The sequence below is a fragment of the Pseudoalteromonas sp. SR41-1 genome (assembly GCF_014164015.1).
Classification (GTDB): Bacteria; Pseudomonadota; Gammaproteobacteria; order Enterobacterales; family Alteromonadaceae; genus Pseudoalteromonas; species Pseudoalteromonas distincta.
In genome coordinates this window covers 57,672-161,324 of sequence record NZ_JACJEK010000012.1, presented here as the reverse complement: position 1 = coordinate 161,324, position 103,653 = coordinate 57,672, and the positions used below count along the sequence as shown (strand labels likewise).

The window sequence follows — 103,653 nt, the reverse complement described above, 5'->3', positions numbered from 1 at the left end:
GAAAAAACACCGCTTTGGGAAGACGTTCACGCTAACTACGAAACTGAAAATGAACGCATTCAGTTATCGAATTATCAGCGTGATCTTCAACTACGAAAAGTGAAATGATGTCTATGAATCACACACTCTATGTGCCATATCTTGTCCGAGCTAATACATATAAAACACAAAGCTGGCTTGCTTAACCTTGCTGATAATAGATACTCTGGCCTTCTCCTGTTTCGTTTATGTGTAATAATTTAGTTATGACACATAAACACTATATTTGAAGTTGGCCACTACATGAACTCGTTATTTCTATAAAACACTCGCTCTATCTAAGCAAGAAAGTGTTGTTTGGCCTTGCTGGTTATAGAGTTCAGCTATCTCCTCTCGGCCTTGTGCTTTTTTATCTAAACAATACAACAACTCGTTTGGGCGCATTAATTTTGCATTGATAGGTAGAAAATCAAGCTTATTATCATTCATATGCGTATTATCTAAACCAATAAACATACCAATATTACCATCAGGGTGATCAACAGACCATTCTTCAGGTGCACCATCCATGTCTAATTGTAGTGTAAGAAAACGGTGTTCTATGAGGCGCTCTTTAAAGTTATCGATATTAGGTATTATGCGGCCAATTGTTTGAATTAGGTTCATTTGCCAAGAGCTGCTAAATCTTTGAATGGATTCATTGGTTTCTATATATACCTCAAATGGTGTTTCAGGGCTTGATAAGCCACTTGTAGCAACGATCTGATTTTCCCATTCTGGTGGTGTAACCAAAACAATATTTCGCGTGCTGCCATGCCAATGAGGGTAATCTGCTAAATAAGGATTTAAAAAGCTCAGCTCTAATGTTTCGTTTATTTCACCGGCTTGTTGCCAATAAGATGATAATATTGCTTGCTCTGATTCAGTTTGTTGTTGAACATCTAAATTACTTTGCAAAAATTTACTCTTATCATAACTGCCTTTTTTCCATGGGCGTGTCATATCATTTGGTAGGCTTTCCCACGACTCTATGGCTAAATGAAAGTCGCTACTTAATGAGTCAAACTCTGCACCCTCGGCATCTAATCCAGTGTAGATTATATAATCTTCATCGAACTTAGTTTTAATGTCGTAACTACCATCACTTTCCAATTCAAAACGAGCTTTATTCCAAGGAATATCCGCTTCGTCTTTTTTCATCATTTTATAAAGTGCATAAAATGCTTCATCACCCTGAGAATTTTTCAGTACACCATCGACTATATCTATATCATAAATTTTTTCTTCGCCGCCGATATAGTAAGTTCCAGTCATAAAACCACAGGTGTTTTCTCGACTCAGACCGATATCACAATAAGCTTTATCCCACTGTTCGGGTAATGCGTTGAACATTGATTGGCCAATATGCTGGTGAATTTCTTCTGCTGAATTAAACATTGCTACTCCTAGAGATTAAAATTAAACATCCTGTTCAGTTAATTGGATATGATGTGCTTTAAAGCTGTTAATTAATTTTTTTGATGGATTACTGTGCTCTAAACCAATGACTTGTTTTAAGTTAGGTAGCAGTGGTAAGTCTTTTGATGCTTTGTTGCTTACTTTTAATACCTCATCTCCACAGCCTGGATCCCAAAAAGGCCATATCTGAGAATAAACTTCTGAGCCGCCATCGACACCGCAATCTTGTGTCAGAGAAGTGACTTTTGCTAACAGTTCCTCTGGGATATCAAGTCCTTTAAAGTAAGCGAGTACCTCGGGTATAACTTCATATCCTTCTTGCTCTTTATCAATTTCTCGCTGGTGGTATTCAGCTATAAACTCGGTAAGGTCAAACTTAGGGGTTAATAAATTTTTGTTATACATCAGCTCTTCAATAACAAGTAACTTAAAATGCAGATCGTTAAATTTGATTTTAGGTTTTTTATTAATCGGAAATGCTTTGGGTGTGTTTTTAAGAGCTAAAATTCTTTCGATAAGTTGTTCAAGCTGTACTTTTGTTTTACTGTTTGGGGTAAGTTTTGAAAGGTTCTCTAAAAATGTAATGGTATTATTTTTTACCATTAATTTTTTAGCAGCCTTGTTATAGCTCGTATTTATAAAGGCGTTTGGGTCATTTTTAATGTTTACTATTTCTTGGTTATATTCTTTAACTCGTTTTTTAACAATCTTAGCATTACCGTCACCCTTATTTAACTGGGTTATATAACTCTTTATTTTATCAATCTTCGTTTGTGGGTTTGGATAAATGCCATAGCCATTAAATACGCCTTGAGTTATAAAGTAATCAAGCTGCTCGTCATTCCAATGTGTAATATGAGTTGAAAGTAACGTTAAGATCTCTTTTGATTTTTTATATAAAAAGTCGCTTTTTTTGGTATAAAAACCAATTATTTCGCTTATTAAAATATAAAGTAGTAAATCACGATTTTCATCGTTTTGTTTGCTACATACAATGTCATTAATTAATTGTGTATATTTTTCTAAGGGGTCTGAGGCTGATGGTAATAAACTGATTAGAAGATTACTGGTATTTTGGTAAGGATAAGTATGTAAAAACTTAAATGCTAAATTGCCACCAATATGTTTTAGGCCTTCATACCCCTCACTGTGATAAGAAGGATGATAAAAATATAAAGAAATTAAATCACTCACCATCTCCCTTAAATCAGCGTCCTTTGCAGGTGTTGGGTTTTGGAACAGTTGCGTGTTTTTCTCAAGTAATAGCTGTTCTATTTCACTTTCTAATAACTCTGTGTGCATAAGCAAAGCATGATGATAATTTTTGTCAAAAATAACTTTATAATCTGATGAACTAAATAGCTGTAAAAAATAATATAATTTCGTAGGTTGGCTTTGACCTTCACGAAATAATCTTAACTCTTTAATTAGTGATGAATAAAGTAGCATAAGAGTTGCTTGATCAAAGACATCTTTCCAATGACGGTTTAAAAAATGACATAAGGTATCCATTAATAACTTCTTAACTTTACAAAAACACCAGTTAAGATTTAAATAATCATAACTTATTTAGGTAGTTAAAGTAATTATCAGTTATTTGGGTTAAAAGTGACAATACATAGATTAAATTATGTATTATTGTGTATTGATATTAAACGTTTATTCCGATTATTTCCCAGTTCTAAGTAAAGTATCAATATATGCTAGCTCTTCGCGAAAAAGACCGCTAAAGAATGTGGATTGTTCAACTTTTACGGCGTCATCGGGTTGGGCTTTGCTGATATCTGATAAGTTTTATTGTTAACCACCAGCATTCGTTGCTCGAAGTGTTTATCGCTGTTGTTAGAAATGATGACCATTTTATCTTTTGTAAATTAAAGCGATAGAGCGTTACGGGATATGGTCATAGGCTTGTTGCAGTGCGACTTGCTGTGATTGACTTAAAAATTTTGTCGTCATAATGCGTGGTCAGCCTCAGTTAAAATTAAAGGTGACATTTAATATTGAAGGTTAAGCAGGGCTATATGTGAGTCATGCAGCAGCAAAAAATGAAGCAGTAGTCATAACAAAATTGGGCTGACTCTTTACTGAATTATCAAAATACGATTGTAATTAGTTAGATAGTTTTGAGATATATTAGCATCAATATTTTAATATCAAGGTAGCCCATTGTTCTGGTCTTTTCTTTTTTACAATATTACCAATTTTATTAGCTATAAAGGGTAAAAACACACGTTTGCTAGATGATGGTAATCGTTTTTACTCATTAAGTATCATAACTGCTGGTAGCGGCGCATTGCACTATATTTCTATTCGACTGGTATGCAAGATGGCATAAAGTAATAGGTAAAAGAAAAAAGTCCCCAAAATTTTTCAGGTGTTGTTTAAGCTTTATTATATTGTATTTATAACATTTAGCTCTATGTTTTTTATTAGCATGCCTTATGGCATATTTTTATTTAAAAGGGAAAAAGATCAGAATGGTTAAAGAAATTTAGAGTCAGGAAATCGCGACTATTCATTAAGTTTTGTATGGCATTTCATGGTTTACTTCATTATAGCAGTGTATTTTGTAACTTTTATGCTTTGCGTATTTTTAATGTTTTACCTACATTATTTTTTGAATAATGAATCTAGATGATGGTGAGTGAAATGACTGTGGCCAGCTTACAGAGAAATTCAATACCAAAACTAAAATACAGTTTAGTTTGTGCTTTAGCTATATGATACTGTAAATGCACTCAGATCTAGGGTTATCGGGTTTTTATTGGCATATATATGTATATTGTTCTTGGTGCTCATATTAGCAGCTCAAACTGGGTGATTAATATGTATAATTTAGTTGCCGGGTGCGCTATAGCTTTTTCCCTGATTTATATTTTAGGATTAATATTTGCGTATAAATGTGAGTGATAATTTAATGATTTAGATATTTAATTTTTATTTTTAATGTCTAACTTAGTATTACTGCTATTTTCTAACAGTAAATATTTAATGTGAGTGTTAATGTTATTAAAAGATTAAAAAGACGAAATAAAAAACAATTTAAATACTAAAGAAGTCAGCTCTAAATTTTAGTCTGCAACAGACTCAGCAAGTATTAAATTATTAGCCGCAGTGAATTTTTTATAATATATAACTTACCTAATACATGGAGAAATATAAGGTGCAACTGCTTAAGCCTCTTTTTTTACTGAGCATTATACTGTTTAGTCAGTTTACGATGGGGGAAAGTTTATATTTTTATGTGGGAAAAGCGACTCCTTATCTTAGTGTATGCTCACTAAAAAATGATTTATCTGAAAGTAACTCAGTTGTTGATTTTACCAATGATTTACTAGGTAAAATCTATCACTCATCCGCAGAGACAGAGAAGGCTGTTATTGCTTTAGGTGCTAATGAATACCTTGATCAGTTGAGTTATCAATCTGCGCTTGGTGTTACTGAGGAATATGAGTTGTATACTTTGCGAAGGTGCGAGCGTTATGCCGTGAGCCTTTTAAAGAAACTATGCCCAGATAACGCGAGTAAATTTTTATTTTCTAAACTTACATGTACAAAGGCAGAACGCTATTTTAAATAAGAATAAAGCCCATTAATATCTTGCGTTCAAACTTGTAGTAGCATAGTTAATTTGGCTACCCATTAAAAAGAAATATTATGCTAGTAAGCATACAAATTTTGGTAAAAAATGACGAAATTAAGACGCGCAGCGTATTCTGCGGCAATCAAATTAGAAACAGCTAAGCTTGTCGTTGACCAAGGCGATAAACAATAAGAAGCAGCCAAAGCAATGGGTGGTTGTTAAAACAACCGTAAGTAAGTGGGTTACTCAATTAAAGCCAGAACGTAATGGTCAGTCACCAACTGCTTCACCAATGACACCCGAACAAATAGAAATATGGGAACTTAAAAAGCAAATCCAACGCATCGAATTAGAAAAGGATATATCAAAAAAGCTACCGCTCTCTTTATGTCCGACTCCCTGAACAATTCTCCTTAATTGAGAAGTTAAATCAACGGGAGCGTTATCCAATTAGCGTGTTGTGTAGCGTATTCAATGCGCATCGTAGCGGCTATAAATATTGGGCTATACGGGATACAACGCCGACACCTGAGCAATTAAGGCTGAATTAAAAGCAATACATGCGATGAGTGATGGTTTAGCAGGGGCAAGGACAATCGCTATAATAGCAACGAGTAATAAGTTTGAATTAAGCCGTTATCGTGCCGCTAAGCTGATGGTTAAACTAAAATTAAAGAGCTGCTAAGTCCCACAGCATCAATATAAACATGATGATAATGAACACCTTGAAATCCCAAATTTGCTAGATAGGCAGTTTGATGTTGTTGATCCAGATACCGTGTGGTGCCGTGATGTTACATATATTTACACAGGTAATTGCTGGGCTTATTTAGCCGTTATTGATTTATTTGCGCGTAAAGTTGTTGGCTGGGCAATGTCGTTGTCGCCAAAGACTAACTTAACGCTAAAAGCGCTTGAACTTGCGTATGAAAGTAGAGGAAAACCGGCTGAACTGATGTTTGATTCAGATCAAGGTAGCCATTATACAAGCTTACAATATCGCCAACGTTTATGGCGCTATGAAATCACAAAAGCATGAGTCGACGCGGAAACCGTTGGGATAATGCGCCAATGGAGCGATTTTTAGAAGCTTTAAAACGGAGTGGATGGCGAAGGTAGGATACTTTAGTACTTTATCGGTTGTATTTATACTTTATGAAGCGCATAACCCAGTAGTTCAAAATAGTGGTTAAGTGCTTCATTTGCTTTATTGATATGCTCACTATTTGGGTATATTAAATTACTACTTTTTAAGCCTCCCACCAAAAAGCTATTTTTTATATATGTGTGGCCTTCAATACAGGCTTCAAAACACCGTGCTGCAAGCTCTTCTGGCATGCTCATATAATTCATATTGTGGGCTTTATCGTGTTCTATACACGTTTGTACAAAGTTATTTGCATCAATACCATCTTCATCTAGAAATACATGTTTATAAAAACTGTTCAAAGCATTATTAAGTGGATGCGATAAATTAGGCGTGTTTGAAAGCCACAATTTTGAGGCAAAACCAAAGCGGGGTTTTGCTGCAAATAAGTGCTCGCTTATATGATGGTCAAACGCATGGAACCATTCATGAGCAAGTGCACCACCGCCTGCATTTTTTGCAAGAGCAAGTGTTTGAGAGGCTGCATTATAATGCGCTTGCACACCTTTTTGACCACCATGACCAAATGCAAAGTTAAGCTTGCCGCGCAGGCCAATAGCTTTGGGCGGTAAATGCAGTATTTGCGCAAGGTCGGCCAGTGCATCGTAAATTAAATTGGCGCTAATATAGCGCTCTTCTTTAGTTACCCATTTACCAACAACCATTGACCTAAAGCCGAAGGTATCTCTTATATCGCTAAAGTCGACTTGGTCGTCAAAGCGATAGTCGGGTCCTTGGCGAGTAAAGCCACGTTTTAGTCTGTTAGGGTAGTTACGCATTGCAAGTTTCATATAGTAACGAATTTAATCTAAGTAACGTGCTTTTACGTGCTCAGGCATGTGTTGGGTTTGTTTTTGTATTAATTCATTAAGCGCATTATAAAGTGGTGCGGGATTTAGCTGCTCTATTAAAAACAAACTATGCGCTACAGCTTCAAGTGTGGATAGGCTGTCGGCCCGAGGGGCTTTACGAATAGCATAACGATTTTTAGGTAGCTGTTTAAAACTGACCGTTTTAAATTGATTTAGTAATGTGGTGAGCTGCAAAATTTTGTAGACTTTTTTCCATGTGCCATCAACCACGATTAAATGGGTGATGTTTTTTACATTTGGCTGCTCAGTGTTATCGTCTAAATTTACAGCGTGTTCGTTAGGGTAGAGTAAAACAGTTGAGCTTACTGGCAGTGTTTTTAGTATGGAAAAGTCATCATTATTTTCGCCTTTGATTATTTGGCAATCAGTTAGGCATAAATTGAGTAGTTTAGCGGTATTTTTTGCTATTTTTTCCTCACTCGGGTGCTGTAGAATAATAACCGTAACTTTGTTGTTTATATTTGTAATTGCGTTGCAAATACAGGTGTTTATTGAAAAGTTACAATGATTACAAAGTGTGCGTGCCATTTAATAAACTTTTTGTTGCCAGTATGATCCTCGCAATTATACATTTATAAGGTAATTAAGTTGGTTTTTTTTACGCATCAATATAAAGTAGTACTATTAAACTGTAACTTACATGGATTGTTTTAAGGGCTTAAAATATGACAGAAATAAATATTGATACATCAGCATTAGAGAGTATGGAATCGTTATTGGGTGAGCAGTTTGCTGATACACTTGATTTTTGCTGCTCAGAGTTTGAACGTTTGGGCTCAGAAGTGTTAGCAACCATTGGTAAAGATAAAGAAGCAGCTATTCGCCACTCCCATAGCTTAAAATCGAATGCGGCGCAGTTTGGTGCTTCAAGCCTTGCTGAAGTATCGCGTGTTATTGAACAAAATTTAAACCTAGATAACTTAGCTGAAGCTATCGACGCATCTAATAGCTTAATGGCTCAAGTAACAGGCTCTCAAGCTAAGCTAAATGAATGGTTAGCATCTCGTTAATTATTGAAGCTGAAACGTGAATTTATTTCAGTATTAAGCACCTAAATTGACTGGCATTTTACGCCCTTACTAGGTTAGTCTAAAGACTCACTAGGGCGTGTTGATCTTTCGGGATTGAATTTGCAACGAGTGTCTGGTTTTTAGGTTAGGCAGAGCCTATGCAGTGTGGTTTTTCCACATAAATAGGCGATAACAACACATAAAATCCAAACACGCATTGCCCAGAGGGTTCTTCCTAGGGGCTATTTTCTCTTTGTTACTCAATTTTTACTTAGCCCACTAGGTTACAAATCTCGCGCCGCGATTAAATCGCCCCTAGGTTGAACAAATTTAATCCATAAAGTCAATACGCCCTAAAGAGGTAAAAATGTCTGATATTAAAAAGAGTCACAAATTAGAAGGTGTATGTTATGACATTCGTGGGCCGGTTTTAGCACAAGCTAAAAAAATGGAAGACGAAGGTCAAAAAGTATTAAAATTGAATATAGGTAATCCAGCTGCTTTTGGTTTTGATATGCCAGAAGATATGCACCGCGATATTATCCGCAACTTATATTCAGCCCAAGGTTACTGTGACTCTAAAGGCCTCTATTCAGCCCGCGTGGCTATTTATCAGCACTACCAACAACGTGGATTACATAATTTAGATGTAGATAGTATCTATATTGGTAATGGCGTAAGCGAACTTATTCAGATGATCACCCAAGCGCTATTAAATAATGGCGATGAAGTGCTTATTCCAGCTCCTGATTATCCACTTTGGACTGCTTCTGTCACATTATCGGGTGGTAATCCGGTGCATTATTTATGTGATGAAGAGCAAGATTGGTTTCCGGATATTGCAGATATAAAAAGCAAAATAACGTCTAAAACTAAAGCTTTGGTATTAATTAATCCTAATAATCCGACAGGTGCGGTTTACAGTGATGATTTGTTAATGCAATTAATTGATATAGCGCGTGAACATAAACTGCTGTTATTGAGCGATGAGATTTACGAAAAGATTTTATACGATGGTATAACGCATACTTCAATCGGCTCACTGTGTGATGATGTACCAATCATTACTTTCAATGGTTTAGCAAAAACCTACCGTGCAGCGGGGCTAAGAATGGGGTGGATGGTTCTAAGCGGTCGTACCTCGGTAATGGATGATTTACGCAAAGGCCTTGAAATACTTTCATCTATGCGTTTGTGCGCCAATGTACCTGCGCAATATGCAATTCAACAAGCGTTGGGCGGCGTGCAATCAATTGATAATTTAATTAACCCAGGTGGGCGCTTATACGAGCAGCGCGATATTGCATGGCGCGGGTTAAACGCTATTGAAGGTATTAGTTGTAAAAAACCAAAAGGCGCGCTCTATGCGTTTGCCAAAGTAGATACAGCACTTTTTAACGTTAAAGATGATGAAAAGATGATGTACGATTTGCTAAAAGCCGAAAAAATATTACTTGTACATGGCAGGGCGTTTAATTGGCCCGAGCCGGATCATTTTAGATTGGTATTTTTACCAAGCAAAGATGATTTATCGGATGCGATGTTAAAAATGAAGCGTTTTTTTAAAGACTATCGTCAAGTATAGTTATTTAAAAAATAAAAAAACGAGCCAAATTTGGCTCGTTTTTTACTTTAGTCATGAATATATTGGCTAATACGCTTTATCTACACGCACCGTGTTGTCGTTCAAGTACACTAATCTTACATTATCGCCTTTGCTAAAGCGCATTGATTGGTCTTGATCTTGAACAACCATAAACTGGTCGCCGTTTTCAACTTGTATTAATAACTCTACAAAATGATTTTGCTGATAATGACTTTGCTGCTGCCTATTGTGTGCAACACTGCCGCCAATTACCGAGCCTAATATTGTTGCTACTGTGCGGCCGCTACCGCCACCAAACTGGTTGCCTACAACACCACCGAGTAATGCACCGCCGAAGGTTTTCCAGCCGTTGTTTTTGTCTTGAATGATTTCTTGTTCGGTAATATTGCGTACCGATTTTACGTCACCAAATAAAACTTGCTGCACAGGGACTGCTTTATTGCGCTCGTATTGAGCAAAAGTTGGCGCGCTCACACTAAGTAGGGCACACATTATTAATATTATAGCTTTCATAATAATCTCCTATTGGTAGCCTTTATGGGCTTATTAGCCCGTAAAGGCTTAGTAACTACCAACCAAATGTCGATTTTTCTTTAGTTTTACGAATTTCAGTTTCGTCAGCCCATTCAACTAGGCCGCTTTCCATATCCATTAAACGCATCGTAAATTTATAGTATACGTCTGATTTATCGGCATTTGATTTAACTATGCTCGATAAATTTCCGTATAACATATATTGCGCGCCAATTTGTTTACCAAATGCAACGGCTGTTGCAGGGTTAACCAGGGCATCTTCGTTTTGAAACGTTAATTGCTCACGTACTGACTCAACACGCGTCATATCTACAAAACGGAACTTACCACTGCGTAGCATTTGCGTTGAGATTGAATCGGTGATTGATTCAGTATCAATGTGCTCACTAGTTTTATTTTTAATACGCTCAACAAATACTACGGGGCGTTTATTAGCGGTCATTGTGCCAACAACGGGTGAGCTGAGTAATGAATCGGTCATTTGGCTCGCTACTTTTTGTAAGTCGGTAGAGCCAAAATTAATATCGGTTGTTTCTACTGCTTGTGCGTCGCCATAACTTACTACGGCTTTATTAGCACAGCCACTTAATACTAAAGCGCTCAGGCCAACTAAAGCGTAAGTTGATGCTGTTTTAAATTTGTTACTGATGATCATGGTTGTTTCCTTTAATCTTTAAATTCTTGTGATTCGGTAGACACTTCTCTTACTGCTAAAGAAAAGGTAACCGCATCAGAGCTCGGTGCTAAGCCCGGTAATTGTGTTTTTGCAAAACCAAATAAGGTGAGTGCTTGCCAAGGTGAGTGGTTGCCTTTAATAACAAAGCCGTCTTTATCAAACCAATTAAATTGATACTGTAAATACTGTGATTTTTTATACTGGCTCGAAAGTGTCACTACCACATCGGTTAACTGGTTGGTTTGACGTGTTTTCACATCAGTAATGGCCAGCTTTTTACCAAGCTCTGGGTTATCTACACGTAATTGCTCATTAAACTGGTTTTTATTTTGTTCAACAGAAATACCCGATGTAACCGGTTGGCTGGAACATGCACTGAGCATTAAGGCTGCTAATAATGGCGCTATGTATTTCATGATGGCTCCTAAAGTTGAACTACGTGGTAATTAAAGTAGTTATTAATAGAGGTTAAGTAAATTAACGTTAACCCTTGCTTACTAATGGTAAAATTTATGGGTGCTTGTGTGCCTATATGCACAGAATGCTCACCTGTATTTAGGCTTTGCCTTGCGACACTTATTTGATTTGGAAGTGTAAGCCAGCTGCGTGTATCAGCTTGCTCAGACGCCAAATTATAAATATTAGCAAGTATGTTACCTACATCACCGGCACTGCGAGCAAGTTCTGCCCGTACTTTCTCTTTGGCTACTAATCTGAGTACTTGGCGAGCGACTTTTGCAGGTATTTGATCTTCTAGAGTTTTAGCTGCAAGTGCCTCAATGTGTACCAGCGGGCTAAGCGCCAAGCTTTGTGCATCTATATTTATATTGTTAAGGCGGCGCACATAGGCATTATCTTTATATACCGGCATCGCCAAGCTGTAAAAGCGTGCATCGCCACGTGATGAATAAATTGGCAAGCGCAGTTTAAATTCATCTTGTTTTGGTACTAATCCTTGTTCAAATAAAACAATTACTTCGCCTTGTGATGAAGAAATAGTGGGCGTATCGCCAAAGCGTTTTTTAAATTCATTTAGATCTTGGTCAAACCCTTGTTTTTTAGCAAGGCGCATCACATCTTGCTGTAAATAAATATTGTTAGGTTGTATAGCCAATGCTTTTTTATAATCGATATAGGCGTCGTCGTATTGTTTAGCACTTTGGTAAAGCAAAGCAGATAAGTAAAATGTGTAGGCATTTTGAAAGCCATTTTTTATGTTTCTGGTTACATTGCTCATGCTTGGGTAGTGTTGCTGAGCTTCTTTAACGGTTGAGTCTACTTCTGCTTCATTCTCGCTAAGCGCATCAACTTGTACTTTATTAGCTCGGCGAATTTCGACCAATGCGCCTTCAACATCATTTTTATACACGTAGTTAAGTGCTTTATAACTATGAAGCATGCTCATTTCGTAAGCGGGTGGCACATAAGTTATTGCTGAGTCGTTGGTAAATAAAGCGTTACTTTGTTCAAGGCCCGCACTAACTTGTATTTTGGCGGCTTCACGCTTTTTTTGCATTTGCGTATACACGTTCTCAAATTTACTTTGTGCATCATCTGGCGTATTTGCTAAGTCGTTTAAACGAGCTTGCTCAAGTTGGTTGAGTAAGTAGCTGCTGTGCAGGGTGCTATTATTAGCAATAAGGGATTGCGCTTCTTCGATGTTGTTTTTCTCGATCGCATTTCTTATTGGTGTCATTTGCGTGGCATAGTCATTAAATAGGTCATTAAAACCCATTGTGCTACACCCACTTAAAATAAAACAAAAGCTTAAAATTATACTGCGGCGCACTGAGCACTCCTCTTAATTTACCTGTATACATTAACATACTATTTTTAGCTAAATGTGTGAAATATTGTAAAAAATCGTAGAGTAAAACTGCCTGCTAATAAAGAAATATAAAGTGACGTTAGTGAACAAAGTGTGAATTTTTTTGGTTTATTATCAACTCCACTGAAATAGTATTTTCGCTTTAGCGGTCTTGCTAAGAGTTATATCACTTAGAGGAATTAAAAAATGAAAAAGTTTACAGGTGCAGCAATGGCTGTAATGGTAGCAGGTTTAGTTGGTTGTAATGCAACAGAGGCAGAAACGGCAACATCAAGTGCAGTTGCTAGTAATGGCGCAACAACTGATTTAGTTTATTGTTATGATGCGAATGTATGTGGTGGCCATAACGATTGTAAAACAGCTGAGAATGCATGTGCAGGTCAAGCGTCATGTAAAGGGACTGGTTTTGTAGCAATGCCTGCAAAATCATGTGCTGACGTTGGCGGTACAGTAAAAGATAAATGGGTTGGCAGTGTAGCTAAAGCAGATTTAGTACATTGTAACGATGTAAATGTGTGTGGCGGTCATAACGATTGTAAGACTGCTAATAATGCTTGTGCTGGACATGCATCATGTAAAGGCACCGGTTTTGTATCAATGCCTGCAAAAGCATGTGGTGATATTGGTGGTTCTGTAGGTAGCTAATACCAATTTATCGAACGCATAAAATAAGCTTGAACGATGTGTTTATTATTCAGGCTTATTAAGGAAGTTTATGACAAATCGTTTTTTAGGTTTTGGTTTAGGACTAAGAGCCCCGCATTTTGAGCAAATTATTGCAGAGAAACCAGCTGTAGATTGGTTCGAAATTATTTCAGAAAACTATTTTGTAGCCGGTGGAAAACCTTGGCATTATTTAAATAAAATAAGAGCAGATTATCCGATTGTTATGCATGGGGTATCAATGTCGATTGGTAGTATTGACCCTATTAATAAGGACTACTTAAATCAGTTAAAAAACACAATTGCGAGGGTTGAGCCGCAGTGGGTGTCTGATCATTTATGTTTTACCCAAGTGGGCGGTATTAATAGCCACGATTTACTACCAATGCCTTACACCTCAGAGGCGCTTGATCATTTAGCAAATAAAATTTCGCAAGTTCAGGACTACCTAGGGCGCGAAATGATTTTTGAAAATGTATCGAGCTATTTAACCTATAACGATTCACAAATGAGTGAGTGGGAATTCTTAGCGCAATTACATAAGCAAACAGGCTGTAAGTTTTTAATGGATGTAAATAATGTTTATGTAAGTGCGCGTAATCACGACTTTAATGCAATGGATTATTTATCAGCTATTCCGAGTACAGCTATTGCACAAATTCACTTAGCAGGACATCAAGACTTTGGTACGCATATTATAGATACGCACGATGAAGATGTTCCCGATGCGGTATGGGACTTATATGCTCAGTATGCAAAAACATTAAATCCGGTAAGTACCATGATTGAACGCGATGATAATATTGGCTCCCTTGATGATTTAATTACTGAGCTTGAGCATGCCAAAGCGCTAGTGAAACCGTTTTGGGATATAAGGTCATGAGTGGTTTAGCAAAGCTGCAACAACAGTTTATGGATTTACTGCAAGGAGAAAGTTCGGATATTAGCGAGCAAATTGCGCAGCAAGGGCAGTTAAATACACAACAGCGACTCTCTATTTATCAAAGCGCTTATAAAATTCGCTTAAGAGCCGTGATTGAGCAAGATCACGAACAGTTGGGCATTTACTTAGGTGATGATTTATTTGAGATGATGGTTGATGGTTATTTAGCTTTATATCCTTCAACTCATACGTCACTACGAATTTTTGCAGAGAAGCTACCAGATTATTTAGCCGCTAATACTCCTTTTAGTGATTACCCCATACTTGCAGATATAGCAAAATTTGAACGACTATTACTAAGTACTTTTGATGCAAGCGATAAAACATTACTTAATGTATCAGAGCTTGAAAGTATTGAACCTCAGCAATGGCCAACTTTACTATTAAAATTACATCCAAGTGTTCAGTTAGTTGTGTTTAATACGTTGGCGGTTGAAAGTTGGCAGGCAATAAAACAAAAGCAAACACCGCCAGAGCCAAGAGTCTCAGAACCTCGCTTTTGGGTTGTAGCACGTGATGCTCAAAGGCGTACACAATATTTAAGCGTTGATGCACAAGAATACCGCTTACTGAGTTTATTAAAACAAAACACACCCTTTGCACAGTTATGTCAATCCTGTTTAAATGAACTCCCAGACGAGAAAATCGCTGGGTTTTTAATTACTAAAATTAATCAATGGCTTGAACGTGGTTGGTTAATTAGCGAGTGAGTTAAAACAATATAGTTATTTTTCGTTGCGAAGGAATTTTTTTGAAAGCCACCATATACACATTAATTGCTTTAATTGCGTTTGCCGCAAATTCTCTTTTTTGCAGAATGGCCTTAGCAGAAGGTTATATAGATGCTTGGAACTTTACTGTTATTCGCTTACTTAGCGGGGCTGCATGTTTGGGCATTATAATGGCTATTTATACCCATAATTTAAAACGTAAAGGCACATTCAATCCCGCTATTTTAAGTGACAGAGGAAGCTGGCGAAGCAGTATTAGCCTGCTTGTTTACGCGCTTTGTTTTTCGATTGCCTACGTAGAGCTAGATACCGGTACCGGTGCACTAATTTTATTTTCTGCTGTGCAACTTACTATGATTGGCTGGGGTATTTATCAAAAAGAGCAATTAAGCGTACTCCAGTGGTGTGCATTTATAGTGGCGTTATCTGGTTTTGTATATTTAATGCTGCCATCTGCAGCGGTGCCTTCATTATTAGGTGCATCACTTATGGCACTCAGTGGTGTGGCATGGGGTATTTACAGTATTCGCGGTAAAGTGTGCGTATCGCCACTGCGTACTACTGGGTTTAACTTTATAAGAAGCTTAGTTGCTATCCCTGTTTTATTACTTGTAGGTATGAGTTATTTAAAAAATATGAGTATTGAAGGGGTATTACTTGCGTGTGCCTCGGGGGCAATAGCGTCTGGAGTTGGTTATAGTGTTTGGTATGTAGCAATGCCACTACTTAAAAGTACCCAAGCTGCGGTTGTGCAACTTTGTGTGCCGGTACTTGCTGCCATTGCTGGTGTTATGTTTTTATCAGAGCAGGTAACAATTGAGTTTATAGTAGCAAGCTCGTTAATATTAGGGGCCGTGCTGGTGTTTATTTTAAATAAAAAGAAGGCTTAATATAACCTAACCTTCTTTTAGGTGTGGGCTTACGTTTGTTACAAAGCGTTTATAAATAGCAGGTAAGTTATCAAGTATTGCCTGCTTACCCTGTAGTTCACTGTTTTTTATGCATTCAAAAAGTACTTGCTCGCTAAGTTTATTCACTAATAATTGTGATTGCTTAATATGGCTTATATGCCAAAGCTCAGGTGCTACGCCACCTAAATCATGCTGGTAAGGGCGATAAAAACCAAATTTAACTAAGTTAGTATCAAGCCAATTACTTAAAGGTGCAAACGGCCCACCTTGCAGGTATTCATCAGGTGTTAGCTGTAGCTTATAATCATCACTGACCGCAGCTTTATCAAACACATCTAAGTCAGTCCCTAAATGGTGTCTGCTTGCGCCAGGTAGTGCAGAGTAGAGCATTATTGCTATGCATTTATCTACATCATTTAATTTAGTTAAATTTACAACCTTTTGCTGTTTATTATAAACAGGTCGAATACCTAAAAACTTATTATTCCAAATAATTGACTGGCGTTCAAAGTCGCGAAAACTTGAGGCAATAGTAAGATCAAATCCCGCTTTTTGAGCTGCACTTTGCAGCGCTAAAAAGTCGCTAATAATAGCGCTGTGCAAGCGATGATTTTGTATGTCAGTTAAATGTGTATCACTTTGCCCTGTGATACACATTATCGATGTTGGTTTAGTTACATCCATTATGCTAAAAGTTGCTCTAGTATTTGCTCGTAAATGTCGGTAAGGGCTATTAAATCATCGGTACTTACGCATTCATCTACTTTATGAATAGTTTCGTTACGTGGGCCAAGTTCAATTACTTTAGCACCTGTTTGTGCAATAAAGCGACCATCTGATGTACCGCCGGTAGTTTCTAGGTTTGTGGTTAAACCGGTTACTGATTTAATCGCTTTTACTGTGGCATCAACAAGTGGGCCGTGCTCGGTAATAAAAGGTAAGCCATTTACTATCCAGCTTAATTCATAATTTAAGTTATGCTTTTGTAGTATGTCATTTACACGTTGTTGTAATTGCTCATGTGTTACTTGCGTGCTAAATCTAAAGTTAAACTGTACTTCTAGCTCACCCGGGATCACGTTGCCTGCACCTGTGCCGCCATTAATATTTGAAATTTGAAAGCTGGTAGCAGGGAAGTATTCATTTCCGTTATCCCACACCGTTTGGCTAAGCTCAGTAAGGGCAGGGGTTGCTAGGTGAATTGGGTTTTGTGCTAAATGTGGATAGGCGACATGCCCTTGTACACCCTTAACGGTTAAAAAAGCGGTAAGTGAACCTCTGCGGCCATTTTTAACAACATCACCTAATACATCTCGTGATGAAGGCTCGCCTACTAGGCACATATCAATTTTTTCACCGCGCGCCTCTAGCGTATCAATTACACGGGTAGTCCCGTTTATAAACGGGCCTTCTTCGTCGGAGGTTATTAAAAAAGAAATTGAGCCTTTATGATCTGGATGTTTAGTAACAAAACGCTCGGTTGCAACAAGCATTGCAGCTAACGAGCCTTTCATATCGGCAGCGCCGCGCCCATGTAATAAACCGTCTTTTATTAATCCTGAAAACGGCGGGTGTTGCCAATTTTTCTCTGGGCCTGTTGGCACAACATCAGTGTGGCCTGCAAAACAAAAATGCGGTGATTGTGTGCCTTTTCGAGCCCATGTATTTAATGTGTCGGTAAAAAATAATGACTCAATATTAAAACCAACCGCAGCAAGGCGGTCGTTCATCATCTGTTGGCAGCCAGCATCCTCGGGCGTTACTGACTCACGTTGTATTAGTGCTTGGGCGAGTTTAATTACATCATCTTTCATGATTTAAATATCTCATCGTATTGAGCTGCTTTAAAACCTAAATGGTAACTGCCATTGTTAATAAGTACTGGGCGTTTGATCATTGCAGGTTGGTCAACTAACAATGGGATAGCACTTTCTTTCGTCAAACTCTGTTTTTGCTCATCAGTTAGTGCGCGATAAGTTGTGCCACGTTTATTAACAAGCTGTTCCCAATCGAGTTTATCTGCAAAATCACTTACCATTTGCTCATCTACGCCATCTTTGCGGTAATCATGAAACGTAAATTCGATGTTGTTGTCGGCTAAGTATTTTTTTGCTTTTTTTATCGTGTCGCAATTGCTAATACCGTATAGAGTGATCATAAATTTAGTTCTTCTTAATAATAGTTAATAAGGTATCTACATCCGCATTTACATGCGAATGTGAGTAATGAAATGTGCCGAGATTATGGCCGTTAAGTAAGATTAAACTGGCCAGCATAGGCGTTTCTAGTTCGCGTAAATCAAAATAAGCGAGGCGCTGGCCTTTACTTATTTCACTACCATTTAATTGTGCAATATGAGTATGTGTAATTGATTGCGAACCGGTAATAGTTAAGTTGATTAAAACTTTTAAACCATTTTTAGCCTGTAAAATAAACTCAGTACCTGCGTTTTTTACTTGTAATAACGTGCCATCAAACGGGGCTAAAATTTTGTGGCTACTGAGCTTTACAGTAATACCAGGACCGAGAATACCAAACCTAAAAATAGGTTCGGGGTGTTCTTGAAGCGGTATTACTTTACCTGTAAATGGGCTTGTAATAAGGATCGCACTGCGGGGAGTTTTATTGAGTGCTAGATATTCAATTGTTTGTGCTTTCATATGCTATTGGGCCACCACGTTGTAACCATCTTTTTTTAAGGCGTTAAGTGCTAGTGAGGCCGTTTGCTTTTTTACTAAAATATAATCGGTATCGTAGGTTGAGATTGAAAAAATAGAAATTTTAGCGTGTGCTAATACACCCGATATATTAGCCATTATTCCGGTCAGCGAAAAACCAAGTGGGCCAACCACCTCAAGTGCTTGCCAATCAGATTCGGTATCTAAACTCTCTATTTCAAAGCTACTAGGGCAAACAATAGATAGTTCATCCTGGGTTTTAGATATAAAAAATAAAGGAAGCTTGAGTAGCGCCGCAGGTATATCGGCGTCAACATCTAAACTGTGAATAGATAAAACCGTGCTGTGTAATTGTAATGTTTGTTTTGACATTAAACGCCTGCGATACAGCATTATTGATAGCTTTATAGTATAGATTATTGCCTTCAAGTTAAAGGTGTAAGCGTGACTAAAATGAGCATTTGGAAGTGGGTTTTAATAGAGATTAAAAACTTACCCACAATTTCTGTGGATAAGTATGGGGGTTGCAGGGTATAAATAGCCTAACTAGTTAATTATTAAATAAATAATAGCTAGGCTATAAAAAGCACACGTTGTGTTTAATGTGCTATTAGCGCTTCTGCTTGGGCTGCCTGAATTGCAGTTAAGGCGATTGTATACACAATATCATCGACTAATGCACCACGGCTCAAGTCGTTTACGGGTTTGCGCATACCTTGAAGCATAGGGCCGATACTTATTAAGTCGGCACTGCGTTGTACTGCTTTATATGTTGTATTACCTGTATTTAAATCTGGGAATATAAATACAGTCGCTTTACCAGCTACAGGGCTGTTAGGTGCTTTTTTAAGTGCTACATTTTCCATTATAGCGGCATCGTATTGTAGTGGGCCGTCGATAATTAAATCAGGACGTTTTTGTTTTGCTATTTTTGTGGCTTCACGTACCTTTTCAACATCGGCACCCGTACCTGACGTACCCGTGCTGTAGCTTATCATTGCTACACGTGGCTCTATGCCAAATGCAGCTGCAGAGTCGGCAGATTGAATCGCTATATCAGCAAGTTGTTCAGCATTAGGGTCGGGGTTTATAGCACAGTCACCGTAAACTAATACTTGGTCAGGTAGCAGCATAAAAAATACGGAAGATACCAGCGATGATCCTGGCGCTGTTTTAATTAACTGCAGGGGCGGGCGAATTGTATTGGCAGTGGTATTAACCGCGCCCGATACTAAACCATCTACTTTACCTTGCTCAAGCATCATTGTGCCAAGTACGACGTTATCTTGTAGTTGCTCTTGTGCTACAACGGCAGTTAGGCCTTTGCTTTTACGAATTTCGACCATAGGCGCAATATAATCATTTATAATACTTTTTGGCTCGATGATACTTACATGTTCGTTTAGCTCAATACCTTGCTGCTGTGCAATACGCATTATTTCTTCGCGATCGCCAAGCAATATAGTTTTAGCAATGCCACGTTGACCACAAATAGCAGCCGCTTTAATTGTACGAGGTTCATTCCCTTCTGGTAATACTACGGTTTTATCTGCTTTACGTGCTTTATCGGTTAATAAATAACGAAATGCAGGTGGTGATAACTTACGCGTTTTGCCTACACTTTGAGCTAGAGTATCGAGCCAGCTTGAATTGATATGTTCTGCGTTGTGATCTTTTACTTTTTCAATGCGTTGGTCATCATCATTTGGTACTTCCATATTAAAGTTATGCAGTAATAGTGATGTGCGCCATGTGTCGGCATCGGTTGCGAGTATTGGTAAACCGGTTTGCATAGCTTGTTCACACAAAGCCATAATACGTGGCTCTGGCTCAAAGCCACCGGTGAGTAATATAGCGCCAAGTTTAGTGCCGTTCATAGCAGATAAACACGCAGCAACAAGTATGTCTGAGCGATCGCCCGGTGTTACTAATAAAGCACCTGGCGTAAAATAATTTAAAATATTAGAAACCGTACGAGCGCAAAAAGTGATACGACGCAGGCGACGATGAAGCATATCGCCTTCGTTAATTATTGTTGCTTTTAAATACGCGCTTAAGTCTTTTACGCGTGGCGCTACTAAGTCAAAATCCCACGGGATTGCGCCAAGCAACATAAACGGATTTTTTTTAAAAATAGGTAAAGACGCTAAACGATTTAACTCGTTTTCAAGCTCTTCGGGTTTGTAAGCGTCGACTAAATCGGCGCGTGCACGGCCTTCTTCATCAAGTGGCGCATTTACTTTATTAAAAATACAGCCCAGTACACGAGGATGATCGATTCCACCGTAATTACCTGCTGCAATTTCTAGGCGGTCTTCTATTTGAGTAATGGTGTAATTACCAGGGGTAAGTACAAATACAATTTCAGCGCCGAGTGTTTGCGCAATTTCGCGGTTTACACGCCCAGCATAAGGTTGGCGACGAGTAGGCACCATACCTTCAATAATAGCTACTTCATCGTCGTTTATTTTACTTTCAAAGCGTTCAACAATTTCCTCTAGTAGATCATCACCTTTACCGTCGCCAATCATTTGCTCAGCATAATCAAGAGCAAAAGGGGTGGGTGGGTTAATAGGTGAACCTTGAGTGACTATTTGTGTTGATTTTTCAGGACCTGTTTCGCCTGAACGAGGCTGAGCGATGGGTTTAAAAAAGTTAACTTTAACTGTTTTTTGCTCAAGAGCGCGAACTAAACCAACTGAAACCGACGTTAAACCCACACCGGTAGACACAGGAATTAACATAATACGACGTGCCATATTAAAGCTCCTTTACGATGTTAGCGGCATCAAGTGCAATAACCCACTCTTCGTTGGTCGGCATTACTACCACTTTGGGTGAAGTATTGGCTGAACTAATAATACCTTGATTACCAAAACGTGCATCAAGATTGCTCTTCTGGTCACAACTGAACCCTAAAAAAGCTAATTGATTAATGACATTTTCACGTATGATATCGGAGTTTTCGCCAATGCCGCCAGTAAATATAAGTGCATCTAAACGTTGTAATGGTACCATGTAGGCTGCAATTTGTTTGGCTAGTCGGTAGCAAAAAATATCCAGCGCTAAACGTGCTTGTTTATGTCCGGCAACAGCGGCTTCTTCAATCGTTCGACAATCGTTAGAGAGTTCGCTAATACCTAGTAGGCCGCTTTCTTGGTTTAATAAATTATCTATTTGCTGAGCGTTGTAACTAAGCTGTGTAGTTAAAAAATTAAATAAACCGGGGTCAATATCTCCACTGCGAGTACCCATAACAATACCAGCCAATGGTGTTAAACCCATACTGGTATCAACACTTTTACCATTTTTTATTGCAGTAACAGAGCAGCCATTACCTAAATGAGCACTAATGAAATTACTCTTTTCTACAGGCTGATTTAATAATTTAGCAGTTTGTCCTGCTACATAGTAATGACTTGTGCCGTGCATACCATAGCGTCTTACACCGTAGCCTGTATAAAGCTTATAGGGTAGGGCGTAAAGGTAGGCAACTTCATCCATAGTTTGATGAAATGCTGTGTCAAATACTGCTACTTGGGGTAAACCTATAAATGAAGCTTGTGCAGATGAAATACCTAACAAGTTCGCATGACCATGTAGCGGCGCTAAAGAAGACGCTTTAGTAATACCGTTAATTACGTCTTCATCAATTAAGACTGACTTTGTGAAATGCTCTCCGCCATGAACAACACGGTGCCCAACAGCAATAAGGTGCTCATCAAGGTTATGATCCTTTATTAAGCTTACAAGCGTATTTATAGCCTCAGCATGCGCTTGATTAGCCGCTAAGTCGATAACCGTCTTAGTTCCATTAAATTTGTATTTAATGGAGGGGGCTTTGGCGCCCAAGCGTTCAGCAAGGCCTGATATAATTTCGTGACCGTCGTTTGCATCAATAATTGCAAACTTTAAACTAGAGCTACCACAGTTTAAAACTAAAACATGTTGGGATTCAGGTGAGGTTGTTGGCATAGATTCAATTTCCATAAACAAATTTAGTAAGTGAACGTTAATACGTGATAGTTACACTTACGGTATTAAATAAAGCTAAAACAATTAAATGTTCAACTGCAAAGTGGTTAACTCAATGTTAAATATTTTACCTTATTTATGATGTTTAAGTTAGGATTGTTCGCCATTAAAGGGGAAATTTAAGCTCTTTTACTGAGAAAGTGTAACTCCCTCATTTTGTGTTACACTTTGGTATAGCTCGTTTTCTATTGTATTTAAAAGCAGTATCTGTGAGGAGTCATGATGCAAAAAAGTGTGATGTCACAACTACAAACAGGCCGTTTGTATGGTAAAAAATGGCCAATGCGTAAAGAGCTTGCGCCTTTGTTTTTAGAGTTTAGAGTGATTAGAGCGACTGAGCTTGCTATTACAGTAATGCCAATCTTGGCTATGCTAACGTTGTTTTTTCAGCTTAATTACTTAGGTTCTGATTTTTTACCGCAAGCTATTGCGAGTGCATTATTTTTTATATCGTTACCTTTACAAGGTTTATTTTGGTTAGGTAAACGAGCGCAAACGCCTTTAGATCCTGCGATGCAAAAATGGTACAACGAGCTGTACACTAAAATGGCGGCTAATGGATATCAAACGCAGTTAAGTGAGAACAAGCCCCGTTATATGGAGCTTGCTAACTTACTTAAAGATATGTTTGAAAAAATGGATAGAGCATTTACTAAAGAGCAGTTTTAGCGGGTTATACCATCATCTATTTTGGTAAACTGAGTAATATAAAATGATAAGGTGACATTGTGTTCACCTTTTTGTTCGAGTGCTGTCCAGTGCTCGGGTCTAAATTTCCATGCAAATGGCGTCATCATTATTAAGTTTTTAATATCAGTAAAGCTAAGCGCTACATGCTCTGTTAAAAGAGTCTGTTCTGCTTTTTGAAACCCTTTTGGCGTGGCTATTTCAGTATGTTCGTTTACTTCTGAATATATATACGATTTTAGCTCTTTTAAATGATAAGGGCCTGGGCTTGCTACCACTAATGTTGCGTTTTTTTTAGCAAGACGTTCAAGTTCTTCCTCAAACAAAGGTGCAAATACGCTAATAAGTACATCAGCAAATTGACTTTTAAAAGGCGCTTGGCTAATTGATGCAACACTAAAATAGCAATTAGGGTAGCGCTTTGCCGCATATTTCACGGCAGATTTTGAAATATCGACGCCGTACACTATAGCGTCTGTTTTACTTGCTATTGCTTGGGTATAAAACCCTTCACCGCATCCTAAATCTATAACCGTATTCGCACTTATTCGACCGACTAAATCGCTAAGATTTTGTTGTAAAAAGCGGTAGTATCCACGCTCTAAAAATGCGCGTCTAGCTTGTACCATTTCAAGGGAGTCGCCTGGTTGTTTTGAATTTTTTTGTTGCACAGGCAGTAAATTAACATACCCTTCTTTGGCAAAATCAAAGCTGTGGTTATTAGCACAACGAAGTGTTGAATCAGCTTTCAAAAGTGCGAGGTTACATAGCGGGCATTGATATTGTAGACTCATGAGTCTAGGTAGTCCTTATCGTAAAAAGTTTTTACCCAATGCGGGCGATAGGTGATCATAATTGTTATAGCCATGCCGTTGAGCATTGCTTCAGGAAACCAAATTATGGCACTTAAATAAACGTAGTTATCTGCAAGTTCTTGCCAATTGTATTGCCCTATAGCTAAGTAAAATAAAGCACCTAGGCCTATTTTTATACAGGCTATAAATCCTGCGGTTATAAACGCACAAACAAATATATAAACAAAAAAATGACGAGGTAAATATTGGTAACTAATTATAAAGCCAAGATAGCTCAATAAAATAGGAATAAACGCACCAATAAACAGTTGTACTGGTAACAGCTCAAGTTCAATTTGACCAAAGGCAGCGAGTAGCCCTGTGGCAAGTAAGCTACTTAAAATAGTCAATCGCCAGCCTAAAATTAATGTAGCAGCCGTAACACCTAGGATGTGTAAATCAAGGCCAGTTAAAATGCCAGCCTTTATTCGCCAAAGCACTGCAAACACTAACGCACATGCAAGAACTCCAGTTTGACGGGCTGGCGTATTAAGCAATGTTTTATATGTTTTTTTATCAAAGCTTAATAGGGCAATAATAATTACAAGGGCCCAAAGTAGCCCTTGTATTGTTATGCTGAGCATAGTAATTACTTAAATGTTGACCATATAGGGGCATGATCTGAGGGTTTTTCAATACCGCGCAGTTCGTAGTCAATACCAGTATCTATACAGCGTGCTGCAAGCTCATTAGTCGCAAGTACTACATCTATTCGAAGCCCTCGGTTATCTACAAACCCTTTAGAGCGATAGTCAAACCACGAATATTGATCGTCTGTTTCTGGGTTTTGTTCTCTAAAGGTGTCTTTAAAGCCCCAATTAAGTAATGTTGCAAGCCATTCACGCTCTACCGGTTGGAAAGAACACTTACCCGTTTTTAACCAACGCTTTGCATTAACTTCGCCAATACCAATATCTAAATCGGTGGGTGATATGTTGATATCGCCCATAACAATGACGTCTTGATCAGGGGTGTGGTTGGTTTCAAGGTGTGTCATCAAATCTTTATAAAATTGTCGTTTATAAGGGAATTTAGTTTCGTGATTAATATTATCACCTTGTGGGAAATAGCCATTCATGACTGTAACGTCGCGACCGTTATCTTGTTCAACAGTGACGCTTATCATGCGTTTTTGCGATTCCTCTGTATCGGTAGCAAAGCCTTTTAAGACCGATTTAGGCTCTTTTTTGCATAACATAGCTACGCCATAATGGGCTTTTTGGCCATGAAAGTAGACGTGATATCCCATTTTTTGTACATCTTCTAGTGGGAATGCTTCGTCATGAACTTTAATCTCTTGCAAACCAATAACGTCTGGTTGATGTTTGTCGATAATTGCTTGTAATTGGTGAAGACGAGCACGCAGACCATTGATATTGAAAGAAATCACTTTCATAAAATTTACCTTAAAATTGGATCTATTTAATGAATTAAATTGTATCAGTAAATACGCGTACATAACATGACTGAAATGAGAAAATAGCTGCACAAATGTTGATCAATTGATGAGTAAAGTTTAAACATTGTAAATGCAGTATTAATTTTTTAACTAAATAAAAAATTCAATTGAACTTAACTTTATTGAATATATAATGCGCGAAATTCACTTGTTTAGCTCGTTCAAATAGGATCTCTCATGAAAACACAACTACTTTTAGCTACTGCTTTATTAGCATCTGCAACTGCTTCAGCACAAAGCAATACTTACTTCAGTCAAGATAATAAAATTGAGTCTAAGTTATGTGTACTAAGCGCAAACGAAGGCTTTAGTGTTGCTCGTAAAGAAGCTGCTCAGCACGGTGTTTACTTATCTCGTTTTTCTAAAAGCATTTTATGTAATGGTGAAGATATTCGCGATATTGCTAAAAAAACGACATTAAGCAACGCATCAGTTGAGAAAGTAGAAGTATTTGCAAAAGACGCTCAACAAGAAACTCAATTATGTATGACGGCTTTAAAACAAGGTTTAGCACCTGTTCGTCAAAAAATTGGTAACTTAAACTCATTAAAATGTAATGGTCAAAACGTTACTGAGTTTGTTAAACGCTACCAAAACGCAGCAATCTAATTATTAGCTGAACTATATAACTAAAATTGAGATACCTGGTTTTTTACCGGGTATTTTTTTGCAAAAATTACAAGGTTGTTTGCAAAGCTTGCAAGCTTAACTTATTGAAACTGTTCAACAAATGCACAAGTCAAGATTAAGTTGTTGATTCTTATAAGTTAACTATTATTGGCATTGGATTTGTATTAGTTAAAGTGACATTTAATTAATTACGAAGGATACGTCTTATGAAAAAGTTAACATTAGCAGCCACTATTTTAGCATCATTAAGCCTAGCGGCTTGTTCATCTAATCAAGGTCTTGAAAGAATAGACAGTGACTTTGCAAGTTTAGATAATGACAGCGATGGCTACATCTCAAAAGTTGAAGCTGATGACGATAGCATTTGGGGCCATTTTTCAAATATTGATACCAATATGGATAACGAAATTAGCCGCAAAGAATTCAACACTTACATGAAGTTAAACAATGGTAAAGTAGCCACTGATTCTGAAGTAAGTGAGTCGGCATTTAAAGCTGAAATCGCTAAATTCGATAAAATTGAAAGCAGCTTTTCAAGCTTAGATAACGACAGTAATGGCTATATTTCGGTAGTTGAAGGTAACGATGATGATATTTCAAATCACTTTGGTTACATGGATAAAAACCAAGATAAGCGCATCAGTAAAAGCGAGTTTATGGGTTACATTAAAAAATACGGTAACGCAGTAGCTGAAGATGATGCATTAGAAGCCATTAAACACAGCTAATATTTGTTGTTTTAAAGAGTAAATTAGAAGCCAGTGATAATCACTGGCTTTTTTGTATTTAAAATCTAGTTATTTAGTAGATATATTTTCCTAGTTTGGTGTTGTTCTGTCATAATAGATGGCTGTGTATTTTTATTTGTTAAGAGTGTGTATGGCGGGTCGGCGAATTAGTGATGAACAACTAGTTGAGATCATTGAAGCAGCTATTTTTGTTGCAGATAAGCCTGTGAGTAAACGCCACCTTAAAGATACTGTATTAATAGATTTAGCTATTTCTATGGCGCGAATAAACGACGCAATAGATACAATACAAGAACATTTTCAAACTCGTGGTATTCGCTTAGTTGAAGTTGGTAGTGGGTATCGTTTTCAGGCATGTAGTAGTTTAAGCCCTTGGTTAAATAACTTGTGGCAAGAACGCGCACCAAAATACTCACGTGCTTTACTGGAAACATTATCACTTATTGCATATAGGCAGCCCATTACGCGCGGTGAAATTGAGCAAGTAAGGGGTGTTACTACGGGTTCGAATATTATTAAAACCCTACTCGAAAGAGATTGGGTTAAAGTGGTAGGGCATAAAGAGGTTCCGGGTAAGCCGGCTTTATATGCAACTACTAAACAATTTTTAGATTATTTTTCGTTAACTGGACTTGAAAACTTACCTGCGCTGCCAACAGAGCAGCAAAGTTAAATTAACCAGTTATTGAGCGATCCTTCTGTGAGAGAACCATCCGAATGAGTATTATACAAGGTGAAAAGTTACAAAAAGTCTTAGCCCGTGCAGGCGTAGGCTCACGCCGTGAAATGGAAAAATACATTGATGCAAACCGCGTTAGTGTAAACGGTAAAGTGGCAAAGTTAGGAGACCGTGTTGAAGAAACCGATTTGATTCGTGTTGACGGGCACACTGTAAAGATTGAAGAAAAAGCAGATAGAATCTGTCGTGTGATTATGTATAACAAACCCGAAGGTGAGTTAAGCACACGTAAAGATCCAGAAGGGCGTCGTACAGTATTTGACAGACTTCCTCGTATTGATGGTGAGCGTTGGATTGCGGTTGGCCGATTAGACGTTAATACTTCGGGTTTGATGCTCTTTACTAATGATGGTGAATTAGCTAACCGCTTGATGCACCCAAGCTATGAAGTAGAGCGTGAATACTCTGCGCGTGTATTTGGTGAAGTAACCAATGAAACGGTTAAAAACTTACTACGTGGTGTTGAGCTTGAAGATGGTCCAGCCAAATTCACGACTGTAACCCCTATGGGTGGCGAAGGCGTTAACCGCTGGTTTAACGTAACGTTAAATGAAGGACGTAACCGTGAAGTACGTCGTTTATGGCAGTCTCAAGATGCGGAAGTATCTCGTCTTATTCGTATTCGTTACGGTAAACTAGAGCTTGATAAGCGCGTGCCACAAGGTGGTTGGATGGAGTATGATTTAGAAACAGTAAACTACTTACGCAAAACCGTTAAATTAGGGCGCGAGACACAAACTAAGCTTTCTGTTATGCCTGAAAAACGCAAAGATAAACGCGCTAAAATCAACCAGATCCGCAAAGCAGTTAAAAAACACAATCAACGTGTTAAGCCTACCAAACGTAAATAATAAATTAGTTATTTATTGCACACAAAAAAGCCGCTAATTGCGGCTTTTTTAATGTGTGTTGTATAAATTTTTTAAACTCTAAATTACTTTTTTACTTGAGCATCTAACGATTCGCCATTCACTTCACTAGAATCATCGCTCATCAAGTATAAGTAGGTTGGCATTAAATCTTCTGGTGTAGCAAGCGCGTCTCTATCTTCTCCTGGGTATGCAGCAGCACGCATAGAAGTGCGAGTAGCGCCTGGATTAATACAGTTTATACGAATATTCGTTTTGCCTACTTCACATGCCCATGTTTGCATCATGCCTTCAACTGCAAATTTTGAGATGGCATATGGCCCCCAAAACTCACGGCCTTTGCGGCCTACACCTGATGACGTAAATACCACAGATGCATTGTCAGATTTACGAAGAACAGGGAAAAGCGCTTTAGTGATCATCGCTTGCGCGGTCACGTTTACTTTCATTATGTTTTCGAACGTAGATGAGCAAAAATGTTCAAGTGGACCAAGTGACCCTAAAATACCTGCATTATTAAGCAAGCCATCAAGGCGGCCAAATTGATATTCAATTGTTGCAGCAAGGTCACGATAGTTTTGTTTAGTTGCGCCTTTTAAGTCCATGGGCACAATTGCAGGTTTAGGGTAACCCGCATTAACAATTTCATCGTAAACACATTCAAGTTTATTAGTTGTTTTTCCTAATAAGATAACTGTAGCGCCGTATTTTGCATACGTAATTGCTGCTACTCGGCCAATACCATCACCGGCGCCTGTTATTAAAATAATTTTATCTTTAAGTGCGTTTTCAGCCGCTTGATATGTGTGCATAAAAGTACCCATTCATCTATTTTTTTTGATTTTAACATAGCGAAACGTGAAGTAATCGAATTTATTGTAAAATTAGGTGGCGAAAATAGAAACTTTACGTTAAGTTTAACTGGTCTAATGTCTCATTAATAACCTGATTACATTGTTTTAACTTAATACACTGATTAAACACACTATAAAAATAAAATATGTGCGGAGCCAACAATATGAAAAAAATGCTACTTTCACTCTCTGTTACAGCTGCCTTGGCAGGTTGTGGCGGCGGAGAAACGTTAGAAGATGTTAAGAACGACACAGCAACCGTTATTCCAACAGCAACGGTTACATTTGACCCTGCTGCAGGTATCTTATCGGTACCTAATGATTTATTAATGAGTGGAACCCAAGACGGTACACTTAACATTCCTGGAGAATTAGATGACAACAATGTGTCTATTTCTCGAGCAGCTTATGCTGACCCTCAGCTTGCTCTAGGCGCACTTGACGGTTGGTCTTCTCAGGTTCCTTATAAAATCGATTTAACATTTCCGCCAAATGTGAGTTTAGATGAAACGTCTGCTGGGACACCAGGTACAGTCCGTATTTTTGAAGTAGTAATGGGTGCAAGTTTAACTGACGCAGAATGTTCAGTTGTAGCTGCAGGTACAGCTTGTAAATTGGTCGGTGAGCTTACTTTTGGTGTTGATTTTGTCACTCAAGCTTCTGGTGATGCCGTTGCAATTATTCCTTTAAAACCATTTACGGCAGGTAGCTCATACATCAATGTACTAACTACTGGTCTTAAAGATTCATTAGGACGCTCTATCGAGCCTTCTTCTACTTATGGTCTGGTTAAGCAAGAAGCGCCATTAATTACAGAAGCCCAACTTGGTTTGCAGGGCGCTGTTAACAGTTACGAAAATGTAGTTGTAAGTTCAGGAAATATAACAAAAGAAGATATTATTTTTTCTAGCGCAATGACTATTCAGTCTGCGGGGCCAGTACTTGGGACAATTAAAAAATTGCTAGCTGCTAGTTTGCAACAGCCTGCGATGCCAACGCCTGCGCTTCAAGTTCCTGAACAACCGATGGTAAATGTACAACAGGTATTTGCTTCTCAGGGTGTAGAAGTGTCTGCTGCTTTCTCTGGTGTGCAATATCAAAAAGGTAGCATTATGCTACCGATGTATTTAGGTACACCAACGGGGACCGATATTAGTGATTTAAGTGATACATATTGGCAAGGTATGTGTGATAACGCGGTGGCAATAATCGGTTACAAGGCCGTTGCTGGTGATGCATTTCCGACAGATCCTATTAGTGAAAATGATGGTTTATGTTCTGCATTAAGTGACGGGCAATTACGCGACTTAGGACTAGATAGCACACGTCATTTAACAAAATATAACTCCATTCCAAAAGTACAAAGCATGGCAAATGTGCCAGTGCAAGTTACTAAGCCTATTTTACCAATAATTAATGGTGTACGTGCACAGTTACAATTAGATCCTATCGCAATGCCTGATAGCGGATGGCCAGTTGTTATTATGCAACACGGTATTACAACACAAAAAGAAAGTATGCTTGCTTTAACGGCGCAGCTTTCTATTCAAGGCTTTGCAACAGTTGCTATTGACCATCCAAGACATGGTGAGCGTGGAATAGATGTTGATGGTGATGGAACAGACGACTTTAATGCAACAACAGGTTCTGTGCTTAGTTACATGAATTTAAGTTCATTACTTGTTGCGCGTGATAGCTTACGTCAATCAGCGGCTGATTTATTAGGTTTACGTTTAGGTCTAAACTTTATTAATGATGCAACGATTAATGCGCAAGATGTAACTTACATTGGTCATTCATTAGGCTCTATTGTAGCCCCTGCATTTATTGCACAAGCTAATAACCCATTAGCGCCAACCGTTGACCCATTATTTAATGTAAACACAGTAGCACTTGCAAGCGGCGGCGGCGGTATAGCTAGCTTCTTACTAGAATCAGCTGCATTTGGTCCATTTATCCAAGGTTCAGTACTTTCACAAGCAGGTACAACAGAAGCTGATGAGTTTAACGCGTATTTACAAGTTGATGCAGTGTCTAACTGTGGTGCAGTATTACCAGATATGGAAGCATATTTAACTTGTGGTTATAACGAGTATGTAGCTTCGTTAACTACAGCTGGTGAAACAAGTAAGCTTACTAATATTCAAGGAGTGTTTACTCAATTTGCATTTGCGGCGCAAACAGCGCTAGATAGCGGCGATCCAACTAATTACGCAGCCACTGTAAAAGCATTAGGTACTCCTGTTTATACTAATGTTGTTGTGGGCGATGGTGTTGATAACAAGCCTGACCAAGTGATACCACCAATGGCAGCAAATAATCCTATTTCAGGCACAATTCCATTAGCTAACTTGATGGGTCTTGAAACAGTAAGTACTTCGCAAGCATTGAGTGAAACACCAACAAGCTACTTAGTTAAATTTACTAAAGGGCATCATGGTTCTATATTAACGCCAGCTCAAGATGATGCACAAGCTGCAACTGTTGAAGGCAGTGCTGCCGCTAATACAGAAATGCAGTTGCAAGTAGCTACTTACTTAGCTGCTCGCGGTCGAATGTTATTAGTTTCCAACCCTGAGGTTGTGACTGATTAATAGCCAATAAAATAATTAACCTTTAAAAGCCACTGAAAAGTGGCTTTTTTTTGCTTTAAAGCATGCTAAATTAGCTGAAATTTATAAATGGAGAAACCAGTTGGAATTTTTATACGAATACGGTTTGTTTTTTGCTAAAACAATTACTTTTGTTATCGCTATAGCAGTTATTCTAATGCTAATAGTTGGCGCTGCAGTTAAGCCTAAAGCCAAAAAAGGTGAAATACAAATTGACGACATATCAGAGCAATTAGTTGATCTTAAAGAAAGCTTTCTACAAAATACGCTGGGTAAAAAAGAGCTTAAAGCACACCAAAAACAGCTTAAATCGCAAAGTAAAAAAGCAGATAAAGATGAGCCTAAACCTCGTTTATATGTAATTGACTTTGTAGGTAGTATGGACGCTCACGAAGTAGAAAGCTTACGAGAAGAAATAACAGCCATTATCTCTATTGCTAACCCAAGTAAAGACAAAGTACTTATTCGTTTAGAAAGTGGCGGCGGAGTAGTGCATGGCTATGGACTTGCTGCATCTCAGCTACAGCGTATTAAAAATGCCGGTATTCCTTTGAGTGTTGCAATTGATAAAGTAGCAGCGAGCGGTGGTTACATGATGGCGTGTGTAGCCGATGAGATACTGGCAGCCCCTTTTGCCATAGTTGGATCTATTGGTGTGATAGCTCAGATACCAAACTTTAATAAAATATTAAAGAAAAATGATGTGGAATTTGAGCAAATAACTGCAGGTGAGTTTAAACGTACGCTTACTTTATTTGGTGAAAACACAGATAAGGCCCGTGAAAAATTTCGTGAAGAAATTGAACAAACACATGATTTATTTAAAACGTTTGTAAGCACTCAACGCCCAAGCTTAGATATAAACTTAGTTGCGACAGGCGAGCATTGGTTTGCAACTCAAGCGATTGATAAAGGTTTGGTAGATGTTATAAAGACAAGTGATGATGCATTGCTGGAGCAGCAACATGAGCGCCAAATTTATAAGATTAAATACAAAATTAAAAAGGGATTAAGCGATAAGCTAGCTCTTGGCCTGAGTAGTGGTGTGAATAAAGTGGGAATAAACTTACTCTCTAAATTTAAATCCCTAAATCCTTAGATTAGAATTTTTTACGATTCAGTTTATTTCTTTCTACTCGAAAAAAAACCTTGATGTATTGCATCAAGGTTTTTTTATAGCTGTATAAATGTAGCTTATGAGTCAATAGACTTATGATAATCTTCTAAGTCTTTAGCTGCATTAAGGTCGTTAAAGATGCTCTCATCAAGTTCACCTTCAGATTTAGCCACAACACAGGTAACCATACAATCGCCAGTTACATTAACTGCTGTACGTGTCATATCTAGCAAGCGGTCTACACCGATAATAATTGCAATCCCTTCTACAGGTAAGCCAACTTGGTTAAGTACCATGGCCAGCATTATTAAACCAACACCAGGTACGCCTGCTGTACCTACAGAGGCAAGTGTTGCTGTTAGTATAACCATTAGATAATCAGAAATTGTTAAATCTACACTGAACACTTGTGCAATGAATACGGTAGCCACACCTTGCATGATGGCAGTGCCATCCATGTTAATGGTAGCACCCAGTGGGATAGTAAATGAGGCAACCGAGTTATTAGCACCTAGTTTTTTAGTAGCAGTTTCAAGTGTAATAGGCATAGTTGCGCTTGAGCTCGAGGTACTAAATGCAAATAAGCATGTGTGCTTCATTTTTGCTAAGAAAATAAGCGGGTTTAAGCCCGTTAATATTTTTAAAAGCAATGTGTAGTTTACGAAAGCATGTAATAACAGTGCAAGCACTACAACGCCAAAGTATTTGGCTAGGCTAACAATTAAGTTAAGCTCAATTGTTGTAAATAGTTTTGCCATTAAAAAGAACACGCCATAAGGTGCAATGTTCATTAACAGCGTAACTAGTTTTAAGATTACTGTGTTTAAATCTTCAAAAACACTTGCTACGCGTTTGCCTGTTTTACCACTTAATGCCATTGCTACACCAAATAATAGTGCAAACACTATAACTTGAAGCATATTACCCTTGGCCATGGCTTCAAATGGGTTAGTAGGAAACATATCTATAATTACACGTGCAAGAGTAGGCGCTTCTTTGGCATCATAAGTTGCATTAGATGGCAAGCTTATACCTTCACCAGGGCTAAATAATAAGGCAAGTGTAATAGCCACCGTTATAGCAATAGCCGTAGTTAATAAATATAAACCAATAGATTTACCACCTAGGCGGCCTAGTTTTTTAGGGTCACTTAAGCTACAGGTACCACAAACGAGCGATACAAAAACAAGAGGCACAACTAACATTTTTAAGCTGGCAATAAATATTTGGCCACCAACATGGAAAATACCATCAACAAAAAAGGCTTTAATTGGCAAAGAGAATAACCCAAGTGGTATTAGATAATCGTCTTCACCAGCTAATATAGCCTGAAATATAAAACCTACTGCAACCCCAAGCGCCATACCAATCATGATGCGAGTGGTTAAACTCATTGAACGGATTTTTGACATATTCCCTGATCTACATTTTATAAATTTGCCATAGACTACCAGCAAGGAAATATTTACTACAGAAAAAATTGGTATTTATTTAAAATTATTTTGCGCAAAAAAGTAATAAAAAACTGTGATTTTAGACTAAGTTATAGGTTAATATTAAGTGAAAATTAATTTTGATTATAATAACAACGCTAGGGAGAGGTTCATGCCTTTAATGCGACTGCTCGGCATTTCATTGCTAAGTTTTTTACTCACAGCCTGTGGTGGCGGTGGGTCACTTGAAAAAGACGGCTCTATTAGTGATGGTGATTCCACTACAGAGGCTGCTACATATTCGGTTTCATTAAAGGGATACTCTCAAACAGACGAAACGGAGTCAAATGCTGTAACGGCAGATTCTCCCTTAAACTTAAGAGCAATACTCACTGATAACGACGGTGATGTTGTTGCTAGTCAGCGAATTACGTTTACTTTAACCGATACCGTTGGGGCTTTAAGCCAAACATCTGCACTAACAAATACAGATGGGGAAGCCGAAGTTGAACTAATGGCTGGTACTGTCGAAGGTGCTGGAGAAGTAACTGCCACATATACAATTGATGGCACGACCTATACAGATAGTTTTTCGTTTAGCTCGTCTGGTGATGCAGCAAGTGATGTTGAAAACGCATACACAATTAGTGTGCAAGGCTATTCTCAAGTCGATGGGAGTGAGTCAAATGCTGTTTCAGCCGATTTCCCATTAAATATACGAGCGAGGCTTTCTGATGCAGATGAAAATGTTATTTCAGGAGGGCGTATAACATTCGCTCTAGCAGACAATATTGGCTCTCTTGCTCAATCTTCGGCATTAACTCAAGCTGATGGTCTAGCTACAATTGAGTTAACCGCAGGCACTACAGAAGGAGCAGGTGAAGTAATAGCTACTTATTCTATAAACGGAGAATCTTATTCGAGTACTTTTTCGTTCAGTTCTGCTGGTGATTCAGAACAAAATATTGAAAGCGACTTCACTATAGAGCTAAAAGGTTTATCTCAATCTGATGGTACAGAAGCAACAGCGGTAACGGCCGCTAACCCTCTAAATATTCAAGCAACACTGTTTGATGATGAAGGCTCAGTTGTTGTAGCAGAGCGTATCATGTTTGCACTTTCAGATAATATTGGTGTCTTAGATAAAACATCAGATTTAACAAACGAAATGGGTCAAGCATCAGTCATATTAACAGCTGGCACTATAGAAGGTGCTGGTATAATTACAGCCACTTATACTGTCAGTGGTGAGACTTATGCAGAAAGTTTTTCCTTTAGTTCAGCTGGTGATGCAGGTATAAATCCAAATAATGAATACGTGATCCAATTGCAAGGCTTTTCTCAAGAGGATGGATCTGAAACCAATTCAGTTTCAGGGGATACTCCAATCGATTTAATCGCCACTCTTACTAATAACGGTAGTCAAGTATCTGGTGAGGTAATAACATTTTCTCTATCGGGTAATGTAGGTTCTTTAAATGCAAGTTCGGCACTTACACAAACTAATGGACAAGCGAAAGTAGAATTAACATCAGGAACAATTGAAGGAGCTGGACAAGTTACAGCAAGTTTTACTCAAAATAGTATTACTTATAGTGCTACATTGTCGTTTCAATCAGATGGCAAAGAAGGGAGTCAACCAGCTTATTCTATAGCGATTCAAGGTTACAATAACGGTATAGTTTCATCGACTGTCGAAGGAGATATTCCTTTAGATATAATTGCAACTTTAACCCATGAAGGTGTTGTAGTTAGTGGGGAAGTTATAACATTTTCACTTTCTGGGAATGTTGGTTCTTTGACGTCTACATCAGCGCTAACGCAGGGTAATGGTAATGCTAAAGTTCAACTGACATCTGGAACAGTTGAAGGTGCTGGAGCAGTTACAGCTAGCTATACACTCGATGACGTTACATACAGAAAGACCTTTACATTCCAATCTGACGGTAAAGAAGGAAGCGAGCCAGAATATACATTAACTATACAAGGTTATGATAGTGAAACTGATCTTCAATCTAATAGAGTTACTTCATTAGTGCCACTTGAATTAAGAGCAACGTTACTTAATGACGGTACTCCAGTTAGCTCACAAAGCGTTAACTTTTCGTTAGCTAGTAATATAGGTGTTTTAAACCCTAGTTCTGGAAGTGTTTTAACCAATAGCAATGGTATAGCTACTATTGAGCTTTTAGCTGGAAATATTGAAGGTGCTTCAGAATTATCTGTAACTTACGTAAATAATGGAGTTACGTACTCATCGGAAGCCTTTGACTTTGAATCTATCATTGTTGAAAAGGCTGAAATTACGGTTAGCTTAATAGCAAATGATGGTTCGACCACTCGTAATGTAGATTTTTTAAACCCTGCTGTTGCCCAGGCGCAACTCTTATTAAACGGTGAACCAGGTGCCTTTAAGTTAGTAGCATTTAATTTATCAGGCTTAGGGACTATTAATCCTTCTAATGGTACTGCACTGACGAATGAGGAGGGGATTGCGAAGGTTGATTTATTAGCAGGAACAGAAGCCGGGGCAGGCTCAATAACGGCCGAATATATTGATAGCGATAACACGAGTTACACAGCTGAAGCTTTCACATATACAACTGCCGGGGATTCTCCTGCCCAAGGTGATGCAGATAATTTCACAATTGATCTGAGCCTAATATCGTCAACAACACTAATACAAACAAGTGAAATTAGTGCTAACGATAATGGCCTAGTGCAAGCTCTAGTCCTAGATTCAAATGGTGACCCAGTAGTCGGGGAAGTGGTTTCTTTTAGCTCTACCTTAGGTAGTCTTTTACCAAGCTCAGGTACTGCGCTAACAAATACTAACGGTATTGCTACTCTAAATTTAGCACCAGGTACAATTGAAGGGGCCGGTAATGTTACAGCCCAGTACGAAGCTATTACAGAAAAGGTTGGGTTTTATACTCGTGGTGATGCTATCGACCCTAATCAAAGCACCGCGGATATCAATTTTAAAATTTTGCAAAACTGTCCGGCTGATTTTAAAACAACTAGAGATGCAAGTTTCTGTGAAGAGGTAACAAGTATTTCAGGGGATTCTTCAGCTATTTTATTTATTGAAGTGACTAATGAAGACTCTACAACACCACTTACTCAAGCTTTAGTAACCGCTACTACTACTATTGGATCTATTACTCCTTCAACAGGCACTGCAATTACAGATGCAAATGGTATCGCACTACTCGATATTGTTCCTGGGCAGGATGTAGGGGCAGGTGAAATCACCGTGTCTGTACTTAATAGTAACTTGACTAAAGCGTTTCAGATTGCTGCGGTAGATATCGAAATTTCTATTTCGAGCTCTATTGCTGATGATGAGCTATTAGCTGCAGGGGCTACGGCTCTAATTTCTATTGAAATTTCTAAAGATGGTGAGTTATATACAACTCCATTAACGGTTGAATTCTCATCGGGCTGTGTAAGTTCGGGGCAGGCATCAATTGATGAAACAGTGACTAGTATTGGTGGATTTGCACGTTCAACATATCGCCCTTTAACTTGTGTGGGTGGTGATATTATTACAGCAACGGTTATTACTGGTGGAGATACGGTTTCTGCAAATACTACAATTAATGTATCACCTGCAAATATTGGTTTTTTACAGTTTATAGATGTTACAGAGTCTGTAATTGCATTAAAAGGTACAGGTGGTGCTGACCGTACTGAAATTTCAGAAGTGACTTTCAAACTTGTCGATTCGAACGGGAACGATTTAGCGTCAAGAACGGTTAACTTTGAACTTTCAACTGCTGTAGGTGGCATTACATTAGGCACAGCAAGCGCTATTACTAATGCCAGTGGCGAAGTGAAGACATCAGTACTATCGGGTTCGATTGCAACACCTGTACGTGTTATTGCATCAAGTGAAGAAGAGGTAGAAGGTAATACAGTTGTTGTAACAGCCCCTTCAGATATTCTTGTTGTTAGTACAGGTATAGCTGATCAAAATAGTTTTTCGCTATCGCGTTCTATTTTCAATCCCCACGCATTAAATGTTGATGGTAATACAGTAGCGGTTAACGCACGTTTAGCCGATCACTTTAATAATCCTGTTCCAGATGGTACGGCCGTTACTTTTATTACAGAAGGTGGAGTTATTGAGCCAAGTTGTACTACAACGAATGGAGCATGTAGCGTTACTTGGACAAGTAGCAACCCGCGTCCTTTTACTGATTCAATGTACGAAAATACAATTGCTCAAAAATGTGATGGTGGATTACCGTGCCCATTAGGTATTTTAAATAATGATCTTACAATAGATTTACCACTTGGTGGACGAGCAACCGTTCATGCATATGCTATTGGTGAAGAGACTTTTTCAGACTTAAATGGTAATGGTTACTTTGATAGCGAAGACTTCTTTGATGATTTATTTGATATCCCAGAAGCTTTTATTGATAACAATGAAGATGGTACTTTTGGCGGTAAAGATTGCAGTGATGGAACAGACCCATGTTCTCGTGACAATTCAACAGGTGATGAGTTTGAAGAGTTCGTAGATTTTGATGGTAATGGTTCTTGGACTACCCAAAACGGTTTATACAATGGTTTACTATGTCGTGAAGAAGACGAAACCGCAGGACTATGTAGCCGTCAATTGGTTAATGTATTTCAAAACCAAGAGATTGTTATGTCGGGTGATGCGGCATTCTTTAGATTAGTAACCTATGCTGATGATTGCTCGGCTATTGCAGGCGTAACAGCATCTGAGGTGCATATAAACAGTGATCCAGCGAGCCCATTAGTACGTCGCTCACAAGCTGATCCAACAAGCCAAAAGATGTGTCAAGTCAGTGAAATAGATTTAACCCAGAGTCCAACAGGGACTAGTAGTGTCAGTCTGATTATGTATATTGCAGATATGTATAATAATCCTATGCCTGCAGGTACTGAGGTATCTATTAGTACTGATAACGGTGAAATTACTGGCGAAACTAGTTATGTATTTCCTAATACTACGAGCTTTGTTCCAGTAGGTGTTTCTTTTGGTATTAAACGGGAACCTTTGACAGGTGGTAACGATAGTCCATCGGGTAGCTTAAACATTTCAGTTGAAGCTCCTTCAGGTTTAGTTTCGCCATTTTCAGTTTCAGTAATCGACGATTTATAATCGTTTAAAATAAAAAATGCCAACCATTAGGTTGGCATTTTTGTTTCTGTTCTATATATTCCACATCAATTAATCTAAAAACACCTGTTTGTTTAATTTAACGACAAAAATTGTTCGTTTATTCAGTAAATACTGAAAAGTTTGTATTAAAAGCTTGTAACAACTAGTGTTTGTAGATATACCTATAAATATTCGCGCCGCTTATGTCGGCAAAACACATTTTTAATATTTGGTTAGAAATAGGCAACTATGGGCAAATCGCTAGTAATTGTAGAGTCACCTGCTAAGGCTAAAACAATTAATAAATATTTAGGTAATGACTTCATCGTAAAGTCCAGTATTGGGCATGTACGTGATTTACCTACTTCAGGTTCGAGCAAAGCTAAAGTGCCGGCAACTAAAACGCCAGCAGAAGTTCGCAAAATGGAACCTGAAGAGAAAGCAGCGTATAAAAAGCAACGAGATTATACTAACCTGGTCGCGCGTATGGGTATTGATCCTGAGCAAGGTTGGGAGCCGCATTATGAAATCCTGCCAGGTAAAGAGAAGGTTGTTCAAGAATTACAAAAGCTGGCTGAAAATGCAGATCAAATATACCTCGCAACGGATTTGGATAGAGAAGGGGAAGCAATTGCTTGGCACCTTCAAGAAATCATTGGCGGCGAACCTGAAAAGTATAAGCGCGTAGTTTTTAACGAGATTACCAAAAACGCAATACAGCAAGCTTTCGAAACACCTGGCGAGCTTAATACTGACATGGTTTACGCTCAGCAAACACGACGCTTTTTAGACCGTGTTGTAGGCTTTATGGTTTCTCCTTTGTTGTGGGCAAAAGTTGCACGTGGTCTATCTGCAGGACGAGTTCAGTCTGTTGCGGTACGCTTATTAGTTGAGCGTGAACGTGAAATTAAGGCATTTATCCCTGAAGAGTTTTGGGATATTCACGCTGATGTTAAGAATACTGAGTCTGAGTTACGCTTAGAAGTAACCAAACAAGCAGGAAAGGCATTTAAGCCTGTAAATGAAGCTCAGGCTAGCGCAGCTGTTAAAAGCCTTGAGAATGCAGAATACAAAGTAATTAGCGTTGAAGAAAAACCAAGTAAAAGTCGCCCAAGTGCGCCATTAATTACTTCAACCATGCAACAAGCTGCAAGTACACGCCTAGGTTATGGCGTTAAAAAGACTATGATGCTCGCTCAGCGTTTGTATGAAGGCGGTTATATTACTTATATGCGTACCGATTCAACCAATCTTTCAAAAGATGCGGTTGAAATGTGTCGTGAGTATGTAACGAACGAGTTTGGTGCTAAATATTTACCAAAAGATCCAATTAACTATAGCTCTAAAGGCAATGCACAAGAAGCGCATGAGGCAATTCGTCCTTCAAGCGTTACAGTGTTGTCTGGTCATATCGAAGGCGTAGATGCCGATGCTAAAAAGCTGTATGAGCTAATTTGGCGTCAGTTTGTAGCGTGTCAAATGGTACCTGCTGAATACGACTTAACAACACTGACTGTTGCAGCTAACGATTTCCAGCTCAAAGCAAAAGGCCGCGTGCTTCGCTTTGATGGTTGGACAAAAGTACAACCTGCGGTGCGTAAAAAGAACGAAGAAGATCAATCACTGCCAGCTGTTAAAGAAGGTGAAATACTTACTTTAATAGAACTTGATCCTAAGCAGCATTTTACTAAGCCGCCAGCTCGCTTTAGTGAAGCTAGTTTAGTAAAAGAGCTTGAAAAGCGTGGTATTGGTCGTCCATCTACTTATGCGTCGATTATATCAACAATTCAAGATCGTGGTTATGTACGTGTAGAAAATCGCCGTTTCTTTGCTGAAAAAATGGGTGAAATTGTTACTGACCGCTTAGTTGAAAACTTCACTGATTTAATGAACTTTGATTTTACAGCTAAAATGGAAGGTCGTTTAGATGACATTGCTGAAGGCGAGCGTGTATGGACTCAAGTTTTAGATAAGTTTTATGCTGATTTTTCAACGCAACTAACTGTCGCTAAAGACGAGCCAGAGAATGGTGGCATGCGTCTTAATGAGATGGTTGAAACCGATATAGAATGTCCTACATGTAGCCGCAAAATGGGCATACGTACGGCTTCAACCGGTGTTTTCTTAGGGTGTACTGGTTACAGCCTTCCGCCAAAAGAGCGTTGTACTACAACAATGAACTTAGTGTCGGGCGATGAAGCGGTTGCTGCTGATGTCGAAGACGTAGAAACCGAAAAATTAATGCAGATGAAGCGTTGTCCTATTTGTGAAACTGCAATGGACTCATACCTAATTGACGAAACCCGTAAACTACATGTGTGTGGTAATAACCCAGCATGTAAAGGGCATATAGTTGAAGAAGGTACCTTTAAAATTAAAGGCTACGACGGACCAATTATCGAATGTGATAAGTGCGGTTCTGATATGGAGCTTAAATCGGGTCGCTTTGGTAAGTACTTTGGTTGCAATAACGACGAGTGTAAGAACACACGTAAGTTACTTAAAAATGGTGAGGCTGCTCCACCAAAAGAAGATCCTGTTCACATTACTGAATTAGAGTGTGAGAAGTCAGATGCGTATTTTGTTTTACGTGATGGCGCTGCGGGTATATTTTTAGCCGCAAATACTTTTCCTAAGTCACGTGAAACACGTGCACCTAAGGTTGAAGAACTAAAACGCTTTAGAGACCGCATTTCGCCTAAGTTTTATTATTTAGCAGATGCACCAGCTAAAGATCCTGATGGTAATCTTGCTGTTGTACGCTATAGCCGTAAAAATAAATCTCAGTATGTTATGACTGAAGTTGACGGTAAAGCTACCGGCTGGACTGCTCATTATGAGGCAGGTAAATGGACAGAAGAAGCGAAGAAAAAAGCAGCGCCTAAAAAGAAAGCAGCTGCAAAAAAGGCACCAGCTAAAGCTAAGCCTAAAGCGAAAGCTAAAAAAGAAGATGAATAAGCTCGTTATTGCTTATTCATATCTTTTGTAGATTTAAAAAGTCATAAAAAAACCGGAATGCACAGCTTGTGTCTATTCCGGTTTTTTTGTGCCTAGTTGAATGCTTTCGCAACGGCTTTATTAGCAGCACATTCACCTAAGCGTGTTACCAATTTGATTAAAAACATGATTATTTTAGCATATTAAATAACTCAGTTACTGCGTTAAACACTATTCATATATGACTGCGTAGATGCAGAAAGTAGGCATTGCAGGGAGCAGCTGCCGAGAACAAATATATGTCATGCTTTTTCGCTTAGCTATTGAGCTATATTCTTATAGCTTTAACAGATCACTAATTAAATGTAATTTGTATAATTAAATCTTAACAGAAGATACTTTTTTATAGCCTTCAGATTCAAGCTCATCATTTACGCATTTTAATACGTAGGCATTTAGCTCTTCATTGCTTACGTCATCATCTTTAGCCCAGTTAACACACATTTCTGTGTATTCTTTTATCATTTCGGCTGAAGCTGTTGGCGCATCGTCTGCAACCGCGTAAGTCGCAGATACTGCAAATAGTGGTGCTACGATTAATGCTAGCAATGCTTTTTTCATTCGTTTATTCCTAAAAAAATGGTGTGATGACTGATTTATCCAGTTTAAAGTTAGGTATAAATCAGTAGTGCCCAATTCAGAACAACTCTGTTGGTATGCTGATTTTTAATCGAAATTGAAATAAAAGATAACGAAATTTTTTTATCGTGAGGATGAGTAATTTACTTGTCAGTTTTTTAACTTTAGTAAGTACAGCATTATCAGCTGGAGTAATATATTTAGTAGCTAAGAAAACTTGATTCTGCGCTCTATATTAATAACCTTTAGATTGTTTTAGGAAAAGTGATTTTTTAGGTTCAAAAATGAAATGGATAAGCGCCATTGTATATTTCTGCTATGAGGATATTTTAAGTTTGTAATATCAGCCGTATTATTTGCTTTAACTGAATGTCTAAATGTTGAAACTAAAAGTCACTAGAATGCGTTAAATACAAAAAAGCCCAAGTGAATAGCTTGGGCTTTTTCGTGTGTAACGCGCTTACGTATACACTAAACGTAACTTTTGAGTCATTAACACTGAGCGTAAAAACATGCGTAAGGCTCAAGTATTGTGGTGCCTCGGTCTAACTTTGCGCTGTGGTGGCTAAGCTCGGTGTATTCTTTAACGATTGATGTTGGCATATCAATACTTGTTTGCTTAGCGCTGAGATTGAACATACAAAGCATTCTTTGCTTTCCAAGCGTTCTATAAAAAGCAAGCACAGGCTCTGGCGTTTCTATAAATTCAATATCACCTTCAAGTAAAACTGTTTGGCTTTTTCGCCATGCCATAAACTCACGGTAGGCATTTAAAATTGAGTTGTTATCATCTGTTTGTATAGCTACTGATTGCTGCTTATGTGCATTATCAACGGGTAGCCAAGGTTTTACTTCACTAAAACCTGCATGAGATGAATCAGCTAGATCCCAAGGCATTGGTGTTCTACAGCCATCACGCCCTTTAAAATTAGGCCAAAATGTAATGCCGTATGGGTCTTGTAAATCTTCAAATGCCACACTTGCTTCACCCAGACCTAGCTCTTCACCTTGATACATACACACGCTGCCGCGAAGAGAAGCTAATAGGGCGGTTAGCATCTTACATTGTTGAGGGTTTACTTCGCCATTTTCGCTCCAGCGGCTCGCTACGCGCTCTACATCATGATTACTAAATGCCCAGCATGGCCAGCCTTCAGTCATACGTTGTTCTAGAGTTTGAACCGTAGTTCTAATATATTCACTTGAGTAATCATTTGTTAATAGCTCAAAGCTATAACCCATGTGCAGTTTGTCGCCACCTTGGGTGTACTGCGCCATTGTAGCTAATGAATCTTCTGATGAGATTTCGCCAAGCGATACAGTACCTGGGTATTTATTAAGTAATGTGCGAATATCTTGCATAAACTCAATATTTTCAGGCTGAGTATTATTGTAGTAATGGTACTGAAATGCATACGGATTATCTTCACTAAAACCACGACCCTGGCGCTTATCTTTTGGTTTAGCCGGATTATCACGTAATTGCGCGTCGTGATAGCAAAAATTAATTGCATCAAGCCTAAAACCATCAACGCCTTTTTTAAGCCAAAACTCAACATTATCAAGCACAGCTTTTCGAACATCTGGGTTATGAAAGTTAAGATCCGGTTGTTCGGTTAAAAAATTATGTAGGTAGTATTGCCCGCGACGAGGCTCCCACTGCCAAGCACCACCACCAAAAATAGATAGCCAGTTGTTTGGGGCTGTTCCATCATCTTTTGCGTCAGCCCAAACATACCAGTCGGCTTTACTGTTATTTTGATTTTCACGGCTATCAGTAAACCATTGGTGTTGATCTGATGTATGGCTTAACACCTGATCAATAATTATTTTAATATTACGAGTGTGGGCTTCGCTTATTAGCTCATCAAAATCATTTAGGTCACCAAAAAGCGGGTCAATGTCACGATAGTCGCTAATATCATAGCCAAAGTCTTTCATTGGCGATTTGAAAAAAGGTGAAATCCAAATAGCATCAACGCCTAAGCTTTTAATGTAATCAATACGATTAATAATACCTCTTAAATCACCAATACCATCGTTATTGCTGTCTTGAAAGCTTCGCGGGTAAACCTGATAAATAACCGCACCTTTATACCACTGCTGTTGGGCCATGCTTTTCTCCGTCGTTCCACACAGTATTTATATTGTTATTAGTTTGATTGAAACAATCACTAAATTTTCAAAAAGCATACGTGAAGGGGGCTACTCTGTAAAAAGTCTGCATACGTATGCAGCTAATTTACTTACTTAAATGCGCTTTTAAAGAGGTGTATTTAAGGTGCTGTTTTTTTATTGCTAGCTTTACCAATCATGCTTTTTACTTATGAATAAAATAGCGCGGTCTGTTTTGGTGCTTATTTTAAAAGGCTTGCACGGTATTGGTGAAAGTGATGAATGGTCTTACCAATTTCATAAAACATTAAATTATTAAAATAACTTATGTAAATATTATAAATTGCTTTATTTAACGCTATTTACACGCTGTATCATGGGTAATTCATAGTGCGAATATATGTATTTTCATAAGACTCATTAACAATCATGTTGCACCATAATAATAAATTTAAAAACAATAGCTTAGCTTTTATTTTGTGAACCAACTGTTAATTTATATTACATTGCATGGTCTTGAATACGTATGCATAAAGTTGTTAATAAAATAATTCGAGCGTTAATATTGATGCTGACAACAAAATTAGCTCGCCTGTTTGACTATCACTCAAATAAAGAAGCGGGTATCACAATATGGGTAACGGGAAAAACATCATGTCTATGTTCAAACCAAGTATATTAACTTTGGCATTAGCAACTGCAGGTTTAGCAAGCTTTACCTCTGTAGCAGCGCAAGAAGATACAGTTAAAAATGATGACGTTGAGGTTATCGAAGTAAAAGGCTTTCGTGGCAGTGTTGTTGAATCTATCAACACAAAACGCTTTTCTACACAGGTTGTAGAATCTATCTCTGCAGAAGATATAGGTAAACTACCTGACTCATCAATTGCTGAGTCTATTGCACGCTTACCTGGTTTAACAGCGCAGCGTTTAGATGGTCGCGCAAGCAGAGTATCAATTCGTGGTTTTGGTGAAAACGAAAGTGGTACTACGTTTAACGGCCGTGAACAGGTATCTATTGGTGATAACCGCGGCGTAGAGTTTGACCTTTACCCATCAGAAATTATGAGCGGCGTTACGGTATATAAAACACCAAACGCAAGTATCGAAGCAGAAGGTATTGCCGGTGTTATTAACATGCAAACCGTGCGTCCTTTAAGTAAAGGCGAGCGTGTATTTCAAGTTAATGGCCAATACGAGCAAACCAGCTTTGATAAACTAAACCCAGACGGTAACGACGATGGTTACCGCGGTACTATTTCATACATCGATCAGTTTGCTGATGACACCATAGGTGTTGCATTTGCCTTAACTTCAATGAGCTCACCAAACCAAGAAAAACGTTGGAACGCTTGGGGCTACCCCGAAAGAGAAGTAGGTGGCCAAACATATTCAATTTTAGGTGGTGCAAAACCATTTGTACGTTCATCGACACTTGAACGTGATTCAGCCATGCTCGTACTAGAAGCTGCACCGACTGACAAACTAAATATGACGTTTGATGCATTATATGTAGATTTTACAGATGAAAAAATCTTACGTGGTATCGAAATTCCATTTGCATGGGGGCAAGGTGCACGGGACGAAGACTCATTCGTAATAGATCAGGAATCTGGTTTTATTACGAGTGCCGTTACCGAAGGTCAACGAGTTGTTGTTCGTAATGACTACGAAGAGCGTGAAGCAGAATTAACCGCGTTTGGTTTTAATACTAAATACGATATTGACGATTCATGGTCAGTTGAATTTGATGCAAGTTACTCGCATGTAGATCGTAAAGTGTGGAGCCTTGAAAGTTACTCAGGTACAGGGCGCGGTGATTCACGTGGTGTTGCAGATAATTTAGGTTACACCTTTAATGGTAGTAATACAGGTGCTACGTTTACTCATGACTTAGATTATAGTGATTACAGCCTTATTCAATTAGGCGGTCCTTTATCGTGGGGCGCAAGTAAGGCCTTAAATAATCAATATGGTTTAATTGATGCTGATGGAAATGACATTTCTGGTTATAAAGATCAGGCACAGGATGGATTCATAAATGCACCAACGATTGAAGATGAGCTGTCTACGTTAAAGCTAGCTGCATCTAAAGTATTAGAAAACGAATACTTCAGCTCAATTGAGTTTGGTATGTCTTATAAAGAGCGTGAAAAAACAAAAGATTCGCAAGGTTTCTTTATGACGTTATCTGGCTTTTCGCTTGATAATCCTGGCATGCTAGCTGTGCCAGAGCAATATCGCATGGGTAGCGTTGACCTAGGCTTTATTGGCATGGGTGACATGATTGCTTACGATGTTAATGGGTTAGTAAATGACGGTTACTACAGCTTGTTAGATGAAAGCTTAACGAATACGAGCCATTTAACAAAATCTTGGACGGTAAAAGAAGAAATTACCTCAGTATTTGCACAGGCTAATATTAATGCCGAAGTAAGCGGCTTAGCAATTACAGGTAATGTGGGTGTACGTTATGTTCATACCGACCAGTCATCGCAGGGTAATGCATTTAACACTGTTGATGATATTGTGGTGGCATCATCTACCAATATTAGCCACGATTACTCACACGTATTACCAAGCTTAAACTTATCAATTGCGATTGATGAGCAACAAACAGTTCGCTTTGGTGCGGCTAAAACAATCTCTCGTGCACGTTTAGACGAAATGAATGCATCTATTGACGCATCTTACAATACTACACAGGATGAAAATGGTAACTATTGGTCTGTATCCGGTGGTAATCCTAATTTAGAGCCAAAAGAAGCAACTGGTTACGATTTAACGTACGAAAACTACTTTAGTGATGAAGGTTACTTCTCTGCTGCATTTTTCTATAAAGACTTAACGCAGTGGATTTTTGATGGTAAATACGAAATTGATATGTCGGGTGTTGCAGATCCATCAACAGGTGAAATTCCTGCAACATCAGAGGGCACAGGTAGTGGTAAAGTAAATGGCGGCGGCGGTGACCTATACGGTTACGAGCTATCTCTAGCGTTACCATTTAAAATTTTCCACCCGTCACTTGAAGGCTTTGGTTTAATTGCAAGCCATACAGGTATTGAGTCTGATATTGAAGATCAAAACGGTAATGAGTACGAGCTACCGGGTCTTTCAGATAAAATTCAAAGCTTAACGGTTTACTACGAGATGAATGGTGTGCAATTACGTACTAGTATGCGTAAGCGTAGTGCCTTTAAAGGTGATGTATACGGTTTAGGTTTTAACACCGAGCAAGTAGATATCCTAGGTGAAACAATTTGGGATGTTCAAGCGGGTTATGACTTTTCTGAAGCCGGTATTGAAAGCCTTGAAGGTTTATCAATTCAGTTCCAAGTACAAAACTTAACAGAAGAGCCGTTTACATCGCTTTCTGGTGATAACGCGCTACAAGTTCGCGACTACCAAGATTACGGTCGTACTTACTTGTTAGGCTTTAGCTACAAGCTATAATAAAGATTGTGTGTAGGAGCCCTTGTAATTTGTGTTACAAGGGCTTTTTTATAGCTACTCTATCTAATACCAATCCGCAGTAAAACCTAATCATTTTGCGGGGCTAAACGTGGACAATAATATGAAACCAATAAAACACGTTGTCATTGCAGGCGGTGGCACCGCAGGGTGGATAGCTGCAGCTTTGCTTAATAAAGTGTTAGGCAAAGTAATTGACATAACGCTGATTGAATCAAGCACAATAGGCACTATAGGCGTTGGTGAAGCAACAATTCCGCCTATTATTCAACTTAATAACGCACTGGGTATAAACGAGCAAGATTTTATAAACGCCACCAATGCATCTATTAAATTAGGTATTGAGTTCGAAAATTGGAAAACTCCCTCTCATAGCTATATGCATGCTTTTGGCTCATTCGGAAAAGACTTTCCTTTTTGCGATTTTTACAATTTTTGGGTAAAGGGGAAAATTACCGGCTCTGAAGATAGCCTATGGGATTTTTCGTTAAATTACCAAGCCGCTCAACAGCTTAAATTTGCACCATTAAATACTATACCTAATACGCAATTACCTGGCTTGAGTTATGCGTATCACTTTAATGCAACACGCTATGCAGAATACTTAAAAACGCTTGCTACTTCGCGTGGCGTTAAACACATAGACGCTAAAATAGAGCAGGTTAATCAATGTCTGCACTCAGGCAATATTAAAAGCATAACACTCGATGATGACACCGAAATTAACGGCGATTTATTTATAGACTGTACCGGTCAGCGCGCTTTGTTAATAGAGCAAACACTTAATACAGGCTTTGTCGATTGGTCTCATTATTTACCATGTGATAGCGCCGTGGCAGTGCAGTCTCAAGGTACTAGCGAGCTAAAACCTTATACGCGTTCAATTGCACATAGCGCAGGCTGGCAGTGGCAAATACCGCTGCAAAGCCGAATAGGTAATGGCTTGGTGTACTGTAGCCGTTATTTATCTGACGATGCAGCAACGCAGTTATTATTAAATAATTTACCCGCTGAACCAATTACGGCGCCACGTGTTATAAAATTTAAAACAGGACGGCGCTTAAAGCAGTGGCATAAAAACGTGGTGTCGGTTGGTCTTGCTAGTGGCTTTTTAGAGCCGTTAGAGTCAACTAGTATCCACTTAATACAAAGTGCAGTAACCCGTTTAATAAAGCTGTTTCCACACAATGGCATAAGCGAAACTTTAGTTACTGAATTTAATAAGCAAAGCGTGATAGAAATAGAGCACATACGCGATTTTATTATTTTGCATTACAAACTGACGGAGCGAGAAGATTCTGCTTTTTGGCGACAATGCAAGCAAATGGACATTCCTCACTCATTGGCCCACAAGCTCAAATTATTTAAGGAAACTGGCAAAGTAGTGCGCGAAAACGATGAACTATTTGCCGAAGTTGCTTGGCAACAGGTATTTATTGGCCAAGGCCTCATCCCCGATGATTACAACAGTATTGTTGACTCATTAAGCAGTGAACAACTAAACGACTTATTTTCTACATTAAAAACGCTTATTACCTCAACAGTAGATCAATTATCCACTCATAAAGATTTTTTAGCAAAAATTAAAAAGGCCTGATGATGCGATTTTTAAACACACTTTTACTTGTAAGTGCCTGTACTTTACCAACCATTAGCTACGCACTTAACGTTGAGCCTGCTAATTGGTGGGTTGGCATGAACAAAAATACCATAACCATCATGGTGCATGAGCAAAATATTGCAAACGAGCAAATTAAATTAGCTAAATACAATGGTGTTAAGTTAAATAAAGTAACCCGTACAGATAACCCAAATTATGTATTTTTAAATATTACTATTACTGATACCGCTAAAGCAGGAACGCTTGTGTTTAACAGCAGCGAAGCGAGTCAAAATTTTGAGTTTTCACTACTTGAACGTAATAAAAACAGCGCAAACCGCCAAGGGTTTACATCAGCTGATACGCTTTATTTAATTAACCCAGATCGCTTTGCTAATGGTGATAAACAAAACGATAGCGTTCCTAGCATGTTAGAAGCCACTGATCCTAGTACTAAGGGCGGGCGCCACGGTGGTGATATACAAGGCGTTATAAACGCATTACCGTATTTAAACAATTTAGGCGTTACACAGCTTTGGCTTACCCCAGTGCTTGAAAACAACATGCCAGATTATTCTTATCATGGTTATGCAATTACAGATTTTTATAATGTTGACCCACGTATGGGCTCAAACCAGTTATATAAAACGCTCTCGGTAAAAGCAAAAGAGCAGGGCATAGGCCTGGTAATGGATATGGTTCTTAACCATTTTGGCTCTGAGCATACTTGGGTTAAAGATAAGCCAACTAAAGATTGGATTAACTTTAATGGCGAGTTTAAAAAAGGTAAAAACGCCACCAGCCATGCACGCCAAACCATACAAGACCCACACGCGAGTGAATACGACAAGCGCCAGTTTAACGATGGTTGGTTTGTAGAAACAATGCCCGATTTAAATCAGCGCCAGCCACTGTTAAGTGAATACTTAATTCAAAATGCTATTTGGTGGATAGAATACGCCGATTTAAGTGGTATTCGTGTTGATACCTACTCTTACTCAGATAAAGCATTTTTGAGTGATTGGACAAAAGCCATAATGCAAGAGTACCCAAATTTTAATATTGTTGGAGAAGAGTGGACGTCAAACCCTGCTATTGCCTCTTACTGGCAACGTGGCAAACATAACCAAGATGGCTATACATCAAGCTTACCAAGCGTGATGGACTTTTCGTTGCAAGAGTCGGTAATTCAAGCACTAAATGAAGATGAAAGCTGGAATACCGGTTGGGTTAAAGTATATGAATCGTTAGCTAATGACTTTTTATACCCAGATACAGATAACATTATGGTATTTGCAGATAACCACGATATGAGCCGTGTTTATACTGAACTTGGCCAAGACGTAGCTAAAACAAAAATGGCGATGACGTTATTTTTAACCACACGTGGTATAGCGCAAATGTATTATGGCACCGAAGTACTATTGGATAACACCCCAAGTAAAGACCATGGTGATATTAGAATCGACTTCCCGGGTGGATTTGAAGGCCAAACACGTAATGCCTTTACCAAAGAGGGCTTAACAAAACAGCAAAAAGACATGCATAACACCATCAGTACGCTGCTTAATTTTAGAAAAAACAGCTCAGCATTAGATAAAGGAAAGCTTGTACATTTTACGCCTCAACAAGGGGTTTATAGTTATGTGCGTATTAGCGACGAGCAAACTGTGTTGGTATTTATGAATAAAAATACACAAACGCTACAAAAAAACATTGAGTATATGCAAGAGGTGATGCCTAACAGCACAACAGCATTTAATTTATTTACTCAAAAAACACAAAAGCTGGGCAAAACCATTGAATTACCAGCGATGAGCGCAACGGTACTCGTTTTAAAAACGCCACAATAGTAACTTGAATACGTATGCAGCAACTGTATGGTTGCTGCAGTAATCTTTAGTATAAAGTTAATAACAATACTGACAAAAAAGACACACAATGAAAAAATCAGTTTATGTATCCGCAGTACTTTGTAGTGCACTTATTGCTACAGGGTGTTCAGAAAATAACAAACCTGAACAACAGCAACCACCTGCACACACGCAAAATGAGCTTACCAAGCCGGTTGTATATCAAGTATTTACTCGCTTGTTTGGTAATACCGAAACAGCCAATGTTTCATGGGGCACTAAAGAGCAAAACGGCGTAGGTAAATTTGCCGACTTTAACGATGCAGCCCTAAAAGGCATTAAAGAGTTAGGCACCACACATGTTTGGTATACCGGTGTGTTACACCATGCGTTAGTGGGCGATTATACCGACTACGGCATTTCGCAAGATGACCCCGATGTAGTAAAGGGCCGTGCAGGTTCACCGTACGCAATTAAGGATTACTACGATGTTAACCCCGACTTAGCCGTTAATGTGACGAACCGCATGGGAGAGTTTAGCCAGCTTATTGAACGTACACATAGCCACGGCATGAAAGTCATTATTGATATAGTGCCTAACCATGTTGCCCGCAATTATCAATCACTTGGAAAGCCTAAAGGCGTTAAAGACTTTGGCGAACAAGACGACACGACTAAAGCGTACGATAAAAACAATAACTTTTTCTACGTACCAGGGCAGTCTTTTCAGGTGCCAACATCGCCAGAGTACAAAGTATTAGGGGGTAATGAAAGCCCATTAGCTGATGGCTTTTTTGATGAAACACCCGCTAAATGGACAGGTAACGGTGCCCGTGCACCAAAACCCGATATAAACGATTGGTACGAAACAGTAAAAGTAAATTATGGCGTAAAGCCAGATGGTAGCTACGATTTTGTTCAATTGCCAAGTGAATACAAAAATAAAGACTACCGTGCTCATTATGCATTTTGGCAAGATAAAGAACTTCCTAACAGCTGGTACAAATTTAGAGACATAGCACTTTTTTGGCTCGATAAAGGCGTTGATGGCTTTAGATACGACATGGCCGAAATGGTGCCAGTAGAGTTTTGGAGTTTCTTAAATTCGTCGATAAAAATGCAAAAAAGCGACGCCTTTTTGTTAGCCGAAGTGTATAACCCGCTAATGTACCGTGCGTATATTCACCAAGGTAAAATGGACTACCTTTACGACAAAGTAGGCTTTTATGACACACTAAAAGCCATTATGCAGGGTAAGCAAGCTGCTAATACTATTTTTGCAGCCCAAAGCCAAGTTACTGATATTGAAGCGCACATGCTGCACTTTTTAGAAAACCACGACGAACAACGCATCGCGAGCCCTGACTTTGCAGGTAACGCTGCGTGGGGTAAACCGGCTATGGTGGTTTCTAACTTAATGAGCCGCGCACCCACGTTATTATATTTTGGTCAAGATGTGGGAGAAGATGGCTCAGAAAACGCAGGATTTGGCACAGCTACACGCACCAGTATTTTTGACTACATTGGCGTGCCAGCGCACCAAGCATGGATGAATAATGGCAAGTTTGACGGTGCTAATTTAACACAAGAGCAAGTAGCACTTCGTGACTACTACAAAGCGATTATGTCACTAAATAGTTTACCTGCTGTGGTAGGCGGTGAAATGACTGAGCTTAGCGTTACAGGAAGTGAGCGAGTTGTAGGTTTTACGCGCAAACTTGGCCAACAAGCGCTCTACGTATTAAGTAACTTTAGTGAACAACCTCAAACAATTACGGTTAATTTATCAAAGGCACAATTAGGAGCAATGAGTGAAAATACGCTATTAAATGATTTACTTGAAAATCACACCACCCAGCTTAAAGCTCACCCGCAAGGCGCTACATTTAACCTCACACTTGATGCATTTAGCAGCGCAGTTTTAACTAATAAGGCTAATCATGAATAATCAAAATAATAATTATGACAACAACAAACCAAACCTGAGTTTTTGGCAAATATGGAATATGTGCTTTGGTTTTTTAGGTATTCAATTTGGCTTTGCACTACAAAACGGCAATGTGAGCCGAATATTTCAAACATTAGGCGCACAAGTTGATGATATTCCCATTTTATGGGTTGCAGCCCCACTTACAGGCTTAATTGTTCAGCCTATTATAGGTTATTGGAGCGATAAAACGTGGGGGCGCTTTGGCCGTCGTCGTCCGTTCTTTTTTATAGGCGCAGTGTTAACAACGCTTTCACTATTTATTATGCCGCATTCACCAACGCTTTGGATTGCCGCGGGTATGTTATGGATCATGGATGCGTCAATCAACGTAACCATGGAACCGTTTAGAGCACTTGTTGGTGATAACTTGCCAGAAAAACAACGCGCGACAGGTTACGGTTTACAAAGCTTTTTTATTGGTATTGGTGCTGTACTAGCCTCAGCATTACCATGGATGATGACTAATTGGTTTGATGTAAGCAATACCGCAGCCCCAGGGCAAATTCCTGAATCTGTTAAATACTCATTTTATTGGGGCGGGGTGGTGTTACTTGTTGCCGTGCTTTGGACCGTGGCACGTACTAAAGAATACAGCCCTGAGCAATTAGCGGCTTTTGAAAAGCAAAGCGCTCAACCTACTACCAGCAAACTGGTTGATATTAACTTTAATAAAGGCGCCATTATTTTTGTAGTGCTGGGTTTAGTAACCCTTGCATTAGTAATGGGCTTATCGCTTGAAAAAGAATTATACCTATTAGCTGGTGGTTTATTAGCGTTTGGTATTGTGCAGTGGATTGCAGCAGCGCTTAAAAGTGCTAACAAAACTCAAGGTGGTTTTTACCAAGTAGTACAAGATGTATTTACAATGCCAGAAGCCATGAAGCAGCTTGCCTGGGTGCAGTTTTTTAGCTGGTTTACTTTATTTGCCATGTGGATTTATACCACCGCAGCAGTAACAAGCTTTCATTATGGTAGTAGCGATGCAACCTCTAAAGCATTTAACGATGGTGCTGACTGGGTGGGTATTTTATTTGCCGCCTACAATGGCTTTGCAGCTATTGCCGCTATGTGTATTCCGTTTTTAGTTAAAAAAATGGGCTTAAAAGGCGCGCATTGTTTTAATTTATTGCTGGGCGCGTTAGGTCTTGCAAGCTTTATGTTTATTCGAGACCCTAAAATGTTACTTATACCTATGATAGGCGTAGGGTTTGCGTGGGCGTCTATTTTATCACTCCCGTATGCCATGTTAAGTAACGCACTACCGAGTAACAAAATGGGCGTTTATATGGGGATTTTTAATTTTTTTATAGTTATACCTCAGTTACTTGCCGCCAGCATTTTAGGGCTCATTTTACGCCACGTATTTTCTAATCAGCCTATTTACGCATTGTTAATTGGTGCAGCCTCGTTCGTTGTCGCTGCCGTTGCGGTAATGCGCGTTAAAAATTCAAATTAAGGACACACAATGAAAAAATATAACCTTATAACCGCCTCACTTTTAACGTTAGGTTTAACGGCTTGCGGCGCTCAAAACACAAGCACAACTAACGAAAGTACCACAGCACAGGTTACATCAGCCCCAGGCGCCCCAGGCGCAGAGCCTTTTTGGGCTTATGCGGGTAAAACAGGTATTGGCACGTCATACGAGCAATACCAAAACGGCCAATACAGTGATTCAGCTGCAACGGGCGATGTATCTAAGGTGTGGTTTTCAATTGCTAAAGGTATGATCACCGAAACCATGTTTGGGCTTATTCACCAAGCTCAAATAAAAGACATGCAATTTATAGTAACAGGTAAAGACTTTACCGTTAGTGAAGCTGATGATTTAGATGTCACCATTGATTACTTACATAAAGATGCACAAGGTCGCCCGTTATCGCTGGCTTATAAAGTAACAAGCACTGATAAACAAGGCCGCTTTAGCCTAGAAAAACACATATTTACTGACCCAGGTGGGCAAACCCTGTTTGTACGCAGCGTATTTAATACTGAGCTTGAAGGGTTAAAAGCATATGTGTCTGTTAATCCGTATATTAATAATAACGGGCTAGGTGACTTCGCTAAAACGACTGAGCAAGGCCTTGTCGCATGGGAAGACGATAACTATTTATCACTTCAATCAGCGACCTCATTTAAAGATAAAACAGTGGGCTTTACCGGTGAAAGCGATGGTATTAACGCACTTAAAACTACGCAATCTATAAATACACAATACATAAATACCGGCGATACAGCAGGTAATGTAAGCATGCTTGCAGAGCTTGGCGACATAAGCGCGAATACCACCTTTGATTTAGCACTTAGTTTTGGTAAAACGCAGCAGCAAAGTATAAAGCAAGGCGAAAAAAGCTTAGCAAAAGGGTACCAAGCGGTGCTTGATCACTATAACGGTAAAGGTGAAGCGCTAGGCTGGGAAGATTACCTACAAAGTCTCAAACCGCTCAATAAAATGATTGAACAAACAGCCGATAACGGTAAGCTTTTATACACCAGCGCCATGGTTCTAAAAGCACAAGAAGATAAAACACACGCAGGGGCATTAATTGCTTCTCTATCTAATCCATGGGGCGAAACGGTTTCGGCTAAAGAGGGCTCTACTGGCTATAAAGCAGTATGGGTGCGCGACTTTTATCAAGTAGCCATGGCCTTTATGGCACTCGGCGATACAGCCACAGCAAAAACAGCGTTTGAATACCTTGAAAAAGTGCAAGTAAATAGCAAAACACCAGGTAATAAAGGTGATACAGGCTGGTTTTTACAAAAAACGCACGTAGATGGTGAGCTTGAATGGGTCGGCGTACAGCTTGACCAAACAGCTATGCCTATTATGCTTGCTTGGAAGTTACATAAAGCCAATGTACTTAGTGATGAAGAGCTAAAAAGCTGGTACGGAAAAATGTTAAAACCCGCGGCTGATTTTTTGGTTGATGGCGGCCTTGCTAAAATTTTATGGAACGACACGCAAATTACACCACCGGCAACCCAACAAGAGCGTTGGGAAGAGCAAAGCGGTTATTCGCCTTCGACTACTGCGGCAGTAGTCGCTGGCCTTATTACAGCCAGTGATATTGCAACACTAAGTGGCGATGATACAAACGCAAAGCGCTACTTAGATACAGCTAAAAAATACAGCAGCGATATTGAATCGCAAATGTTTACCACTAAAGGTAACTTAAAAGGCGAGAATAGCGATGGCGAATACTTTATTCGTATAGGCCAAGATACCGATGCAAACTCAAACACTAAAATTAACGCTAATAATGGCCGCGAAGGGTTTAATAAAAAGCAAATTTTAGATGGCGGTTTTTTAGAGCTAGTACGCTATGGCGTACGCGGTGCAAATGATGAAAGCATCGTTAAAACACTACCTGAGTACGATGACGAAACACTAGAAGATAACCTACAAGTTAAATACAGCTTTAGCTTTGACGACGGCAGCGGCACATTTGCAGGCTACCGCCGCTATGGTAATGATGGCTACGGCGAAGATGAAGTAACGGGCACAAACTATGCCGAGGGTGGCAGTAATACACCAGGCCAACGTGGTCGTGTATGGCCGTTTTTCACAGGTGAACGTGGCCACTATGAAATAGCAGCAGCTAACGCAAACAACGCCTTTGATGATGCTAAACAAGCGCAAATTAAAAATAGTTATGTTAAAGGTTTGGAGCAATTTGCCAATAAAGGGCTAATGCTACCAGAGCAAGTATGGGATGGTGTAGGTGTAAATAAAGCTGGTCATGCGTTAGGCGAGGGCACAAACTCAGCAACGCCACTTGCATGGACACATGCAGAATACATTAAGCTTGTACGCTCACTCAGTGATAAACAAGTATGGGATTATTATCCAGTGGTTGGCGAGTCACTTAATTAGTTGTCTTAAAATCACACAAAAAAAGTTCCTAATTAGGAACTTTTTTTCTCTTAATTTAGTTTTGTTTTATGCAATGGTTCCTAATTGAAAAAGTGTTGTGTGAATATTTATGCAGCTCAGTCAATATAATAATTAGTTATAAATCGCGTTTTGGCGTACAGGCTTTATCTTTTTTTACTGTTTCAGGCCCCTAAACTTACAAATGACAGGGTTGTTGTTGTGTTTGGCTCATTGTCTCCGTGAATAGTTATTGGTGTTAATTTTGTGTTCATTATCCTGATTTTCTGTTCGTGCTATTTGCTTTTGTTAATCCATTGTTTCTATTGATATATCCATGGTTAACCGCTATCGCATTTTGTTGGCAAGTTTATTTTTATTGTGTTATTAATTTGTTTCTCTTGTAGGTTAAGAGGTGTTATTTAATTTATATAAGTAATTTTTATGTGAATTTAAATAATGTAATACATAAAAAATAATAATTTAATTATCTAGGGATAAATCAAGATGAACCATAATTTTTCTAAGACATTTAAACGCTCATTTACTGCTGCAGCAGTTGCAATGACGTTAAGTGCGGCAATGCCTGCAATGGCAGATAACGTTAACGGCGCTATAAAAGGTAGCTTAACGGCTCAGTCAGGTGTTTCGCTAGCGGGTGCAACAATAACAATAACAGATGACACTAAAGGTTATTCAAAAACGCTTATTGCAGATTCTAACGGCGAGTTCGATCTAAAACAGGTACCGGTAGGCAAGTATAATATAGTAGTTTCACAAGCTGGTTTTGACCAAGCTCAAGTTAAAGATGTAGTAATAGGAGTTGGTAAAACAGCTCTTATTGAAATTCCACTAACTACAGGTAATATCGAAAGAATTGCAGTTGTCGGTGGTTCTATTCGTGCGATAGATGTTTCTGCATCAGAATCTTCACTCAATATTAGCTCTGAAGAACTAGAACTTTTACCTATATCTCGCTCTGTAACTTCAGTTGCATTGCTTGCGCCTGGCGCAACTGAAGGGGACAGTCGTTTTGGCGACCAAGCTTCATTTGGTGGTGCTTCTGTAGCTGAAAATGCTTATTACGTGAATGGTCTAAATATGACTAATTTCCGAAATGGTCTTGGTGGCGCAACAATCCCTTTCACCGCGTACGATAGCTTCCAAGTTAAGACGGGTGGTTATTCTGCAGAGTTTGGGCGTACTACCGGTGGATTAATCTCATCAGTTACTAAATCTGGTTCTAATGATTTTCACTTTGGTGTTGAAACGATTTATTCGTCTGACTCATTAAGTGAGCAAGCTCCTAATTCACTTTATAAACAAAATGATCGTTGTGAAGACGCTGATGGGCATTGTATTGGTGATTTATATGTTAATAACCAAGACGACTATGACAACTCATTTGAAACAAGTATTTATGCTTCAGGTGCGATAATTGAAGATACATTATTTTTCTATGGTATTTACACTGCAAGAGATAATGACTACGAATATGGTAATGCATCTCAAACAGATTTAACAGTTGAAAAAGATGATGACCCATATTACCTAGCACGCTTTGACTGGAATATTAACGAAGATCATCAACTAATGCTTTGGGGCTTTAGTGACAAACGCACTTATTCAGAAAAAACAATTTCAGATCCTCAAGGAAATGGTAATTATACTGTAGATGGTGGCACAGCTTATCATAAGCGAGGCGGAGAAAGTTTTGCAGTTCGCTATACTGGTAACCTTACAGATGATCTAAGTATGTCAGCAATGTTTGGCCAAGTTAAGTTTTCAGAAACTGATTACTCAGACTTCGATGATTGTCCTACAGGTTATGATGCCGATTTAGGTGAGGATACTACATGTTATGTAAACTTTACCGTTGGTGAAAATGAAGATAAACGCGAGCAATTGCGAGTTGACTTTGATTACTACCTAAACGATGAGCACACGTTAAGATTTGGCTATGATTCTGAAACTAATACAGCTGATTCAACAACACAAAACTCTGGTGGCGTTTACTACTATTATCGTACATATGAAGAAGGCGCAAGGCTGGCTAATGGTTATGTCTTACCTGAAGAAATGAAGACAACACGAGTACGCGATTATAAAAATGGCGGTTCGTTTGAAGTAGAAAACTGGGCTATTTATATTGAAGATCAATGGTCAGTTACTGAAGATTTAACATTAACATTAGGCCTCCGTAATGATAGCTTTACTAACTACAATGCAGATGGCGAAGAGTTTGTTTCTATTGATAACCAAATTGCTCCTCGTATAGGTGGTTCTTGGGATATTAATGGAGATGGCGATAGTAAGTTGTTCTTCACTGCTGGTCGTTATTATCTACCAGTAGCAGCTAATACAAATATTCGTTTAGCTGGTGCAGAAACGTATATCCAAACTTGGTACGCCTATGAAGGGTTAAATGCTGACGGTACCCCTGTTGGTTTAGGTACTCAGCTAGGTGATCCTGCTATTTCTAATGGTGGTGACGGTACTGCAAAACCATCAAATACCTTATCTGATAAAGATCTTGAACCTATGTATAACGATGAGTATATGATTGGTTATCAAGCAGCAATTAATGATGATTGGTCTTGGGGAGTCAAGGCTACTTACCGTGTTTTAGGTAATCAAATTGATGATGGTTCTTATATCTTTAGTGATGAAAATGGTGAATATTTAGGTGAAAACTGGTTCTTATTTAACCCTGGTAATGGCGCTACTTTCAATTTCGATCTTGATGGTGACGGCACCACTGAAGAATATAGCTTTAGTGCAGAAGAGTTAGGTTATCCGGATGCTAAGCGTAAATATGCATCAGTTGATTTAACATTAGAGAAAACATGGGATCAGGTTTGGTCTTTAAAAGCGCTATACACATGGTCTCACAACTATGGTAATACAGAAGGTTTTGTTAAATCTGATAATGGTCAAGATGATGCAGGTCTTACGCAAGATTGGGATTACCCTTATTTAATGGATGGTGCTAATGGTAATCTACCTGCAGATCGTCGTCATAACATTAAAATTTATGGTGCTTTTGCTGTTACAGAAGACTTCTTAATTGGTGCTAATGTTAATATCGCATCTGGACGTCCTTGGACTGCTTTAGGCCAAGGTTATACTCCAGACCCTGATAAATACGTATACGGTGATACTTACTACGTAGGTGACAAACGTTTCCCTCGTGGCAGCATGGGTACTACACCATGGACAGCACGCTTAGATCTTAACTTTACTTATAACCTTCGCTTTAACGATCAGAAAGTTCGTTTAGCTATGGATGTATTTAACGTATTTGATGCTTCTACTGAAACTCGTTACGACGAAGCTGCAGAAATAGCTGCTGGCGATGGAAATGCTACGTTTGGTTTAGCTCAGTCTTACCAGTCTCCTCGTAGAATTCAATTATCTGCGTCTTACGATTTTTAATAACTTGTTAGTATGAGTTAAAAGTTGTTTAATAAAAGCCTCGTTAGAGGCTTTTTTTATATCTAAATTTTGAATTTTTATGAGATATGAATAGATCAGAAAGAAAAGTGAAATGAATAGATAAAAATATACTGAATAAATTAGTGTCGTTGTAACTTCCAATTAAAACCGTTTATAAATTCTACTTTATTTTATCAGCCCGGCTCAGCTTGAACTTCTAGGAATGAGAATAGGAGGCAACAGGGTGCTTTGAACTTCTTCACCACGTATCAGTTTTAATAGGTTCTCTACTAACATTTGCCCAGCAATAGTGGTGTTTTGCTCTATTGTAGTTAGTGGTGGGTTTACATAACTTGCAATGGCTATATTATCAAAGCCGACTACCGCAACATCTTTCGGCACGTTAATATTTGCTTCTTTAAGTGCGCGTATAGCCCCAATAGCAATTAAGTCACTTGCAGCAAATAAGGCGTTAAATTTAATATTATTAGCAATTAGTGAGCGTGTTGCGTGATAGCCAGATTCTTCAGTAGAGATAGCATTAGCCATTTTACGCTCATTTATTTTAACGTTGTTAGCCAATAGCTCATCTTTAAAACCCTGAAAACGACTAAAAAATTCGGGGCTGTGATCAGAGGCGTCACCAATAAAAGCGCAATCAGTTCTGCTATGCGCAATAAAGTGCTCAGCGGCGAGCTTACCGCCACCGTAGTTATCACAACAAACAGTTAAATCGGGACGGTTATCTACCGTTGCACCCCAGCAAACAAACTTAGTGTTTTGTTCAAGTAAGGTGTTAAATTTTGGTTGGTAATCAATGTAATCGCCATACCCGAGTAAAATAATGCCATCAGCTCTGTGGCTGTCTTCGTAGTCTGCTTGCCAATCAGCACTGGCCGATTGAAATGAAACTAATAAATCGTAACCTTCTTTAGCGCAAGCACGGGTAATACTGCCAAGCATGGCTAAAAAGAAAGGATTTATTTGGGACTCGTCAGAAGTGGGATCTTCAAACAACAATAATGCAAGCGTACTACTTTGTTGAGTGCGAAGGTTACTCGCATTTTTATCAACTTTATAATTAAGCTTTTTGGCTATATCGAAAACACGCTTGCGTGTTTCTTCATTAACAAGGTGGCTGTTACGTAAAGCGCGAGATACAGTCGATTGAGATACCCCTGCATAGTGGGCAATATCAAATGAGGTAGCTTTACCTTTCATTGTTACAACTTAATTAAATTGATAAATAATTGTGTCATTTTCGTTTATTGATGAATAATTTCAAGCTTTTTGTGAATTAACGGATATTTTTATTGATAAACTCCTGACACCGGTGTCATAATGTCAGTGTTTTATCATTTTGTTGTCAAAACGTATTCGCTGTCTATATCTTTATAGGCAGCATTTTTTACTGTGATAGCTACTTTGAGGTGATAGCTCAAAGTATAAATAACAATGGTACACCATTGTAAAATAATAAGCATGAGTCGCTTAACAAAAGAGATAATACTATGAGCCCAAACGCTTCTGCCCAATTTGATCCCATCTTAGTTGCTGATGTCGGCGGCACTAATGCCCGCTTTGCTTTAATAACTGCTTTTAATGAACAGACTAACCAATTTATAATAGAGCACATTAATATTTTTCCTAGTGCCAATTTTGGTTCTCTTGAAAGTGCGCTCGAGCAATATTTACAAACAGTCCCACATATTGCACCCAAACGCGCATGTTTAGCCGTTGCAGGGCCAATAAAAGCCGGGCAAGTGCATTTAACCAATTTAGGTTGGCATTTTAGCGTCAGTGAATTTAAAACTCATTTTGATTTACAACAACTTGAAGTCATTAATGATTTTGCTGCCTTTGCTTACGCTGCCCCTTACTTAGATCCTAAACAAAATGTCATTGTTAAATCAGGTCAAGCTGATGATAACGCAAACATTGGTGTTATAGGTCCCGGTACTGGTTTTGGTGCCGCGTGCTTAGTTAGAACGTCTCAATCTACCGCAGTGCTAAGTTCAGAAGGGGGGCATATATCACTTGCACCTGTTAATGAACTCGATACTTTATTATTAAATGAGTTACGTAAAGATCATCCCCATGTTTCTATCGAAACAGTTTTTTCAGGTCCTGGCATAACGCATTTATACAAAGCAATGTCTGCGGTTAAGGGTGTAACAGCTAAAAATTTAGATGCCGCACAAATTAGCAGCCTTGCAAATAGTGGTGAATGTGATGTGTGTGATGCAACCTTAAACCAGTTTTGTGATTGGATTGGCAGTGTTGCCGGTGATTTAGCGGTTGTTTATGGCGCGTTAGGTGGATTATTTATTGGCGGTGGAATACTACCTCGTATGCAAGCGAGACTTCTTGAGAGTCGTTTTGTTGAACGATTTTCGCAAAAGGGTATTATGTCGCAGTACGCAGGACAAATCCCTGTAACACTCGTAACACAAGACAACATACCGCTTATTGGCGCTGCTGCGTGTTTACACAATAGCAAATAGGGCTTTGGTCTTACAGGTTGTATTTGGATAATGGACAGATGAAAAAAGTAACCATAAATAGTGTAGCAAGCCATGCAGGGGTTTCTAAAAAAACCGTCTCACGCGTGTTAAACAATGAGCCTAATGTAAGTGCCGCCACCCGAGAAAAGGTGCTTGCGGTATTTAAAGAGCTTGATTACACCCCAAATCCAATTGCACGAGGTCTTGCTCAAAATCGTAGCTTTATTATTGGCTGTTTATACGATAACCCAAGTAAAAGTTATATTACCCGAGTGCAAACGGGCGCCTTAGAAGCGTGTAAAGAAAACAACTATAATTTATTGATACACCCTTGTGAGTTTCGTGGTGAAGCACTTATAAATAATATTGAGCAATTACTACAAACTTCTCGATTAGATGGCATTGTGCTAACACCTCCTTTTGGTGACTTTGCTGAGCTTGCTTCTTTTTTAAAATCCAAAAAAATTCCTTATGCAAGGGTTGCTTCAGCTTTACTACAAGATGATTCAATTTCAGTGCGTAGTAATGACGAGCAAGGCGCATTTGAGATTACCGAGCATTTAATTAACCTCGGTCATAAGTCTATAGCCTTTATTAAAGGGCATCCAGATCACAGTGCCACGCAACAACGTTTTAAAGGTTACAGGCGTTCACTTGCAAGCCATGGTATAGAATTTGATGAGCGCTTAGTAGAGGAGGGTAACTTTAGTTATCACTCAGGTGTAGATAGTGCACGCAGCATATTAGATTTATCCCCTAGGCCAACCGCTGTATTTGCATCAAACGATTACATGGCGGCTGCCGTACTTAAATTAGCAACTCAGCGCCAATTAAAAGTGCCTGATGACATTTCAATAGCTGGGTTTGATAATGCGCCCATTGCACGTCATATTTGGCCCGGGTTAACAACGATAGCACAGCCCGTTGAAGAGATGACTAAACAAGCCGTAACGCAACTTATTTCACACATATCTCAACCACAAGAGCAGCCGTATCAGGTAACGCTTGAGTCGCGCTTGATTACACGCGAGTCTACCTCAGCAATAAAATAGTGAGTTTAAAACACTTTCACAGTAGCCCGAATATGAGTGACGTTTATTCGGGCTTTTTTTTACTCTGAACTTGCTAAAACATGCTTTGTGCCTAAAAATCAATTAGGTCATTATTCGGTCATGTTAAAATATTAAACTATTTTTGTTACCTAGGGTTGACACCGGTGTCATTGCTATGCGTTAATACAGTGACACCGGTGTCAGGGTTGTTGTGAGAGGCTCCCTGGTAGCGTACCTTTGAACGGGTAAATCAAAGATGCTCAGTACAGTTATTTACGTGGAGTCTGTAGTTGCTACTGAGCCTTTATCCTCTAACTAATAGAGATGAGTTAAATTATGTTACATCCTCGTATTCAAGAAGTTACCCAGCGCGTTATCGAACGCAGTAAAAATACCCGTCAAGATTATTTAGAACGTATTTCGCACGCAAAAAAACAAACAAGAGTTCGTGCCGGTTTAGGTTGCGGAAATATAGCCCATGTTATGGCTGCATGTAGCAGTGATGACAAAGCGCGCTTAAAGGCTGATGAGCAACCAAATCTTGCTATTATCAACTCATATAACGATATGTTATCGGCTCATGTGCCATACAAAGATTACCCAGATTTAATTAAAGACATTGCTACTAAATACGATGCTACAGCTCAAGTTGCTGGTGGCGTTCCTGCAATGTGTGATGGTGTTACGCAAGGGCGTGACGGCATGGAACTTTCACTTTTTTCTCGCGATGTAATTGCTATGTCTACAGCAATTTCTCTTTCGCACGATGTGTTTGATGGCGTTTTTTGTTTAGGCGTTTGTGACAAAATTGTTCCTGGTTTATTAATTGGTGCATTGTCGTTTGGTCATTTACCTGTGTTCTTTTTACCAGCAGGTCCAATGCAATCAGGTATTCCGAATAAAGAAAAAGCACGTATTCGCCAAAAGTTTGCACAAGGTTTAGTGAGCCGCGAAGACTTACTTGAAGCTGAAAGTGCGTCTTATCACAGCGCTGGTACGTGTACGTTCTACGGTACTGCCAATTCAAACCAAATGTTGATGGAAATAATGGGCTTACACCTTCCAGGTAGCTCGTTTATTAATCCTTACACTGAGCTTCGCGATGGCCTTACAGGTAATGCTGTAGAAACTATGCTTAAGCAGCTTACGGATGATAAAGAAAGCCCTTGTTTAGCCGATGTGATCAGCGAAAAAACGATTATAAATGGTTTAGTGGGTCTGCTTTCTACAGGTGGTTCTACTAACCATGCAATCCATATTGTTGCGATAGCAAAAGCTGCCGGCATTCAGGTTACGTGGAAAGATATGTCTGACTTATCAGAAGTTGTACCACTTCTTACACGTATTTACCCTAACGGCTCAGCTGATGTAAACCACTTTCAAGCAGCAGGCGGTATGGGTTTCTTAATGCGAGAACTAGCAAGCGCTGGTTACTTACATACAGACGTTAAAACAATGCTTGGCGATGGTTTAGCACCATACATGACAGAGCCTCGTTTGGATAAAGACGATAGCTTGATCATGAGCGACTCAACTGGCCCAACTAAAGTTAAATGGGTAGATTGCCCAGCAAACTCGCACGATGAAGAAGTACTTCGCCCAGTGAGTAACCCATTTAGTAAGCAAGGTGGTCTGCAACTTCTAACTGGCAACTTAGGTAAAGCTGTTATCAAAGTGTCAGCTGTTGCTGAAGAACATCAAACCGTTACTGCTCCTGCAAAAGTATTTAGTTCACAAAGTGCTCTGCAAGATGCATACACTCGTGGCGAATTAAACCAAGACTTTATTGCCGTGCTAAAAGAGCAAGGCCCTAAAGCGAAAGGTATGCCAGAGCTACACAAGTTAACGCCAGTAATGGCAACGCTTCAAGATGAAGGCTTTAAAGTAGCCATTGTTACTGACGGTCGTATGTCGGGTGCATCAGGTAAAGTACCTGCTGCTATTCACTTAGCACCAGAGGCAGTAGAAGGCGGCATTATTGCTAAAATCCGAGAAGGCGATTTAGTGACGCTTGATGCGCCAAACGGAATATTAAAAGTACACGTTAGCGACGAAGAACTTGCTAAGCGTGAAGCAGAGCTTAGCCTGCCAAGTGCAACATTTGGTACAGGTCGTGAATTATTTACTGGATTTAGAAATATCGTAAGCAGTGCCGATTTAGGCGCGAGTGCTTTTGGACTTGAATAAATATTAGCCATACTGGGTAATGAGGAACAAGTAATGAGTATTGAAAAAATCTTAGCATCGGCACCCGTAGTGCCAGTGGTTGTAATCGAAAAATTAGAAGATGCAGCACCACTTGCAAGAGCTTTATACAACGGTGGCTTAAAAGCCTTAGAAATAACACTACGTACACCCATTGCTGCAGAAGCTGTAAAGCTAATGAAAGCAGAAGTACCTGAAGCCTATGTAGGTACTGGTACGGTAGTAGATAAGGCAAGTTTTGATCTTTCGGTTGCTGCTGGTGCAGATTTTATGGTGAGTCCAGGTGTGAGCGATGAGCTTATTGCTTTAGCTAAAACATCAGATATACCATTTTTACCAGGCGCTGCAACTGCAAGTGAAGTTATGCAACTTGCGTCGCATGGTTTTAAGTATTTAAAATTCTTCCCAGCAGAAGCTGCAGGCGGAACAGCTATGCTTAAATCAATCGGTGGCCCATTACCACATATTACTTTTTGCCCAACTGGCGGCATTAGCCTAGCAACTGCTCCTAATTATTTAGCGCTTAACAACGTTATTTGTGTTGGTGGTACGTGGATGCTAGATAAACAACTAATTGAAAATAAAGACTGGCAAGCAATTGAAGCGCTTGCTCGCCAAGCAAGTGAACTTAAATAGGAGTCTAAAATGATTAATGTAGCAATTAACGGGTACGGCCGTATCGGTAGAAATGTTTTACGTGCACTTTATGAGTCAGCTCAAAACAGCGAAATTAAAATTGTAGCAATTAACGATTTAGCACCAGCTAACGTAAATGCACATTTAACGCAATATGACTCTGTTCATGGTCAATTTTCAAAAAAAGTAACACTTGAAAATAACACTATGCTAATTGGGGATGACGTAATTACGTTAACGCAAGAGCGTGACCCTGCAAACTTACCGTGGAAAGAGCTAAACGTAGATATCGTTTTAGAATGTACTGGTTTTTTCACTAAACGTGATGACGCCGCTAAGCACATTACTGCAGGCGCTAAAAAAGTAATCGTATCTGCTCCAGGTACTGGTTTAGATGCAACAGTAGTGCATGGTGTAAACAGCGACGTAATTAATGCTGACAGCAATATCATTTCTAACGCTTCTTGTACTACTAACTGTTTAGCGCCAATTGCAAAAGCAATTAACGACACAGTAGGTATTGAGCAAGGTAGCATGACGACTATTCACGCTTACACCAACGATCAAAACTTATCTGACGTTTACCACCCAGATTTATACCGTGCGCGTAGTGCAACTCAATCTATGATCCCAACTAAAACAGGTGCTGCGGCAGCTGTTGGTTTAGTATTACCAGAACTTGCTGGTAAATTAGATGGTATGTCGGTACGTGTACCTACAATCAATGTTTCTTTAGTTGATTTTACGTTTATCACTAAGCGTGATACGACTGCAGAAGAAATCAATGCAATCATGAAAGAAGCATCAACGGGTTCAATGAAGAGTATTTTAGAATATAACGAGCTTCCGCTTGTTTCTATCGACTTTAACCATAACCCAGCGTCGTCTATCTTTGATGCAACGCAAACTAAAGCCAATGGCAAACTAGTTAAAGTAATGGCTTGGTACGACAATGAGTGGGGTTTCTCAAACCGCATGTTAGACCAAGTTAAAGCATTAGGTCAGTACTTATAATTGACCTTGTAAAAGTTTAGCTTTATCCAACCAAGCCACGCATTGCGTGGCTTTTTTGCGTTTAGTTTATCTGTATATTTGCAATTCAAAATTAGAAGGGAACTATTTGTATTTTTTATACCCTAAATTTTGTTAATATGTGGGTGTGTAAATCAATGGAATTTCGTTGTATTTAATCAACTCAACGACGCAAGGAATAATAAAAATGATCAGAGCTCTATCGCGAAAAGTATTTCGCACAAATCATCTTCAGATAGGTGAGGGCAACATAAGTGGCTACATAGCCTGCTTTTTAGCAATACTGAGTTGCTTAGGCGTATTAGCGTTTCACTTTCCTGAATATTTAACCACACCAGAGCTGAGAAAAAGCTACAGCGTCGACTTTTTACGTCAGCTTATGTTTGCATCATTATTGGTCTCGGGCAGTTTAGGATTACTTAACTTTCTACGTAATACCAATAAGCGTTTAGGGGCTACAGCGTGGTTTTTTATTTTACTCGCTATTATGTTTGGCGGACCAAACGTTGAAGTAAACGAATTTGCTTCTGATACACCTTATATAGGGCTTGATTGGTTTATTTTAGATTTACTCGGCTCAACACTTATATTTATTGTGATTGAAAAGTTATTACCTCATCGTAAAGATCAAAAAATATTACGTAGCGAATGGCGAGGCGATTTAAACCACTTTTTTGTAAATCATTTAATTATTGGTTTTGTATTACTCGTTACTAACCACTTTGTGCATTATGGCTTTGGCTGGGCTGTATCATCTACAGTACAAGGTTATATAGAGCAAACACCCTTTATAGTGCAGTTGTTTTTAATAATACTCGTGGCTGATTTAATGCAGTATTGGGTGCATCGTGCCTATCACGAAGTCCCTTTATTATGGCGCTTTCATGGCGTACATCACAGTGCTAAAGAAATGGATTGGTTAGCGGGCTCTCGCCAGCATATTCTTGAAATACTCGTAACGCGCAGCTTAGTGCTCACGCCTATATTTGTACTTGGTTTTTCACAGCAAATAATTAGTTTGTACGTAATAATTGTGGGTTTGCAGGCTGTGTTTAACCATGCAAATGTGCGTGTGAAATTTGGTTGGCTAAAATATTTTATGGTTACACCGCAGTTTCACCATTGGCATCATGCGTCAGATAAAGCCGCGATTGACCGAAATTACGCTGCACATTTTTCGTTTTTAGATTATGTGTTTGGTACTGCTGTTAAAGGCCAAAAAGAGTGGCCACAAGCGTATGGTGTAGTCGGGGATTACATGCCCGTAGGTATGCTTAAACAACAGGTTTACCCGTTTAAGCGCACTAAATAAGTACGGAAAATCCGAATAAACATAAAATAAAAGCGAGTAAGATGTTACATTTTGCTCGCTTATATTATTAATATTAAATTTATTTTAGCTCTGCTAATAACTCAGTAAATGTAGGTCTTTGATTTAATGTAGGTTGCATGGCACATTTTGCCATATTGGACATTTTAACAAAGAGCTCACATTGTTTATCATCGCCAGTTACCGTGCCTATTAAGTCTTCAATTAAACACCCTAATGCACGTACTTCAATTAACTCGATTTGCTTTTGTTGATAATCACTTAACATGGCTAAGTTTGTGGCTGCACCAAAATCACCAAATAATACATCAGCATCTTTGTTTATCATGGTGTTATGCGCATACACGTCGCCATGGCTTACTTTACAAATATGCAAGTGATGTAAGGTACTTACCATTTGCTGTGCAATTTTTAAAATAGCGTGAGTTGAGTAATGGCAATCATCATTAAAGGTATCACGAGTACAGGTTTCAAGGCTTGGAGGCAGGCCTAAATTAGCAAAGCTTTTATCTATTAGCTCCATTACTAAACCTAGCTGATCACTTTGCTCAATGTAGGCAAGTACTTGAATTAAATTAGCGTGATCGCCTGCTTGTAAGCAGCAATTTACTTCATCAAGCGGGTAGCCGTCGCTGGTAATTGCGCCTTTAAATAATTTAATCGCTACAGCACTTTCAATAGCTTGTGCTAAATGAATAACGCCCGATGCACCTTGGCCAATAACATGACTAAGTGTGTAATCGTTAAGAGACTTATTTTCTAAGCAGCTTTTTGTAAGGCACTGGGCTTTATTAAAATCGTTACCGGCAAACGCAAGCCAAGCAAGTTTAGGCAATTCAAACAGCCAGTCGTCTACGTGTGTTAAGTTATTAGCAGAGAGCCTAACAAGCTCAAGGTTTTTACACTGCGCCATGCTACTTGGCAGTTGCTTAAGTTGATTGCCTGCAAGCGCAAGCTTTTCAAGCTGGGTATAATTACCGAAATCTTCAGGCAATTCGCTTAACGTATTATCGGTGAGTATTAGCCACTCAATATTTTTTGGCAGGCTGTTTAAAGCAAATTCAGAAATTTGGTTACCTTTAAACGCGACCATAATTAAAGCAGGGCATTTAGCGAGCACTTTAGGAATATGCTTAAACTGATTAAACGATAAAAACACACGCTTCAGGTTTGTTAAACAGGCAAATTCATCAGGTAGTGTTGATAAGTTATTATTTGATAAATCGAGAACTTCAAGCGTGTCAGCTAAGCTAAAGATTTCTTCAGGAAATGTCGTTAGCTCTTCTACCAATTGCAGGCGAGTAGCACCAACAAGTTTGCCACTTTTAAGCTCTTTAAGGGAGTTCATATTAATACCATGTTCTAAAAATGAAAAAGCCAACATAGCTGTTGGCTTAAAGTCGTTCTAACTTACTAAATCGCTCTTTAGAATTGCGCGTTATGGTAAACGTTTTGTACGTCGTCGCAATCTTCTAACATTGCTAAAAAGCGTTCCATAACTTCAACGTCTTCGCCTTCAATCGGCGTTTCAATTTGTGGCACAAAGCTAATTAGGTCTTCGTCAAATTCAGTCACGCCCATTTCTTCAAGCGCTGTACGTGTGTTGTTGTACTCTGTATGAGGAGCAAAAACAGTAACTTTACCGTCATCTACTTCTACGTCAGTTACATCAACATCAGCCATCATAAGAGCTTCAAGTACTGCTTCGTCGTCATCACCGTCAAATACAAAAATAGCAAGGTGATCAAATAAATGTGAAACAGAGTTTTGAGCGCCAATTTTAGCATTTGCTTTGGTAAAACAAACACGTACATCAGCAAAGGTACGCTTGTTGTTGTCTGTTAAACAGTCAACAATAATCATACAGTTACCAGGGCCGTAACCTTCGTAACGTGTTGCTGCGTAGTCTTCACCGCCGCCGCCTTTTGCTTTGTCTATTGCGCGGTCAATAACGTGTGCTGGTACTTGGTCTTTTTTAGCGCGTTCAATTAAACGACGTAATGATAAGTTACCATCTGGATCTACACCGCCGTTTTTTGCACAAATATAAATTTCTTTGCCGTACTTAGAATAAACTTTAGTTTTAGCACCCGCAGTCTTAGCCATTGAATCTTTTTTGTTTTGGTAAGCTCTTCCCATCTGCGTTTCGCCTTAATATATGTAAATAATAGAATAAAATTATAATGCGTATTCTAAAGGTAAATGCATTCAAGGGCTAGTAAGTATTAAAACAGATTAAATCGGTAACGTTTAAAAGCCATGTAAACTGTATTTTATTAATGGGATCATCGAGGGTTCTAGACGTTGGAATTATATCTATTATGTGTAAATTTAATTCAATAAAAAAGCAACCTGTATAACAGGTTGCCTTACTAAGTAATAAAAAGTAAGTGTTACTTACCAAATACGTACACGCTCATCTTCAGGAAGGTATAACGCATCGCCTGGTTTTACATCAAACGCTTTGTACCATGCATCATGGTTACGCGGCGCTTGTGCTCTAAAGCGACCTGGGGCATGTGTGCCACCACGCAGTTGGTTAAGCATGCTTTGCTCAGTACGTTTTTCTTTCCATACTTGTGCCCACGCAAGGAAGAAACGCTGATCGCCAGTAACGCCGTCAATAACAGGCGCTTCTTTACCATTTAAACTGAGCTTGTACGCGTGATAAGCCATTGATAGCCCACCTACATCACCAATGTTTTCGCCAAGGCTATTTCGACCATTAACAAAATTACCTTCGATTGGCTCGTATTTACTGTACTGCGCAGCCAGTTGATCGGCTTTTTTGTCAAATGCAGCGCGGTCAGCATCAGTCCACCAGTTACGTTGTACACCGTTTTCGTCAGATTTTGAACCTTGATCGTCAAACCCATGACCCATTTCATGACCAATTACAGCGCCAATACCGCCATAGTTTACAGCCGGATCGGCATTTGGATCGAAAAACGGCGGTTGTAGTATCGCAGCCGGAAATACAATTTCATTAAACGAGCTATTGTAGTAAGCGTTTACGCGTTGTGGCGTCATGCCCCAGCGGCTACGGTCTGTTTTTTGTAGCTCTTTTTCAACACTTTCTGCGTGGAAAAACTCACGCATGTTTTTCACATTACCGATTAAATCGTTTTTAGTAATGCTTAAACCATCATAAGACTGCCAAACATCGGGATAACCAATTTTTGGTACAAATGCAGCCAGTTTAGCGCGCGCATTTACTTTAGTTTCATCGCCCATCCACTCTAGGTTATCAATACGTTCACCAAGAGCTGTACGTAGGTTTTCAACCAGCTCAGACATTTGTTGTTTTGACGACTCAGGGAAGTAACGCGCTACGTATATCTTACCAATAGCAAAACCAAGCGAACTTGTGCCTGACATTTCACTTATTGCACGTTTCCAACGAGGGCGAGGCTCTTGCTGTCCGTTTAGTTCTTTACCAAAAAAAGCAAAGTTAGTATTAAATACGTCCTCTGATAGTAAACCTGCGTTACCGCTAATAGCGTGATACGTTAGGTAGTCTTTCCATACTGCAATATCTTCTTGATTGATTAGCTCAATCATCGCTTTTATTGGCTCAGGCTGAGATACATTTAACTGAGGTACTTTATAACCTGTTTGCGCAAAGTATAAATCCCAGTTAAAGCCAGGATAAGCAGTGCTTAAATCGTCACGTTCAACTTGGTTTAGGGTTAAATCGCGATTACGGCGCTTTTCACGAGGCCAGTGTCCTTGTGCAATTTTGGTTTCAAGGTCAAGAATAGCTTGAGCGCGCTCAGTTGCATTTTCAGTGCCTGCAAACTCAAGCATGTCAGCAATGTGAGCAACATAAGCTGTACGGGTTTTTACAAAGCGCTCAGCGTCTTCAAGGTAGTAAGAACGATCTGGTAAACCTAAACCACCAGCACCTAGTGACATTTCATATTTATTAGGGTCTAGGCGATTAAACCACATACCGCCGCCAAAAGGGGCTTTATTACCGGTTAACCAAGACTTACCAAACATCTCAGCTAAATCGTCAGTTGACGCTATATCACTAATTTCACTTAACAATGGCTTAATAGGCGCTACACCGAGTTTATTAAGTGTTTCGGTATCCATATACGCATTGTAAAAATCAGCAACGAGTTTTTCTTCTGCGTTTAAATCTTTACGTGCGGCTATTTCTTCAATAATAGCTTTAACATCGCCTTCGCTGCGCTCAGCTAATCCAGAAAATGCACCATAGCGGGTTTTATCTGCAGGCATTTCGTAGTTGTCATACCACGTGCCGCTGGCATACATAAAAAAGTCATCGCCTGGTTTCACGGCTTCGTTGCGAGCTGTTAGATCAACACCAAAACTACCTAACTCTGCTTTTTCTGTCACTGTGGCTGTAGTTACTTTAGGTTGTTGCTCGTCTATTTTTGTTGTTTGCGGCTCTGAACAACCTGTAATAAATGTGGCAGCTAATGCTGCGGCAATTAAACTCTTTTTCATTACTTACTCCTGAGTATCACTGATTGAATTAAAGCAGCAGTGAATCATTTTTATTGTTACGAATATTTAACTTATCGATTGTTATTGATATTAATCAGACAAACAAATCTTTTGAGGTGAATCACCACAGTGCTCGATAAAGCTAATATAGGAGAAAAGAGAAAGGCTAATAGGTTCTATAAACGCTTTATTTAGCTCGAATACTTGAAAGTATCCGAGCTAAGAGGGGTTACACTCTATTTACTTTTTATGCTGAAGCTCCCACATACGGGCATATTCTCCGGCGAGTGTAAGTAACTCATCGTGCTTACCTTGCTCAATAATTTGTCCGGCTTTGAGCACAATAATGGTGTCTGCATCGGTAATAGTAGATAACCGATGAGCAATAACAATACTCGTATGGTTACTGGCAACTTCACGCATTGCTGCGAGAATTGCTTGCTCAGAATGAGAGTCGAGTGCAGATGTTGCTTCATCAAAAATTAAAATAGGGGATTTTTTCAAAATAGCGCGGGCAATGGCAATACGCTGTTTTTCGCCGCCTGATACTTTTAAACCGCGCTCGCCAACCAGTGTTTTATCGCCTTTATCAAGTGTGCCTATAAAGTCTTTTAAATGCGCCATAGCAATGGCTTCGTCAATTTCAGCATCGCTTGCTGATGGTCTGCCGTAAGCGATATTTTCACGAATCGTGGTGTTAAACAGCACGGTGTCTTGCGGCACTATTGCAATGGCTTTTCGTAAACTATTAAGTGTTACTGAGTTTATTGCTTGATTATCAATACTAATTTCACCGGCGCTTACATCATAAAAACGATAAAGCAGTCGAGCCAATGAGCTTTTACCAGCCCCACTGGCACCAACAATAGCTACTTTGCTGCCTGCTTTAACACTAAAGCTAAGATTATTAAGAATAGGGCGATGCGCATCGTAACTAAAACTTACATTATTAAATGTTATTTCACCTTGGCTAATATTGAGCTCTTTAGCATTAAGTGCATCGGTTATTTGTGGTTTTTTGTTAAGTAACCCAAGCATGTTTTCAAGGTCGGTTAGCGCGCGTCTTATTTCGCGGTACACAAAGCCTAAAAAGTTAAGCGGTAAAAACAATTGAATCATATACGCGTTGATCATCACTAGTTCACCAATAGAAAGCGTACCTGCAACTACCTCGGTTGAGCCCAACCACATTAACGCGGTAATAGCACAGGCAATAATAAGTGCTTGGCCTGAGTTGAGGGCGAGCAACGACATTCTATTTTTTAAACGGGCTTTTTCCCAGTTTGCTAAAAAGGTGTCGTACGTTTTGGCTTCAAACTGCTCATTATTAAAATATTTTACAGTTTCATAATTAAGCAGGCTGTCTATTGCGCGGGTATTACTTTTATTGTCGGCAGCATTTGCTTCTCTAATAAAGCGGTTTCGCCACTGAGTAACCACCACAGTAAAGGTAATATAAATGGCGACTGCCAATAATGTAATCAGCGCAAACCAAACAGAAAACAACGTGCCAAAAATAATCGCAACGGTAAGTATTTCAAATAAAGTAGGCACAATGTTAAACATTAAAAAACGCATTAAAAAGCTTAACCCACTTGTACCGCGTTCTATATCGCGGCTAATACCGCCAGTTTGCCTATCTAAATGAAAAGCCAGCTCAAGTGAGTGCAAATGCTTAAATACCTTTAAACCAATATCACGCATTGCGTGCTCGGTTACGCGAGAAAATACAGCATCTCTTATTTCACCTAAAAACACGCTAGCAAAACGCAGTGCACCGTACATCAATAACAATAAAGCGGGGATAACTAACAGTGGGTTAATTGACTTATCTACCGAGTCTATTATTTCTTTAAGCGCCCAAGGCATTAACAAAGTGGCACCTTTTGCGCCTATAAGCGCCATAAGTGCGATAAAAACAGGGCCTTTAAATTTTGTAAGGTAGGGCCATAGTGTTTTTACACTTTGGCGTAAATTCATGGCGTCGGGGCGTTTTTCTGTGCTTTGTCTGGGGCGCATTAGTGATCTCTGTTAAAACTAAATACTTAATTAATAAGCATTGTATTTTAAATGCTTGCCCTTATATACTACGCATCCCTTATTTTAGTTTTAAAACGTGAATGTTTAAATTTAGAGTGTTTTTAACTGCCTTTTTGCTACTTGCTGCACTTTTTAGTGTGCAGAGCAATGCTATGGGCGCCTCACAAAATTTAAATATCAATATTAGTACGCAGGTTTCGCTTATTGATATTGGCGATTTAACTAAAATACAGCCTATTAGTAAGTCTGTAGATACTGCGCAGCATAAAAAAACTCATCAAACCGATTTTGACGCGCACCAACCACGGTTAACTGCCAATAATTCATCACTGTTTTTGCACACTGTTCAAAGTGAACCAGAATACGATGTGGTTTTTGAATTTTTTGCTCAAAATCTTGTTAGGCATATATTCTTACGGCCAAGAGCGATTAATCCTATACAGCCTTGGTATACGCTTGTAACTAATAGTAAAAAGTCGCGCTTGAGTGGCTGGAAAGACGTTAACTTACTCTACAGAGCTGTAACTACCTACCACGCTTAATTTTCCTTATTTAATTTTATTAGGTTTTAACTTTTAAAGTTTTAGCCTGCAGATTAATTGTGCTTTTAAAAAGTACGTTGCTAGCTTTGCTGGCAATAAGGATTCAACATGTTAAGTTTTAAAAAAGACAAAAAACCGTCTACGGCTAAGTTCAAATTAAGCTATATAGCCATGCTAATAGTATTGGTTTTATTAGCTATCAGCGCATTACCAAATTTATACCCAAATAAATCGTGGTTGCACGTAAGTAATAGCCCGCACAGTGAAACGCAATCTTTACCGAGCACTAAAACGCTAGTTACTTTTTTAAATAACCAAGGGTTAGAGGTTGAGCAGGGTTTAGATAAGCAATCAACTATTAATGTACTTTTAAACGAGCCAACTAAAAGCGCTCAGGCACAAGCGGCTATAAAAGCGCAATACCCAAACACGCAAGTTAAAATTGTTGAGCATGCAACCAGCCCTACATGGTTACAAAATTTTGGTTTATCACCAATAAAGCTGGGCCTTGATTTAAATGGCGGTGTGCTATTTGTATTAGACGTAGATTTAGATAAAGCCGTTGATGAGCAGTTAGTCAGTGCGTATCAACAAGCTAAATCAATCATTATTAAGCAAAAAGCACATGGCGTAAAAGCGCAGCAAACTCAGCACGGGTTTGAAATAAACGCATTGCCTAATGCAACAGACAAGTTAACCCCCGTTATTGAAGAGTTGCAAAGCCGCTTTGCTAATTTAGCCGTTGTAACAAGCAATAATGGCAGCGTTAAAACTGCCAAATTTAGTTATTCAGAGCAAGGCCGCAGCAGCTTTGATAAAGAAGTAATGGGCCAAACACTTACAACCCTTCGTTCACGTATTGAAGAGTTAGGCATTACTGAAGCGGTAACACAGCAACAAGGCAAACATCGAATTCGTATAGAGCTACCAGGCGTGCAAGATCCAACCGAAGCTAAGCGTATTATTGGTGCAACAGCATCGCTTGGTTTTTATCAATTAAAAGAAATTGGCGGGCAAACATTTAATATGCAATCGGGCGGAAAGATAAAGCTCGATCCTGTGCCAATTTTTACAGGCGATCATATTAATAATGCAAACATAGGCCGCGACGATTGGGGTAAACCATTGGTACAGCTAAGCCTAGACGGCCAAGGAGGGGATGCAATGTCGGCGTTTTCAAAAGCCAATATTGGTAAGCCAATGGCGACGGTTTACTCTGAGTATTCTCAAAATGCTAAAGGTGAAGTAGTTAAAAAAAGCGAAGTTATTAATGTTGCCAATATTGCTCAGCATTTAAGTTCGCGTTTTAGTATTACCAATATGAAAAGCCAACAAGCGGCAGCCGATCTAGCATTGTTATTACGTGCAGGCTCGCTTACAGCACCCGTTACAATTGTGCACGAACAAACAATAGGGCCAAGCCTCGGCAGCGAAAATATTAGTAATGGCTTAGCCGCGCTTATGTTAGGCATGGGTATTACGCTTGCATTTATGGCGCTTTGGTATCGCCGTTTAGGCCTTATTGCAAACGTAGCACTTATATTAAATTTAACGTCGCTTGTGGGCTTAATGTCATTATTACCAGGGGTTGTGTTAACGCTTCCGGGTATTGCAGGTCTGGTGCTAACCATAGGTATGGCGGTAGACACTAACGTAATAATATTTGAACGCATTAAAGAAGAACGTCGCCAAGGCCGTGCACCATATCAAGCTATTCAAGAGGGGTATAAACAAGCCGCAAATACAATATTTGATGCCAATATAACCACCATGATCACCGCACTTATCTTATACGGCATAGGCTATGGGCCCGTTAAAGGTTTTGCCATTACACTCGCACTGGGGCTTTTAACGTCTGTATTTACAGGTGTGTACGTATCAAAAATATTAAGCCAAACGTTGTATTTAAAAATGGGTAAAAAAGTAGGAGAAAAAGCACATGCTTAACACTTTTTTGAAAGGTGAAAAGGGCACTCGTTTACGCTTTATGGGTATGCTTTTAAGTGCCATTTTAGTGCTGCTATCCGTATTTACGCTTACGCAAAAAGGTTTAAATTTTGGCCTAGATTTTACCGGCGGTTATTTAACTGAGTTTACAACCAGTCAAAGTGTTGAACTAAAAGAGCTTCAATCGTTTATTGCTAAAAATCACAACGGTGAGTTTGAGCTAACCGCGCAAGGTAATAGTCATTTTCAATTAAGAGAAGCGCCAAGTGCATCAACAACAGGTAATAGCCTTGATTGGCAAAGCGCTGTTACACAAAACGATGATATAAACGCACAGGTATTATCGTCAGCTTATATTGGCTCACAAGTGGGCGATGAGTTATTTGATCAAGGCTGTTTAGCCATGTTTGCTGCAATGATTGCGGTAATGATTTACCTTGCAGTGCGTTTTGAATGGCGATTAGCGGTAGGGTCTGTGGTTGCGCTAGTGCACGATTTAATACTCGTACTTGGGTTATTTTCACTATTACAAATTGAATTTAACCTAACCGTACTGGCAAGTTTACTGGCTATTATTGGTTACTCACTTAACGACTCAATAATAGTAGGGGATAGAGTGCGTGAGCTTTTACGTGTTCAATCAAACAATATACTTAGCCCAGCGACTATTATTAATAATGCGATTAAAAGCACACTAACGCGCACCTTAATAACGTCGGGTACCACACTTGCAACGGTTGCCAGCGTTTGGTTACTTGCAGGTGCACCACTGCAAGGCTTTGCTATTGCATTATTTACCGGCATTGTAGTGGGTACGTTCTCGTCTATTTGTATAGCGGCAACTTTGCCAGAGCTATTGGGCTTAAGCGCTAAAAACTACGAAGTTAAAGTAGATACCCACACGCAGACATTATTAGATATGCCATAAGGTTTTAATAAAGCACAAGCAAAGAGCTGCACCAACCAACAGCTCTTTGCTTGTTTAATGCTAATTTAAGCCCCGCTAGTATTCCCACCAAACTTGCGGGGGTTTAAAACAATGGTTTTAAGCCTAGCAAAAATGTTAAACTAACTACCTTATTTTTACTGCCTGTATTGTACTAATCCCCATGAATAAAACCCACGTTATCGAACATCTTCGCTTTGCGCTAGAAGCGCAGCTTACAACAGCAAAAGTAGCGGCAAAAACCGCGCACGACACCGCCACACATGAAGAAAACATAGCCGAAAACAAATACGATACCCTAGGGCTCGAAGCCGCTTATTTAGCACAAGGCCAAGCCCAGCGCGTAAACGATTGCTATAAAAGCATAGAATTGTTTGAGCCTGCCTTTAACGAAAAGCCAACCGACAAAATAGCTATCGGTTCGTTGGTGTGTTTAGAAGATGATAACGCAGCGCAAAAATGGTTTTATTTAGGCCCTGCAGCAGGTGGTTTAACCGTAAATGTTAAACAACATGCAATTGCTGTTGTAACACCCGGCGCACCAATGGGTAAGCAATTATTAAATAAACAGATTGATGATGAAATTACGTTAACAATTGCAGGTAAAGCCCACGAATATGTTGTGGTAGAGATCTTATAAAGCTTTGGTTTTTACGAGAAGCGTTTGCTGGCAGAGCTATACTAACGAAATAAACGCTTATTTATATTCATAAATTAATTGTCGGATGGCATGGCTTCACCATTTATCCAACCTACAGCAATGCTTTTATAGCGTATCGTGGTGTGTATTTCAATTTGTACAAAGGCATATAATGAGAAGTACCTAATAGTTTAAAAATGAGCAGGGTTGACGTTAGGTGCTCCCTTTTTAATTGATTTTAGTGGTTTTACAGCCTCGTTTGTTGTATTTCCCAAGTTGGCTACTCGGTGCTACTATAGTGATACATTTGTTTGGGGATTATTATGAGAGTAGAACTAGTAACAACATTGAAGCGTCAAGCAACGAAGATATTATCTGAACTTCATTCCTCTAAAGAACCTGTGTTGATAACTGAACATGGACAACCATCTGCATACTTAGTAGATGTTGATGATTATGAATTTATGCAAAAGCGTATGCAAATTCTTGAGTCTCTTGCAAAAGGAGAGCAGGCAATAAGTCGTGGTGAAACGATGTCGAATGTTGAAGCTAAAGATAAAATGAATAAATGGCTGAAATAATTTGGACTAATCCAGCTTTGGATGATCTTAACGATATCGCTGAATATATCGCATTAAGCAATTTGCAGTCAGCGAAAAAATTGGTTGCCAAAATATTTGAAAAAGTTGAACGTCTCGAACCCTTTCCTGAATCAGGTAAAAAACCAATTGAGTTAGCTAACCTAAATTATCTTGAACTGGTCGTGAATCCTTGTCGTATATTTTACAAGAAAGATAACAATAAAGTATATATTTTGCACGTAATGAGACAAGAACGAGACTTACGAAAATTTTTGTTGCTAACGCAATATACAGCTAACAAGTAGGTAATCCCTGAGTGAAATTAGTATGACCCTCATACTAATTATTATAAGAAGCAATTATTAAAAAGCTATCCAAACATCTATCAAAATTCCAACTTAACAAATATAAGAACTAAATTTTGGTTTGTTTATTAAAAAAAATTGCTACACACGTTCCTTAAGTGTTTAATATACCGTATATAAATAATATGGAGGTTGAAATATGAGACATAACAATTGGTCTTGCTCTAAGTGTAATAATAACGAATTTGATACCGGTGAAATAAGAGTTTCGGGTGGCTTTTGGTCAAGAATTTTTGATGTTCAAAATAAAAAGTACACCGCTGTGACATGCAGTCGATGTAGTTTTACTGAATTTTATAAAGGTTCATCATCAACACTTGGTAACGTATTTGATTTCTTTACTGGGTAATCAAAGCTTAAAAAGCACTTTAATTGAAATGTAAACTGATCAGTTCAAGAGATACCTCCTCATTAAGCTGAGGAGGTTAAATGCTTAAATATACCTAAGCGATAATTCGCCTTATTAAATGTAGGTGGACCTTTAGATATACACCAACTAATAGCAGTTAAACAAAATCTATTATACGCACTAATAATAGGCTTCAATAACAGGCCATAAGGCTTGGATGAATTTATTTTTATGATTTTTCATCTAACATCCTATATTTTAAATATCCAATTTTAGGTAGCTTTTTTCACAAATTTCGCTGTTACCATCATTTCGCCAATGCCTTCTACTTTACAATCAAGTTCGTGATCTTTTTTATCAAGCACTCTTCTAACGACCGCTTTGGTGCCAATTTTAATTACTTGCGAGCTGCCTTTAATTTTTAAATCTTTGGCTACGGTCACTTTATCGCCATCATTAAGTAAAGTGCCGTTGGCATCTTTTACTAAAATTGCGTCTTCATCGTTTGTGTTATTTGGGTTCCACTCATGAGCGCACTCGGGGCAAATAAGCAGTTGTTGGTCTTCGTAAACATATTCACATTGGCATTTTGGGCAAGCAGGCAGCGACATTTTTAACTCTCATAAGGTGTTGTTTTGCGTATTTTAATCTGCATTAGGTGGAAAATATAGTTAATCAATATTTTTTATCTTCACGCTAAAAATATCTCGTTTGTGCGTTTTTAAAAAAGGGCATATAAAGCACATGTCGCTTAAGCAATTTAAGCGCTAACTCGTACAGTAGGTACCTGTTAAAGCACCCATCATATTAAGTGATTCGCGCAATGCCCACTTAGTACGATGGGTGTTTCTATTTATAATGCTTAGTATTTTACTAAGCATGCTTTTTATATTTTGACTTAACTAGGAAAAGTCGTGTTTAAAACCTTAATTGTGGTTGATAACAACGAGCAAACGCTTGCTCAATCGTTCGAAAATGTAATTACGTTTAATACCTACTTACGTGATTACCCAAAACATAACGAACCAAAAACACGCATTATTAATCTGTGCGACTCAAGCCAATACTTGAGCAAAGGTTACTATTGCTCATTACTTGCAGAGGCGCGCAAGCACCAAGTTTTACCCAGTGTAAAAACCATTAATGCTCTTCGTAGTGGCCAAGCAGCTATGTTAAATGTGGGCCAAATAGACGGCACACTTTACTTTGGTAATGCCCAAAACGATTTACAATCAAAAGCGGCAAAGTCGGTATTTAAACAATACCCAGCTCCTATTTTATTTGTTGATGAACAAGGATTATTGCAACAAGGCTCGATGTCGTCTTTAAACGAGCAGCAGTACAGCGAATTTGTAGCCAAGCTAGATAACTTTACTAAAACACAGTGGCGTATTAGTTCTGTGCAACGTCGTTTTAGATGGGACATGGCAATACTTGTTGATCATAACGAAAAAGTACCACCGAGTGACAAAGACGCCATTGCACGTTTTATTAAGGCAGCGGCTAAACACGGTATTTATGCACAAGCATTAAGCTTTGACGAAATTGACAATATTGCCCAGTTTGATGCGTTATTTATTCGCCAAACTACAGCGATTGACCACCCAACGTACCGCCTTGCAAGCAAAGCGCAAAGCCTTGGTTTAGTGGTTATTGACGATGCTGAGTCTATTTTACGTTGTTGTAATAAAGTGTATTTACACGATGCGTTTAATTACCAAAAAGTGCCAAGTTTAAAAACGGTTGTAGTGGCTGATCAAGCAAATGAAACGCTTGAGCAATTAGAAGAAGCGTTTACGTATCCGCTTGTTTTAAAAATGCCTGAAGGGTCGTTCTCAAAAGGTGTGTTTAAAGTTTCAAACCGTGATGAGCTTGCCGCTAAACTTACAGAGCTGTTTGAATATAGCGCATTAGTGCTTGCACAAGAGTACATGTATACCGAATATGATTGGCGAGTGGGTGTGTTAAATGGCCGTGCAATTTATGCATGCCGCTATTTAATGGCGCGTAACCATTGGCAAATTTATAACCACGACGCTAAACGGTTTTTCTCTGGCGGCTTTGAAACTCTACCAACCTTTGAGTTACCAAAAGCGGTGTTAGATGCAGCATTAAAAGCATGTAAAACAGTGGGTAGGGGTTTATATGGCGTAGATGTTAAAGAGCATCAAGGCAAAGCATATGTACTTGAAGTAAACGACAACCCAAGTATTGATCACAAGGTAGAAGACGGCTATTTAGGCGACGAGCTATACATGATCATTATGGATGAGTTTAAACAACGCTTAGAAGCACGAGGCCGTGGGTAATAACATGAGCAACCTTGTTATTCGAAAGGCGCTTAGTAGTGATTTAAATGCACTGATTGACGTTGAAAACGCTTGCTTTAATAACGATAAATTAAGTCCGCGTAGTTTAAAACGCTGGCTTAGTGCAAAACACGGTATTTTACTCGTTGCCCAAAATGGCGAGCAAGTATGTGGATATGGATTAGTGTGGTGCCATAAAGGGACTCGTTTAGCGCGTTTATATTCGCTTGCTGTAAAACCCACAATGCAAGGTAAGGGCGTTGCAAAGACATTGCTTACTAGCCTTGAAAAAGAAACGTATGAGCGAGGGCGTATTTACCTTCGTTTAGAAGTGGCTGTAAATAACGAAGGTGCGATAGGGCTTTATAAAAGCTTAGGTTACAGAGTGTTTGGTCAATATAGCGATTATTACGATGACCACAGTGACGCACTACGAATGCAAAAAAACATTCGACAAACGAGTGAGTTAAAAGTGGCGCGTTTAACGCCGTGGTATCAGCAAACTACTGAGTTTACGTGCGGACCTGCTGCACTATTAATGGCAATGGGCGCACTTGAGCCAACAACTGAGCTTACCCAATCGCATGAGCTGGCACTTTGGCGTGAAGGTACCACCATTTTTATGACATCGGGTCATGGTGGTTGCCATCCGTTTGGTTTGGCACTTGGGGCTAATAAGCGTGGTTTTAAAAGCGAGGTAATGGTTAATACCACAGAGCCTTTGTTTTTAGATGGCGTACGTAACGAAAACAAAAAAGTGGTACTTGCCACCGTGCATCAACAATTTGTAGATGGTATTGCACAAGCAAATATACCGCTTACGTATAAAGATGTAGAGCTTGAGCATATTGAGCAGTGGTTAAGTAAAGGCTTTAGTGTGCTGTTATTAATTAGTACATACAGTTTTGATGGCAAAAAATCGCCACACTGGGTGTGTGTTACGCACCTTGATGAGCACTGCGTGTATGTTCACGATCCGTTTTGTGAGCCCGGTAACGATAAACAGCTCGCAATAGATTGCCAATATGTACCTATTGCACGAAGTGATTTTAGCAAAATGTCAGCGTTTGGTAGCCAACGTTTAAGAACGGCGGTGGCTATAGCTAATAAAATATAAGGTTAACAGTGACTTTTTTAGATTTAATTGATGTAGCCCCGTATTCATGGGCAGCTATTGGTACTGCGGCTTTTTGTGGTGCTATTATTGGAATAGAGCGCCAATTGCGCGGCAAGCCTGTAGGTATTCGTACATCAGCCCTAATAACGTTGGGTACGTATTTGTTTTTATCCACTGCGTTTAATTTACAAGGGGATGTAATAGATCATTCTCGTGTAGTTGGGCAAATAATTACAGGTATTGGCTTTTTAGGGGCAGGCGTTATGCTCGCAAAAGATGGTGCGGTAGTTGGCGTAACCTCTGCTGCAACCATTTGGGTGCTTGCATCAATAGGCGTGATGATAGCGACAGAAAACCTTGGGGCTGCAATAAAACTCTCGGTGCTGGTGGTCGGTATTTTATACGGTGTAGACGTACTTGAGGCTAAATTTAAAAGCTTAAGCAAAGGCGTACACACTAAAGTAAAAAACTATCAAAAGCGCTATTATCGAAAAGAATTTAACGAATCAGAACGCCACTAAAAGTGGCGTTTATTAATTATAGCGTAATTGTTTGATATTGGATGGCATCTTCAATAGGCGCTGGGCGCCCAATAAAATAGCCTTGTACGTTATCAACGCCTAGTTTTCTTAGTGTGTTTAATTCATCTTGATTTTCTATACCCTCAGCTACAATTGAGCAATTAATAGCTTTGGCAAATCCGCATAGTGCTTTAGCTAATAAAAACTTTCTACTGTCTTTATTTATATTTTGAGTGAGGCTTATATCTAACTTAATGATATCTGCCTCTAATTCTAAAATATGTTGAAAAGACGAATAGCCAGCTCCAACATCATCTATAGCTAATCTTACGCCTTTGCTTCTTAATGGTTGAAGTGCAGTTCGCATCGCTTGGTAGTCTAAAATAGGTGAATGTTCAGTCACTTCTAAAATTATTCTATTACAATCGATGCTTTGTAATACTTTGTCTATTGAGCCTGATAAAATATGCTGAGGTGAAGTATTTATAGTGATATAAGCTTTTTCATCAAATTGATCTAAGCAATGTAATGTATTTTGTATAGCAAGTATTTCTAATGCTTCTCCTAAACCCAGTTTTTCAGCATCTTTAAACCAAATATCAGGTGTTTTATAGGGTTCAATAAAAAAGCGTGACAGAGATTCATAACCCGAAAGTTGGTTGGTTGATAAATTAAATATGGGCTGAAAATAAATCGTAATATCGTTTGTTTTTATAATATTTTCAATAAGCGACTTTGACTCATTATTTAAAATGTCAGACTGAACTTTTTTTTCGATTAACTCAGTAGCTATTTCAGAAATGAGCCTAAGAAATGACAAATCTTTGTCGTTCAGGGCATTGTCTAATACGGTTTTATAACAGCAAAAAGTTCCATAAACTTTTCCGGTGGATAAAATAATGGGTACACCAATATAAGAGCCAATATTTAGCTTTTCTGTGACTGGCATGTTGCGGGTTATTGGGTGCTCAAGAGTATTAGGGATTATTTGTTCTAGCTCGTTATCAGATATTTTTTTACAGTAAGTTTCGCAAATTGGATCTGAATTACCTACTGATACGCATGTATTTGTAGTTTGGTTATCTACCACTTTAAAAACGCGCTCAGTATTGGTGAATTTTGAAATAAACGCGACTTCCATACTTAAATGTTTTCGTACAAGTGAAAGTAACTTTAATAACTTTGATTCAATAGAAGCATCGCTTTGTGGATCAAAAAGGTGCTTACTAAGTTTATCTCTCATGCAGTTACCTTGGTATGGCGTAAATTATATTATTGATAAGAGTATAATTTATGTATAAAAAAATGCCAATTTAGAGTGTCGTCACTGGTTAGCCAAACAACTTTCTCCTAACTACTTTTCTGTAGCCACTGGGTGTTTGGCTTAATACTTTTTTAAACACGCGGGTTAAATGCCCTTGGTCGTTATATCCAACTTCTAAAGCCACTTCTTGAATTGATAAATTTGATGATGCTAATAACTCTTTCGCACCTTCTACGCGTAATTGTTGCCAATACTCAATAGGGCTTTGGTTCGTTGCGGCTCTAAAGCGGCGGGTAAAAGTACGATAGCTTAAGCTAAATTGGGCAGCGACTTCTTGCAAGTTTAGCTCGGTGGCTAAATTCGTTTTTAGCCAAAATTGAATTTGCGCAATTAGCTCATCGGGGTGGCGGTCTACTGCACCTTCTAAATAGCGTTGATCTTCGTAGGGTTTGCGTATTTCGTGCGAAAAATTACGCTCTACATGCTGCGCGGCGGCTTTTGTGTAGTACTGGCTGATAATATGTACGATAACATCTGCAAGGGCATTAAGGCTTGCTACGGTATACATGCGCTCTGATTGGGTTATAAAAAAGTCGGGCTTTAAGCGCACCTGCGGGTAGTCATGGCTAAATTGTTTGGCGTAATGCCAATGGGTGGTAGCAGGGTGGCCATCAAGTAAGCCAGCCTCAGCTAATAAACAGTTGCCAGTACCGACACCAATTATATGGCTGCCTGCGCTAAAGCTTTCACTTAGCCAATCAACTATTTCTTGATTTGTTCGCACCACTGGGCGTGGGTTCCGCCAAATACCCGGCACTATAATCAAATCGCTGTAGGGCGCGTTAGTTGTTATGCAATCAGGATTTATAGCAAGGCCTGCACGGGTGGGTATAGATTCAGCACTTTTAGCCACTAAATTTATAGCAAGTGGCCTAAAGCTTTGCTTATCAAGATGCCCTTTAGCAAAGGCCTCGCCGGCTCTTAGCATTTCTATAGGCAGCGTTAAACTAGTCACTAATAAATGCGGATATACCGCTATAGCAATGTTTAGAGGTGGATTAGTGTGTTTATCAGTCATATAAATGCTCCGACCAGTACATTTTGGCCTTTTGTGCTGAATATTTGGCTATTAAAGCACAATGTGTGGTGCATAATCCATTTAAACTGCCTCTTCTCCTTATAACACGTTTCTAAAAGGTAAATTATGACAGCATTACCCGTTATAGTAGGCATGGGTGGCATTAACGCCGCTGGCCGTACTTCTTTTCATCAAGGTTATCGCCGTATCGTGTTAGATAGTTTAAATGCTCAAGATCGCAGTGAAACATTTTTAGGCCTCGCCACACTGATGAATCTAGTAAGCGTTGTAAACGGCCAATTACAAGATACACAAGGTAATAATGTTGAGCAAAGCGACATAGAAGCACGCTTTGGTGAGCAAATTATTGCTGGTACACTTATTCGTAAAATTGAAAAAGAACACTTTGATGCCGACGCAACACCGTGGCAGCAAAAAATGACACTAACCGCATCAAGCGATAACGCAATTGTGTTTGAAACGCGTGCTCGCGACTTACCTGCACCTATTCCAGCTAGCTGGCAAGTTGAAGAGCTTGAAGGCAAAAAAGTTAAAGTAACTATTGCAGCCGACTTAGACGTAAAGCATGACTCAACACGCGATAACCCAATTAAATCTGCTGGGCAATTTCCGACTGGGTTTGATCCATCAGTTATGTATAACAGCCGCTATCAGCCTCGTGGTTTGCAAGCCACTATTTTTGCAGCTACAGATGCGATTAAATCAACTGGGCTTGATTGGCAGCATATTATGAATAGCGTAGAGCCAGATAAAATTGGTACCTATTCAGCATCGGTAATTGGCCAAATGGACGACAAAGGCCTAGGTGGTTTAGTAAAGGCGCGCCAACAAGGCGACCGTGTTAGCACTAAGCAGTTAGCACTGGGCTTAAATACAATGTCTACCGATTTTATTAATGCCTATGTTACGGGCAATGTAGGTACTACGTTTTCGACCTCGGGCGCATGTGCAACGTTTTTATATAATTTACGTGCAGCGGTTAATGACATACAAGCAGGGCGCACACGCGTTGCGGTTGTCGCAAGTGTTGAGTGCGCTATTACACCAGAAGTTGTAGAAGGCTTTGGTAACATGAGTGCACTTGCAAACGTTGAAGGTTTGCGCCGTTTAGATAACTTATCAAATGATGAAGAACCAGATTACCGTACTAGCAGTCGCCCATTTGGCGATAACTGTGGCTTTACATTAGGTGAAGGCGCGCAAGTTGCTATTTTAATGGATGATGCTTTAGCCCTTGAGTTGGGCGCTGATATTATGGGCAGCGTACCGGATGTGTTTGTAAATGCAGATGGCGTTAAAAAGTCGATTACATCACCTGGACCTGGTAACTATATTACAATGGCAAAATCAGCTGCACTTGCTAGCAGCTTATTAGGTAAAGAAGCACTGCAAGAACGTAGCTTTATTTTAGCTCATGGTTCTAGTACACCGCAAAACCGTGTAACAGAGTCTTTGATTTATCATAAAGTAGCGCAAACGTTTGCTATTGATAACTGGAAAGTAACAGCGCCAAAAGCGTATGTTGGCCATACTATTGCACCTGCAAGTGGTGACCAGTTAGCGATTGCGTTAGGCATATTTAGTCATAATATTATGCCGGGTATTACCACTATTGATAAAGTGGCTGATGATGTTTATAGCGACCATCTTGATATTCGTAATAGCCATTACGAATGCGCTGATATGGATATTGCTTTTATAAATTCAAAAGGCTTTGGCGGAAACAATGCAACAGCGACTGTACTTTCACCAAAAGTAACAATGCAAATGCTTGCTAAGCGCCATGGCGATGATGTTATGACTAGTTACACACAGAAAAATAGTGTGGTTAGCGCTTCGCAGAAAACGTATCAAACGCAAGCAGATTTAGGCCAGTACGAGCTTATTTATCGCTTTGGCGACGGACTTATTGACGACAACGACATTGTAATAGACGAGCAAAGTATTCAGTTACCAGGCTTTGAAAAAGCAATTACGTTTAGCACAACAAACTCCTATCAAGATATGTTTTAAGCACACATACTTGTTAGCAAGGCGCTTTTTAAGCGCCTTTTTTAATGTCTATTATTTTGTGCTAACTTGTATAAACGCTATATATATTTAGCAATTAAGCTATGTTTGTGGCTTCGCTTCCAAACAATGTATCGCTTAGCGAGTAGGGTTGTTAGCCCTATTACAACGGCTATAAATAAAAGTGTTGCTGTGTAACTCATGCCATAACCTTCAGGCAAACCAACGAGAGTATCTGCGTAGGTCATATCGCTAAAATTAAAGCCAAGAATAGGTATAAGTAACCAAGCAATAGCATGTAATAAATACAAATGCACAAGGTATGAAAACATACTTGTTTTACCCAGGACTTGTAAAAAGTTATGCGAAAAATCGGTTTTTAAACCACTTAATGCCTTTAAAGAAATAAGCCCAAGGCCAACAGTAAGTAACATAAACTGCAGCGAAAGCGGATACTTTGTTGGGTTTAGAAACGATATAACAGTGAGTAATGAGCTTGTATGTATAGCAAACTGTGACATGTCACCGTATAAGTTAAACCCACGTAAAATGCCATAAAGCGCAAGGCAAGTAACCCCTAATAACAATGCGTGATTCATCACTTTTTTACTGTATTGTTGCGCTTTGTAATAAACACCAGCGCAATATGCCAATGCCATTAAGCCAACAATAGGGGCAACTGGGTAGGTTGTTCTAATTTGAAAATCAAAAGGGAGATCAAGTACATTTTTTTGATGTGCAATAGACCAAGCAGTATGTGCAAATGTATTAGGCTCAAAGCTTGTTCCATCAAATAAATTATGCCCAAACACGAGTAATAAGCCTGCTACAAAAATGGCATAAATGCCCAGGAAACGCAGCAGTCCTAAAATAACAAAGCCCCAGCCGATAGCCCAAATAACTTGTGCGTATAGCATTGGGTATAATGGGTTAAAGCTCCAAGACCACGAAACAATAGTAAATTCAAACAAAATTAGCACTAAACCACGAATAATCAAGCTCTGTGAAAATGCTTTAGTGGATACATATTTATGCTCTGTTATTGCCGCAGATAGACCTGCTAAGAATACGAAGAGTGGTGCGCAAAAGTGAGAAACAAAACGCGTAAAAAAGGTAACGGGATCAGTCCCTGGAATAGTCATCGGATCGGTAACTGAGTAATTAAGGCAATAATACATACCATGGTCAATAACCATAAATATAATTATAATGCCCCGTAATATATCAATATGATGTAAGCGGTTATCGGTTGAAGGTAGCGGCATAAGAGAGCTATATAGAGTGATTTAAAACTGTATTTATTATATGTTATATTGTATCAAATTGAAATCGTGTATTTATATTTTACCAGTGATTATACACACGTAATACGACCAATATTTGCTCGCATTACTTGTAATAATACAGCCAATTATCACTTAAACTTTTTTACATACCTTAGCGTTATAAAATTAATAATGGCAAGCAAAATGGCTATTTCGTAACGGCTATAGGCCACAGCTATACCAATTAAGCCCATATTCCAAATACTGGCTGCGGTTGCTGTACCGGAGGTTGATTTGTTATTTTTCAAAATTGCGCCACCGCCAATAAAACCAATGCCAGTAATGATGCCTTGCAACATTTTAGATTGAGCTTCTGCGCCATCTAAAACCGACATCGCTATTAATGCATACCCACACGATGCAACAGCAACAAGAGGAAAGGTACGAAGGCCTGCACCATCATGGCTACGCTCTCTGTCGTAAGCCATAGGTAGCGCAAGTAGGTAGGCAATACCTAAATGTATTAAGTTATCGATGATTTCATTCCACTGTAAATCAATTTCCATTATTGAGCCTATGCGGGTTAATTTTGTTAATAATAAGCAAACAGTGGGCCATTGCATAAATAACTAATAATCAATGGTTTATTGTAGGAAGCTGAGTTTAATAAAAATTATTGAGGAAACTTTTACATGTTTTTATTACTATTTTACGCGATAGTTAATTTGATCTGAGTTTTAAAGCCCCGTATTCTTTTATCATACCTAAAAGACACCTATGTGAACCTTTTGCCTTTAAATAAAACATTAATCACACCCACTAAACTTGAAAAAACAGCGTTACTATTTTGCGCTGGGTTATCTGTTTTTGCTTTTTTATTTCCTGAACTTCTCACAGAACACTTACAACCTACCATTAATAAAATTTTAGGTTATTTAGGGTGGCCATTTTTTATATTGCAGCTGGTGGGTGTTACAAGAAAGTTTATAAATGATTTTAGGTAGTAATACTTACATTTTTTTACAGAGTTACAATAAAAAACGTATACAATTTAGGTAATATTTTGTTAAGGATGAATGATGAAAACAATTATTGTACTTTTGTTTTTTTATTGCCTTTCTGGCTGTACAGTTGCGGGCGCTATTATTGATGGGCAAGCACAATCTCAGGCGCGTAATGATAAAAATAGTATTAGCCCGGCGCAGTCAACACCTTATAAAAACCCACTAGAGCCAGTACCTACAGATAAAAACGGATTTAACTTTACTGATATGGGATTAAAGATAGATTCGGCTCTTGTTAGCCTAGTTAAAGGGGAAAGCACTACTACGCAAGTATGTAGGCAGGTCACTAAAAGTCTAAAAGAGTGTGTAGAGGTAGAAAAGTCATCTCTACACACTAATGAGGCTAAGCAGTTAAAAACTGATGATGAAATAATAAGTGTTGGTCAATAAAGCTGCTTATAAAAAAGTAGCTATGATCGTAGCCTGCTTGCATTTCAAGTGTAAGCGGGTAGCTTTTTTTATCAGCAATAGCGACTAAGTTTTCTGGCTTAAGTTGCTCTTGTAAAAAACCATCGGCATCACCTTGACTCACTAACATGGGTAAGTAATGAGCTTGCTCTGCGTTTTTCATCAGCTCGCAGCTGTCGTATTGCTTCCAAAGCGCTTTATCATTTCCTAAATAACCAGTAAATGCTTTTACACCCCAAGGGCATTCAATCGGATTTACAATAGGGCTAAAAGCCGAGGCACTTACAAAAGCAGTCGGGTTTTTAAGTGCGACCATTAATGCACCGTGCCCGCCCATAGAGTGACCACTAATTGCTTTTGTACTTGTTACCGGAAAATGTTGCTCTATCAATGCTGGTAATTCACTAACAACATAATCGTACATATTAAAATGGGTGTTGTAAGGAGCTTGCGTGGCATTTACGTAAAAGCCTGCGCCTTGTGCAAAGTCGTAGCTGTCTTCATTGGGTACGTTTTCGCCACGCGGGCTAGTGTCAGGCGCTACAATAGCAATACCCAGCTCTGCTGCTTTTTTAAATGCACCGGCTTTTTGCATAAAATTTTCGTCGGTACAGGTTAATCCCGATAACCAATAAAGTACCGGTACTTTATTTGCTTCACTTGCGCCAGGTGGTAAAAATACGGCAAAGCGCATAGTGCAATGTGTACTTTGCGAGCTGTGAGTATATTGCTTATGCCAACCGCCAGACACTTTTACACTTGAGATATTTTCTAACATACTTAATCCTTAAAAGCCGTAAACTTAAAAGTATTACGGCTTATTAATAAGCTATTTTACGAATGCAGTTTATTAGTAATGAATGACTGTACGAATACTTTTGCCTTCGTGCATTAAATCAAACGCTTCGTTAATATCTTCAAGGCTCATTGTGTGAGTAATAAAGTCGCTAAGAGCAAATTCACCTGCCATGTAACGCTCAACAATTTCAGGGAGTTGTGAACGGCCTTTAACGCCACCAAATGCACTACCACGCCATACACGCCCAGTTACCAGCTGAAACGGACGGGTTGATATTTCTTGGCCTGCACCTGCCACACCAATAATGACCGACTCACCCCAACCTTTGTGGCAACACTCAAGCGCTGAGCGCATTACGTCAACATTACCGATACATTCAAACGAGTAGTCAACGCCGCCATCTGTCATTTCAACAATAACTTCTTGAATTGGCTTGTCGAAATCTTTTGGGTTAATTAAATCAGTAGCACCTAGTTTTGTAGCTAAATGGAATTTAGTGGTGTTTATATCAACACCGATAATACGACCTGCACCAGCCATTTTTGCGCCAATAATCGCAGACAAACCAATACCGCCTAAGCCAAATATAGCAACAGTGTCGCCAGGCTTTACTTTAGCTGTGTTGGTAACTGCGCCCATGCCCGTTGTTACACCACAGCCTAGTAAGCAAATCTCTTCTAGTGATGCTTCTTTATTTACTTTAGCAAGTGAGATTTCTGGCAATACAGTGTACTCAGAGAACGTTGATGTACCCATGTAGTGATAAATTGGTTGGCCATCTTTAAAAAAGCGTGTAGTGCCGTCTGGCATTAGGCCTTTACCTTGTGTTTCGCGCACGGCTGAACACAGGTTAGTTTTACCTGAAGTACACATTTTACATACGCCACATTCTGCAGTGTATAAAGGAATAACATGATCCCCCACTTCAACACTCGTTACGCCTTCGCCAACTGCATAGACAACACCAGCGCCTTCGTGACCTAAAATAGCAGGAAATATGCCTTCAGGATCTTGTCCTGATAATGTAAATGCATCAGTATGACACACACCTGTAGCGGTAATTTTTACCATAACTTCGCCTTTTTTAGGCATCATCACATCAACTTCTTCAACACTAAGTGGTTGATTAGGACCCCAAGCAATGGCAGCTTTTGATTTAATAAATTCAGACATGTGTTTTATTTCCTTTAACTGGCTATTAAAAAATAATTGTAGACCCAATTTGCTTGGGTGATGGGCTTATTGTATTTGTTTCTCAAATAATGATAATCTCAATTTTATTAAAACACTTTTACAGTATGGTAATAATGGCACGTTGGGATGGAATTGATGAGTTTATAGCGGTTGGTGAAGAGGGCAGCTTTACTGCGGCTGCAAAAATGCTTGGGCTTTCGGTTGCGCATATTAGCCGCCATGTTACGGCGCTTGAGCAACGTTTAAATACCCAGCTTTTAACTCGTACTACTCGTAAAGTGGTTTTAACTAAAGAAGGTGAAGTGTACTTACATCAAATAAAGCACTTACAACACGCTATGGATGAGGCAACTCAAGGCCTTGCTCAGCAACAAAGTACGCCTAAAGGTAAAATAAAGCTCACAGCACCAGTTATGTACGGAGAGAGCTTTATTATGCCCATAGTGCATAATTTTATGAAGGAGCATCCCGAGGTAGAAGTTGTTGCCACACTAAGTAACGAGCAAGAAAACTTATTAGAGGGCGGATTTGATTTAGCCATAAGGTTAGGGCATTTAAAAGATTCGAGCTTAAAAGCGCGTAGGTTAAGTGCGCGGCGTTTTATTATGTGCGCTGCACCGCAGTATTTAACGCGATTTGGTGAGCCGCATACTTTAGGCGAGCTAAACAGCCATGAATGTTTAATTGGGAATAGTAGCTACTGGCGCGTAAACGAAAATGGGCGCGATAAACACATTAAAATAGCAGGGCGGCTACAGTGTAATAGTGGTTGGGCGCTGGTGGATGGCGCAAAAAAGGGGCTCGGTATTGTACAACTCCCAGACTACTACATTGAAAACGAAATTAACTCAGGGCAATTGGTGCCTATTTTAACACCCTATCAACCACAGCAAGAAGGGGTATGGGGCGTATATCCACCAAGGCAGTTTGTGGCGACTAATGTACGGGTATTGCTCGATTATTTAGTTAAAGGGCTGAAAGCTTAATCGCGAATTAATGGTTAAGCATGTATTGCTGTAAATATAGCCAAGTATCAGATTTTTAAATTATTTCTTACATTTTACGCCATACCCAAAGGCACTTTTTTCGTGCTACTATTGCTCAATACTTTTACGATAAGTGTTAAAAATAATATGTTTCAACCGGTTAGCTTATTTATAGGGCTTAGATATAGTCGCTCCTCTAAAGGAAATGCGTTTATATCGTTTATTTCGTTTTTTTCTATTGCCGGTATCGCTATTGGTTTAATGGCATTATTTACGGTAAGCAGTGTAATGAACGGGTTTGAAAATAGCCTAAAAACCAATATGCTTGGACTTATTCCGCATGTTGAAGTTAGCGCAGGTAAACACACTGCCACCCAAATGGGCACCCTTAAAACCGACCTCGAACAATCTCCTTATGTTGATTATGTAAGCTTATATCGCCACGGCGAAGCTATTTTGCAAACGAATAAAGACTTGCACGGCGTTTTACTACAAGGCCTTTATAACGACAGCGGGTCTTTGTATAAAATTACCGATAAAATAGTGCAAGGCGATTGGAAAACTGTATTAAACAAAAATTACAACATTGCTATAAGCCGTTATTTGAGTCGTAAATTAGGCGTCAGCATGGGTGATAAGCTTCGCGTTATTATGCCTAATGCTTCAACATATACACCTCTTGGGCGAGTACCCAGCCAGCGTTTATTTAAAGTGGCCGCAATATACGAAACCGGATCTGAGATAGATATGGCACTTGCGTTTACAAGTGGCGCTTCACTACAACGGGTATTAAAGCTGGATAAAAACACTGCCCCAAATTTAAGTGTTTCATTGCACGAACCTTTCGAACTAGATGAGTTTATTGAAGCAAGCCAGCGTATTTTACAAGATCATAATTATAGTGATTGGCGCAGTACCCAAGGTACTCTATTTGCAGCCGTTGCTATGGAAAAGCGCATTATGTCTATGTTGCTTGCCCTCATTGTATTGGTGGCTGTATTTAATATTGTATCGGCATTAACCATGATGGTAAGCGAAAAACAAGGTGAAGTGGCCATACTACAAACGTTAGGTTTAACGCCTTCGCAAGTGCAAAAAGTGTTTATGGTGCAAGGCTTATATAACGGCGTAATTGGTACAGCAATAGGCGCATTTTTAGGTGTAATATTTAGTTTATATATAAATGAGCTACTTGCATTAGTGGGCTTAAACTTATTGGCAGGTATAGAGCTTCCGGTAAAATTTGATATTTTGAGTTTAGTAATAATAGCGTTTGCCAGTATTGCTATGAGCTTTTTAGCTACCTTATATCCTGCGCGTAAAGCCGCAAAAGTAAAACCAGCAGAGGTATTACGTTATGAATGATTTAGTAATTAGTTGTGAAAATTTAAGTAAAGTTTATCAAGATGGCAGCAACCAAGTTGAAGTATTAAAAGGTGTTGATTTAGCGCTGCAGCAAGGTGAGATGCTCGCTATTGTAGGGAGCTCTGGCTCTGGTAAAAGTACGCTTTTACACATACTTGGCACATTAGATACTGCAAGCTCAGGTAGCGCTAAAATTAAAAACCAAGAAGTTGCAAAACTTTCGCGAACAGAGCAAGCCGCATTTAGAAACCAAAACTTGGGCTTTATCTATCAATTTCATCACTTATTAATGGAGTTTAGCGCAGTCGAAAACGTGGCTATGCCATTATTAATTAAAGGCTTGAGTGCAAAAGAAGCCAAAGCTCAAGCGCTCGATATGCTCGAAAAAGTAGGCCTTGCACATCGCAGCTCGCATAAACCGTCTGCGCTTTCTGGTGGAGAGCGCCAACGCGTGGCTATTGCCCGTGCACTGGTTACAAAACCTGCGCTTGTGCTTGCTGATGAACCAACCGGTAATTTAGATAAACAAAATGCGATTAAAATTTACGATTTAATTAATGAGCTTAACCAAAGCTTAAACACCAGTTTTGTGGTAGTTACACACGATTTAGAACTTGCCGATAAGCTGGGCAAAATAGCTTATTTAGACGATGGAAAACTAGCTATTAAAGAGTCGCAGCATGTTGCTTAGTGCATTTTTAAGTAAACGTTTTAGAGCCTATTCAGGCCACAAAGATGAAAAAAACGGCTTTGTTAGTTTTATCGCTAAAGCGTCGACTATTGGTATTTTATTAGGTGTCGCGGTTTTAATTGTGGCGCTGTCGGTAATTAATGGTTTTGAGCAGCAACTAGTACATAGATTACTAAGTGTTGTGCCACAGGTTGAATATGTAGCACCAAGTAGACCCATCGCGAATTGGTCGCAAAAAATTGAGGATTTACAAACACAACCGCATGTAACAGGGGCTGCGCCATTTATTGCAGTGAATGGGATGGCGCAATATAAAAGCCAGCTAAAAGCGATAGAAATTCGAGGTGTAGAGCCATCGCTAGAGAGTAATGTATCGGCGGTAAATCAGTTTACCAGTGGTAAATTAGTCAGCCAGCTAGGCCTTGACGATGTAATTTTAGGTAAACAAATAGTAAAACAGTTAGACGCCAAAGTAGGCGATAACATTACATTACTTATTCCGCAAATTAGTCAAAAAGATCAATCATTATTAGCGCCTAAACGCGTAACACTTAACCTTGCAGGTGTTATAGAAATGGGCGGACCGATTGATAGTACCGCTGCATTTATACATCTTAACAAAGCACAGCAAACATTGGGTTACGATGAAACCCAAGTAACAGGGCTGCGTTTAAGTGTTGATGATGTGTTTTCGGCGCATCAAATAGCGCTAAGAGTGGGCCAAACTATTGACGACTACGTGTATATTTCTAGTTGGTTTAGAACCCAAGGCAGCCTTTATCAAGATATTCAAATGGTGCGTACCATTGTTTATATTGTGGTGTTTTTAATTATAGCGGTAGCCAGTTTTAATATTGTATCGTCCTTGGTGATGGAAGTACGCGAAAAACAAGGCAATATCGCAATTTTAAAAACCATGGGCGCGAAAGACAGTACTATTTTAGCCACCTTTGTAATGCAAGGCTTAATGCAAGCATTTGTAGGCGTGGCACTAGGGACACTAATTGGCGTGGTATTAGCGCTTAATATAAGTGAGCTTTTTACGTGGATAAGCCAATTATTTGGAGCCAATCCACTTAAGGGCGTTTATTTTATAGAGTTTTTACCAAGTAAATTAGTACTTGAAGACATTGGTATCACAGTGATTGTTACGTTTGTGCTTGCGATACTTGCCACTATTTATCCTGCATGGCAAGCAACGCGCGTAGATCCTGCCAAGGTGCTTGGTAACTAGGTATAAGAAGCTCAGATAAAAATTAATAGGGTGGTATTAGTAAACCTGTTAAACTAGGTGCTTATATAAAATTAAGCAATAACTGCTTGGTTGCTATACCTCACTTTGGGATTTACTTTGACTAATAACGATATTTTACGCCGCATTCGCTACACTTTTAACTTAACTGATACTGCTATGGTCAATGTTTTTGCATCAGCAGAGCATACGGTCACCAAAGAGCAAGTAATTGCATGGTTAACTAAAGAAGGTGAAGAGGCTTTTACCCCAATAAGTGATACTGAGTTTGCAAGCTTTTTAAATGGGTTTATTAATACCCAACGTGGCAAACGCGAAGGTGAGCAACCAGAGCCAGAGAAAAAGCTAAACAACAATATTATCTTTATGAAGCTACGTATTGCTTTAAATATGAAAGCAGAAGATGTTATAGCAACACTTGCACTTGTTGATTTTGATTTAAGTAAGCATGAGTTAAGCGCATTTTCTCGTAAAGTAGATAACAAACATTACCGTGTTTGTAACGATCAAATATTACGTTTGTTTTTAACCGGCGTACAAAAGCAGCATCGTCCAGAAGAGTCTGCTTAGTAACTGGTTTTAGCTAATTAGCTTTTAGTTAATGGGCTTGTGTATGTGCAATGCTACATAAAGCCTATTATCAATGGTAAACCCCAACACTTAATAATTAAATACATTTATAACAACACCAAGTTACTTATTGGTTTACTTGCGTGTAAAAATTATATTGCCACCGCACAAATAGTTCACAGATTAACGCTAATTTTGGCAAAATAAAGATAATAATTGCATTCGTAAGCTATAACGCTGTAAAGCTCGGTCATAACAGCGTAGGATCAAGTTACTTTCGAATGAAAATTAGGTTTGCACTTTAGGTGCATTAACATATAAAAAATTATGCAACTAACTGCAAAACCATCACTTCCTAATGCATTACTTATTTCTATTAGTACACCACAATTTAAAGGCGACGAAGCAACAGAATCGCTTGCAGAGCTTGCTCGTTTGGTAACTACACTAGGCTTTAAAGTAGTAGGTACACAATCGCAAAAGCAAAGTTCTACCCAAAAAGTTAATGTACTGGGCTCAGGAAAACTAGCTGAAATAGCACACCTTACAGGCAATAAAGGGATGGTTGAAAACGAGCAAGAAGATGATTTACTTGATGAAGACCCTTTAACCGAAATATCCTCAGAAATTCCATCAAACGATTTAGAGTTTGCATGTGCCGATGTAGTGGTATTTGACTGCGATTTAACGCCTTCTCAACTGCGTAATGTTGAGAACCAATTAGGTGTAGAAGTATTTGATCGCACTGGTATTATCATTGAAATATTTAGCCGTCATGCGCGTACTAAAACAGCAAAATTACAAGTTGAAATTGCTCGCCTTAATTATGTCGCGCCACGGCTTCGTGAAACATCAACAGGTGATAAAGAACGCCAAATGGGTAAAGGTGCGGGTGAAACCACACTTGAGCTAAATCGCCGTAAGGTGCGCGATCAGTTAGCAGAATTAAAGCGCGAACTTGTTAGTGTTCAAGATGTAATGATGGACAGACGTACGCAGCGCTCTGAGCTATTCTCAGTGGCTTTAATTGGTTATACCAATGCGGGCAAGTCATCAATGATGCGCGCAATTACAGGTAGTGATGTAGAAGGCGAAAACAAACTTTTTGCAACGCTAGATACCACTGTTCGCGCGCTGTATCCGATTACCCAGCCTCGTATATTGGTTTCAGATACGGTTGGTTTTATTAAAAAATTACCTCATGATTTGGTTGCTTCATTTCATTCAACGCTCGCTGAGGCACATGATGCGTCGTTACTGTTATATGTTGTAGATGCTTCAGATCCTTCTTTTCGCTCACAACTTGAAGTAGTACATAAAGTACTGGCAGAAGTTGGGGTAGAAGGTAGCAAAAAATTATTAGTACTGAATAAGTCAGACCAATTAAGTACTGATCAACAGCAGTCGCTAATGGATGAGTTTCCTGATGCGATGATGACCTCTACACGTAATCCAGATGATATTAGTAAACTGCACAAATACATTATTGGCATTGCTCAAGAGGACATGATTGAAGAAGAGATTGTTATACCGTACACAGCTAAAGGTATTGTGGGCGAAATCCGATCGAGTATGAGTGTTGTTAAAGAAGAATATGAATACAGCCATATTAAATTAACAGTGCGCTCGAGTGCGATTGATTTAGAACGTTTAAAAAAGAGAATGTTGAATTTATAATAAATTCAGTACATAAAAAGCACAGCCAATTGGCTGTGCTTTTTAGTATTAGTCCTAACATACGTAAATTTAACGCTGCTAGCTCTGAACATAGCTCTGAGATAAATTCCCTACCCAGAGCCTCAGTTACTTAAAGACGAAACTAGGAAAAAGCGTTGTCGCTTAGCTCTTCTTGCATTTGCTCGCGCATTTTAAATTTTTGCAGTTTACCTGTTACTGTCATTGGGTAGTTTTCTACGAAACGGATATGTCGTGGCATTTTAAAGTAGGCTAGTTTGTCTTTTAAAAACTCACGAATTGCTTGCTCATCAAGTACAGCATCTTCTTTTGGTTGGATCCAAGCGCACACTTCTTCGCCATACTTTTCATCGGTTATACCAAATATGGCAGCATCTTGAATGCCAGGGTAGGTGTAAAGTACTTCTTCTATTTCTCGAGGGTAAATGTTTTCGCCGCCGCGAATAATCATATCTTTTATACGCCCAACAATCGTAACAAACCCTTCTGTATCCATGACACCTAAATCGCCAGAGTGCAGCCAACCTTCGTCATCTATTGTGGCTTTTGTTTTAGCTTCGTCATTCCAATAGCAGCGCATTATGCCTGCACCTTTACTACACACTTCGCCAGGTTGACCAATTTTTTGAATGTTACCCAGCTCGTCAATTATTTTAACCTCGGTATGGGCAAGTGCGCGGCCAACCGTTGTTACTTGCCGCTCTATTGAAGAGTCTGTTTCGGTAATGTTGTTTATAGGGCTGCACTCCGTTTGCCCGTAAGCAATCAGTATTTGATGCATGTTCATTTGTGTTTGTACTTTGCGCATTACTTGCTCTGGGCATGTAGAGCCTGCCATTACACCCGTGCGTAAAGTACTTAGGTCATAATCGTTAAAGTTACTCAGCTCAAGCTCACTAATAAACATAGTAGGTACACCGTGCAGCGCTGTACATCCTTCTTGTTGAACTACATCAAGCGTGGTTTTTGCATCGAACGAATCACTAGGGTAAATGGCTGCTGCACCTTTACTAACACACAATAAGCTACCCAATACCATTGCAAAGCAATGATATAACGGGATAGGGATACATAACTTGTCATCGCTCGTAAAGTGCATAGATTCGGCGACGAATAGCGCATTATTTAAAATATTTTTATGAGTGAGCGTTGCGCCTTTTGGGTTGCCTGTTGTACCTGATGTAAATTGTATATTGATGTCTTGATCAGCATTTAAGTTTTCACCTATTGCTTTTAATTCAAGCTCATGAGCTGCTGTTGGCAAGTTAATAACATCATTAAAAGAGTGCATACCAGGAGATGCTTCATCGCCAATGCGGATTATATTTTTAAGAGTGGGTAGTGCTTTTAAATTAAGTGTGTACTTATCGCAAGTTGCAAGTTCTGGCGCTAAACCATTAAGCATTTCTAAGTAATCACTGCCTTTAAAATTTGATGCTGTGATTAGAGTTGAGCATTCAACACTATTTAAAGCATATTGTAATTCGTTAGGACGATATGCCGGGTTGATGCACACCATTATTGCGCCAATTTTTGCCGTTGCAAATTGGGTTAAGCACCACTCAATATTATTAGGAGACCAAATACCAACGCGCTCACCTGGTTTTACACCAAGGGCAAGTAACCCCTTCGCAAGCTGATTAACTTCTTTTTGAAATTCTTTATACGTTAATCTAATATCT

The 103,653-nt window shown here is 39.1% G+C and carries 82 protein-coding genes and 1 pseudogene (1 of these 83 cut by a window edge); 48 read left to right on the top strand and 35 right to left on the bottom strand.

What is annotated here, in order from left to right; translation table 11 throughout:
- Positions 1 to 297 precede the first annotated feature (297 nt).
- Complete coding sequence (locus H5118_RS12400) at positions 298 to 1,416, bottom strand: hypothetical protein (RefSeq protein ID WP_182693541.1); 1,119 nt, start codon at positions 1,414 to 1,416, stop codon at positions 298 to 300.
- A gap of 21 nt (positions 1,417 to 1,437) precedes the next feature.
- A complete protein-coding gene (locus H5118_RS12395; RefSeq protein ID WP_182748995.1) occupies positions 1,438 to 2,949 on the bottom strand; it encodes a DUF6892 domain-containing protein in 1,512 nt (503 codons plus the stop codon).
- 1,654 nt (positions 2,950 to 4,603) lie between these two features.
- Between H5118_RS12395 and H5118_RS12390 the strand changes: the two genes are divergently transcribed.
- A complete protein-coding gene (locus H5118_RS12390; RefSeq protein WP_182736060.1) occupies positions 4,604 to 5,020 on the top strand; it encodes a hypothetical protein in 417 nt (138 codons plus the stop codon).
- A 108-nt stretch (positions 5,021 to 5,128) separates the two neighbouring features.
- Positions 5,129 to 6,153: pseudogene (locus H5118_RS20660) on the top strand (IS3 family transposase); the annotation flags it as partial.
- Positions 6,154 to 6,169: 16 nt separating this feature from the next.
- Here H5118_RS20660 and H5118_RS12375 read toward each other — a convergent pair.
- Positions 6,170 to 6,949: a CLCA_X family protein gene (locus H5118_RS12375; RefSeq protein ID WP_182748996.1), complete on the bottom strand. Its 780-nt coding sequence runs from the start codon at positions 6,947 to 6,949 to the stop codon at positions 6,170 to 6,172.
- Positions 6,950 to 6,973: 24 nt separating this feature from the next.
- Positions 6,974 to 7,570: a tRNA-uridine aminocarboxypropyltransferase gene (locus tag H5118_RS12370; protein ID WP_024597610.1), complete on the bottom strand. Its 597-nt coding sequence runs from the start codon at positions 7,568 to 7,570 to the stop codon at positions 6,974 to 6,976.
- Between the two features lie 137 nt (positions 7,571 to 7,707).
- Between H5118_RS12370 and H5118_RS12365 the strand changes: the two genes are divergently transcribed.
- Both H5118_RS12365 and H5118_RS12360 read left to right on the top strand, forming a co-directional pair.
- Positions 7,708 to 8,052, top strand: coding sequence for an Hpt domain-containing protein (locus H5118_RS12365; protein ID WP_002959674.1), 345 nt, complete (start codon positions 7,708 to 7,710; stop codon positions 8,050 to 8,052).
- A gap of 367 nt (positions 8,053 to 8,419) precedes the next feature.
- Positions 8,420 to 9,637, top strand: a complete 1,218-nt coding sequence (locus H5118_RS12360) for a pyridoxal phosphate-dependent aminotransferase (protein WP_024597609.1) — start codon at positions 8,420 to 8,422, stop codon at positions 9,635 to 9,637.
- 66 nt (positions 9,638 to 9,703) lie between these two features.
- Here H5118_RS12360 and H5118_RS12355 read toward each other — a convergent pair whose 3' ends face one another.
- The 4 genes from H5118_RS12355 to H5118_RS12340 are packed head-to-tail and all read right to left on the bottom strand — an operon-like array spanning position 9,704 to position 12,657.
- Positions 9,704 to 10,171, bottom strand: a complete 468-nt coding sequence (locus H5118_RS12355) for a glycine zipper 2TM domain-containing protein (RefSeq protein ID WP_002959676.1) — start codon at positions 10,169 to 10,171, stop codon at positions 9,704 to 9,706.
- Between the two features lie 55 nt (positions 10,172 to 10,226).
- Entirely contained in the window at positions 10,227 to 10,847 is a 621-nt protein-coding gene (gene lpoB / locus H5118_RS12350) for a penicillin-binding protein activator LpoB (protein WP_007375407.1), read from the bottom strand.
- Between the two features lie 11 nt (positions 10,848 to 10,858).
- The gene (locus tag H5118_RS12345; protein ID WP_002959678.1) at positions 10,859 to 11,284 is read right to left on the bottom strand and encodes a YcfL family protein; all 426 of its coding nucleotides are present in this window, start codon (positions 11,282 to 11,284) and stop codon (positions 10,859 to 10,861) included.
- An 8-nt stretch (positions 11,285 to 11,292) separates the two neighbouring features.
- Positions 11,293 to 12,657, bottom strand: coding sequence for a COG3014 family protein (locus H5118_RS12340; protein ID WP_024595111.1), 1,365 nt, complete (start codon positions 12,655 to 12,657; stop codon positions 11,293 to 11,295).
- 225 nt (positions 12,658 to 12,882) lie between these two features.
- Here H5118_RS12340 and H5118_RS12335 point away from each other — a divergent pair, with 225 nt between their 5' ends.
- The 4 genes from H5118_RS12335 to H5118_RS12320 all read left to right on the top strand — a co-directional run bounded on the left by H5118_RS12335 (position 12,883) and on the right by H5118_RS12320 (position 15,923).
- Positions 12,883 to 13,341: a hypothetical protein gene (locus H5118_RS12335; protein WP_182748994.1), complete on the top strand. Its 459-nt coding sequence runs from the start codon at positions 12,883 to 12,885 to the stop codon at positions 13,339 to 13,341.
- A 70-nt stretch (positions 13,342 to 13,411) separates the two neighbouring features.
- Positions 13,412 to 14,242: a DUF692 domain-containing protein gene (locus tag H5118_RS12330; protein WP_182748993.1), complete on the top strand. Its 831-nt coding sequence runs from the start codon at positions 13,412 to 13,414 to the stop codon at positions 14,240 to 14,242.
- Positions 14,239 to 15,012: a DNA-binding domain-containing protein gene (locus H5118_RS12325; protein ID WP_182748992.1), complete on the top strand. Its 774-nt coding sequence runs from the start codon at positions 14,239 to 14,241 to the stop codon at positions 15,010 to 15,012. The genes H5118_RS12330 and H5118_RS12325 overlap by 4 nt, the downstream gene beginning before the upstream one ends.
- 41 nt (positions 15,013 to 15,053) lie before the next feature.
- Positions 15,054 to 15,923 carry a DMT family transporter gene (locus H5118_RS12320; protein WP_024595107.1) on the top strand — a complete coding sequence of 290 codons (870 nt, stop codon included), beginning with the start codon at positions 15,054 to 15,056 and terminating at the stop codon, positions 15,921 to 15,923.
- Positions 15,924 to 15,929: 6 nt separating this feature from the next.
- Here the strand turns inward: H5118_RS12320 and H5118_RS12315 are convergent, their stop codons facing one another.
- The 7 genes from H5118_RS12315 to H5118_RS12285 form a co-directional block, all read right to left on the bottom strand.
- A complete protein-coding gene (locus H5118_RS12315) occupies positions 15,930 to 16,628 on the bottom strand; it encodes a M15 family metallopeptidase (RefSeq protein ID WP_024595106.1) in 699 nt (232 codons plus the stop codon).
- Positions 16,628 to 17,758, bottom strand: a complete 1,131-nt coding sequence (dapE, locus tag H5118_RS12310) for a succinyl-diaminopimelate desuccinylase (protein WP_039489937.1) — start codon at positions 17,756 to 17,758, stop codon at positions 16,628 to 16,630. Before dapE ends, H5118_RS12315 begins: the two co-directional genes overlap by 1 nt.
- Positions 17,755 to 18,102: an ArsC family reductase gene (locus H5118_RS12305; RefSeq protein WP_165742933.1), complete on the bottom strand. Its 348-nt coding sequence runs from the start codon at positions 18,100 to 18,102 to the stop codon at positions 17,755 to 17,757. Before H5118_RS12305 ends, dapE begins: the two co-directional genes overlap by 4 nt.
- Before the next feature lie 4 nt (positions 18,103 to 18,106).
- Positions 18,107 to 18,604 (bottom strand): PTS glucose transporter subunit IIA, encoded by a 498-nt coding sequence (locus tag H5118_RS12300; RefSeq protein WP_002959694.1) that lies wholly within the window; start codon positions 18,602 to 18,604, stop codon positions 18,107 to 18,109.
- 3 nt (positions 18,605 to 18,607) lie between these two features.
- Positions 18,608 to 18,994, bottom strand: a complete 387-nt coding sequence (locus tag H5118_RS12295) for an ACT domain-containing protein (protein ID WP_182748991.1) — start codon at positions 18,992 to 18,994, stop codon at positions 18,608 to 18,610.
- Between the two features lie 227 nt (positions 18,995 to 19,221).
- The gene (pta, locus tag H5118_RS12290; protein WP_002959697.1) at positions 19,222 to 21,381 is read right to left on the bottom strand and encodes a phosphate acetyltransferase; all 2,160 of its coding nucleotides are present in this window, start codon (positions 21,379 to 21,381) and stop codon (positions 19,222 to 19,224) included.
- A gap of 1 nt (position 21,382) precedes the next feature.
- Positions 21,383 to 22,597: an acetate kinase gene (locus H5118_RS12285; RefSeq protein ID WP_182736509.1), complete on the bottom strand. Its 1,215-nt coding sequence runs from the start codon at positions 22,595 to 22,597 to the stop codon at positions 21,383 to 21,385.
- A 282-nt stretch (positions 22,598 to 22,879) separates the two neighbouring features.
- Between H5118_RS12285 and yfbV the strand changes: the two genes are divergently transcribed.
- Complete coding sequence (gene yfbV, locus H5118_RS12280) at positions 22,880 to 23,326, top strand: terminus macrodomain insulation protein YfbV (RefSeq protein ID WP_024596543.1); 447 nt, start codon at positions 22,880 to 22,882, stop codon at positions 23,324 to 23,326.
- On the opposite strand, the gene H5118_RS12275 is transcribed toward yfbV, so the two are convergent.
- The 3 genes from H5118_RS12275 to xthA are packed head-to-tail and all read right to left on the bottom strand — an operon-like array spanning position 23,323 to position 25,594.
- On the bottom strand, positions 23,323 to 24,138 hold the full coding sequence (locus H5118_RS12275; protein ID WP_182748990.1) for a putative RNA methyltransferase: 816 nt from the start codon (positions 24,136 to 24,138) through the stop codon (positions 23,323 to 23,325). The two genes, yfbV and H5118_RS12275, sit on opposite strands and share 4 nt — an antisense overlap.
- Positions 24,135 to 24,782 carry an energy-coupling factor ABC transporter permease gene (locus tag H5118_RS12270; RefSeq protein WP_182748988.1) on the bottom strand — a complete coding sequence of 216 codons (648 nt, stop codon included), beginning with the start codon at positions 24,780 to 24,782 and terminating at the stop codon, positions 24,135 to 24,137. Before H5118_RS12270 ends, H5118_RS12275 begins: the two co-directional genes overlap by 4 nt.
- Before the next feature lie 5 nt (positions 24,783 to 24,787).
- Positions 24,788 to 25,594: an exodeoxyribonuclease III gene (gene xthA, locus H5118_RS12265; RefSeq protein WP_182748986.1), complete on the bottom strand. Its 807-nt coding sequence runs from the start codon at positions 25,592 to 25,594 to the stop codon at positions 24,788 to 24,790.
- Between the two features lie 240 nt (positions 25,595 to 25,834).
- On the opposite strand from xthA, the gene H5118_RS12260 reads away from it, so the two are divergent.
- From H5118_RS12260 to rluB, 4 genes are all read left to right on the top strand, one after another.
- Positions 25,835 to 26,266, top strand: coding sequence for a hypothetical protein (locus H5118_RS12260; RefSeq protein ID WP_007582577.1), 432 nt, complete (start codon positions 25,835 to 25,837; stop codon positions 26,264 to 26,266).
- A gap of 227 nt (positions 26,267 to 26,493) precedes the next feature.
- Complete coding sequence (locus H5118_RS12255; protein WP_002959711.1) at positions 26,494 to 27,015, top strand: EF-hand domain-containing protein; 522 nt, start codon at positions 26,494 to 26,496, stop codon at positions 27,013 to 27,015.
- A gap of 151 nt (positions 27,016 to 27,166) precedes the next feature.
- Complete coding sequence (scpB, locus tag H5118_RS12250; RefSeq protein ID WP_182748985.1) at positions 27,167 to 27,709, top strand: SMC-Scp complex subunit ScpB; 543 nt, start codon at positions 27,167 to 27,169, stop codon at positions 27,707 to 27,709.
- Between the two features lie 44 nt (positions 27,710 to 27,753).
- Positions 27,754 to 28,626, top strand: a complete 873-nt coding sequence (rluB, locus tag H5118_RS12245) for a 23S rRNA pseudouridine(2605) synthase RluB (protein ID WP_024595359.1) — start codon at positions 27,754 to 27,756, stop codon at positions 28,624 to 28,626.
- An 83-nt stretch (positions 28,627 to 28,709) separates the two neighbouring features.
- Here rluB and H5118_RS12240 read toward each other — a convergent pair whose 3' ends face one another.
- The gene (locus H5118_RS12240) at positions 28,710 to 29,456 is read right to left on the bottom strand and encodes a YciK family oxidoreductase (RefSeq protein ID WP_182748984.1); all 747 of its coding nucleotides are present in this window, start codon (positions 29,454 to 29,456) and stop codon (positions 28,710 to 28,712) included.
- 206 nt (positions 29,457 to 29,662) lie between these two features.
- Between H5118_RS12240 and H5118_RS12235 the strand changes: the two genes are divergently transcribed.
- Entirely contained in the window at positions 29,663 to 32,092 is a 2,430-nt protein-coding gene (locus tag H5118_RS12235; RefSeq protein WP_182711331.1) for a VolA/Pla-1 family phospholipase, read from the top strand.
- Positions 32,093 to 32,192: 100 nt separating this feature from the next.
- Complete coding sequence (gene sohB / locus H5118_RS12230; RefSeq protein ID WP_182681383.1) at positions 32,193 to 33,209, top strand: protease SohB; 1,017 nt, start codon at positions 32,193 to 32,195, stop codon at positions 33,207 to 33,209.
- A 95-nt stretch (positions 33,210 to 33,304) separates the two neighbouring features.
- On the opposite strand, the gene H5118_RS12225 is transcribed toward sohB, so the two are convergent.
- The gene (locus H5118_RS12225; protein ID WP_182748983.1) at positions 33,305 to 34,639 is read right to left on the bottom strand and encodes a dicarboxylate/amino acid:cation symporter; all 1,335 of its coding nucleotides are present in this window, start codon (positions 34,637 to 34,639) and stop codon (positions 33,305 to 33,307) included.
- 193 nt (positions 34,640 to 34,832) lie between these two features.
- On the opposite strand from H5118_RS12225, the gene H5118_RS20655 reads away from it, so the two are divergent.
- Positions 34,833 to 39,800 (top strand): Ig domain-containing protein, encoded by a 4,968-nt coding sequence (locus tag H5118_RS20655; RefSeq protein WP_259397983.1) that lies wholly within the window; start codon positions 34,833 to 34,835, stop codon positions 39,798 to 39,800.
- A gap of 249 nt (positions 39,801 to 40,049) precedes the next feature.
- The gene (gene topA, locus H5118_RS12215) at positions 40,050 to 42,758 is read left to right on the top strand and encodes a type I DNA topoisomerase (protein ID WP_149602799.1); all 2,709 of its coding nucleotides are present in this window, start codon (positions 40,050 to 40,052) and stop codon (positions 42,756 to 42,758) included.
- Positions 42,759 to 43,115: 357 nt separating this feature from the next.
- On the opposite strand, the gene H5118_RS12210 is transcribed toward topA, so the two are convergent.
- Together H5118_RS12210 and H5118_RS12205 are read right to left on the bottom strand one after the other, a co-directional pair.
- Positions 43,116 to 43,358: a hypothetical protein gene (locus H5118_RS12210; RefSeq protein ID WP_002959734.1), complete on the bottom strand. Its 243-nt coding sequence runs from the start codon at positions 43,356 to 43,358 to the stop codon at positions 43,116 to 43,118.
- A gap of 510 nt (positions 43,359 to 43,868) precedes the next feature.
- Positions 43,869 to 45,491, bottom strand: coding sequence for an alpha-glucosidase family protein (locus H5118_RS12205; RefSeq protein ID WP_182748982.1), 1,623 nt, complete (start codon positions 45,489 to 45,491; stop codon positions 43,869 to 43,871).
- 654 nt (positions 45,492 to 46,145) lie between these two features.
- Here H5118_RS12205 and H5118_RS12200 point away from each other — a divergent pair.
- The 7 genes from H5118_RS12200 (at position 46,146) to H5118_RS12170 (ending at position 61,717) form a co-directional block, all read left to right on the top strand.
- The gene (locus tag H5118_RS12200; RefSeq protein WP_182748981.1) at positions 46,146 to 48,947 is read left to right on the top strand and encodes a TonB-dependent receptor; all 2,802 of its coding nucleotides are present in this window, start codon (positions 46,146 to 46,148) and stop codon (positions 48,945 to 48,947) included.
- A gap of 121 nt (positions 48,948 to 49,068) precedes the next feature.
- Positions 49,069 to 50,562: a tryptophan halogenase family protein gene (locus tag H5118_RS12195; protein WP_182748980.1), complete on the top strand. Its 1,494-nt coding sequence runs from the start codon at positions 49,069 to 49,071 to the stop codon at positions 50,560 to 50,562.
- Entirely contained in the window at positions 50,562 to 52,418 is a 1,857-nt protein-coding gene (locus H5118_RS12190; RefSeq protein WP_182748979.1) for a glycoside hydrolase family 13 protein, read from the top strand. Before H5118_RS12195 ends, H5118_RS12190 begins: the two co-directional genes overlap by 1 nt.
- An 88-nt stretch (positions 52,419 to 52,506) precedes the next feature.
- Positions 52,507 to 54,366: an alpha-amylase family glycosyl hydrolase gene (locus tag H5118_RS12185; RefSeq protein WP_182748978.1), complete on the top strand. Its 1,860-nt coding sequence runs from the start codon at positions 52,507 to 52,509 to the stop codon at positions 54,364 to 54,366.
- Complete coding sequence (locus tag H5118_RS12180; protein WP_182748977.1) at positions 54,359 to 55,864, top strand: MFS transporter; 1,506 nt, start codon at positions 54,359 to 54,361, stop codon at positions 55,862 to 55,864. Before H5118_RS12185 ends, H5118_RS12180 begins: the two co-directional genes overlap by 8 nt.
- A 9-nt stretch (positions 55,865 to 55,873) precedes the next feature.
- Positions 55,874 to 58,285 (top strand): glycoside hydrolase family 15 protein, encoded by a 2,412-nt coding sequence (locus tag H5118_RS12175; RefSeq protein WP_182748976.1) that lies wholly within the window; start codon positions 55,874 to 55,876, stop codon positions 58,283 to 58,285.
- A gap of 504 nt (positions 58,286 to 58,789) precedes the next feature.
- Complete coding sequence (locus H5118_RS12170; RefSeq protein WP_182694052.1) at positions 58,790 to 61,717, top strand: TonB-dependent receptor; 2,928 nt, start codon at positions 58,790 to 58,792, stop codon at positions 61,715 to 61,717.
- Positions 61,718 to 61,921: 204 nt separating this feature from the next.
- Here the strand turns inward: H5118_RS12170 and H5118_RS12165 are convergent, their stop codons facing one another.
- A complete protein-coding gene (locus H5118_RS12165) occupies positions 61,922 to 62,938 on the bottom strand; it encodes a LacI family DNA-binding transcriptional regulator (protein WP_024603984.1) in 1,017 nt (338 codons plus the stop codon).
- A gap of 290 nt (positions 62,939 to 63,228) precedes the next feature.
- On the opposite strand from H5118_RS12165, the gene glk reads away from it, so the two are divergent.
- The 6 genes from glk (at position 63,229) to H5118_RS12135 (ending at position 70,458) form a co-directional block, all read left to right on the top strand.
- Positions 63,229 to 64,221 carry a glucokinase gene (glk, locus tag H5118_RS12160; RefSeq protein ID WP_002959751.1) on the top strand — a complete coding sequence of 331 codons (993 nt, stop codon included), beginning with the start codon at positions 63,229 to 63,231 and terminating at the stop codon, positions 64,219 to 64,221.
- 38 nt (positions 64,222 to 64,259) lie between these two features.
- On the top strand, positions 64,260 to 65,273 hold the full coding sequence (locus tag H5118_RS12155) for a LacI family DNA-binding transcriptional regulator (RefSeq protein WP_182748975.1): 1,014 nt from the start codon (positions 64,260 to 64,262) through the stop codon (positions 65,271 to 65,273).
- 336 nt (positions 65,274 to 65,609) lie between these two features.
- Positions 65,610 to 67,460: a phosphogluconate dehydratase gene (gene edd / locus H5118_RS12150; protein WP_039489891.1), complete on the top strand. Its 1,851-nt coding sequence runs from the start codon at positions 65,610 to 65,612 to the stop codon at positions 67,458 to 67,460.
- A 33-nt stretch (positions 67,461 to 67,493) separates the two neighbouring features.
- Positions 67,494 to 68,114, top strand: coding sequence for a bifunctional 4-hydroxy-2-oxoglutarate aldolase/2-dehydro-3-deoxy-phosphogluconate aldolase (eda, locus tag H5118_RS12145; RefSeq protein ID WP_002959756.1), 621 nt, complete (start codon positions 67,494 to 67,496; stop codon positions 68,112 to 68,114).
- Positions 68,115 to 68,123: 9 nt separating this feature from the next.
- Positions 68,124 to 69,128, top strand: a complete 1,005-nt coding sequence (gene gap / locus H5118_RS12140) for a type I glyceraldehyde-3-phosphate dehydrogenase (protein ID WP_002959757.1) — start codon at positions 68,124 to 68,126, stop codon at positions 69,126 to 69,128.
- A gap of 205 nt (positions 69,129 to 69,333) precedes the next feature.
- Entirely contained in the window at positions 69,334 to 70,458 is a 1,125-nt protein-coding gene (locus H5118_RS12135; RefSeq protein ID WP_182748973.1) for a sterol desaturase family protein, read from the top strand.
- 79 nt (positions 70,459 to 70,537) lie between these two features.
- Here H5118_RS12135 and H5118_RS12130 read toward each other — a convergent pair whose 3' ends face one another.
- From H5118_RS12130 to H5118_RS12115, 4 genes are all read right to left on the bottom strand, one after another.
- Positions 70,538 to 71,860, bottom strand: a complete 1,323-nt coding sequence (locus tag H5118_RS12130; protein ID WP_409074712.1) for a leucine-rich repeat-containing protein kinase family protein — start codon at positions 71,858 to 71,860, stop codon at positions 70,538 to 70,540.
- A 41-nt stretch (positions 71,861 to 71,901) separates the two neighbouring features.
- Positions 71,902 to 72,615, bottom strand: coding sequence for a YebC/PmpR family DNA-binding transcriptional regulator (locus tag H5118_RS12125; protein WP_002959761.1), 714 nt, complete (start codon positions 72,613 to 72,615; stop codon positions 71,902 to 71,904).
- A gap of 258 nt (positions 72,616 to 72,873) precedes the next feature.
- The gene (locus H5118_RS12120) at positions 72,874 to 74,952 is read right to left on the bottom strand and encodes a M13 family metallopeptidase (RefSeq protein ID WP_182748969.1); all 2,079 of its coding nucleotides are present in this window, start codon (positions 74,950 to 74,952) and stop codon (positions 72,874 to 72,876) included.
- 240 nt (positions 74,953 to 75,192) lie between these two features.
- Entirely contained in the window at positions 75,193 to 76,971 is a 1,779-nt protein-coding gene (locus H5118_RS12115; protein ID WP_182748967.1) for an ABC transporter ATP-binding protein/permease, read from the bottom strand.
- 101 nt (positions 76,972 to 77,072) lie between these two features.
- Between H5118_RS12115 and H5118_RS12110 the strand changes: the two genes are divergently transcribed.
- The 7 genes from H5118_RS12110 (at position 77,073) to H5118_RS12080 (ending at position 82,362) form a co-directional block, all read left to right on the top strand.
- Positions 77,073 to 77,534 carry a hypothetical protein gene (locus H5118_RS12110; RefSeq protein ID WP_182736079.1) on the top strand — a complete coding sequence of 154 codons (462 nt, stop codon included), beginning with the start codon at positions 77,073 to 77,075 and terminating at the stop codon, positions 77,532 to 77,534.
- A 108-nt stretch (positions 77,535 to 77,642) separates the two neighbouring features.
- Positions 77,643 to 79,481 (top strand): protein translocase subunit SecD, encoded by a 1,839-nt coding sequence (gene secD / locus H5118_RS12105; RefSeq protein ID WP_182748965.1) that lies wholly within the window; start codon positions 77,643 to 77,645, stop codon positions 79,479 to 79,481.
- Positions 79,474 to 80,409 carry a protein translocase subunit SecF gene (gene secF / locus H5118_RS12100; protein WP_182748963.1) on the top strand — a complete coding sequence of 312 codons (936 nt, stop codon included), beginning with the start codon at positions 79,474 to 79,476 and terminating at the stop codon, positions 80,407 to 80,409. Before secD ends, secF begins: the two co-directional genes overlap by 8 nt.
- Positions 80,410 to 80,590: 181 nt before the next feature.
- Positions 80,591 to 81,067 (top strand): GreA/GreB family elongation factor, encoded by a 477-nt coding sequence (locus tag H5118_RS12095; protein ID WP_007582643.1) that lies wholly within the window; start codon positions 80,591 to 80,593, stop codon positions 81,065 to 81,067.
- Positions 81,068 to 81,390: 323 nt separating this feature from the next.
- Complete coding sequence (locus tag H5118_RS12090) at positions 81,391 to 81,648, top strand: type II toxin-antitoxin system Phd/YefM family antitoxin (protein WP_010555056.1); 258 nt, start codon at positions 81,391 to 81,393, stop codon at positions 81,646 to 81,648.
- Positions 81,636 to 81,953 (top strand): type II toxin-antitoxin system RelE/ParE family toxin, encoded by a 318-nt coding sequence (locus H5118_RS12085; RefSeq protein ID WP_182748961.1) that lies wholly within the window; start codon positions 81,636 to 81,638, stop codon positions 81,951 to 81,953. Before H5118_RS12090 ends, H5118_RS12085 begins: the two co-directional genes overlap by 13 nt.
- A gap of 199 nt (positions 81,954 to 82,152) precedes the next feature.
- On the top strand, positions 82,153 to 82,362 hold the full coding sequence (locus tag H5118_RS12080) for a zinc ribbon domain-containing protein (protein WP_007582647.1): 210 nt from the start codon (positions 82,153 to 82,155) through the stop codon (positions 82,360 to 82,362).
- Between the two features lie 272 nt (positions 82,363 to 82,634).
- Here the strand turns inward: H5118_RS12080 and H5118_RS12075 are convergent, their stop codons facing one another.
- A complete protein-coding gene (locus H5118_RS12075; RefSeq protein ID WP_182748959.1) occupies positions 82,635 to 82,973 on the bottom strand; it encodes a zinc ribbon domain-containing protein YjdM in 339 nt (112 codons plus the stop codon).
- A 303-nt stretch (positions 82,974 to 83,276) separates the two neighbouring features.
- Here H5118_RS12075 and H5118_RS12070 point away from each other — a divergent pair, with 303 nt between their 5' ends.
- Genes H5118_RS12070 through H5118_RS12060 form a run of 3 tightly spaced genes read left to right on the top strand, consistent with a single transcriptional unit; the run spans position 83,277 to position 86,309 of the window.
- Positions 83,277 to 84,671, top strand: a complete 1,395-nt coding sequence (locus H5118_RS12070) for a RimK family protein (RefSeq protein WP_182748957.1) — start codon at positions 83,277 to 83,279, stop codon at positions 84,669 to 84,671.
- Positions 84,672 to 84,675: 4 nt separating this feature from the next.
- On the top strand, positions 84,676 to 85,788 hold the full coding sequence (locus H5118_RS12065) for a GNAT family N-acetyltransferase/peptidase C39 family protein (RefSeq protein WP_182694986.1): 1,113 nt from the start codon (positions 84,676 to 84,678) through the stop codon (positions 85,786 to 85,788).
- Between the two features lie 8 nt (positions 85,789 to 85,796).
- On the top strand, positions 85,797 to 86,309 hold the full coding sequence (locus tag H5118_RS12060; protein ID WP_002960746.1) for an MgtC/SapB family protein: 513 nt from the start codon (positions 85,797 to 85,799) through the stop codon (positions 86,307 to 86,309).
- 16 nt (positions 86,310 to 86,325) lie between these two features.
- On the opposite strand, the gene H5118_RS12055 is transcribed toward H5118_RS12060, so the two are convergent.
- Together H5118_RS12055 and H5118_RS12050 are read right to left on the bottom strand one after the other, a co-directional pair.
- Positions 86,326 to 87,552, bottom strand: coding sequence for an EAL domain-containing protein (locus H5118_RS12055; RefSeq protein ID WP_182715340.1), 1,227 nt, complete (start codon positions 87,550 to 87,552; stop codon positions 86,326 to 86,328).
- Positions 87,553 to 87,640: 88 nt separating this feature from the next.
- Complete coding sequence (locus H5118_RS12050) at positions 87,641 to 88,651, bottom strand: GlxA family transcriptional regulator (protein WP_138488986.1); 1,011 nt, start codon at positions 88,649 to 88,651, stop codon at positions 87,641 to 87,643.
- A 126-nt stretch (positions 88,652 to 88,777) separates the two neighbouring features.
- On the opposite strand from H5118_RS12050, the gene H5118_RS12045 reads away from it, so the two are divergent.
- Positions 88,778 to 90,685, top strand: a complete 1,908-nt coding sequence (locus tag H5118_RS12045; RefSeq protein WP_182748955.1) for a beta-ketoacyl synthase — start codon at positions 88,778 to 88,780, stop codon at positions 90,683 to 90,685.
- A 77-nt stretch (positions 90,686 to 90,762) separates the two neighbouring features.
- Here H5118_RS12045 and H5118_RS12040 read toward each other — a convergent pair whose 3' ends face one another.
- Positions 90,763 to 91,947 (bottom strand): DUF1624 domain-containing protein, encoded by a 1,185-nt coding sequence (locus H5118_RS12040; RefSeq protein WP_182748954.1) that lies wholly within the window; start codon positions 91,945 to 91,947, stop codon positions 90,763 to 90,765.
- A gap of 149 nt (positions 91,948 to 92,096) precedes the next feature.
- Positions 92,097 to 92,513 (bottom strand): MgtC/SapB family protein, encoded by a 417-nt coding sequence (locus H5118_RS12035; RefSeq protein ID WP_002960738.1) that lies wholly within the window; start codon positions 92,511 to 92,513, stop codon positions 92,097 to 92,099.
- Between the two features lie 513 nt (positions 92,514 to 93,026).
- Between H5118_RS12035 and H5118_RS12030 the strand changes: the two genes are divergently transcribed.
- Entirely contained in the window at positions 93,027 to 93,401 is a 375-nt protein-coding gene (locus tag H5118_RS12030; protein WP_096792994.1) for a hypothetical protein, read from the top strand.
- On the opposite strand, the gene fghA is transcribed toward H5118_RS12030, so the two are convergent.
- Both fghA and H5118_RS12020 read right to left on the bottom strand, forming a co-directional pair.
- Positions 93,355 to 94,197 (bottom strand): S-formylglutathione hydrolase, encoded by an 843-nt coding sequence (gene fghA / locus H5118_RS12025; protein WP_096792995.1) that lies wholly within the window; start codon positions 94,195 to 94,197, stop codon positions 93,355 to 93,357. The genes H5118_RS12030 and fghA overlap by 47 nt on opposite strands.
- Positions 94,198 to 94,269: 72 nt before the next feature.
- Positions 94,270 to 95,391, bottom strand: a complete 1,122-nt coding sequence (locus tag H5118_RS12020) for an S-(hydroxymethyl)glutathione dehydrogenase/class III alcohol dehydrogenase (protein WP_182748952.1) — start codon at positions 95,389 to 95,391, stop codon at positions 94,270 to 94,272.
- A 134-nt stretch (positions 95,392 to 95,525) separates the two neighbouring features.
- Between H5118_RS12020 and H5118_RS12015 the strand changes: the two genes are divergently transcribed.
- The 6 genes from H5118_RS12015 to hflX all read left to right on the top strand — a co-directional run bounded on the left by H5118_RS12015 (position 95,526) and on the right by hflX (position 101,953).
- Positions 95,526 to 96,398, top strand: a complete 873-nt coding sequence (locus H5118_RS12015; RefSeq protein ID WP_182694990.1) for a LysR family transcriptional regulator — start codon at positions 95,526 to 95,528, stop codon at positions 96,396 to 96,398.
- A gap of 147 nt (positions 96,399 to 96,545) precedes the next feature.
- Positions 96,546 to 97,763 (top strand): lipoprotein-releasing ABC transporter permease subunit, encoded by a 1,218-nt coding sequence (locus H5118_RS12010; protein WP_182748951.1) that lies wholly within the window; start codon positions 96,546 to 96,548, stop codon positions 97,761 to 97,763.
- Positions 97,756 to 98,454 carry a lipoprotein-releasing ABC transporter ATP-binding protein LolD gene (gene lolD, locus H5118_RS12005; RefSeq protein WP_007375330.1) on the top strand — a complete coding sequence of 233 codons (699 nt, stop codon included), beginning with the start codon at positions 97,756 to 97,758 and terminating at the stop codon, positions 98,452 to 98,454. The genes H5118_RS12010 and lolD overlap by 8 nt, the downstream gene beginning before the upstream one ends.
- Positions 98,444 to 99,688: a lipoprotein-releasing ABC transporter permease subunit gene (locus H5118_RS12000; RefSeq protein WP_182748949.1), complete on the top strand. Its 1,245-nt coding sequence runs from the start codon at positions 98,444 to 98,446 to the stop codon at positions 99,686 to 99,688. The genes lolD and H5118_RS12000 overlap by 11 nt, the downstream gene beginning before the upstream one ends.
- 117 nt (positions 99,689 to 99,805) lie before the next feature.
- Positions 99,806 to 100,276 (top strand): DUF1456 family protein, encoded by a 471-nt coding sequence (locus tag H5118_RS11995; RefSeq protein ID WP_182694991.1) that lies wholly within the window; start codon positions 99,806 to 99,808, stop codon positions 100,274 to 100,276.
- Positions 100,277 to 100,603: 327 nt separating this feature from the next.
- Positions 100,604 to 101,953, top strand: coding sequence for a GTPase HflX (hflX, locus tag H5118_RS11990; RefSeq protein ID WP_024595635.1), 1,350 nt, complete (start codon positions 100,604 to 100,606; stop codon positions 101,951 to 101,953).
- Positions 101,954 to 102,095: 142 nt separating this feature from the next.
- Here hflX and H5118_RS11985 read toward each other — a convergent pair whose 3' ends face one another.
- Positions 102,096 to 103,653, bottom strand: partial view of an AMP-binding protein gene (locus H5118_RS11985; RefSeq protein ID WP_182748947.1) — the 3' portion only. The gene runs 176 nt beyond the window's last position; only the last 1,558 of its 1,734 coding nucleotides appear in the window; its start codon lies off the right edge, out of view; the stop codon is at positions 102,096 to 102,098.

Bases quoted from the DNA above. Each gene is read 5' to 3' on its own strand.
- H5118_RS12400 (WP_182693541.1), bottom strand. From the start codon at position 1,416: ATGTTTAATTCAGCAGAAGAAATTCACCAGCATATTGGCCAATCAATG.
- H5118_RS12395 (WP_182748995.1), bottom strand. From the start codon at position 2,949: ATGGATACCTTATGTCATTTTTTAAACCGTCATTGGAAAGATGTCTTT.
- H5118_RS12375 (WP_182748996.1), bottom strand. From the start codon at position 6,949: ATGCGTAACTACCCTAACAGACTAAAACGTGGCTTTACTCGCCAAGGA.
- H5118_RS12370 (WP_024597610.1), bottom strand. From the start codon at position 7,570: ATGGCACGCACACTTTGTAATCATTGTAACTTTTCAATAAACACCTGT.
- H5118_RS12365 (WP_002959674.1), top strand. From the start codon at position 7,708: ATGACAGAAATAAATATTGATACATCAGCATTAGAGAGTATGGAATCG.
- H5118_RS12360 (WP_024597609.1), top strand. From the start codon at position 8,420: ATGTCTGATATTAAAAAGAGTCACAAATTAGAAGGTGTATGTTATGAC.
- H5118_RS12355 (WP_002959676.1), bottom strand. From the start codon at position 10,171: ATGAAAGCTATAATATTAATAATGTGTGCCCTACTTAGTGTGAGCGCG.
- lpoB (WP_007375407.1), bottom strand. From the start codon at position 10,847: ATGATCATCAGTAACAAATTTAAAACAGCATCAACTTACGCTTTAGTT.
- H5118_RS12345 (WP_002959678.1), bottom strand. From the start codon at position 11,284: ATGAAATACATAGCGCCATTATTAGCAGCCTTAATGCTCAGTGCATGT.
- H5118_RS12335 (WP_182748994.1), top strand. From the start codon at position 12,883: ATGAAAAAGTTTACAGGTGCAGCAATGGCTGTAATGGTAGCAGGTTTA.
- H5118_RS12330 (WP_182748993.1), top strand. From the start codon at position 13,412: ATGACAAATCGTTTTTTAGGTTTTGGTTTAGGACTAAGAGCCCCGCAT.
- H5118_RS12325 (WP_182748992.1), top strand. From the start codon at position 14,239: ATGAGTGGTTTAGCAAAGCTGCAACAACAGTTTATGGATTTACTGCAA.
- H5118_RS12315 (WP_024595106.1), bottom strand. From the start codon at position 16,628: ATGGATGTAACTAAACCAACATCGATAATGTGTATCACAGGGCAAAGT.
- dapE (WP_039489937.1), bottom strand. From the start codon at position 17,758: ATGAAAGATGATGTAATTAAACTCGCCCAAGCACTAATACAACGTGAG.
- H5118_RS12305 (WP_165742933.1), bottom strand. From the start codon at position 18,102: ATGATCACTCTATACGGTATTAGCAATTGCGACACGATAAAAAAAGCA.
- H5118_RS12300 (WP_002959694.1), bottom strand. From the start codon at position 18,604: ATGAAAGCACAAACAATTGAATATCTAGCACTCAATAAAACTCCCCGC.
- H5118_RS12295 (WP_182748991.1), bottom strand. From the start codon at position 18,994: ATGTCAAAACAAACATTACAATTACACAGCACGGTTTTATCTATTCAC.
- pta (WP_002959697.1), bottom strand. From the start codon at position 21,381: ATGGCACGTCGTATTATGTTAATTCCTGTGTCTACCGGTGTGGGTTTA.
- H5118_RS12285 (WP_182736509.1), bottom strand. From the start codon at position 22,597: ATGCCAACAACCTCACCTGAATCCCAACATGTTTTAGTTTTAAACTGT.
- yfbV (WP_024596543.1), top strand. From the start codon at position 22,880: ATGCAAAAAAGTGTGATGTCACAACTACAAACAGGCCGTTTGTATGGT.
- H5118_RS12275 (WP_182748990.1), bottom strand. From the start codon at position 24,138: ATGAGTCTACAATATCAATGCCCGCTATGTAACCTCGCACTTTTGAAA.
- H5118_RS12270 (WP_182748988.1), bottom strand. From the start codon at position 24,782: ATGCTCAGCATAACAATACAAGGGCTACTTTGGGCCCTTGTAATTATT.
- xthA (WP_182748986.1), bottom strand. From the start codon at position 25,594: ATGAAAGTGATTTCTTTCAATATCAATGGTCTGCGTGCTCGTCTTCAC.
- H5118_RS12260 (WP_007582577.1), top strand. From the start codon at position 25,835: ATGAAAACACAACTACTTTTAGCTACTGCTTTATTAGCATCTGCAACT.
- H5118_RS12255 (WP_002959711.1), top strand. From the start codon at position 26,494: ATGAAAAAGTTAACATTAGCAGCCACTATTTTAGCATCATTAAGCCTA.
- scpB (WP_182748985.1), top strand. From the start codon at position 27,167: ATGGCGGGTCGGCGAATTAGTGATGAACAACTAGTTGAGATCATTGAA.
- rluB (WP_024595359.1), top strand. From the start codon at position 27,754: ATGAGTATTATACAAGGTGAAAAGTTACAAAAAGTCTTAGCCCGTGCA.
- H5118_RS12240 (WP_182748984.1), bottom strand. From the start codon at position 29,456: ATGCACACATATCAAGCGGCTGAAAACGCACTTAAAGATAAAATTATT.
- H5118_RS12235 (WP_182711331.1), top strand. From the start codon at position 29,663: ATGAAAAAAATGCTACTTTCACTCTCTGTTACAGCTGCCTTGGCAGGT.
- H5118_RS12225 (WP_182748983.1), bottom strand. From the start codon at position 34,639: ATGTCAAAAATCCGTTCAATGAGTTTAACCACTCGCATCATGATTGGT.
- H5118_RS20655 (WP_259397983.1), top strand. From the start codon at position 34,833: ATGCCTTTAATGCGACTGCTCGGCATTTCATTGCTAAGTTTTTTACTC.
- topA (WP_149602799.1), top strand. From the start codon at position 40,050: ATGGGCAAATCGCTAGTAATTGTAGAGTCACCTGCTAAGGCTAAAACA.
- H5118_RS12210 (WP_002959734.1), bottom strand. From the start codon at position 43,358: ATGAAAAAAGCATTGCTAGCATTAATCGTAGCACCACTATTTGCAGTA.
- H5118_RS12205 (WP_182748982.1), bottom strand. From the start codon at position 45,491: ATGGCCCAACAGCAGTGGTATAAAGGTGCGGTTATTTATCAGGTTTAC.
- H5118_RS12200 (WP_182748981.1), top strand. From the start codon at position 46,146: ATGTCTATGTTCAAACCAAGTATATTAACTTTGGCATTAGCAACTGCA.
- H5118_RS12195 (WP_182748980.1), top strand. From the start codon at position 49,069: ATGAAACCAATAAAACACGTTGTCATTGCAGGCGGTGGCACCGCAGGG.
- H5118_RS12190 (WP_182748979.1), top strand. From the start codon at position 50,562: ATGATGCGATTTTTAAACACACTTTTACTTGTAAGTGCCTGTACTTTA.
- H5118_RS12185 (WP_182748978.1), top strand. From the start codon at position 52,507: ATGAAAAAATCAGTTTATGTATCCGCAGTACTTTGTAGTGCACTTATT.
- H5118_RS12180 (WP_182748977.1), top strand. From the start codon at position 54,359: ATGAATAATCAAAATAATAATTATGACAACAACAAACCAAACCTGAGT.
- H5118_RS12175 (WP_182748976.1), top strand. From the start codon at position 55,874: ATGAAAAAATATAACCTTATAACCGCCTCACTTTTAACGTTAGGTTTA.
- H5118_RS12170 (WP_182694052.1), top strand. From the start codon at position 58,790: ATGAACCATAATTTTTCTAAGACATTTAAACGCTCATTTACTGCTGCA.
- H5118_RS12165 (WP_024603984.1), bottom strand. From the start codon at position 62,938: ATGAAAGGTAAAGCTACCTCATTTGATATTGCCCACTATGCAGGGGTA.
- glk (WP_002959751.1), top strand. From the start codon at position 63,229: ATGAGCCCAAACGCTTCTGCCCAATTTGATCCCATCTTAGTTGCTGAT.
- H5118_RS12155 (WP_182748975.1), top strand. From the start codon at position 64,260: ATGAAAAAAGTAACCATAAATAGTGTAGCAAGCCATGCAGGGGTTTCT.
- edd (WP_039489891.1), top strand. From the start codon at position 65,610: ATGTTACATCCTCGTATTCAAGAAGTTACCCAGCGCGTTATCGAACGC.
- eda (WP_002959756.1), top strand. From the start codon at position 67,494: ATGAGTATTGAAAAAATCTTAGCATCGGCACCCGTAGTGCCAGTGGTT.
- gap (WP_002959757.1), top strand. From the start codon at position 68,124: ATGATTAATGTAGCAATTAACGGGTACGGCCGTATCGGTAGAAATGTT.
- H5118_RS12135 (WP_182748973.1), top strand. From the start codon at position 69,334: ATGATCAGAGCTCTATCGCGAAAAGTATTTCGCACAAATCATCTTCAG.
- H5118_RS12130 (WP_409074712.1), bottom strand. From the start codon at position 71,860: ATGTTGGCTTTTTCATTTTTAGAACATGGTATTAATATGAACTCCCTT.
- H5118_RS12125 (WP_002959761.1), bottom strand. From the start codon at position 72,615: ATGGGAAGAGCTTACCAAAACAAAAAAGATTCAATGGCTAAGACTGCG.
- H5118_RS12120 (WP_182748969.1), bottom strand. From the start codon at position 74,952: ATGAAAAAGAGTTTAATTGCCGCAGCATTAGCTGCCACATTTATTACA.
- H5118_RS12115 (WP_182748967.1), bottom strand. From the start codon at position 76,971: ATGCGCCCCAGACAAAGCACAGAAAAACGCCCCGACGCCATGAATTTA.
- H5118_RS12110 (WP_182736079.1), top strand. From the start codon at position 77,073: ATGTTTAAATTTAGAGTGTTTTTAACTGCCTTTTTGCTACTTGCTGCA.
- secD (WP_182748965.1), top strand. From the start codon at position 77,643: ATGTTAAGTTTTAAAAAAGACAAAAAACCGTCTACGGCTAAGTTCAAA.
- secF (WP_182748963.1), top strand. From the start codon at position 79,474: ATGCTTAACACTTTTTTGAAAGGTGAAAAGGGCACTCGTTTACGCTTT.
- H5118_RS12095 (WP_007582643.1), top strand. From the start codon at position 80,591: ATGAATAAAACCCACGTTATCGAACATCTTCGCTTTGCGCTAGAAGCG.
- H5118_RS12090 (WP_010555056.1), top strand. From the start codon at position 81,391: ATGAGAGTAGAACTAGTAACAACATTGAAGCGTCAAGCAACGAAGATA.
- H5118_RS12085 (WP_182748961.1), top strand. From the start codon at position 81,636: ATGGCTGAAATAATTTGGACTAATCCAGCTTTGGATGATCTTAACGAT.
- H5118_RS12080 (WP_007582647.1), top strand. From the start codon at position 82,153: ATGAGACATAACAATTGGTCTTGCTCTAAGTGTAATAATAACGAATTT.
- H5118_RS12075 (WP_182748959.1), bottom strand. From the start codon at position 82,973: ATGTCGCTGCCTGCTTGCCCAAAATGCCAATGTGAATATGTTTACGAA.
- H5118_RS12065 (WP_182694986.1), top strand. From the start codon at position 84,676: ATGAGCAACCTTGTTATTCGAAAGGCGCTTAGTAGTGATTTAAATGCA.
- H5118_RS12055 (WP_182715340.1), bottom strand. From the start codon at position 87,552: ATGAGAGATAAACTTAGTAAGCACCTTTTTGATCCACAAAGCGATGCT.
- H5118_RS12050 (WP_138488986.1), bottom strand. From the start codon at position 88,651: ATGACTGATAAACACACTAATCCACCTCTAAACATTGCTATAGCGGTA.
- H5118_RS12045 (WP_182748955.1), top strand. From the start codon at position 88,778: ATGACAGCATTACCCGTTATAGTAGGCATGGGTGGCATTAACGCCGCT.
- H5118_RS12040 (WP_182748954.1), bottom strand. From the start codon at position 91,947: ATGCCGCTACCTTCAACCGATAACCGCTTACATCATATTGATATATTA.
- H5118_RS12035 (WP_002960738.1), bottom strand. From the start codon at position 92,513: ATGGAAATTGATTTACAGTGGAATGAAATCATCGATAACTTAATACAT.
- H5118_RS12030 (WP_096792994.1), top strand. From the start codon at position 93,027: ATGAAAACAATTATTGTACTTTTGTTTTTTTATTGCCTTTCTGGCTGT.
- fghA (WP_096792995.1), bottom strand. From the start codon at position 94,197: ATGTTAGAAAATATCTCAAGTGTAAAAGTGTCTGGCGGTTGGCATAAG.
- H5118_RS12020 (WP_182748952.1), bottom strand. From the start codon at position 95,391: ATGTCTGAATTTATTAAATCAAAAGCTGCCATTGCTTGGGGTCCTAAT.
- H5118_RS12015 (WP_182694990.1), top strand. From the start codon at position 95,526: ATGGCACGTTGGGATGGAATTGATGAGTTTATAGCGGTTGGTGAAGAG.
- H5118_RS12010 (WP_182748951.1), top strand. From the start codon at position 96,546: ATGTTTCAACCGGTTAGCTTATTTATAGGGCTTAGATATAGTCGCTCC.
- lolD (WP_007375330.1), top strand. From the start codon at position 97,756: ATGAATGATTTAGTAATTAGTTGTGAAAATTTAAGTAAAGTTTATCAA.
- H5118_RS12000 (WP_182748949.1), top strand. From the start codon at position 98,444: ATGTTGCTTAGTGCATTTTTAAGTAAACGTTTTAGAGCCTATTCAGGC.
- hflX (WP_024595635.1), top strand. From the start codon at position 100,604: ATGCAACTAACTGCAAAACCATCACTTCCTAATGCATTACTTATTTCT.